At 70.4% G+C, this 114,294-nt stretch carries 109 protein-coding genes and 3 tRNA genes (2 of these 112 running past the window's edge); 48 read left to right on the forward strand and 64 right to left on the reverse strand.

Features of this window, described 5'->3' with window-relative positions:
• The 4 genes from OE229_RS16070 to OE229_RS16085 all read left to right on the forward strand — a co-directional run.
• Positions 1-67, forward strand: the final stretch of a protein-coding gene (locus OE229_RS16070) for an MMPL family transporter (protein WP_262138854.1). The gene continues 2,585 nt to the left of window position 1, outside the view; 67 of the gene's 2,652 nt are visible here — the last part of the coding sequence; its start codon lies beyond the left edge, outside the window; the stop codon is at positions 65-67.
• Positions 68-201: 134 nt separating this feature from the next.
• Positions 202-645 (forward strand): MarR family winged helix-turn-helix transcriptional regulator, encoded by a 444-nt coding sequence (locus OE229_RS16075; RefSeq protein ID WP_017888357.1) that lies wholly within the window; start codon positions 202-204, stop codon positions 643-645.
• A gap of 51 nt (positions 646-696) precedes the next feature.
• Positions 697-909, forward strand: coding sequence for a hypothetical protein (locus tag OE229_RS16080; protein WP_027466129.1), 213 nt, complete (start codon positions 697-699; stop codon positions 907-909).
• Positions 910-973: 64 nt separating this feature from the next.
• Positions 974-2,068: an alkene reductase gene (locus tag OE229_RS16085; protein ID WP_182064784.1), complete on the forward strand. Its 1,095-nt coding sequence runs from the start codon at positions 974-976 to the stop codon at positions 2,066-2,068.
• Positions 2,069-2,162: 94 nt separating this feature from the next.
• On the opposite strand, the gene OE229_RS16090 is transcribed toward OE229_RS16085, so the two are convergent.
• Entirely contained in the window at positions 2,163-3,245 is a 1,083-nt protein-coding gene (locus tag OE229_RS16090) for a hypothetical protein (protein ID WP_262138856.1), read from the reverse strand.
• An 81-nt stretch (positions 3,246-3,326) separates the two neighbouring features.
• Here OE229_RS16090 and OE229_RS16095 point away from each other — a divergent pair, with 81 nt between their 5' ends.
• The 7 genes from OE229_RS16095 (at position 3,327) to OE229_RS16125 (ending at position 11,316) form a co-directional block, all read left to right on the forward strand.
• Complete coding sequence (locus tag OE229_RS16095; RefSeq protein ID WP_262138858.1) at positions 3,327-5,441, forward strand: acyltransferase family protein; 2,115 nt, start codon at positions 3,327-3,329, stop codon at positions 5,439-5,441.
• Positions 5,442-5,525: 84 nt separating this feature from the next.
• Positions 5,526-6,632 (forward strand): epoxide hydrolase, encoded by a 1,107-nt coding sequence (locus OE229_RS16100; protein WP_262138860.1) that lies wholly within the window; start codon positions 5,526-5,528, stop codon positions 6,630-6,632.
• A gap of 144 nt (positions 6,633-6,776) precedes the next feature.
• Positions 6,777-8,447 (forward strand): glycoside hydrolase domain-containing protein, encoded by a 1,671-nt coding sequence (locus OE229_RS16105; protein WP_262138862.1) that lies wholly within the window; start codon positions 6,777-6,779, stop codon positions 8,445-8,447.
• 29 nt (positions 8,448-8,476) lie between these two features.
• The gene (locus OE229_RS16110; protein WP_027466125.1) at positions 8,477-8,698 is read left to right on the forward strand and encodes a hypothetical protein; all 222 of its coding nucleotides are present in this window, start codon (positions 8,477-8,479) and stop codon (positions 8,696-8,698) included.
• A complete protein-coding gene (gene aroQ / locus OE229_RS16115) occupies positions 8,695-9,375 on the forward strand; it encodes a gamma subclass chorismate mutase AroQ (protein WP_262138865.1) in 681 nt (226 codons plus the stop codon). Before OE229_RS16110 ends, aroQ begins: the two co-directional genes overlap by 4 nt.
• A 92-nt stretch (positions 9,376-9,467) precedes the next feature.
• Positions 9,468-10,097, forward strand: a complete 630-nt coding sequence (locus OE229_RS16120) for a TetR/AcrR family transcriptional regulator (protein WP_262138867.1) — start codon at positions 9,468-9,470, stop codon at positions 10,095-10,097.
• A gap of 52 nt (positions 10,098-10,149) precedes the next feature.
• Positions 10,150-11,316 carry a N(5)-(carboxyethyl)ornithine synthase gene (locus OE229_RS16125; RefSeq protein WP_262138869.1) on the forward strand — a complete coding sequence of 389 codons (1,167 nt, stop codon included), beginning with the start codon at positions 10,150-10,152 and terminating at the stop codon, positions 11,314-11,316.
• Positions 11,317-11,394: 78 nt separating this feature from the next.
• On the opposite strand, the gene OE229_RS16130 is transcribed toward OE229_RS16125, so the two are convergent.
• The 3 genes from OE229_RS16130 to OE229_RS16140 all read right to left on the reverse strand — a co-directional run bounded on the left by OE229_RS16130 (position 11,395) and on the right by OE229_RS16140 (position 13,815).
• Positions 11,395-11,467: transfer RNA gene (locus tag OE229_RS16130), tRNA-Arg, on the reverse strand.
• A 111-nt stretch (positions 11,468-11,578) separates the two neighbouring features.
• Positions 11,579-12,364, reverse strand: a complete 786-nt coding sequence (locus tag OE229_RS16135; protein ID WP_071246870.1) for a dienelactone hydrolase family protein — start codon at positions 12,362-12,364, stop codon at positions 11,579-11,581.
• 29 nt (positions 12,365-12,393) lie between these two features.
• Entirely contained in the window at positions 12,394-13,815 is a 1,422-nt protein-coding gene (locus OE229_RS16140; protein WP_263344740.1) for a glucose-6-phosphate dehydrogenase, read from the reverse strand.
• Positions 13,816-13,891: 76 nt separating this feature from the next.
• On the opposite strand from OE229_RS16140, the gene OE229_RS16145 reads away from it, so the two are divergent.
• From OE229_RS16145 to OE229_RS16160, 4 genes are all read left to right on the forward strand, one after another.
• Complete coding sequence (locus OE229_RS16145) at positions 13,892-15,049, forward strand: Gfo/Idh/MocA family protein (protein WP_182064789.1); 1,158 nt, start codon at positions 13,892-13,894, stop codon at positions 15,047-15,049.
• Positions 15,046-15,972, forward strand: coding sequence for a sugar phosphate isomerase/epimerase family protein (locus OE229_RS16150; RefSeq protein WP_262138872.1), 927 nt, complete (start codon positions 15,046-15,048; stop codon positions 15,970-15,972). Before OE229_RS16145 ends, OE229_RS16150 begins: the two co-directional genes overlap by 4 nt.
• A 134-nt stretch (positions 15,973-16,106) precedes the next feature.
• On the forward strand, positions 16,107-17,921 hold the full coding sequence (locus OE229_RS16155) for a thiamine pyrophosphate-requiring protein (protein WP_111109936.1): 1,815 nt from the start codon (positions 16,107-16,109) through the stop codon (positions 17,919-17,921).
• Between the two features lie 102 nt (positions 17,922-18,023).
• Complete coding sequence (locus OE229_RS16160) at positions 18,024-20,408, forward strand: bifunctional metallophosphatase/5'-nucleotidase (RefSeq protein ID WP_263344742.1); 2,385 nt, start codon at positions 18,024-18,026, stop codon at positions 20,406-20,408.
• A gap of 320 nt (positions 20,409-20,728) precedes the next feature.
• Here OE229_RS16160 and efeB read toward each other — a convergent pair whose 3' ends face one another.
• From efeB to efeU, 3 genes are read right to left on the reverse strand one after another with little or no spacing between them, the layout of a single operon-like run.
• Positions 20,729-22,033, reverse strand: coding sequence for an iron uptake transporter deferrochelatase/peroxidase subunit (efeB, locus tag OE229_RS16165; RefSeq protein ID WP_262138876.1), 1,305 nt, complete (start codon positions 22,031-22,033; stop codon positions 20,729-20,731).
• Positions 22,030-23,253, reverse strand: a complete 1,224-nt coding sequence (efeO, locus tag OE229_RS16170; RefSeq protein ID WP_262138878.1) for an iron uptake system protein EfeO — start codon at positions 23,251-23,253, stop codon at positions 22,030-22,032. Before efeO ends, efeB begins: the two co-directional genes overlap by 4 nt.
• The gene (gene efeU, locus OE229_RS16175; protein ID WP_262138879.1) at positions 23,240-24,850 is read right to left on the reverse strand and encodes an iron uptake transporter permease EfeU; all 1,611 of its coding nucleotides are present in this window, start codon (positions 24,848-24,850) and stop codon (positions 23,240-23,242) included. The genes efeO and efeU overlap by 14 nt, the downstream gene beginning before the upstream one ends.
• 69 nt (positions 24,851-24,919) lie before the next feature.
• Here efeU and OE229_RS16180 point away from each other — a divergent pair, with 69 nt between their 5' ends.
• Positions 24,920-25,681, forward strand: a complete 762-nt coding sequence (locus OE229_RS16180) for a trimeric intracellular cation channel family protein (RefSeq protein ID WP_111038270.1) — start codon at positions 24,920-24,922, stop codon at positions 25,679-25,681.
• A gap of 247 nt (positions 25,682-25,928) precedes the next feature.
• The gene (locus OE229_RS16185; protein WP_182064795.1) at positions 25,929-26,531 is read left to right on the forward strand and encodes a TetR/AcrR family transcriptional regulator; all 603 of its coding nucleotides are present in this window, start codon (positions 25,929-25,931) and stop codon (positions 26,529-26,531) included.
• A gap of 179 nt (positions 26,532-26,710) precedes the next feature.
• Here OE229_RS16185 and OE229_RS16190 read toward each other — a convergent pair whose 3' ends face one another.
• From OE229_RS16190 to OE229_RS16210, 5 genes are all read right to left on the reverse strand, one after another.
• A complete protein-coding gene (locus OE229_RS16190) occupies positions 26,711-29,071 on the reverse strand; it encodes a transglutaminase family protein (RefSeq protein ID WP_262138880.1) in 2,361 nt (786 codons plus the stop codon).
• Positions 29,068-30,399, reverse strand: coding sequence for a DUF58 domain-containing protein (locus OE229_RS16195; RefSeq protein ID WP_262138882.1), 1,332 nt, complete (start codon positions 30,397-30,399; stop codon positions 29,068-29,070). The genes OE229_RS16190 and OE229_RS16195 overlap by 4 nt, the downstream gene beginning before the upstream one ends.
• Entirely contained in the window at positions 30,399-31,403 is a 1,005-nt protein-coding gene (locus OE229_RS16200) for an AAA family ATPase (RefSeq protein WP_262140059.1), read from the reverse strand. Before OE229_RS16200 ends, OE229_RS16195 begins: the two co-directional genes overlap by 1 nt.
• Before the next feature lie 203 nt (positions 31,404-31,606).
• Positions 31,607-32,611: a sugar phosphate isomerase/epimerase family protein gene (locus OE229_RS16205; RefSeq protein ID WP_262138884.1), complete on the reverse strand. Its 1,005-nt coding sequence runs from the start codon at positions 32,609-32,611 to the stop codon at positions 31,607-31,609.
• The gene (locus OE229_RS16210; RefSeq protein ID WP_262138886.1) at positions 32,608-33,825 is read right to left on the reverse strand and encodes a Gfo/Idh/MocA family protein; all 1,218 of its coding nucleotides are present in this window, start codon (positions 33,823-33,825) and stop codon (positions 32,608-32,610) included. The genes OE229_RS16205 and OE229_RS16210 overlap by 4 nt, the downstream gene beginning before the upstream one ends.
• Before the next feature lie 116 nt (positions 33,826-33,941).
• Here OE229_RS16210 and OE229_RS16215 point away from each other — a divergent pair, with 116 nt between their 5' ends.
• The gene (locus OE229_RS16215) at positions 33,942-34,946 is read left to right on the forward strand and encodes a LacI family DNA-binding transcriptional regulator (RefSeq protein ID WP_262138888.1); all 1,005 of its coding nucleotides are present in this window, start codon (positions 33,942-33,944) and stop codon (positions 34,944-34,946) included.
• A 78-nt stretch (positions 34,947-35,024) separates the two neighbouring features.
• Here the strand turns inward: OE229_RS16215 and OE229_RS16220 are convergent, their stop codons facing one another.
• Positions 35,025-35,474: a MarR family winged helix-turn-helix transcriptional regulator gene (locus tag OE229_RS16220; protein WP_262138889.1), complete on the reverse strand. Its 450-nt coding sequence runs from the start codon at positions 35,472-35,474 to the stop codon at positions 35,025-35,027.
• Between the two features lie 127 nt (positions 35,475-35,601).
• Here OE229_RS16220 and OE229_RS16225 point away from each other — a divergent pair, with 127 nt between their 5' ends.
• Together OE229_RS16225 and OE229_RS16230 are read left to right on the forward strand one after the other, a co-directional pair.
• A complete protein-coding gene (locus OE229_RS16225) occupies positions 35,602-36,792 on the forward strand; it encodes an MFS transporter (protein WP_262138890.1) in 1,191 nt (396 codons plus the stop codon).
• A gap of 303 nt (positions 36,793-37,095) precedes the next feature.
• Positions 37,096-37,344, forward strand: coding sequence for a helix-turn-helix domain-containing protein (locus OE229_RS16230; protein ID WP_262138892.1), 249 nt, complete (start codon positions 37,096-37,098; stop codon positions 37,342-37,344).
• A gap of 279 nt (positions 37,345-37,623) precedes the next feature.
• On the opposite strand, the gene OE229_RS16235 is transcribed toward OE229_RS16230, so the two are convergent.
• Positions 37,624-38,157: a hypothetical protein gene (locus tag OE229_RS16235; protein WP_262138894.1), complete on the reverse strand. Its 534-nt coding sequence runs from the start codon at positions 38,155-38,157 to the stop codon at positions 37,624-37,626.
• Between the two features lie 170 nt (positions 38,158-38,327).
• Between OE229_RS16235 and OE229_RS16240 the strand changes: the two genes are divergently transcribed.
• Both OE229_RS16240 and OE229_RS16245 read left to right on the forward strand, forming a co-directional pair.
• The gene (locus OE229_RS16240; protein ID WP_262138896.1) at positions 38,328-38,822 is read left to right on the forward strand and encodes a hypothetical protein; all 495 of its coding nucleotides are present in this window, start codon (positions 38,328-38,330) and stop codon (positions 38,820-38,822) included.
• Between the two features lie 50 nt (positions 38,823-38,872).
• A complete protein-coding gene (locus OE229_RS16245; RefSeq protein ID WP_111235160.1) occupies positions 38,873-39,169 on the forward strand; it encodes a hypothetical protein in 297 nt (98 codons plus the stop codon).
• Between the two features lie 6 nt (positions 39,170-39,175).
• Here OE229_RS16245 and OE229_RS16250 read toward each other — a convergent pair whose 3' ends face one another.
• A complete protein-coding gene (locus OE229_RS16250; protein WP_262138898.1) occupies positions 39,176-39,358 on the reverse strand; it encodes a hypothetical protein in 183 nt (60 codons plus the stop codon).
• A gap of 119 nt (positions 39,359-39,477) precedes the next feature.
• On the opposite strand from OE229_RS16250, the gene OE229_RS16255 reads away from it, so the two are divergent.
• Both OE229_RS16255 and OE229_RS16260 read left to right on the forward strand, forming a co-directional pair.
• Positions 39,478-39,885 (forward strand): hypothetical protein, encoded by a 408-nt coding sequence (locus tag OE229_RS16255; RefSeq protein ID WP_262138900.1) that lies wholly within the window; start codon positions 39,478-39,480, stop codon positions 39,883-39,885.
• A 15-nt stretch (positions 39,886-39,900) separates the two neighbouring features.
• Complete coding sequence (locus OE229_RS16260; RefSeq protein WP_262138902.1) at positions 39,901-40,122, forward strand: hypothetical protein; 222 nt, start codon at positions 39,901-39,903, stop codon at positions 40,120-40,122.
• Positions 40,123-40,183: 61 nt separating this feature from the next.
• On the opposite strand, the gene OE229_RS16265 is transcribed toward OE229_RS16260, so the two are convergent.
• The 6 genes from OE229_RS16265 to OE229_RS16290 form a co-directional block, all read right to left on the reverse strand.
• Positions 40,184-40,594, reverse strand: coding sequence for an LbetaH domain-containing protein (locus OE229_RS16265; protein WP_262138904.1), 411 nt, complete (start codon positions 40,592-40,594; stop codon positions 40,184-40,186).
• 115 nt (positions 40,595-40,709) lie between these two features.
• Positions 40,710-41,531 carry an SGNH/GDSL hydrolase family protein gene (locus tag OE229_RS16270; RefSeq protein WP_262138906.1) on the reverse strand — a complete coding sequence of 274 codons (822 nt, stop codon included), beginning with the start codon at positions 41,529-41,531 and terminating at the stop codon, positions 40,710-40,712.
• A 558-nt stretch (positions 41,532-42,089) separates the two neighbouring features.
• Positions 42,090-45,869, reverse strand: a complete 3,780-nt coding sequence (locus OE229_RS16275; RefSeq protein ID WP_262138908.1) for a phage tail tape measure protein — start codon at positions 45,867-45,869, stop codon at positions 42,090-42,092.
• 573 nt (positions 45,870-46,442) lie between these two features.
• Positions 46,443-46,679 (reverse strand): hypothetical protein, encoded by a 237-nt coding sequence (locus OE229_RS16280; RefSeq protein ID WP_262138909.1) that lies wholly within the window; start codon positions 46,677-46,679, stop codon positions 46,443-46,445.
• A gap of 516 nt (positions 46,680-47,195) precedes the next feature.
• Complete coding sequence (locus tag OE229_RS16285; protein ID WP_262138911.1) at positions 47,196-47,801, reverse strand: hypothetical protein; 606 nt, start codon at positions 47,799-47,801, stop codon at positions 47,196-47,198.
• The gene (locus OE229_RS16290; RefSeq protein ID WP_262138913.1) at positions 47,798-48,064 is read right to left on the reverse strand and encodes an excisionase family DNA-binding protein; all 267 of its coding nucleotides are present in this window, start codon (positions 48,062-48,064) and stop codon (positions 47,798-47,800) included. Before OE229_RS16290 ends, OE229_RS16285 begins: the two co-directional genes overlap by 4 nt.
• A 193-nt stretch (positions 48,065-48,257) precedes the next feature.
• Here OE229_RS16290 and OE229_RS16295 point away from each other — a divergent pair, with 193 nt between their 5' ends.
• Positions 48,258-48,704, forward strand: a complete 447-nt coding sequence (locus OE229_RS16295; RefSeq protein WP_262138915.1) for a hypothetical protein — start codon at positions 48,258-48,260, stop codon at positions 48,702-48,704.
• Here OE229_RS16295 and OE229_RS16300 read toward each other — a convergent pair.
• The 5 genes from OE229_RS16300 to OE229_RS16320 all read right to left on the reverse strand — a co-directional run bounded on the left by OE229_RS16300 (position 48,667) and on the right by OE229_RS16320 (position 51,714).
• Complete coding sequence (locus tag OE229_RS16300) at positions 48,667-49,080, reverse strand: hypothetical protein (protein ID WP_262138916.1); 414 nt, start codon at positions 49,078-49,080, stop codon at positions 48,667-48,669. The two genes, OE229_RS16295 and OE229_RS16300, sit on opposite strands and share 38 nt — an antisense overlap.
• Before the next feature lie 154 nt (positions 49,081-49,234).
• Positions 49,235-50,275, reverse strand: coding sequence for an AAA family ATPase (locus OE229_RS16305; protein ID WP_262138917.1), 1,041 nt, complete (start codon positions 50,273-50,275; stop codon positions 49,235-49,237).
• Positions 50,272-50,574 (reverse strand): hypothetical protein, encoded by a 303-nt coding sequence (locus OE229_RS16310; protein ID WP_262138920.1) that lies wholly within the window; start codon positions 50,572-50,574, stop codon positions 50,272-50,274. Before OE229_RS16310 ends, OE229_RS16305 begins: the two co-directional genes overlap by 4 nt.
• Positions 50,575-50,854: 280 nt before the next feature.
• The gene (locus OE229_RS16315; RefSeq protein WP_262138921.1) at positions 50,855-51,106 is read right to left on the reverse strand and encodes a hypothetical protein; all 252 of its coding nucleotides are present in this window, start codon (positions 51,104-51,106) and stop codon (positions 50,855-50,857) included.
• Positions 51,107-51,489: 383 nt separating this feature from the next.
• Positions 51,490-51,714, reverse strand: coding sequence for a helix-turn-helix transcriptional regulator (locus tag OE229_RS16320; protein ID WP_262138923.1), 225 nt, complete (start codon positions 51,712-51,714; stop codon positions 51,490-51,492).
• 86 nt (positions 51,715-51,800) lie between these two features.
• Between OE229_RS16320 and OE229_RS16325 the strand changes: the two genes are divergently transcribed.
• Complete coding sequence (locus tag OE229_RS16325) at positions 51,801-52,103, forward strand: helix-turn-helix transcriptional regulator (RefSeq protein WP_262138925.1); 303 nt, start codon at positions 51,801-51,803, stop codon at positions 52,101-52,103.
• Positions 52,090-53,202 (forward strand): tyrosine-type recombinase/integrase, encoded by a 1,113-nt coding sequence (locus tag OE229_RS16330; RefSeq protein WP_262138926.1) that lies wholly within the window; start codon positions 52,090-52,092, stop codon positions 53,200-53,202. Before OE229_RS16325 ends, OE229_RS16330 begins: the two co-directional genes overlap by 14 nt.
• A 58-nt stretch (positions 53,203-53,260) precedes the next feature.
• Here the strand turns inward: OE229_RS16330 and OE229_RS16335 are convergent.
• The 4 genes from OE229_RS16335 to OE229_RS16350 all read right to left on the reverse strand — a co-directional run bounded on the left by OE229_RS16335 (position 53,261) and on the right by OE229_RS16350 (position 57,583).
• Positions 53,261-53,350, reverse strand: a tRNA-Ser gene (locus OE229_RS16335).
• A 433-nt stretch (positions 53,351-53,783) separates the two neighbouring features.
• Positions 53,784-55,106 carry an LCP family protein gene (locus OE229_RS16340; protein ID WP_262138928.1) on the reverse strand — a complete coding sequence of 441 codons (1,323 nt, stop codon included), beginning with the start codon at positions 55,104-55,106 and terminating at the stop codon, positions 53,784-53,786.
• Between the two features lie 172 nt (positions 55,107-55,278).
• Complete coding sequence (locus OE229_RS16345; protein ID WP_209134107.1) at positions 55,279-55,959, reverse strand: GntR family transcriptional regulator; 681 nt, start codon at positions 55,957-55,959, stop codon at positions 55,279-55,281.
• 169 nt (positions 55,960-56,128) lie between these two features.
• Entirely contained in the window at positions 56,129-57,583 is a 1,455-nt protein-coding gene (locus OE229_RS16350) for an MFS transporter (RefSeq protein WP_315973832.1), read from the reverse strand.
• Positions 57,584-57,807: 224 nt separating this feature from the next.
• Here OE229_RS16350 and OE229_RS16355 point away from each other — a divergent pair, with 224 nt between their 5' ends.
• Positions 57,808-59,193, forward strand: coding sequence for a MoxR family ATPase (locus OE229_RS16355; RefSeq protein ID WP_262138930.1), 1,386 nt, complete (start codon positions 57,808-57,810; stop codon positions 59,191-59,193).
• Positions 59,186-61,204, forward strand: a complete 2,019-nt coding sequence (locus OE229_RS16360; protein WP_263344749.1) for a vWA domain-containing protein — start codon at positions 59,186-59,188, stop codon at positions 61,202-61,204. Before OE229_RS16355 ends, OE229_RS16360 begins: the two co-directional genes overlap by 8 nt.
• A gap of 70 nt (positions 61,205-61,274) precedes the next feature.
• On the opposite strand, the gene OE229_RS16365 is transcribed toward OE229_RS16360, so the two are convergent.
• From OE229_RS16365 to OE229_RS16375, 3 genes are read right to left on the reverse strand one after another with little or no spacing between them, the layout of a single operon-like run.
• Positions 61,275-62,033, reverse strand: a complete 759-nt coding sequence (locus tag OE229_RS16365) for an SCO1664 family protein (RefSeq protein WP_262138933.1) — start codon at positions 62,031-62,033, stop codon at positions 61,275-61,277.
• Complete coding sequence (locus OE229_RS16370) at positions 62,030-62,557, reverse strand: DUF3090 domain-containing protein (RefSeq protein WP_182066770.1); 528 nt, start codon at positions 62,555-62,557, stop codon at positions 62,030-62,032. Before OE229_RS16370 ends, OE229_RS16365 begins: the two co-directional genes overlap by 4 nt.
• Positions 62,558-62,590: 33 nt before the next feature.
• Entirely contained in the window at positions 62,591-63,337 is a 747-nt protein-coding gene (locus tag OE229_RS16375) for an MSMEG_4193 family putative phosphomutase (protein WP_182066771.1), read from the reverse strand.
• A gap of 68 nt (positions 63,338-63,405) precedes the next feature.
• Between OE229_RS16375 and OE229_RS16380 the strand changes: the two genes are divergently transcribed.
• The 3 genes from OE229_RS16380 (at position 63,406) to OE229_RS16390 (ending at position 66,293) form a co-directional block, all read left to right on the forward strand.
• Positions 63,406-64,623, forward strand: coding sequence for an MFS transporter (locus OE229_RS16380; RefSeq protein WP_182066772.1), 1,218 nt, complete (start codon positions 63,406-63,408; stop codon positions 64,621-64,623).
• A gap of 10 nt (positions 64,624-64,633) precedes the next feature.
• Entirely contained in the window at positions 64,634-65,788 is a 1,155-nt protein-coding gene (locus OE229_RS16385) for an AI-2E family transporter (RefSeq protein ID WP_262138938.1), read from the forward strand.
• Positions 65,789-65,864: 76 nt separating this feature from the next.
• Positions 65,865-66,293, forward strand: a complete 429-nt coding sequence (locus tag OE229_RS16390) for a BLUF domain-containing protein (protein ID WP_182066774.1) — start codon at positions 65,865-65,867, stop codon at positions 66,291-66,293.
• A 32-nt stretch (positions 66,294-66,325) separates the two neighbouring features.
• On the opposite strand, the gene OE229_RS16395 is transcribed toward OE229_RS16390, so the two are convergent.
• The 5 genes from OE229_RS16395 to OE229_RS16415 form a co-directional block, all read right to left on the reverse strand.
• A complete protein-coding gene (locus tag OE229_RS16395) occupies positions 66,326-66,934 on the reverse strand; it encodes a ScbR family autoregulator-binding transcription factor (protein WP_262138940.1) in 609 nt (202 codons plus the stop codon).
• Between the two features lie 168 nt (positions 66,935-67,102).
• The gene (locus OE229_RS16400; protein WP_262138941.1) at positions 67,103-67,573 is read right to left on the reverse strand and encodes a BLUF domain-containing protein; all 471 of its coding nucleotides are present in this window, start codon (positions 67,571-67,573) and stop codon (positions 67,103-67,105) included.
• A gap of 124 nt (positions 67,574-67,697) precedes the next feature.
• Entirely contained in the window at positions 67,698-69,071 is a 1,374-nt protein-coding gene (locus OE229_RS16405) for an ABC transporter substrate-binding protein (RefSeq protein WP_262138943.1), read from the reverse strand.
• A gap of 26 nt (positions 69,072-69,097) precedes the next feature.
• Complete coding sequence (locus tag OE229_RS16410) at positions 69,098-70,039, reverse strand: carbohydrate ABC transporter permease (RefSeq protein ID WP_182066778.1); 942 nt, start codon at positions 70,037-70,039, stop codon at positions 69,098-69,100.
• An 11-nt stretch (positions 70,040-70,050) separates the two neighbouring features.
• Positions 70,051-71,025 carry a carbohydrate ABC transporter permease gene (locus OE229_RS16415; protein WP_263344752.1) on the reverse strand — a complete coding sequence of 325 codons (975 nt, stop codon included), beginning with the start codon at positions 71,023-71,025 and terminating at the stop codon, positions 70,051-70,053.
• A gap of 202 nt (positions 71,026-71,227) precedes the next feature.
• Between OE229_RS16415 and OE229_RS16420 the strand changes: the two genes are divergently transcribed.
• Positions 71,228-72,460 (forward strand): Gfo/Idh/MocA family protein, encoded by a 1,233-nt coding sequence (locus OE229_RS16420; protein ID WP_410007320.1) that lies wholly within the window; start codon positions 71,228-71,230, stop codon positions 72,458-72,460.
• Between the two features lie 76 nt (positions 72,461-72,536).
• On the forward strand, positions 72,537-73,550 hold the full coding sequence (locus OE229_RS16425; RefSeq protein WP_232536521.1) for a LacI family DNA-binding transcriptional regulator: 1,014 nt from the start codon (positions 72,537-72,539) through the stop codon (positions 73,548-73,550).
• Between the two features lie 56 nt (positions 73,551-73,606).
• Here the strand turns inward: OE229_RS16425 and OE229_RS16430 are convergent, their stop codons facing one another.
• A complete protein-coding gene (locus OE229_RS16430; protein WP_262138944.1) occupies positions 73,607-74,116 on the reverse strand; it encodes a hypothetical protein in 510 nt (169 codons plus the stop codon).
• A gap of 14 nt (positions 74,117-74,130) precedes the next feature.
• Complete coding sequence (locus OE229_RS16435; RefSeq protein ID WP_262138945.1) at positions 74,131-74,592, reverse strand: winged helix-turn-helix transcriptional regulator; 462 nt, start codon at positions 74,590-74,592, stop codon at positions 74,131-74,133.
• 84 nt (positions 74,593-74,676) lie between these two features.
• On the opposite strand from OE229_RS16435, the gene OE229_RS16440 reads away from it, so the two are divergent.
• Positions 74,677-75,372, forward strand: a complete 696-nt coding sequence (locus OE229_RS16440; RefSeq protein ID WP_262138946.1) for an SDR family oxidoreductase — start codon at positions 74,677-74,679, stop codon at positions 75,370-75,372.
• 83 nt (positions 75,373-75,455) lie between these two features.
• Here the strand turns inward: OE229_RS16440 and OE229_RS16445 are convergent, their stop codons facing one another.
• The 5 genes from OE229_RS16445 to serS form a co-directional block, all read right to left on the reverse strand.
• Complete coding sequence (locus OE229_RS16445) at positions 75,456-76,019, reverse strand: GrpB family protein (protein ID WP_262138947.1); 564 nt, start codon at positions 76,017-76,019, stop codon at positions 75,456-75,458.
• Positions 76,016-76,546, reverse strand: coding sequence for a GNAT family N-acetyltransferase (locus OE229_RS16450; protein WP_209134123.1), 531 nt, complete (start codon positions 76,544-76,546; stop codon positions 76,016-76,018). The genes OE229_RS16445 and OE229_RS16450 overlap by 4 nt, the downstream gene beginning before the upstream one ends.
• Positions 76,547-76,548: 2 nt before the next feature.
• A tRNA-Ser gene (locus OE229_RS16455) sits at positions 76,549-76,633 on the reverse strand.
• Between the two features lie 83 nt (positions 76,634-76,716).
• Positions 76,717-77,580 (reverse strand): HAD family hydrolase, encoded by an 864-nt coding sequence (locus OE229_RS16460; protein WP_182065089.1) that lies wholly within the window; start codon positions 77,578-77,580, stop codon positions 76,717-76,719.
• Positions 77,577-78,842 (reverse strand): serine--tRNA ligase, encoded by a 1,266-nt coding sequence (gene serS / locus OE229_RS16465; protein ID WP_262138948.1) that lies wholly within the window; start codon positions 78,840-78,842, stop codon positions 77,577-77,579. Before serS ends, OE229_RS16460 begins: the two co-directional genes overlap by 4 nt.
• 55 nt (positions 78,843-78,897) lie before the next feature.
• Between serS and OE229_RS16470 the strand changes: the two genes are divergently transcribed.
• Positions 78,898-79,968 carry a diacylglycerol/lipid kinase family protein gene (locus OE229_RS16470; RefSeq protein WP_182065091.1) on the forward strand — a complete coding sequence of 357 codons (1,071 nt, stop codon included), beginning with the start codon at positions 78,898-78,900 and terminating at the stop codon, positions 79,966-79,968.
• 112 nt (positions 79,969-80,080) lie between these two features.
• Here the strand turns inward: OE229_RS16470 and pheA are convergent, their stop codons facing one another.
• Genes pheA through OE229_RS16490 form a run of 4 tightly spaced genes read right to left on the reverse strand, consistent with a single transcriptional unit; the run spans position 80,081 to position 83,509 of the window.
• The gene (pheA, locus tag OE229_RS16475) at positions 80,081-81,037 is read right to left on the reverse strand and encodes a prephenate dehydratase (protein WP_262138949.1); all 957 of its coding nucleotides are present in this window, start codon (positions 81,035-81,037) and stop codon (positions 80,081-80,083) included.
• Between the two features lie 39 nt (positions 81,038-81,076).
• The gene (locus OE229_RS16480; protein ID WP_182065093.1) at positions 81,077-81,622 is read right to left on the reverse strand and encodes a MarR family winged helix-turn-helix transcriptional regulator; all 546 of its coding nucleotides are present in this window, start codon (positions 81,620-81,622) and stop codon (positions 81,077-81,079) included.
• A 28-nt stretch (positions 81,623-81,650) separates the two neighbouring features.
• Positions 81,651-82,130 (reverse strand): hypothetical protein, encoded by a 480-nt coding sequence (locus OE229_RS16485; RefSeq protein ID WP_262138950.1) that lies wholly within the window; start codon positions 82,128-82,130, stop codon positions 81,651-81,653.
• Positions 82,127-83,509, reverse strand: a complete 1,383-nt coding sequence (locus tag OE229_RS16490) for a molybdopterin-dependent oxidoreductase (protein WP_262138951.1) — start codon at positions 83,507-83,509, stop codon at positions 82,127-82,129. The genes OE229_RS16485 and OE229_RS16490 overlap by 4 nt, the downstream gene beginning before the upstream one ends.
• 87 nt (positions 83,510-83,596) lie before the next feature.
• Between OE229_RS16490 and OE229_RS16495 the strand changes: the two genes are divergently transcribed.
• From OE229_RS16495 to OE229_RS16505, 3 genes are read left to right on the forward strand one after another with little or no spacing between them, the layout of a single operon-like run.
• Positions 83,597-85,036, forward strand: coding sequence for a glycosyltransferase 87 family protein (locus tag OE229_RS16495; protein WP_262138952.1), 1,440 nt, complete (start codon positions 83,597-83,599; stop codon positions 85,034-85,036).
• 5 nt (positions 85,037-85,041) lie between these two features.
• Positions 85,042-86,094 carry a GTP 3',8-cyclase MoaA gene (gene moaA / locus OE229_RS16500; protein WP_262138953.1) on the forward strand — a complete coding sequence of 351 codons (1,053 nt, stop codon included), beginning with the start codon at positions 85,042-85,044 and terminating at the stop codon, positions 86,092-86,094.
• Positions 86,095-86,097: 3 nt separating this feature from the next.
• On the forward strand, positions 86,098-86,337 hold the full coding sequence (locus OE229_RS16505; protein WP_262138954.1) for a MoaD/ThiS family protein: 240 nt from the start codon (positions 86,098-86,100) through the stop codon (positions 86,335-86,337).
• Positions 86,338-86,471: 134 nt separating this feature from the next.
• On the opposite strand, the gene OE229_RS16510 is transcribed toward OE229_RS16505, so the two are convergent.
• Genes OE229_RS16510 through OE229_RS16530 form a run of 5 tightly spaced genes read right to left on the reverse strand, consistent with a single transcriptional unit; the run spans position 86,472 to position 90,653 of the window.
• Entirely contained in the window at positions 86,472-87,512 is a 1,041-nt protein-coding gene (locus OE229_RS16510; RefSeq protein ID WP_262138955.1) for an ABC transporter ATP-binding protein, read from the reverse strand.
• Positions 87,509-88,309, reverse strand: coding sequence for an ABC transporter permease (locus tag OE229_RS16515; protein WP_071246956.1), 801 nt, complete (start codon positions 88,307-88,309; stop codon positions 87,509-87,511). The genes OE229_RS16510 and OE229_RS16515 overlap by 4 nt, the downstream gene beginning before the upstream one ends.
• A 3-nt stretch (positions 88,310-88,312) precedes the next feature.
• Complete coding sequence (gene modA, locus OE229_RS16520) at positions 88,313-89,122, reverse strand: molybdate ABC transporter substrate-binding protein (RefSeq protein WP_262138956.1); 810 nt, start codon at positions 89,120-89,122, stop codon at positions 88,313-88,315.
• Positions 89,119-89,535 carry a TOBE domain-containing protein gene (locus OE229_RS16525; protein WP_071406518.1) on the reverse strand — a complete coding sequence of 139 codons (417 nt, stop codon included), beginning with the start codon at positions 89,533-89,535 and terminating at the stop codon, positions 89,119-89,121. The genes modA and OE229_RS16525 overlap by 4 nt, the downstream gene beginning before the upstream one ends.
• A gap of 59 nt (positions 89,536-89,594) precedes the next feature.
• Complete coding sequence (locus OE229_RS16530) at positions 89,595-90,653, reverse strand: ThiF family adenylyltransferase (protein ID WP_263344756.1); 1,059 nt, start codon at positions 90,651-90,653, stop codon at positions 89,595-89,597.
• Between the two features lie 95 nt (positions 90,654-90,748).
• Here OE229_RS16530 and OE229_RS16535 point away from each other — a divergent pair, with 95 nt between their 5' ends.
• On the forward strand, positions 90,749-92,401 hold the full coding sequence (locus OE229_RS16535) for a glycosyltransferase family 39 protein (RefSeq protein WP_263344757.1): 1,653 nt from the start codon (positions 90,749-90,751) through the stop codon (positions 92,399-92,401).
• A gap of 63 nt (positions 92,402-92,464) precedes the next feature.
• Here OE229_RS16535 and OE229_RS16540 read toward each other — a convergent pair whose 3' ends face one another.
• The 5 genes from OE229_RS16540 to OE229_RS16560 all read right to left on the reverse strand — a co-directional run bounded on the left by OE229_RS16540 (position 92,465) and on the right by OE229_RS16560 (position 97,950).
• A complete protein-coding gene (locus tag OE229_RS16540; protein ID WP_027466065.1) occupies positions 92,465-93,397 on the reverse strand; it encodes a 4-(cytidine 5'-diphospho)-2-C-methyl-D-erythritol kinase in 933 nt (310 codons plus the stop codon).
• Between the two features lie 9 nt (positions 93,398-93,406).
• A complete protein-coding gene (locus OE229_RS16545; RefSeq protein WP_262138958.1) occupies positions 93,407-94,726 on the reverse strand; it encodes an O-acetylhomoserine aminocarboxypropyltransferase/cysteine synthase family protein in 1,320 nt (439 codons plus the stop codon).
• Positions 94,726-95,766 carry an LLM class flavin-dependent oxidoreductase gene (locus OE229_RS16550; RefSeq protein WP_182065104.1) on the reverse strand — a complete coding sequence of 347 codons (1,041 nt, stop codon included), beginning with the start codon at positions 95,764-95,766 and terminating at the stop codon, positions 94,726-94,728. The genes OE229_RS16545 and OE229_RS16550 overlap by 1 nt, the downstream gene beginning before the upstream one ends.
• Positions 95,767-95,912: 146 nt before the next feature.
• The gene (locus OE229_RS16555; RefSeq protein ID WP_259580159.1) at positions 95,913-96,911 is read right to left on the reverse strand and encodes an ATP-grasp domain-containing protein; all 999 of its coding nucleotides are present in this window, start codon (positions 96,909-96,911) and stop codon (positions 95,913-95,915) included.
• Between the two features lie 196 nt (positions 96,912-97,107).
• Positions 97,108-97,950, reverse strand: coding sequence for a helix-turn-helix transcriptional regulator (locus tag OE229_RS16560; RefSeq protein WP_259580160.1), 843 nt, complete (start codon positions 97,948-97,950; stop codon positions 97,108-97,110).
• A 101-nt stretch (positions 97,951-98,051) separates the two neighbouring features.
• Here OE229_RS16560 and OE229_RS16565 point away from each other — a divergent pair, with 101 nt between their 5' ends.
• Positions 98,052-98,792, forward strand: a complete 741-nt coding sequence (locus OE229_RS16565) for an SDR family oxidoreductase (RefSeq protein ID WP_262140065.1) — start codon at positions 98,052-98,054, stop codon at positions 98,790-98,792.
• A 142-nt stretch (positions 98,793-98,934) separates the two neighbouring features.
• On the opposite strand, the gene rsmA is transcribed toward OE229_RS16565, so the two are convergent.
• From rsmA to rsmI, 4 genes are all read right to left on the reverse strand, one after another.
• Positions 98,935-99,786 carry a 16S rRNA (adenine(1518)-N(6)/adenine(1519)-N(6))-dimethyltransferase RsmA gene (gene rsmA, locus OE229_RS16570; RefSeq protein ID WP_259580164.1) on the reverse strand — a complete coding sequence of 284 codons (852 nt, stop codon included), beginning with the start codon at positions 99,784-99,786 and terminating at the stop codon, positions 98,935-98,937.
• Positions 99,787-99,788: 2 nt separating this feature from the next.
• On the reverse strand, positions 99,789-100,721 hold the full coding sequence (locus tag OE229_RS16575) for a TatD family hydrolase (RefSeq protein WP_071406527.1): 933 nt from the start codon (positions 100,719-100,721) through the stop codon (positions 99,789-99,791).
• Complete coding sequence (gene metG / locus OE229_RS16580) at positions 100,718-102,286, reverse strand: methionine--tRNA ligase (protein ID WP_209134140.1); 1,569 nt, start codon at positions 102,284-102,286, stop codon at positions 100,718-100,720. Before metG ends, OE229_RS16575 begins: the two co-directional genes overlap by 4 nt.
• A 134-nt stretch (positions 102,287-102,420) precedes the next feature.
• Positions 102,421-103,242 (reverse strand): 16S rRNA (cytidine(1402)-2'-O)-methyltransferase, encoded by an 822-nt coding sequence (gene rsmI / locus OE229_RS16585; protein WP_194653613.1) that lies wholly within the window; start codon positions 103,240-103,242, stop codon positions 102,421-102,423.
• Between the two features lie 65 nt (positions 103,243-103,307).
• Between rsmI and OE229_RS16590 the strand changes: the two genes are divergently transcribed.
• Positions 103,308-104,939 carry a dolichyl-phosphate-mannose--protein mannosyltransferase gene (locus OE229_RS16590; protein WP_262138959.1) on the forward strand — a complete coding sequence of 544 codons (1,632 nt, stop codon included), beginning with the start codon at positions 103,308-103,310 and terminating at the stop codon, positions 104,937-104,939.
• A gap of 118 nt (positions 104,940-105,057) precedes the next feature.
• On the opposite strand, the gene OE229_RS16595 is transcribed toward OE229_RS16590, so the two are convergent.
• Positions 105,058-105,720, reverse strand: coding sequence for a TetR/AcrR family transcriptional regulator (locus OE229_RS16595; RefSeq protein WP_182065116.1), 663 nt, complete (start codon positions 105,718-105,720; stop codon positions 105,058-105,060).
• Positions 105,721-105,889: 169 nt separating this feature from the next.
• On the opposite strand from OE229_RS16595, the gene OE229_RS16600 reads away from it, so the two are divergent.
• The 6 genes from OE229_RS16600 to hrpA form a co-directional block, all read left to right on the forward strand.
• Entirely contained in the window at positions 105,890-107,431 is a 1,542-nt protein-coding gene (locus OE229_RS16600) for an MFS transporter (RefSeq protein ID WP_182065117.1), read from the forward strand.
• A gap of 281 nt (positions 107,432-107,712) precedes the next feature.
• The gene (locus OE229_RS16605) at positions 107,713-108,573 is read left to right on the forward strand and encodes a sulfurtransferase (RefSeq protein WP_262138960.1); all 861 of its coding nucleotides are present in this window, start codon (positions 107,713-107,715) and stop codon (positions 108,571-108,573) included.
• 112 nt (positions 108,574-108,685) lie between these two features.
• Positions 108,686-109,753 (forward strand): NAD-dependent epimerase/dehydratase family protein, encoded by a 1,068-nt coding sequence (locus OE229_RS16610; protein ID WP_262138961.1) that lies wholly within the window; start codon positions 108,686-108,688, stop codon positions 109,751-109,753.
• A gap of 4 nt (positions 109,754-109,757) precedes the next feature.
• Positions 109,758-110,288 carry an AAA family ATPase gene (locus OE229_RS16615; RefSeq protein ID WP_262138962.1) on the forward strand — a complete coding sequence of 177 codons (531 nt, stop codon included), beginning with the start codon at positions 109,758-109,760 and terminating at the stop codon, positions 110,286-110,288.
• A 91-nt stretch (positions 110,289-110,379) separates the two neighbouring features.
• Complete coding sequence (locus OE229_RS16620; RefSeq protein WP_262138963.1) at positions 110,380-112,212, forward strand: thioredoxin domain-containing protein; 1,833 nt, start codon at positions 110,380-110,382, stop codon at positions 112,210-112,212.
• Positions 112,213-112,251: 39 nt separating this feature from the next.
• A protein-coding gene (hrpA, locus tag OE229_RS16625; protein ID WP_182065122.1) for an ATP-dependent RNA helicase HrpA crosses the window boundary here: on the forward strand, positions 112,252-114,294 show its 5' portion. It continues 1,809 nt past the right edge of the window; 2,043 of the gene's 3,852 nt are visible here — the first part of the coding sequence; its start codon is at positions 112,252-112,254; the stop codon falls past the right edge of the window.

The following is a 114,294-nucleotide window of genomic DNA, read 5'->3' on the forward strand; positions in this document are numbered from 1 at the left end:
CGCGCTCCCCGTGGAGCCCGACGCGAACGCGCACGACTCGGGGCACCCGCCCGCGCACCGCGCGTAGTCGACGCACCATCCCAACCACCCTGGAGGCCCGGTGCCGGTCCACGAGACCGGCACCGGGCCTCCAGGCCGTTGCGCCCACCGCCCCGGGTCGCGACCACACCACTTCGTGCACGAACGAAGTACCCTGAGGGCATGACCCAGACCGCCCCGGACCCGCTCGCGCTCGACCGGCAACTCTGCTTCGCACTCGCGGCGACGAGCCGCAGCGTCATCGGGCTGTACCGCGACCTGCTCGAGCCGATGGGCCTGACCCACCCGCAGTACCTCGTGATGCTCGCCCTGTGGGAGCGGGACCCACGGTCGGTGCGCGAGATCGCCGGCGAGCTGCGACTGGACTCCGCGACGCTGAGCCCGCTGCTCAAGCGACTGGAGGCCTCCGGCTACGTCCGCCGCACCCGCAGCGCCGCCGACGAACGCCAACTCGAGGTGTCCCTGACGACCGCCGGGCACGCCCTGCGCGACCGAGCACAGGCGGTGCCGCTCGCCGTCGCCGACCGGCTCGGGTGGCCACTCGCCCGACTCGAGTCCCTGAAGGACGAGCTGACCGAGCTGCTGGAGCGTGTCGACCAGGTGTGATCCACGGCCATCAGTGCCATGATGGTTCGTGCACGAACGAAAGGATGCACCGTGGGACGCTTCGGCCAGTGGTACGAACGGTGGAACACGACGCTCATCAACAAGATGGGCCCCTCGCAGATCGGTGCCGGTCGGCCCGAGGGCATCGACGACCGGACGATCGACCGGGGCTGCCCCCTGTGCGGCAAGCCCCTCTCCCAGCACCAGGTGATCCGCCCCGAGGGCCAGGTGCGCTCGTCGACGCTGGTGTGCCCTCGCGACTGACCGCACTGCCTGAAGAAGTGCTCCGAGGCGGAATTGCACCGGACAACTCGTCGTTCGCCCTGACGTGAAGCTCTTCGAACCCGCCTCCATCGGCGCCCTGTCCCTGTCGAACCGCGTCGTCATGGCCCCGCTCACGCGCACCCGCGCCGGCGAGCACGGGGTCCCGAACGACCTGCTCGTCGAGCACTACCGGCAGCGCGCCGGCCTCGGCATGATCATCACCGAGGGCACCTGGCCCGTGCAGGAGGGCCGCTCCTACCCCGGGCAGCCCGGCATCGAGACCGACGAGCAGATCGCCGGCTGGCGCCGCGTGACCGACGCCGTGCACGCCGCTGGCGGCACGATCGTCATGCAGCTCATGCACGGCGGCCGCGTCTCGCACACCGACATCTCGCAGACCCCGCGCATCGTCGCCCCGTCCGCCATCGCCGCCCCCGGGCAGACGCACCTGGCCGACGGCTCGAAGGCGGACATGCCCGTCCCGCACGAGCTGACCACCGCCGAGGTGCAGGAGGCCGTGCAGGGCTTCGTGCAGGCCGCCCGCAACGCGATCGCCGCCGGACTCGACGGGGTCGAGGTCCACGGCGCCAACGGCTACCTGGTGCACGAGTTCATGTCGCCGGTGTCGAACACCCGCACCGACCAGTACGGCGGCTCCCCCGAGAACCGCGCACGCTTCGCGATCGAGGTCACCACGGCCATCGCCGAGGCCATCGGCGCCGACCGCACCGGCATCCGCCTGTCGCCCGAGCACGGGATCCAGGGCGTCATCGAGGACGACGCCGCCGACGTCCGCGCCACCTACACCGCCGTCGCCGAGGGCCTCGCGCCGCTCGGCCTCGCCTTCGTCGACGTCCTGCACGCCGAGCCGACCGGTGACCTGGTGCAGCACGTCCGCCGCACCGTGGGCGCGCCGTTCATCGTGAACTCGGGCTTCTCGTCGCTCACCACCCGCGACGAGGCCATCGCGATCGTCGAGGGCGACCACGCCGACGCCGTCGCCGTGGGCCGCGCCGCGATCGCCAACCCGGACCTCGCGCACCGCTGGGAGCACGACGCCGAGCTCAACGAGCCGCGTCCGGAGCTCTTCTACGGCGCGACCGCCGAGGGCTACACCGACTACCCGTCGCTGGCCGAGGCGCGCGCGACCGTCGCGTAGTCGAGGCACCGACAGGTCAAACGGGAGGCCCGTGGCGACACCGCCACGGGCCTCCCGTCCGTACCGGGGCCGCGTCGCAGGCGTGCGCCGACGGTCAGTGGTCGAGGACCGAGAGCGAACCGACCACCGCGACGGCCAACGGTCCGCTGTAGGACACGCAGACGACGCCCATCCACACGGCCCCCGCCCACGTCGCTCGCAGACGGCTCTTCCGCCGGTCGCGGAGCACCAGGCGACGCCCCGCGGCGGCGATCGCGTCGGCGTGCCCGTCCTCGAGCAACGAACGGTCGTCCTGGTACCGGGAGGCGGCGCGCACGATGCGCGGCACGACCTCGCCCAGGACTGCCTCGACCTGCATCCACGGCGCAGGGCGCGACCAGTCCGCGGTCCCCGGCGCCGAGAAGACCAGCCGGTCGTCGACCATCTCGACGTTCCAGCCGGCCGCGTGGTCGACGAGCGCTGCCATCACGTCAGGGGTGAGGACGTACAGCGCGTCCCGGCCGTAGTCCTCCGGCGCCCACACCCGGAAGTGCCGGTCGAAGTCGCCCTCCAGCGACATCCGCTGCCGGTGGCGGAGCACCACCGGCAGGTCGCTGCGACGACCGTCGTTCGCCGTGGCGTCGAGGAGCAGGTGCGGCAACGTGCCGGGCAGCCGGACGGTCAAGTAGGTCCAGTCCCGCGAGACCATCCAGCGCCGCTGGACGCAGCCGAACTCGACGTCCGGGACGCCGTCGACGTGCACGGGGACGGTGCCGAACCGGGGGTGGACGCGGATGCCGGAGTAGCGCGGGGTGATCATCGAGTCGAGCGGCTTCGGACGGACCGGCCTCGCCGGGTACCCGCTGGCCTCCCCCGTCAGCACCGCCCGGGCCTCGTCCGGACGCAGGGTCCGAGGTCGTTCGCCCCGGACCAGGAGCACGACGAGCCCGACCACACCGGCGACGAGCACCACGAACCAGGCCACCCAGCGAGCGACGTCGCCGACACCCGCGCCGTTGTGGACGAGCCCGGTGCCCCAGATCACGAGCGCGGACGCGAGCCACGCGAGCGGGACCTCGATCGCCAGGAGCAGCGCGTTCCACCACCACGGGGCCTGTCGCGGGCGGCGCATCCGCGGTCGTCGTGCCGTCTCCGCCGCGAACTCGTCGTCGGACGCGGTCAACCAGCGCAGGTCCATCGGCCCCCCTCTGGAGAAGGATCGTAGCGTCCGCGTCGAGAACGCCCGGCGGAGCCGTCCACGTCTCCTAGGATCGACGCAGTGAGTACAGCAACGCCGGGCGAGCGGGGCCCCGCGCACCGAGCGCGCGACACCACGCGGTGGGACATCCAGGGCCTCCGCGCGTTCGCCGTCCTCGCGGTCGTCGTCTACCACCTGTGGCCGGGTGCCCTGCACGGCGGGTTCGTCGGCGTCGACGTCTTCTTCGTGATCTCCGGCTTCCTGATCACCGGGCTCCTGCTGCGCGAACAGCTCGCGACGGGCACGATCCGGCTCGGACGGTTCTGGTCGCGCCGGGCCAAACGCCTGCTGCCGGCCGCGTTCCTCACCATCGTGGTCACCGGGATCGCGGTGCTCGTCGCCGTGCCGAGCGCGCTGTGGGGGCAGTACGGGCGCGAGCTGATCGCCTCGACGGTGTACCTGCAGAACTGGGAGCTCGCGGCGAACGCCGTCGACTACCTGGCGTCGGCCGACGCCCCCTCACCGTTCCAGCACTTCTGGTCGCTGTCGGTCGAGGAGCAGTTCTACATCCTCCTGCCGCTCCTGCTGCTCGGCATCGGGGCACTCGCACGCCGTCGGTTCACGCCGCTGGCGACCGCGCGGCTGCTGCTCGGCAGCGTCGTCGTGCTGTCCCTCGTGTGGAGCATCGTGCAGACGGCCACCGATCCCGGCGTCGCCTACTTCTCCACCGGCACCCGCGCGTGGGAGTTCGCACTCGGCGGTCTCGTCGCCACCATGCACCTGCCCGAGGTCCGCACCGAGGTCGCCCGGCGGGTCCGCCTGGTCGCCACCGGCATCGGCGTGGTGGCCCTCGCACTGTCCCTCGTCGTGATCACCCCGGAGACGGCGTTCCCCGGGATCGCGGCGCTACTGCCGGTCGCCGGCGCGGCGCTCGTGCTGCTGTTCGGCGCGGGGACCGAGTTCGAGGACGTCGGTGCGCTCCGGCCCGTCGCCTTCTTCGGGCGGATCTCGTACGCGCTCTACCTCTGGCACTGGCCACTCGTCGTCATCCTGCCGATCATGCTGGGCCGTCCGCTCGACGGGGCGACGAGTTCGGCAGTGCTGCTCGTCGCGATCGGTCTGGCCACCGTGACGACGATCTGGTTCGAGGAACCCGTCCGGTTCTCGACGTGGCTGCGGGACCTGCAGCCCCGGGGCGTCGTCTCGCTCGCCGTGATCTGCAGCTTCACCGTCGTGACACTCGGGGCCGCCACCCTGACCGCCGTCTACGTGCAGGAGGTCAACGCGACCACGGTCACGAAGCAGGTCACCGCGGAGCAGGAGGACGACGACGAGTCCTGCTTCGGTGCCGCCGCCCGCATCGGGTTCGCGGACCCCTGCGTCGATCCCGAACTCGCCGACGTCCGTGTGCCCGCTCCGGCCGTGGCCAAGGACGACGACGACAACCGCGCCGAGTGCTGGAGCGGCACGTTCCGGCCCTGCGTCCTCGGCAAGACCACCGGCTGGTCGAAGCACCTCATCGTCATCGGCGACTCGCACAGCAACGCACTGCTCGGTGCGTACGAGAAGATCGCCGACGACAACGGCTGGCGGATCGACCTGGCCGGCGCCGGCGGGTGTTACCTCACCACCGCGCAGCAGGACTCGCTGAGCCCCTCGTCGATGCGGGGGTGCAACTCGTGGAAGCACGCCGCCATCGACTACGTCCGCGAGCACCGCGACGCCGACGCCCTGGTCGTCACCCACTCCACCACGCAGATGCCGGTGAGCCTGCCGCCCGGACCCGCCCGCGACAAGGCCACCCGCAACGGCCTGGTCGACGCGTGGGAGCAGGCGGCCGGTGACGAGCTGCCCGTCATCGCGGTCCGTGACAACCCGGTACCCCGCCCCGACGTCGTCGCCTGCCTGAGCACGATGTCCGGGCCGACGACGGACGCCTGCGACCGGTCGCGCGCCGAAGCACTCGGCCTGACGGACTCGTCGGTCGAGGCCGTCGCCGCGTTCCGGGCGGCCGGGGGCAGGGCAGCATCGATCGACCTGAGCCGCTACTACTGCACCGACACCACGTGCCCGGCAGTCGTCGGAGGCGTCCTGGTCTACCGGGACAGCACGCACATCACGGCGACGTGGGCGTCGTCGCTCGAGCCGTACCTGGAGCGTGCGCTGCAGGACCGGTTGGCGGCGTTCGCGCGCTGAGCCGGACGGCCCGCGTCACCCTGGACGCATCGCCCCGACAGGGGAAGACTGGAACGGTCGGTTCCACGTCACCAGGGAGCGAACATGCGTGAACACGTCCCCAGCCGGGTCAGCGACACCGCGGTCGACGACCTCGTCGATCGGCTCCGTCGGTACCGCGCGGTCACCCGGCCAGCGCTCGGCCACGACGTCGGCGTCGATGAGCAGCTGCTGACCGAGACGCTCCGGCATTGGGCTGACGCCCACGACTGGCGGGCCCACGAACGCCGCATCGCCGGCTGGGGCTGGCAGGAGACCGAGGACACCGCTGTACCGATCCGCGCAGTCGTCCGTGCAGCCGATCGTCTCGACGCGCCCGTGGTCCTGTTCCTCCACGGGTGGCCGGACTCGGTGCTGCGGTTCGAGCACGTGTTCCCCCTGGTGTCGGACCTGACGGTCGTCGCCCCGGCTCTGCCGGGCTTCCCCTTCGCCGCACCGGTGGAACCCGGTGGCCTCTCAGCGGTCGCGATGGCCGACGCGGTCGCCGCCGCGATGGCCGAGTTCGGGTACGACCAGTACGTCGTCTCGGCCGGGGACGTCGGCTGCGACGTGGCAGAGGCGCTCGCTGCTCGGCACGGCTCACACGTCACCGCGCTCCACCTGACCGACCTGTCGCAGTACCACTTCCTGGTGGACCTGCCGACAGACCTCGACCACGCGGAGCAGGCATACGTGGAACGTGGCCACACGTGGCAGCAGCGTTCCGGCGGGTACATGCACGAGCAGTCCACCCGCCCGCACACGCTCGCGGTCGGTCTCGGCGACTCCCCCGCCGGGCTGGCGGCCTGGATCCTCGAGAAGCTCGTCGAGTGGACCGACGGTGACGGGGACGGCCGCGCCGGTGCGTTCCCCCTCGACGACGCGGTCACGTGGATCGCCGCGTACTGGTACACCGGCGCGATCGGGACGTCCTTCACTCCGTACGCCACCCCAGCGGCGAAGGACTGGCCTCGGATCGAGGTCCCCACGGTGATGACGGTGTTCCCGGCGGACCTCGTCAACGCGCCACGGCAGTTCGTCGAGCGGTTCTTCGCCGTCGTCGAGTGGATCGAGTTCCCGAGGGGCGGTCACTTCGCCGCATGGGAACGACCCGATCAGTACGTCGAGGGTGTCCGGCGAGCGATCGCGGTCGCAGGGGACGACTCGGACTGAGCGCTTCATCAGACGATCGTCTGCCGAATTGCAGGACCGTCCCAAGTTAAGGGACGAAGTTGCTCGGACCATGCCGCGGCCATCAGCATCGCACAGCGCGATCGACGGCCAGCGGACGCTCGAGGCAACTGAAGGGGCACCCCTGTGCACATCTCGCGCCGAACTGCGCTCATCGGCATCACCGCCACCGTCCCGCTCGTCACGACCGCACTCGCGGCCCCGGCCGACGCTGCCACCCCCTCCGGCGCGGCCGGCTCCACCGGGTCGACCGGTTCCTCCGGCTCGTCCGGCTTCGCCGACTCGGGCGTGCTGGCCGTGCAGCGCTGGCTCAACACGACCTTCGGGCACCTGCACGGATGGGTGCACGTGGACGAGGACGGGCTGACCGGCAGCGGCACCGTGCTCGGGATCGTGCAGGCCACCCAGTCGCTGCTCGGCATCTCCCCCGTCGTCGCGACGTTCGGGCCGACGACCCGTCGGAAGCTCGAACAGCACGGCGACGTCGGGGCCGAGACGGGCGACGACGCCGCCACCTGGCGCCGGCTCGTCCAGGCCGGACTGGTCTGCAAGGGCGCCTCGACCGTCACGCTCACCGGTGAGTACGACGCGGCCACCGTCGCGGCCGTGCAGGCGCTCCGGTCCGACCTGGGTGCCGAGCCCGGCGCGCTCCCGCTGTCGGCGCACCTGTTCGGCGCACTCCTGACCGTCGACCCGGTCCGGCTCGCCTCCGGCGGGTCCCGAGCGGTGCGCGCGGTGCAGCAGTACCTCAACCGCACCTACGCCGAGGCGTCCGGCGGCGCGTACGGCAGCACGAGCGGACTCGTCGACACGAGCACGTACTCGGCGGCGATCCGCGCGGTGCAGGTCGCGGTCGGCGTCACGGTCGACGGCGCCTGGGGACCGGGGACGGCTGCCGCGCTCCGTGCCGCGGGACCGAGCGTCGTCGGGGTCGGGGCCACTGGCGCCTGGGTGCTGCTCGTCAAGGCGCTCCTGGTGCTGAACGGCGAGCGCGTCGTGTTCAGCAGTGCCTACTCGGCAGCGGACGCCGCGGTGGTCCGTGCGTTCCAGCAGTTCCAGGCGTTCCCGCCGGCCGAGCAGACCGGGACGTGCGACGCCGGCACGTGGGCGGCCCTGGCCGCGAGCACGGGCGACCCGGACCGTGCAACGACCGGTGCCGACACCGCGGTGCGCCTCGACGACGCCCGCGCGGCCGCCGTCCGTGCGTCCGGTGCCACCGGCGTCGGCCGCTACCTCACCAACCACCAGCAGTCCGGAGCGCTCGACAAGGCCCTGACCCCCGACGAACTCCGTGTGATGGCGAGCGCCGGGCTCGGGCTGTGGCCGATCTTCGAGGAAGGCGGGTTCACTGCCTCGTGGTTCACCGAGGAGCAGGGTGTCCGCGACGCCCACCGCGCCCACGACGCGGCCCGGAAGCTCGGGATCCCGAAGCAGACCACCGTCTACTTCGCCGCCGACTTCGACGCTTCGGCGGCGCAGGACGAGTCGCTCGTGGTGCCGTACTTCCGTGGCGTCGCCGCCGGCCTGCAGGACCGCGGGAACCTGTACAAGGCGGGCGTCTACGGCTCCCGCGCCACGTGCACCGCCGTGAGCAGCGCCGGACTCGCGCACTTCTCGTTCGTCGCCGGGATGTCGCCGGCCTGGGCGGGCAACCAGCTCGAGCCCCTGCCGGGCAACTGGTCCCTCAACCAGATCCAGAACCGCACGATCGGGTCGGGCAACGGATCCACCGAGATCGACGCCGTGGTGGACTCCGGGCGCGACCCCGGCGTCCCCGCGGCTCGGCTGGTCGGCTGACCGGCTGCCGACCGGGATCGAGCACCGCCGTGACCACCACGACCCCGCGTGACGACGAGCCGCACGCCGCGTTCCCGCACCGTGCCACCTACGTCTTCTCGAACTTCGAGGAGGCGATCTCGATGGACTGCTACTGCGACGAGGGCGCCGACCACTTCGGCGTCTACCCGTTCTACGACGAGGTCATCAAACCGATCATCGACGATCTGACCCGACGCGTCCGGCGCCGGTTCGGGAAGGAAACCCCGTGAACACCGCACACCCCACCACCCCGACCACCGCCCGGCACCGCAGCCGTCGGACCGCCACGACGGCCCTGACCCTCGGGCTGCTCGCGGCGGGCATCGCCCTGCCGACCACGGCGGCGAACGCCGACCCCCTGCCCACGTCCGCCGAACCGACGGGTTCCACGATGACCATCTCCCACGACGGTTCCCGTCCCGCGGCGTCGACGGCAGAGCTCGACACCATCGGCGCGCTCATCCTCCGACGGCTGGAGCTCGCCGACCCGGTGGCGGGGTCGAAGTGGCTCAGCGGCAAGCCGGTCGCCGACCCGGTGCGCGAACAGGCCGTCGTGGACGAAGCGGTGACCCTGGCGGAGCAGCAGGGCGTCGACCCCGTGCTGGTGACCCGGGTGATCCGCGCGCAGATCGCCGCGAGCAAGGTCGTCCAGCGTGGCCTCATCAACCACTGGACGCACAACCCGTGGACCGCACCCACGACGGCGCCGGACCTGACGACCATCCGGCCCCAGCTCGACGCCATCGACACCGACCTGGTGACCGCGCTCGGCCAGGCCCAGACCGTCGCGCAGGACCACCGGTGCGCACACCTGGTGGACGCCGAGCGGAAGCACCTCGACGTCGGACTCGACTCGCTGCACCGGAAGGGGATCGACGTGGCCTGGCACACGTTCTGCGCCGCCTGACGCGGGCAGGGGACGGGCCGTCATCATGAGCGGCCCTAGGATGTGGTGTTCACTGATCGCTCGACTCCGGGCGAGGAAGGACACCGCGCCAGATGAACCAGCGGCAGCTCGCCATGGAGGCGTCTCGACGAGCCATCATCGACGCCGCGGGGCAGCAGTTCGCGGCCTTCGGCTACGAGGCAACCACGTTCTCCCGCGTCGCCGAGGCGATGGGCAAGCCGAAGTCGGCGATCGGGTACCACCTGTTCCCGTCGAAGAAGGACCTGGCGACGGCGGTCATCGAACTGCAGCAGCAGCGCTGGCGTGAACTCTTCGACGCACTCCCTGCGCAGCCGGGCATCGAGCGGCTGACGGTGTTCCTCCTGACCACCGGGATGGACGTCCGCCGGGGCTCGGTCGCGGGCGGCGCGGTCCGGCTCCTGCACGAACTCGGCAAGGCCGGCGTGCCGGTGCCGCGCGGTTTCGACTGGTTCGAGATGACGCGGGGCGAGCTCGTCAGCGCCGGGGTCGCGGCGGCGGACGTCGACGCGGCCGCGGTCCAGCCGTCCGTCCTGCTGCTCCTCAACACGACGCTGGGCATGGTGGACGGTTCGACGCAGCTGACCGACGACGAGCTCGTGGCGCAGCTCAAGGCGCTGTGGGCACCGCTCTTCACGTCGTTCGGCATCGCCGGTGCATCCGAGGTCATCGCGGCGGCCCAGCCGTACACGCCGGTTCCCTGACCGGTCGCACCGTCCGGTGCGCCCGTGGTCGGGCCGCACCGTACAGTGCACCATGACCGAAACAGCGCCAGCGCACCAGTTGCTCCACCTCGGGGTGCTCGCCGACTCCCGGAAGGCCGACGAGCGTCGCCTGCCGATCCACCCCGCGCACCTCGAGCGCATCGACCCCGACCTGCGAGCGGCGATGACGCTCGAACGCGGGTACGGCAGACGCTTCGGCGTCCCCGACGAGCAGCTCGAGCCCCTCGTCGGCGCGATGGCCGATCGCGAAGAGGTGATCGCGACGGCCGATGTCGTCCTGCTGCCCAAGCCCCTGGCCGCCGACCTGGCGGACCTGCGGGACGGTCAGACCCTGTGGGGGTGGCCGCACTGCGTGCAGGACCGTGAGCTCACGCAGCTCGCGGTGGACAAGCGCCTGACACTGATCGCGTGGGAGGTGATGAACCACTGGCGTGACGACGGTGGTTTCAGCCTGCACGTGTTCCACAAGAACAACGAGCTCGCCGGCTACTGCTCGGTGATCCACGCGCTGCAGCTCTGCGGGTCGACGGGCGACTACGGGCGACGGCTCACCGCGGTCGTCCTCGGGTTCGGTGCCACCGCCCGCGGGGCGGTGACGGCGCTGAACGCCCACGGCGTCCACGACGTCCGTGTCCTGACGAACCGGGACGTTGCGGCGGTGGGGTCACCCATCCCGTCCGTCGACATCCTGCGCTTCGGACCCGACGACGCGTCACCGTCCGAGCTGGTGGTCACGACCCCCGACGGGCCGGTGCCGCTGGCGCCGTACCTGGCCGAGAACGACATCGTCGTGAACTGCACGCTCCAGGACCCGAACGCACCCCTCGTGTTCCTGGACGTCGAGGACTTGAGCGCGTTCCGTCCGGGGAGCCTCATCGTCGACGTGTCCATCGACGAGGGCATGGGCTTCAGCTGGGCACGCCCGACGTCCTTCGCAGAACCGTTGACCACCGTCGGCGACACGACCAACTACTACGCCGTCGACCACAGCCCCTCGCTGCTCTGGAACTCGTCGACCTGGGAGATCAGCGAGGCGCTGCTGCCGTTCCTGCGGACGGTGATGTCCGGCAGCGGAGCCTGGGCGGGATCGGAGACGATCCGTCGGGCGATCGAGATCGAGGACGGGCGCATCCGCAACCCGGCGATCCTCGCGTTCCAGAGCCGCTCCGCGGAGTACCCGCACCGCGCCGCGGACTGACCCACGCCGGCCGGAACGCCGGAACGAAGAAGGGCCCCGGTGGAATCCACCGGGGCCCTTCGTCGTTCTGCTTGCCTGTGCGCTCGAAGGGACTCGAACCCCCAACCTTCTGATCCGTAGTCAGATGCTCTATCCATTGAGCTACGAGCGCGTGGCCTTTGCGGCCGTGGAAGACTCTACAACAGGTGCGGCCCGGGCGCCAATCGAGGCCCTCCGGCCCCCGTGCTCGGCGTGTCGCGAACGGTCTCCGACGGCCGCACCGTCACAGCGCCGCGGGCTCCTCGTCGAACACCTCGGCCAGGAACACCCGGAGTGCCTGCCACGACCGGCGATCGGCACGCTCCTGGTACTGCGCGCCGTGGTCCGGGGCGTCGGTGCCGGGTACGGCGAACGCGTGCATCGCGCCCGAGTACGTCACGACCTGCCAGTCGACGTCCGGCGCCGCTCGCATCTCGTCCTGCCACGCGTGCACGGCCTCGTCCGGCACGACGGGGTCGGCGCCCCCGGTGAGGACGAGCAGCTTCGCCCGGATGTCCGCGGCGTCCGAGGGGTCGTGCGCGATGAGGCCGCCGTGGAACGCCACGGCACCGACCAGGTCGGCCCCGGTCCGTGCGAGTTCGAGTGCGGTCGAGCCACCGAAGCAGTAGCCCATCACCACGACGCGGGCGGGGTCGACGTCCGGGTCGGCGAGCAGTCGCTCGAGCCCGGCAGTGGCGCGGGCGCGCAGCAGGGGCAGGTCCTGGTAGAAACCGCCGGCGACCTGGGCCGCGGTGTCGTCACCGGGCCGGACGCCGGCTCCGTAGATGTCCGCGCCGAACGCGACGTAGCCGAGCCTGGCGAGCATCGTCACCCGTGCCTCGACGTGCTCGTTCACGCCGTGCCAGTCGTGCACGACGAGGACGGCCGGACGACGGCCCGCGATTGCGGCGTCCTTCGCGAGCACACCGAGCAGTTCGGTGCCCTCGTGGTCGTAGGGGACGTCGTCGACACGGATGTCGGCGCCGGCGGGTTCGGGAACGGTCTGCAGGACGTCGTCGGTGGTGTTCACGTCGCCCGACGCTACGCCGCCGCTCGGGCTCAGGCCTCGATGTTGTCCCAGCCGTCGGGGCCGACGGATCCGGCGGCGTACTCGTCGAGGGGCGCTTCACCGGCCTTCCACGCGTCGAGGAACGGCCCGACGACCTTCCAGCCCTGCACGGCGCTGTCACCGCGCACCGACAGCGTGGCGTCGCCCTCGAGCACGCCGGCCAGCACCTCGCCGTAGGCACTCAGGCGCCCAGGGTTGAAGGTCACCTCGAGGCTCGTGTGGTCGATCGTGTACGGGTCACCGGCGCCGTTGACGTTGAGCTCGAGCTGCATCTCGTCCGGGGCGATCCAGATGCGCAGCCGGTCCGGCAGCTCGGTGCCGGTGAGCCCCTCGGGCACGTGCGGGGAGTCCTTGAACGTGATGACGATCTCGCGGCGCTGTGCGGCGAGCGCCTTGCCGGACCGCAGGGTGAACGGGACGCCGGCCCAGCGCCAGTTCGCGATCTCCAGGGTGAGCTGGGCGAGGGTCTCGGTGCCGAGCGACGGGTCCACGCCGTCCTCGTCGACGTACGACGGCAGCTCGCGGTCGCCGACGGTGCCGGCGGTGTACCGGGCGCGCTTGCCCGCGGCGACGACGTTGCCGCCCCACGGCCGGACGGCCCGCAGCACGAGCTCCTTCTGGGTGCGCAGGTCGTCGGCCTTGATCGAGGCGGGGGCCTCCATGGCGACGACGGCCATCACCTGCAGCAGGTGGCTCTGGATCATGTCGGTGAGCGCCCCGGCCTTGTCGTAGTAGCGCGCCCGGCCCTCGAGCCCGAGGGTCTCGTCGTAGACGATGTCGACGCGCTCGACGTGCTGCGACGACAGCAGCGGCTCGATGATGCGGTTGGCGAAGCGCAGTCCGAGCAGGTTGAGCACGGTGGAGCGGCCGAGGAAGTGGTCGACGCGGTGGATGCGCTCCTCGGGGATGAACGAGTGCAGCAGGTCGTTGAGGTGCGAGGCGCTGCCGGCGTCGGTGCCGAACGGCTTCTCGAGCGCCAGCCGGGTGCCGGCGGGCAGGTCGAGGTGCGCGAGCTGCTCACAGCTCTTCTCGGTGACCGCCGGGGGCAGCGCGAAGTAGATCGCGGGGTCGTGCTCGCACGCGGCGAGCAGTGCGCGCAGGTCGTCCGGGTCGGTGACGTCGGCCTTCCGGTAGGTCGAGGCGTCGACCACGGCCTGCAGTCGCTCCGGCAGCGCCGTGTCACCGGAGGCGCCCTCGTCCTCCTCGTTCTTCGACGCCTGCGCGTTCTCGAAGGACTCGCGTACCTGCGCCTTCCAATCGGCGTCGGACAGGTCCTCGACACCGGCCCCGACGAGCTGGACGTCCCAGTCGTCCTTCACCTGGAGCAGGGTCGCGAGGCCGGGCAGGAGCAGGCGCTTGGACAGGTCGCCGCTGGCTCCGAGGATGAGCAGGCTGGTCTGGAGGCTCGACATGCTGCAGACGGTACTCATCGGCCCCGGTGGATGACCGGGCCGCTACGGTGGTGTCATTCCGGCGCGAGGGAGCACCATGAGCAGTGGGTACGAAGGGCGACGCCTCCGTGTCGCCGTGGTCGGGACGGGCATGATCGCCGGCGTCCACGCCCGGGCGGCCCGGGCCTCCGGTGCCGAGGTCCTCGGTGTGCTCGGTCGGAACGCCGCCCGCTCCGAGCAGGTGGCGGCGCAGCTCGACCTGCCCCGTGGTTACGCCTCCCTCGACGAGGTCATCGCCGACGCCCCCGACGTCGTGCACATCTGCACCCCGAACGACCAGCACCACCCGCAGGCGCTCGCAGTGATCGCGGCCGGCATCAACGTGGTGTGCGAGAAGCCCCTGGCGATCGACCCCGCGCAGGCCGCCGAGCTCGTCGCCGCCGCAGCCGAGGCCGGTGTCGTGGCCACCGTGCCGTTCGTGTACCGGTACCACCCGATGGTCCGCGAGATCCGGGCGCGCATCGCCGACGGGGAGCTCGGCCGGCTGCTCGCGGTGCACGGCCACTACCTGCAGGACTGGATGCTCGACGAGGACGCCTCGAGCTGGCGGGTCGACCCGACCTCGAGCGGGCTGTCCCGCGCGTTCGCCGACATCGGCTCGCACTGGTGCGACCTGGTCGAGTTCGTCACGGGCGAGCGCTTCGCCTCGGTGTCCGCCGCGACCGACATCGTCTACCCGACGCGGCCGGCGGCGTCCGGTCCGTCGTTCTCCGGCTCCCCCGACCCGGACCCGGTGGCCGACGCGGCCGAGCGTGCCGAGGTCACCACCGAGGACACCGCCGTCGCCACCTTCCGCACCGCCACGGGCCGCATCGGGAACGTCGTGATCTCGCAGGTAGCATCGGGCCGCAAGAACCGCCTGTGGTTCGAGGTCGACGGCACCCGCGGCAGCGCGGCGTTCGACCAGGAGCAGCCCGAGTCGGCGTGGTTCGGCAACGAGCGCGGCGCGCAGATCGTGGTCCGCGACCCGTCGCAGGGGTACCCGGACCAGCGCCGGCTGGCGATCGTGCCGGCCGGGCACCCGCAGGGGTACCTCGACGCCTTCGCGGCGTTCGTCGCCGACACCTACACCGCGGTCCGCACCGGGGTGGTCCCCGACGGGCTGCCGACGTTCGCGGACGGCGCCCGCTCCGCCGACATCATCGAGGCCGTGATCGGCAGCGCGGCCGAGACGACCTGGCGGGAGATCCGGTGAAGCTCGGCATGCTGACCGCCTGCCTGCCCGGCTGGTCGCTCGACCGGATTGCCGGGTTCGCCCAGCAGCAGGGCTACGAGCGGCTCGAGGTCGCCGTCTGGCCGGGCACCGGCGGCCGCGACTTCGAAGCGGCGCACCTGCCGGTCGCCACCTTCACCGACGAGGACGCCCTGGCCACCCGCGCCCTGCTCGACCGCACCGGCCTCGAGATCTCCGCGCTCGCGTACTACGAGAACAACCTGCACCAGGACCCGGAGCACCGGGCGGCGGTGCGGACCCACCTGAAGCACGCGATCGACACGGCGCAGACACTCGGCATCCCGTACGTCGGCACCTTCATCGGGCGCGACACCACGAAGTCCGTCCGCGAGAACATGGCCGAGGGGAACCGGGTCCTGCCCGAGCTCGTCGACTACGCCGGCGAGCGCGGTGTGCGGCTCGTCATCGAGAACTGCGTGATGGAGGGCTGGCACCCGGACGGGTACCCCGGCAACATCGCGTACTCCCCCGAGCTCTGGGGCTGGGTGACGGATCTGGGCTTCGGGCTGAACTGGGACCCGTCGCACCTGACGTGGATCGGCATCGACCCGGTCGAGACGATCCTGCCGTTCGCCGAGCACATCGTGCACGCCCAGGCGAAGGACCTCGAACTGTTCCCCAGGAAGCGCAACGAGTACGGGTTCTTCGGCAAGGTCGACAAGGCCGACGACCCGTGGGACATGGGCTGGTGGCGGTTCCGCGTGCCGGGTCGCGGTGTCGTGGACTGGCCGCGCGTCGTCGACCGCCTCTACGAGGCGGGCTTCGACGGCACGCTGAGCGTCGAGCACGAGGACCCGCTCTGGGGCGGCACCGACGACAGGGTGCTCGAGGGGCTGCGCATCGCGCACCGCACGCTCCGTCCGCTGATCGCGCAGGAGCAGTAGCGAGCACCCACCGGCAACGAGCACATGGCCCTGGTCTGGAGGCCCGGATCACGTGACCGACGTCGGTCACGTGATCCGCGCCTCCAGTCCGGTGCCTGTGAACGGACCCGTGCGCGCCCGCGCACGCTGGTGCCATGAGCACGACCGTGAGCGACTTCGTCATCGACCGCATCAAGGCGTGGGGGGTCTCCCGCGTGTTCGGGTACCCCGGCGACGGGATCGGCGCCTTCGACGGCGCGCTCGGCAAGGCGGCGTCGACGGGCGACGGCCTGGAGTACGTCCGCCCCACGCACGAGGAGATCGCGGCGCTGATGGCGACCGCGCACGCGAAGTTCACCGGCGAGGTCGGGGTCTGCGTCGCGACGTCGAGTCCCGGTGCCTTCCACCTGCTGAACGGGCTGTACGACGCGCAGATGGACAACCAGCCGGTGGTGGCGATCGTCGGCCAGCAGGGGCTCGCGGCGATGGGATCGTTCACGCAGCAGGAGTCGAACCTGGAGCGCGTGTTCGCCGACGTCGCCTGCTACGTGCAGACGGTGGCCACGCCCGAGGCCGTCGGCGTGGTGCTCGACACCGCGTTCCGCACGGCATCGCTCCGCAAGCAGCCGGCCGTCGTCGTGCTGCCCCACGACGTGCAGGCGATGGCGTACGACGCGCCGCCGCTGGAGCACTGGGCCTCGCGGTCGAGCGACGTCCCCGCGTCCACCCGGATCACGCCGCCCGCCGACGAGGTCCGGAAGATGGCGGAGATCATCAACGCCGGGTCGAAGGTGACGTTCCTGGTCGGTGCGGGTGCGCGCGGTGCGACGGCCCAGGTGCTCGCCGCCGCCGAGAAGGCGGGTGCGGGGATCATCACGGCACTCCGCGGCAAGGACGTGATCCCGTCCGACGTGCCGTACCACTCGCAGCAGCTCGGGCTGCTCGGGTCGCTGCCGTCGCTGCACCAGATCCGCGACTGCGACACCCTCGTGCTGCTCGGCACGAACTACCCGTACGGCGAGTACATGCCGAAGACGGGGCAGGCCCGGGGCATCCAGGTCGACATCAAGCCGGAGCAGCTCGGCCTGCGGTACCCGACCGAGCTGAACCTGTGGGGCGATGTCGGCTCGACGCTCGACGCGGTGCTCCCGCTGCTCGAGCAGAAGACCGACAGGTCCTTCCAGCAGACCGTCGCCGACGAGATGCGCGAGTGGGAGTCGGAGATGCGTGCGCAGTCCGAGGTCGCCTACGACGACGGCGTGAACCCGCGCCGGGTGATCCAGGCCGTGAACGACCGGCTGCCCGACGGCGTCACGGTCACCGCCGACGCCGGCACGACGGCCGACTGGTACGGCCACCACATCCGGCTGCGCGAGGGCATGCGCGGCGACATGTCCGGCCGCCTCGCGACGATGCTCGCAGCCATGCCGTACGCGGTGACGGCGAAGTTCGCGTTCCCGGACCGCCCGGCGGTGTGCACGATCGGCGACGGGGCCTTCCAGATGCTCGGCATGAACGAGCTGATCACCGTGAAGAAGTACCTGGCGGCCTGGCCGAACCAGCAGCTCGTCATCGTGGTCATGCACAACGACGACCTCGGCCAGGTGTCGTGGGAGATGCGCACCGAGGACGGCAACCCGATGTGGCGCGGCTCGCAGGACGTCGAGTCGATCGACTACGCCGGGTACGCGACGCTGCTCGGGTTCCAGGGCATCGCGGTGCACGAGGACTCCGAGGTCGAGGCGGCGGTCGAGCGGGCCTTCGCGCACCAGGGGGTCACCCTGATCGACGCGTACGTCAGCCGGAGCGTCCCGCCGCTGCCCCCGCACATCACGAAGGAGTACGCGATCAACACGGCGAAGAGCCTGCTGAAGGGTGACCCGGTCGAGTTCGACGTCGTGAAGGACTCCGCCAAGGCGATGGCGACCGAGGTCACCGAGCGGGTGAAGGGGGCGCTCGGCCGCGACTGAACCAGGTCGGGCGGGCCCAGGGGGACGGCCGTGTGAACGTCATGTGACGACTTGCGACGGGGTCTGGCGGGTCGCCTGTGCGTCTTCGTAGGTTCGACGGCGATGAACACTTCCCACACCACCGGAACCGCCGGTGCGACGACCCGACGACGCCTCGGCGCCGGCGCGGCCCTCGCCACCGCCGGGGTCCTGGTCGCACTGTCCGTCCCGTCCGCAGCCGTCGCCGCCGAGGGCGACACGACGATCGACATCATCGACGTCAACGACTTCCACGGTCGCATCGAGTCCGAGGGCACCGCCGCCGACAAGGCCGCCGGCGCCGCGAAGCTCGCCGGCGTCGTGCAGTCGTACCGCGAGGCCAACCCGAACACGATCTTCGCCAGCGTCGGCGACAACGTGGGCGCCTCGACCTTCACCTCGCTCATCCAGCAGGACTCCCCCACGATCGACGCCCTGAACGCCATGGACCTCGACGTCAGCGCGATCGGCAACCACGAGCTCGACAAGGGCCAGGACGACCTGACCGGCCGCATCGAGGACCGCGCCGACTGGCCGTACGTCTCGGCGAACATCGTCAAGGCCGGCACCACCGATCCCGCGTTCACGCCGTACTCCATCGTGGAGAAGGGCGGCGTCAAGGTCGGCTTCATCGGTGCCACCACCGAGGACCTCATCCCCGGGCTCGTCAGCCCCGGCGGGGTCGAGGGCCTCGCGATGGCCCCGATCGTCAGCCAGGTCAACCGGTACGCCGAGCAGCTCACCGACGGCAAGGACGACAACGGCGAGGCCGACGTGCTCGTCCTGCTCGTGCACGAGGGCGCCACCACGAGTGCGCTCACCGACGCCACCGGCACCGGCGCGTTCGGCAAGATCACCTCGGGCGTCTCGTCGAAGGTCTCGGCAATCGTGTCGGCGCACACCCACGCGACGTACAACCACTCCATCGCCGGCCCCGACGGCACGAAGCGTCCGGTGATCCAGGCCGGGTCCTACGGGGTGAACCTCGGACACCTGCAGCTCACCGTGGACGCCGACAAGCAGCTCACCGGCATCACGTCCTCGGTCACCTCCGTCAACGAGGACAAGCGTGTCCCCGCCGACACCACCTCGGTCAACGCCGTGAGCGACATCGTGACCGCCGCGAAGGCCGTCGCCGACGTCAAGGGTGGCGAGAAGCTCGGCAAGATCACGGGTGACCTGCGTCGCGCCGTGCAGTCCGACCGCAAGGCCGAGAACCGCGGCGGCGAGTCCGTCCTGGGCAATTACATCGCCGAGGTCCAGCGCAGCGCCACCGAGCGGAACGGCTCGCAGGTCGCCTTCATGAACCCGGGCGGTCTCCGCACCGACATGGTCTACGCGTCCAGCGGCGCCGGCGACCCGGACGGCACCGTCACCTACAAGGAGGCCGCGCTCGTCCAGCCGTTCGCCAACACCCTGGTGACGAAGGACATGACCGGCCAGCAGATCAAGAACGCCCTCGAGCAGCAGTGGCAGCCGGACGGCCTCGAGCGTCCGTTCCTGAAGCTCGGCGTCTCGGACGGTTTCGCGTACACCTACGACCCGTCGAAGGGCCGCGGCGAGCGCATCACCGCGATGACCCTCGACGGCAAGGCGATCGCGCTGACCGACACCCTCAAGGTGACCGTCAACTCGTTCCTGTCGACCGGTGGCGACAACTTCGCCGCCTTCGCGACCGGCACGAACGTCGCCGACTCCGGCCAGGTCGACCTGCAGGCCCAGGTGGACTACTTCCTCGCCAACCCGAAGGTCACGCCCCCGGTCGACCAGCGCGCCGTCGGCGTCACGGTCACGCCGACCCCGGCCGGTGGCTTCCAGCCCGGTGACGAGATCGAGCTCGACCTGTCGTCGCTCGTGTTCAGCAGCGAGGACCCGGCGGAGGCCGGCTCCGTCTCGGTCACCGCGGACGGCAAGGAGCTCGCATCGTCGGCGATCGACCCGACGATCACCGACAAGAACGACGAGCAGGGTCGCGCGACCCTGACCGTCACGGTCCCCGAGATCGAGGCCCCGGCGGCACGCGCTGCCGCCCGCACCGCCGGCTCCGTCTCGCTCGCCGCGGTGGCTGAGCCGGTCGCCACGACGGACGCTCCGCTCGTCGTCACCCTGCCGGGTGGCCAGACCGTCACCCTCGCCGTGACGATCCCGGTCGCCGCAGCGGTGGACCCGACGGACCCCACGGACCCGACCGACCCGACGGACCCGGTCGACCCGACGCCGACGCCGACCCCGAACCCGGGCGGCGGGGTCGTCCCCGGGCCGGGCACGGGTGACGGTGACGACGCCGGCATCGGTGGCGTCGGCGGGACCGACGACGACCCGCGCGCCGGTGGCGACCTCGCCTACACGGGTGCGGACCTGACCGCTCCGGCGATCGCGGCCGGCCTGCTCCTGCTCGCCGGGATCACGGCACTCGTGGTCCTCCGCCGCAACCGCGCACGACGTGCCGCGACGGTCCTGACGGACTGACCTCGCGCCTGCGGGCACACACGCGGACGGGCTGTCTCACCCTGGTGAGGCGGCCCGTCCGCATCGGTCAGGAGGCCCGGAGCACGTCCGGCGCACGCGTCGCGCGACCCGGTGGTCACGGTTGCTGTCCCATCCCGGTCGATCACTGCGGATCCGCGGATCCGCGGGGTACTCTCGGGGTTGTCGCACCGCGACGCGTCGTGCCGGGTCGCTTTCAGCAAGTCGACGGTGGTTCCGTTCGGCGAGACTCCGCGACGCGGGCGTCCTCCGCCTCCAGGGAAACGGCGGAGGGCGCCCACTCCTGGAGTCAGCGACGCATCTCAGCGGAACAGCTGCTCGCCGATGTACGACCCCTTGCGCGGTGCCGGCGGCACGGCGAACACCGCGGAGCCGATGTGCGAGACGTACTCGTTCAGCCGGTCCGAGGCGCCGAGCTTCCGCTGCAGCCGCGTGAAGTGGTCCGGGTCGTTCACGTAGGCGATGAACAGCAGCCCGGCGTCGAGCTGGCCGTACTCGTTGAGCCCGTCGGTGTAGTTGTACGGCCGGCGCAGGATCTTCACGCCGCCGTTCGCCTCGTGCGCGGCGAGGGCGATGTGCGACGTCGGGTCGATCTTCGTCGCACCGTCGTCGTCCTTCGCGTGGAAGTCCGGGGTGGTGTGCTCCTGTCCGCCGGAGAGCGGCGCGCCCTGGATCTTCGTCCGTCCGAACACCCGCTGCTGGTCGCTGACGACGTCGGCGTCCCAGGTCTCGATGTTCATCCGGATCTTCCGCACCACCTGGTAGCTGCCGCCGGCCATCCACCCGGCGTCGCGGTCGAGCCAGACGAACCGGTCGTGGTCGGCGTCGGTCGTGATGTTCCGGGTGCCGTCCTTGAACCCCATCAGGTTGCGGGGCGTGCTCTGGTGCGGCCCCGCCGATGCCCGGCCGAAGCCGAGCACGGTCCAGCGGACGGTCGCCGTGCCGCGGGCCATCCGGGCCAGGTCGCGCACCGCGTGGTACGCCACCTGGGGGTCGTCGGCGCAGGCCTGCAGGGACAGGTCCCCGCCGGTCAGGCCCGCCTGCAGGTTGTCGCTCGGCAGCGTCGGGATGTCGGCGAGCGCGGCCGGACGGCGGTCGGCCAGCCCGAAGCGCTCGTCGAAGACGCCCGGTCCCAGGCCCACCGTGACGGTCAGGGACGCCGGCCCGAGGTCGAGCGCCTCGCCGGTGTCGGCGCCGACCCCGTTGCCGTGCGCCGGTTCGACGCTGCCGACGGTCTTGCCGGCCTGCAGCTGGGCGATCGCGGCCGACCAGCGGGCGAGGAGCACCTGCAGCTCGGTCGTGACGGTCGTCGACAGGTCGAACGTCATGTAGACGCAGTACCGCTGCGGGGTGGTGCGGATCCCGCCCTGCGGCTGCCGTGCCGCGGTGGCGTAGAACGGCTGGCTCTGCGACAGGTCGATCGACTCGTCGCCGTTCGTCGCCGCCGTGAACGGGTTCACGCCGGTCGCCGCGGTGGCGCCGCCGATGCCCGCAGCCGCGCCGACCCCGGCACCGGCCACGGCCAGGCCGGCGCCGAACAGACCACGGCGGGAGACGTTCGCCCGCGGTGCGTCGCCCGCCCGAGGTGCCTCGTCCGGCTCGGTCACGCGGTCGCGACCTTCTCGGCCAGGCGGGACAGCGGGTCCTGGAGCGCCTGGATCTGCTGCGAGATCGTGTTCGCGTCGGACTTCTTGGTGGCGGCGTCCCACGTGGCGAAGCCGCCCAGGTCGTCGGCGTCGCGGTAGCCGTCCATCAGCGTGTTCGTGGCGTCGAACTGCTTGGCGATCTGCTTCGTCAGGGTCGGATCGAGCTTGGTCAGCCCCGGCTTGAGGTACGCGAAGGCCTGACGAGCGCCCTCGACGTTGGCGGCGAGGTCGACGAGGTCGATGTGGCTGTACGCCTCTTCCTCGCCGGTGATCTTGTTCGACTGCACCTCTTCGAGCAGGCCGGCGGCACCGTTCGCCAGGTCCTCCGGCTTGTAGTCCAGGGTCGGCACGAGCTTCGCGAGCAGCTGCACGTCCTCGGTCAGGTCCGCGGCGGTCTGCTTGGTCGACGCGGTGATCTTCCCGGCCTGGAACAGGTCCTTCTCGACGGCGTGGAACCCGCTCCAGCCGACGGCGGGGTCGAGGTTCGAGGCGCGCATGTCGATCAGGTAGTCGAGGTTGCCGGCGTTGTCGGTGGCCGTGAACCCCTTCTTGACGAAGCCGTCGACGTCGCTCTCGACGTGCTCGTAGAACGGACGGGCGTTCGCGTAGTCGGTCTTCGCCGCGTCGAGGTCGCCGGCGTCGATGTGCTCCTGCATCTGCTCGACCGCGGCGACCATGTCGGTGACCTGGCCGTCGACGTAGGTCGCGTAGCCCTTCGTCCCCTCGCGGAGCAGGGTCGAAGCGCTGCTGTTCGCGGTCGACGCCGCCTTGCCGGTGACGGTGAAGTCCGTCAGCTCGGTCTCGGCGCCGGGGCAGTACACCTGGTACTCCCCACCGGTCAGCGTGGCGGTGAAGCGGACGGCGTCGAGGCCGGGCGCCAGGTTCTCCTTCTCGCCGAGGATCCGCTGGTCCTGCAGCAGCTCGACCTCGGTGATCGCGGTCGACGACTCGTTCTTCACCGTGAAGGTGACGGGACCCGCGGGGACCTTCGTCGAGGACACCGCGCAGGCGTCCTGCCCGTCGTTGGTGAGCGTGATGGTGACGCGGGAGACCTTCGCGTCGCCGGAGCCGGAGCCGCCTGCCTCGGCGGAGCCACCGGCGCACCCGGTGAGTGCGAGGGCGGTGACGGCGCCGAGGGCGCCGAGGGTGATCAGGGGTCGGACGGGCTTACCGAAGGACATGGTCGGTGCTCCTTGCAGGGTCCGCGGCCGGAGGGCCACGAGCGGGGACGGGTTCGGGGGTGGGGACGGTGGGGAGTCGCCGGCGACGGCGGTCACGCAGGGCGAGCAGCGCCTGCACGGCGGCCGCGGCGCCGAGGGCGATCGGCAGCCAGGCCTTCCAGAGCAGCAGGTCGGCTGACCGCGAGTCCGCTGCGGCCACCGAGGCGGCCGACCGCTCGACGCGGGCGTCGGGGACGGACCAGACGGTGCGGTCCAGGGTCGTGGTGCGCGCGGACGGGAGGCCCCCACCGCTCAACGTCAGCACCTCGCGTTCGTCGCGGGTCGCGTCCAGGACCCCACCGCGGACGGTCCACAGGGTCACCGTGTCGCGCACGGCCCAGCGCGCCGCGAAGGGGCCGGGGTTCGTCGACGGGGAGACCCCGACGGGCAGGCGACCGAACAGGGTGACGAGGTCGTCGAGCGTCAGCGTCGACGGACGGTCGGCACCGCTCCCCTGCTCACTGACACCGTTCTGCACGACGCGCCACCGGTCGGCGGCCACGCCCGCGCGGGTGACGCGGCGGTGGGCCGACGTCGGCAGGCTGAGTCGGGCCTCCTGGCCGGTTCCGGTTCCGGCCACGCGGAGGACGCCGGACGCACCGTCGACGCTGGCGGAGACGGAGCTGGCGTCGCCGCTGACCGCGGTGGTGCGGGGCAGGTCGACCCCGCCCGTCGGCACGGCGATCGCGAGGGCCGCTGCGGCGACGGCGAGGGCACCGGCGACGACCGCGCGCACCCGGGGAACGCGGTCCGGCGACGGACGCCAGGCGCGCGGCCAGAGGGTCAGGGCCAGCACCGGGACGACGTAGAGGAACCAGCCGAGCACCTCGATGACCCGCGGGTCCGGCGGGATGCCGAGCACGCCGGTGACCAGGGCGCCCTGCACCGAACCGTTCGGGGCGAGCCACGACAGGTCGACGGTGCGCTGCTGGCCGATGACGATCCAGCCGGCCTCGTGCGCGCGCCGGAGGACGGTCAGCACCAGGCCGCCCGCGACGAAGACCAGGAAGACCCCGGTGCCGGTGAAGAACCGCGACAGGTTGAGGCGGACGCCACCGGTGTAGATGCCGAAGCCGACGACGACCGCGGCCGCGATGCCGATCACGGCGCCGAGGGCGGCGAGGCCGGTGTCCGACGACGCCTGGAACGTGGCGAGGAGGAACACCGAGGTCTCGAAGCCCTCCTTCAGGACGGCGAGGAACGCCATGCCGGCGAGTGCCCAGGCGGTGCCGCGGCCGAGCGCTGCGGTCGCACTGGCCTCGAGGTCGGCGGTCAGGGTGCGCGCGTGCGTGCGCATCCAGACGATCATGCCCGTGACGAAGACGACGGCGACGATGCCGATGACCGCCTCCATGCCCTCCTGCTGGGTCTGCGGCAGCGCCTGCTCGACGGCCTGCAGCCCGAAGCCGACGGCGATGCTGAGCAGCACCGCGAGCCCGACGCCCGACCACATCGGGGCGAGCGGGACGCGGTTGCGACGCAGGAACGCGGCGATGATGCCGACGATGAGCGTGGCTTCGAGGCCTTCACGAAGACCGATGACGAGGGTGGCGAGCATGACGAAGGTGAGGCTAACCTAACCGCCGAACGGCCCGCCAGTCGTGCGACGTGATGTTTGATGGTTCTCATGAACCTGCTGTCCGTCGACGGCCTGGCGTCGGTCACGAACGTGCTCGACCTCGCCGGGGTCTTCGCGTCCGCCCTGCTCGGCGGCTCCATCGCCCGCGCGATGGACTTCGACCTGTTCGGGTTCCTGGTCGTCGGGTTCGTCTCCGGACTCGGCGGCGGGATGCTCCGCGACACCCTGCTGCAGAACGGACCACCCGTCGCGCTCGTCGACCCGCTGTACGTGCCGGTCGCCGTCGCCGGAGCCCTCATCGCGTTCCTCGTGTCGTTCTCCGAGGTCACCTGGGACCGGCTGTTCACCGTGCTGGACGCCGCCGTGATCGGGTTCTGGGCCGTGGTCGGCGTGCAGCGGACCTACGACGCCGGGCTCGACTGGCCCGCCGCGATCATCATGGGGACCATCACCGCGGTCGGCGGCGGAGCCATGCGTGACCTGCTGCTGCGGCGGGTGCCGGCGGTGTTCGGGGGGAACGCGCTGTACGCCACCGTGGCCGTCGCGGCGTCGGCCGTGATGGTGATCGCCTCGGCGCTCGGTTCGCCGTCGCTCGGCATCCTGCTCGCGATCACGCTGTCGCTCGGGCTCCGCTGGGGAGCGGTCCGTCGGGGCTGGGGTCTGCCGAACGGCCGTGACTGGCAGCCGAAGTCGACCCTCGGTTCGCTGCTCCGGCGGGGTCGGAGCCTGCGACCGGACGCCCTGCGGTTGCTCCGGCGTCCGGGCCGTCGGACCGGTGCCGGCAGTGTCCGAGAAGAGCACGAGGACTGAGGGGCTGTCCCCGGCGGCTCCGCGGCGGTACGATCAGTACCGCCGGGTATCGTCCTGGCAGTTCTGCCGGGGATGATCCCGGTGAACGCTGTCCGCACAGCACCGACGCGACCCGAACGCGCCGGTTCCGAGCAGACGTGGGGATGGGGGCTTCGCTGATGCCGCGCGGGATCAGACGCGCGGCGCGGCAGGTCTCCACCACGATGCTCTCCCCGACGACCACCACCACAGGTCGGAGCAGCAACCGATGAGCGACGACGCCTCCCCCACCCAGCGCATCCCGCGCGCCGAGGTCCGGGAACGCCTGCTCGCCGCCGGTGCCGCGGTCTTCGCCGAACAGGGTGTGTACGGCGCGCGGCTCGACGACGTCGCCGCCCGCGCGGGGTTCAGCAAGGGTGCGGTCTACTCGAACTTCTCGTCCAAGGAGGACCTGCTCGCGCAGGTCATGCAACGGTCCACGAACCTGGTCCTCGGCTCACTGCAGGAGCTCGTGCACGCCGACATCGCCGCCGTCGACGTCGGGGACGTGCTGCGCGCCGCGTTCGGGCAGCACGACCAGAGCGAGCAGTTCGCGCTGCTCTCGGCGTTCCGCGGGTACGCCGTCCGCCACCCGGAGTTCCTGCCCGAGTTCATCCGGCAGCGCCGGGTCCTGCAGGACGGGGTGCTCGAGCTGGTGCGGCTGTGGCTCGGTGCACACCCCGAGGTCGACGTCGGCATGACCCCGGAGGAGTTCGCGACCGTGCTCATCGGGGCGAACGTCGGCCTGGTGTTCGACGCGCCGGCGCTGCCCGGGGTCGATCCGGGCGAGCTCATCGCGACGCTGGTCGAGGCGGTCATCCGCCGGCGCTGACGCGCGCGTGCGGCGGGCGGGCCCTCGCACCGTGCGAGGTGGCCACGGCGCCCCGCTCGAACGGTGCGGAGTTCCGTAGTCCGTGCGAGGCCGCGCCGGTCGCACGGAGTACGGAACCTCGCACCACTCGGCGCACCCCTCGCACGGTGCGAGGCTCGCACGGTGCGCACGCGCCCGGGTCAGGCCGTGCGGCGATCCCGACGGCGGGGCTTCGGCCCGTCGTGGGACCAGGCGGACGACGGCAGCAGGCTCGGCGGCAGCAGGCGCGACCGCACGACGCGCACCGTGGGGACCGAGGCGTCGAGAGCCTCCCGAGCGTCGCGGACGTGCCGCTCCAGCGCCGGAGTGTCCACCGATGCAGCCCCGTCGGCGGCGAAGCGTTCGCGGTCGACCGCGTCGACCGTGGCCTCCAGGTGCGGTACGACCGACTCCGGCAACCCGGGACGCAGGCGTCCGAGCACGGCCCGGGCGGTCCGGGCCACGGCGGCGGCATCACCCGGCGGCGCGAGGCCCGGGGCGTACCCGTGGTCGGCGACGTCGTCGAGCAGCTCCCGCCACGCCTGCACGGCGGGCGACCGTCCGGCGGCGATCGCCGCCAGTCTCGACCGGCGGCGAACAGCACGGACGAGGCCCGGGGCGACGAGGACCGCGAGCACGAGCAGCAGGCCCACGAGCAGCCCGACCGGTCCGCCACCACCGCCGGTGCCGGATGCACCCGTGGCACCTGGAACCGCGGACGCCGACGGGGTCGGTGACGCGGATTCCTCCGCCGGGGTGGTCTGCTCGGGCGCCGGCAGCGGGGTCTCCGGTGCCGCCGCGGTCGGCGACGCCGAGGGCTCCTCGGACGGCGCGGCCTCGTCGGAGTCGGGCGTCGGCTCGAAGGCGACCCACCCGGCGCCCTGGATGTACAGCTCGGGCCAGGAGTGCAGCTGCCGGTTCGACACCGCGTACTCGCCGTCGGGCTGCGGCGACCCGGCCCGGTACCCGACCGCGATGCGCGAGGGGATGCCGAGGGTGCGGGCCATCACGGCCATCGCGGACGAGAAGTGCACGCAGTACCCGTCGCGGACCCGCAGGAACGTCGAGACGACGTCCATGCTGTCGCCGTCGTAGCCCTGCTCCACGGGGGCCGTCTCGGAGTACGTGAACAGGTCGCTGCGGAACCACTGCTCGAGTGCCCGCGCCCGCCCGTAGTCGTCGGTCGCGGCTGCGGCGACGCGGGTCGCGGTGGACGAGATGTTGGCGGGCAGGTCGTCGGGCAGGGCGAGGTCGGTGCGCAGCTGCTGGCGGCTGGGCTCCCGGAAGCCACGGCCGTCGGAGCGGGCGAGCACCCCCGAGGCGGCGACCGCGTCGAGGTAGTCGTTGGCGAACGTCGAGGCTCCGTAGACCTCGTACATCGCACCGCGGGCCGTCGCGGCACCCGTCGATCGGACGGTGCTCGAGTTCCCCATCCACCGCCACTGCGACAGGTCGAGGTTGGTGGACTGCGACTCGATCGACACCGCTCCCGACGGCACGGGCAGGTAGGTGCTGGACAGCCCGGTGATCCGGACCGTCACGTCGCCGCGGCTCGCCAGGCGCGGGTTGACGCCCTCGGCCCACTGCTGCTCGTCGGCGGTGTCGGCCTCGGCCGCGTTCGTCACGGTCGGCACCCAGTCCCCCGTGCCGAACTCGTCCAGGTCTGCGAGCTTGAGGTACTCGGGCTGCCCGTCCGACGAGCGGTACCGGAACACCTCGAGCTCGCTCGGACGGCGCAGGTCGTTGCCGAGTTCGAGCAGGGTGCCGGGCCGTCCGGGCTGGATCGGCGACTGGATCGCACCGGTCACGCCGGACAACCAGCTGGCGTTGAGCGGCACGATCGTCGGCAGCCCGATGGCCACGACGAGTCCGATCGCCCCGACGACCGCGGCCGGCAGCGCGCGCTGCACCGGGCGGACGGACAGCCAGAGCAGGGCGAGGAACGCCACCGCCGTGGTGATGACGAGCGGGGTGCCGGCGGGCTGCCCGGTGATGACACCCGGCACGATCAGGATGACGAGGGCCGGGGCAGCGGCGAGCGACGGGATCCGCGCGATGGCGGCGAGGAACAGCGAGACGGCCGCCACCCAGCCGATCGACGCGGTGACCACGAGCCGGATCGCGTCGGTCTGCGGCAGTGGTGCGGGGTTCAGGCGGATCGCGGCGAGCGTCTCCCCGAGGGCCCCGTCGGCGTCGAGCCACCCGAGCGGTTGGATGTCGTTGACCAGGGCGGCGGCGCACGAGCAGGCGATGACCGTGCCGACCAGGACGACGAAGCGGATGCCGGGCGTCTGCCGGCGCACCGCGAGCATCACGGCGACGAGCACGGCGACCACGACGACGCCCGATGCCCACCAGGCGATGCCCTGCACGAGCGGTCGGATGGCGAGCGCGGCGAGGAGCACGGGCACCGGCGCGAGGGCCACGACCCAGGCGCTCGGGACGTCACGCAGGTCGTCGTCCCGGTCGAGGATCTCGCGCACGTCGGCACGACCACGCGCCGGTGCGCGCACCCCGGTCACCGGGCGACTCCGGACGGCGTCGCGCCGACGACCGGCACCACGAGGGTCCGCCAGCCGCCGCGGTCGAGGATGCCCCGCACGGCCGGGTCCGGCGGCACGATCGTCGCCAGGATGCCGCGGCTCGAACCGCTGGTCGCGCTGACGAGCTCGGCGGCTTCCTCCGCGGTGCAGGTACCCGTCACGACGGCGGTCATGCCGTGCACGTCGCGGCCGCGGACCTCGGGCAGGACGTCGGTCACCTGTCGCGCGTCGGAACGGAGCCGGACGTCGGCGAGCCCGACGAGCACGTCGGTCAGCCCGCCGACGTCGCCCGCGTGCCGGGTCGCGCCTTCGGGGCCGTCGAACACGAGCACGACACGGGAGGTCCGGGCGGCGAGCGCGCGGGCGACACTGGCGGCCACCACGACGGCGTGCTCGAAGGCCTGGTCGCCGCCCAGGTCGGAGAGCTCGGCGAGGTCCTCCCGACCGAGCCGCTGGTAGGACTCGCGCCGGACGTCGAGGGCGATCACGGCCTCGGGCGGCTGGGCCTGGGTGGTCTGGCGGACGTGGAGTTCCCCGCGCCGGGCGCTCTGGGCCCAGTGCACCCGGCGGATCGGGTCCCCCGGTCGGTACGGACGGAGTTCGCTGTCGTCGGCGGAACCACCCTGTCCGACCCGGCCCTCGTCGGCCGAGACCGCACCGGCGAGCGCGCCGGCATCGATCGCCCCGAGGGGTGCCGAGGCCGGGACGACGACGACCTCTTCGACAGGGACGACCGGACGGTCGATGCGGAGCAGACCGAACGGGTCCTCCACCCGGATCGTCACCGGACCGACCAGGGTTCGACCACGGTGCATCGCGAGCGCCTCGACGTCGAGCACGGCCGGCGGCCGGTTCGGCCCGACCTCGGCGTAGGTCTCCGCCTCGGCAAGGCTGGCGAAGGCGTCCTCGAGCTGTTCGCGCACGAGCAGCGTCGCCCGCGGGCCGATCCGCAGACTGGTGCTGCCCAGGGTGATGCGTTCCCGGTAGACCTCCCCCACCTGGACGATCGCCCGAGCGGTGCTGCGGCTCCCGCGGAGCGGGGTGGCGACGACGAACGCCATCACGATGCCCAGCACGACCAGCACGAGCAGCAGCAGGCCGGCCGTGACGGCGACGCTCGTGGTGCCGACCAGGCCGCCGCCGACCAGGCCGATGCCGACGGCGATGACCGTCCAGCCCCGGATCGTCGGACGCGGGAACGGTGTCCGGCGTGCCAACGACAACCCGCGGCGGCCGAACCGAGCCGCCGTGGACCGCGCGGCACCGACGCGTCGCAGCAGCGACGGCGGTGCCGATGGACCGGCCATCAGGAGCGGACGGGGGTGGCCGTGAACGGGATGGCGGTGTCGGAGACGATGCGGACGACGATCTCGCGCACGGTGTCCTCGCCGGTGCCGCCGAGCCCACGGGCGACCGGCACGAGCCGGTGCGCGAGCACGATCGGGGCGAGCGTCGCGACGTCGTCGGGGGTGACGAACGCGCGGCCGAGCAGTGCGGCGTGCGCACGGGCTGCCTGCGCGAGGTGCAGCGTCGCGCGGGGGCTCGCACCGAGCACGAGGTCGGGGTGGGTGCGCGTCGACCGGACGATCGCGATGATGTACGCCTCGACGTCGGGTGCGATGTGCACCCCGGCGACGGTCTCGATGATCGCCCGCAGCGTGCTGACGTCGACGATCGGCCGCAGGCGCGCCAGCGGGTCGCTGCCGCCGCGGTTCGCGAGCATCTGCCGTTCGGCGTCGACGCTCGGGTAGCCCATCGCGATGCGCGCCATGAAGCGGTCCCGCTGCGCCTCGGGCAGCGGGTACGTGCCCTCCATGTCGATCGGGTTCTGCGTCGCGACGATCATGAACGGCCGGTCGAGCGGGCGCGTGACACCGTCGACGGTGACCTGCGACTCCGCCATCGCCTCGAGCAGGGCCGACTGGGTCTTCGGGCTGGTGCGGTTGATCTCGTCGCCGATGACCACGTTCGCGAACACCGGGCCGGGCGAGAACCGGAAGGTGCCGGACGACTGGTCGAAGATGTTCACGCCCGTGACGTCGGACGGCAGCATGTCCGAGGTGAACTGGATGCGGTTCACCGACCCGCCGACCGAGGCGCCGAGCGCCTTGGCGAGCACGGTCTTGCCGACGCCGGGGACGTCCTCGACCAGCAGGTGCCCCTCGGCGAGCATCACCGTCAGGGCGGTGCGGATGGCTTCCGCCTTGCCGTCGATCACCGTGGCGACGGAGGCCACGATGTCGTCGCCCACCGCCCGCACGTGTTCGAGCGGGAAGACGGGGTCGGTCGGCTCCGGCACGCAGGGCTCCATCGTCACGGGACAGGTGTCGTGCATGCTACATCGGGCCGGTGACAGCACCCGGTACGGGTGCACGGACTGGTCGTTCCGCGCACCGGTGGCCGATCCGCGTGTGGTGGGTCCGGGAGGCACGACCCACCACACGCCGATCCGTCACCTCGTGCGCGGAACGGCCCACGCGCCTCCAGGCAGTACCCGGGTCACCTGACGGACGGTCAGGACCGGGGCGCCAGCGCCGCGTCCGCGGCGCGGAGCACGCGCGCGGCGACCGCGACCCCGTCTTCGCGTCCGAGCTCGGTGTCCTCGTGCTCGATGTTCACCCACATGTCCGGGTCGATCGCACGCAGGGCCCCGAGGAACGTCGTCCAGTACGCCTGGTCGTGGCCCTTGCCGAGCGCCACGAAGTCCCATGCCGACGGCTTCGGCCACTCGTTCGCCCACTCGTCGCCGCCGAGGTTCGTGCGCGGCTCGTCGGGTGACAACCGGCGGAACGAGTTGTCGAGCACCCCGTTGATCGCGGCGTGCGGGTTGATCCGGACGTCCTTCGCTGCGGCGTGGAACACGAGCGGCCCGAGGTCCTGGATGACCGCCACCGGGTCCATCTGCTGCCAGAACAGGTGCGAGGCGTCGAGCTCGACCCCCACGTTGGTCAGCCCGCCGCGCTCGACGAGCTCCCGGATCGACGCCGGGTTGAACACGAGGTTCTGCGGGTGGAGCTCGAGCGCGACCTTGACGCCGTGCTCCCGGGCCAGGGCGTCGATCTCCTGCCAGAACGGCACCGCGACGCTCCACTGGTGTTCGAGCACGTCGAGCGCGGCCGAGTTCCAGGCGTTCACGATCCAGTTCGGCCGGGTCCCGCCCGGCTCGCCCGCGGGCAGTCCGGACATCGTGACGACGCGGTCCTGCCCGAGGCGGGCGGCGAGGCGGATGCTGCGCCGGACGTCCTCGGCGTGCGCGGGGCCGATCGCGGGGTCGGGGTGCAGCGGGTTGCCGTTGCAGTTGAGCCCGGCGATCGAGACACCGGTCCCCGCGAACTGCGCGAGGAACGCGTCACGCGCCCCGTCGTCCTGCAGGATCGCGTCGATGTCGGGCACGTGCACCGGGGGCAGGAACCCGCCGGTGTTCAGCTCGATGCCGGTGAGGCCGTTGGCGGCGACGACCCGGAGCGCGTCGGCGAGGGGCCGGTCGTGCAGGATCGCGTTGTAGAGACCGAGTTTCATGCCGTCACTGCTTCCTTGATCGTCTCGGTGGCGCCCCCGGCAGCGGCGGACCGTGCCACCGCGTCGAGGACCTCCATGTTGTGCACGCCGTCGTCGAACGTGGCGTTCGCGGGCAGTGCGTTCGGCACGGTGCCGGACAGCCCCGCGATCTCGTCGAGGAACGCCCGCGCCTGGTACTCGAACATCTGGTTCTGCCCCCAGCCGACGCCGGGGGCGTCCATCGCCATGCCGCCCGCGACGTAGGGGTGGTCCGGGCCGAGCACGACCTGGCGGTAGCCGCCCAGGCGCGAGCCGTCGGACAGTAGCGCGAGGCCGATCTCGGAGGCGCGCTCCTGGTCCCAGCGGGCGGCGCCGCGCTCGCAGAACACCTCGATGACGAGGCCGTTCGGGTGCCCGGCCGCGACGCGGGAGGCCTCGAGCGACCCGACAACCGTGCCGTCACCGAAGCGTGCGCTGAACGTGGCGTAGTCGTCGTTGCCGACGGCAGCGGTCTCGCCGGTGAGCGGGACCGCCTGCCCCCGCAGGGCGTGCCCGGCGGCCACCGGTCGCTCGGTGATCGACGTGGTGAACGTCCCGCCGCTGACGCTCCGGACCGGGCCGGCCAGGAACTCGGCGACGTAGGACAGGTGCGAGCCGACGTCGGCGAGCGCGCCGGACCCCGGCTCCCCCGCGAAGCGCCACGAGAACGGGACGTCGGGCGAGGCGCCGTAGTCGGTCCAGTACCGGCCGGAGACGTGCAGGACCCGGCCGAGCGTGCCGTCCGCGACGAGCTCCCTGATGGCCGCGAGCCCGGGAGCCCGGCGGTAGGTGAAGCCGATGCGGCCGAGGACTCCGCGCTGCTCGGCCTCGGCAGCAGCGGACGCCATCGCACGGGCATCGTCGAGCGAGTCGGACAGCGGCTTCTCGCAGAGCACGTGCTTGCCGGCGGCGAGCAGCCCCTCGACGATCTCGCGGTGCAGGGTGTTCGCGACGACGACGCTCACCACGTCGATGTCGTCCGCCGCAGCGATGGCCCGCCAGTCGGTGTCGTGCCGCTCGTAGCCGAAGCGCCGTGCGGCCTCGGCGGCGAGGGGCTCGTAGACGTCGGCGACCGAGACGAGCCGGACCGCCGGCAGGGTCGAGGTGAAGAGGGAGGGTGCGTTCCGCCACGCGGCCATGTGGGCCTTGCCCGCCATGCCCGCACCGATGACGGCGACGCCGATGCTGTCGCTCATGTTCTCTCCTTCGAGAAGGTCGCTGGGTCCCGCGTCTGGAACGTTCCAGAACGGGTTGGTAGACTGTAGTCGCACCAGCCCATGTCCTGTCAAGCACCGCGCCGGAAAGGCTCAGCGTGACCCCTCGCCCGCCGACGATCATCGACGTCGCCGCACGCGCAGGCGTCTCGAAGTCCCTGGTGTCGATGGTGCTGCGGGAGGACCCCGGGGTCTCCCCCGCCCGCCGCTCGGCGGTGCTCGCCGCCGTCGCGGAGCTCGGCTACCGCCCGAACCGCGCCGCCGCGATCCTCGCGGGCACCCGGACCCGCACCATCGGGGTCATCGTCGACGACTTCCGGAACCCCTGGTACGTGCCGATGCTCGACGGCATCCGCGAGGCCCTCGCCCCGCACGGACTCCGCCTCACCCTCGCCGACACCCGGGCCAACGCCCACCTCGACTCGTCACCGTTCGACGACCTGGTCTCCCTGCGGGTCGACGGCGTGGTGCTCGCCGCCGAGGGGTTCCCCGACGTCGTCGTCCCCGCCGACACCCCGGTCGTGGTCGCCGGCGCGCGCGAGGACGTCCCCGGCGGACTCGACGTGGTCGCCTCCGACGAAGCCGCCGGCGGACGCCTGGCAGCGGATCACCTGATCGGCCTGGGTCACCGCCGCATCGCCCACGTCACCGGCTCGGGAGGCCCGGCTGCGCTCCGCCGCGACGCCACCGTCGCGCAGCTGGTCGCGTCCGGCATCGAGCCGCTGGTCTACGGCTCCGGCCCGACCTCGGAGACGACCGGCTACGAGGGCATGCGGCTCGCACTGCGGGAGCACCCCGACCTGACCGCGGTGTTCGCCGCGAACGACGTCATGGCGATGGGCGCGATCGCCGCCGTGCAGGAAGCCGGACTCCGCGTGCCCCACGACGTCTCCGTGATCGGGAACGACGAGACCCCGCTCGCCGCGTCACCCCTGCTGCGCTTGACGACGGTCGACCCGCACAACGACGAGGTCGGGCGCCTGGCGGCTGCGCGGTTGGTCGACCGGATCGGTGCGGCAGCAGGGGTTCCGGCAGATCCCATCAGGACACTCGTGCCGGCGACGCTCGTCGTGCGGTCGACGACGGGGCCGCCGCGCGCCTGAGTGGCGACCGCCCCGGGGCCGACGCCGGCGGGGCGGAGGTGCGCCGGGCCTCCAGGCCGGGTGCGAAGTGACCCGGGGTCAGACGCGCGCGCCCTCGAGCCGCTCGACGGACTCGGCCAGGTCGGCGAGTTCGGGGACCTCGCGTGCCTCGGCGAGGGCGCCCTCGAGCGCCTCGGCGTGGATCGGCGTCGCACGCTCGAGCAGGACCTGCCCGGCGTGCGTGAGCTCCGTGTAGAGCCCGCGACGGTCGTCAGCGCACAGGACGCGGGTCAGCAGGGCACGCTCCTCGAGCCGGTTCACCAGTCGGGTGGTCGCACTCGGGCTGAGGGCGGCCGCGCGGGCGAGCTGCTGCATGCGCATGTGGAAGCCGTCCTGGCGGCGCAGGGCATCGAGCACCGTGAACTCCACGACGGACAGGCCGACTTCGCGGAGCGCCCGCTCCAGGCGCGTCTCGATCATGCCGTGCAGCGCCGCCAGGGTGCGCCAGCCGTGGGCGCGGACGGCGGTGGAGGTGTCGTCGACGGACATCGGGGCTCCTTCGGTCGGTGCAGACGGCGACAGTTGCTTGCGCGGATACCCCGCGTGTGCAACTATCGATATCCCGCGTCTGCAACAACCAGCGTACGCGGCACAGCTGCACAACGGAAGGACATCCATGCCCGCGGGACTCATCGCCCTCGCACTCGGCGGATTCGGCATCGGCCTGACCGAGTTCGTCATCACCGGCCTGCTGCCCGAGGTGGCGGCCGACTACGGCGTCACCGAGACCACCGCCGGCTGGCTCGTCACCGGATACGCCCTGGCGGTCATCGTCGGGGCCCTCGGGCTCACCGCCGCGACCACGCGACTCCCCCGCAAGCCCGTCCTGCTCGGGCTGCTCGTGCTGTTCATCGTCGGCAACACCCTGTCCGCGATCGCCCCGACCTACGGCGCGATGATGACCGGCCGCGTCATCGCCGCCCTGTGCCACGGAGCGTTCTTCGGCATCGGCTCGGTCGTCGCCGCGAACATGGTCGAGCGGTCCAAGCGCGCCTCGGCCGTCGCCCTGATGTTCACCGGGCTCACCGCGTCGAACGTGCTCGGCGTGCCGTTCGGCACCTTCCTCGGCCAGGCCGCCGGCTGGCGTGCGACGTTCTGGGCGATCGCGGCCATCGGCGTCGTCGCCCTGGTCGGCGTGCTCGTCCTCGTCCCCGCGGTCCGCTCCACCGAGGTCCCGTCGCTCGCCCGCGAGCTCAGCGCCTTCCGGTCCGGGCAGGTCTGGCTGTCGCTCGGCATGACCGTGCTCGGCTACGGCGGGATGTTCGGCGCCTTCACCTACATCGCGTACACGCTGACCTCGGTGTCCGGGTTCCCCTCGTCGGCGGTGCCGTGGCTGCTCATCGTGTTCGGCATCGGGCTGTTCGTCGGCAACTTCGCCGGCGGCAAGCTCGCGGCCCGCTCGATCGACCGCACGCTGCTCGCGGTGCTCGTCGTGCTGACCGTGGTGCTCGCGGTGTTCGCCCTCGTCGCGACCTCGCCGGTGCTCACCGTGATCGCCCTCGTGCTGATGGGGGCGTTCGGGTTCGCGACCGTGCCGGCCCTGCAGACGCGGGTGATGCAGTACGCCGACCACGCACCGACCCTGGCGAGCGGGGCGAACATCGCCGCGTTCAACCTCGGCAACGCGCTCGGGGCCTGGATCGGCGGCCTGACCATCGCCGCCGGGCTCGGGTACACGTCGCCGATCTGGGCGGGGTCGGGGATCACCCTGGCAGCCGTGGTGCTGACGCTCGTGGCGATGGCCGCGGTGCGCCGGGGGCGCTCCGGCGTCCGGACCACGACAACGGGGAGCATCGCGACGGTCTGATGCGCTTCCGGTCAGAGAATGACGAAACCCCGGTCCGATCGGACCGGGGTTCATCGTCGTGCGGAGACGGAGGGATTTGAACCATGCCCGACGATATCTGTATGCGTCTCACTCGGGCTCATGCGTTGCGGATACTGGGGTCGAGCGTCACAGGCGTCCTCGCTGAGACAGGTGCCCCTCTGGAAAGTGTGTGCGATCTGTGTGGCCCTACACGCCGGAAGTTTTGATCAACCTCGGTGCCCGCTTGGGAAGTTAACGACCCGCGCGTTAGAAGCTCCCGGCTACGGCGCGGAAAGTGCACGCATGGCTCTCGAAGATATGAACACTGCAGACCAGGCCGCGAAGTACCTCAAGCTGACACCCGAGAAGCTCAAGCGACTTGCTCGTGCGAGGGAGATCGGGCACGTGAAGGCCGGCCGAACCTACCTGTTCTCACGCGAAGCCATCCAGGAGTGGGTCCGACGCAACTCCCGTGATGCGAAGCCGGAGATCTCCAACCCTCATGGCCTGACGGATCGAGCTTGGCAGAACATCCAGCGAGGACGCCGGTGAGTCTAGGAAGCGGCGGCCACGCCTACTGGATCCGAAACTTCGCGAGCGCCGTCGACCTGTCGGTGACACGGTCCGCAAAGCGATCGACAACGGCGATCTGATCCCGTCCTACCCCACCAAGGCAGGTAGGAAGCCGATCATCACGCAGAAGGAAGGGTTGCGGTGGCTGCGGTCACTCTCGCTAAAGTCGCCACGGGGCCGCTGACAGCCAGTGGTCACTGGCTGGTTGGACCCGTCGACGACACGTACTGGAGGCAGAAAGCAGAACCCGTAAAGGTATCAGCTCAACCCTTGGAACCGCGCGAAAGCATCGGGGTCCATTGCGAGACCGATGATTGCTTGTTGGGTCTTCAATTGCTCTGCCTCAACGTCAGAGGTCACTTCCGGCGATTGCGCGTTGATGAGGCTTTCCACAAGTCTGGTAAGCGGTTGACCAATCGCGCGACGGAAGTCGAACCCAAGTATTTGTAGCAAGTTGACGGTCTCAACGGACAGAAGAGGCTTGAACTGCTCAACTTGCTTCTTGAACTTCACTCCCTCTTCGCCTTCCATGTTGTCGCCGAGCTGAAGAAGCAGAGGAACGAGCGTACCGGCGATGTACGCCACCTCGGCATCGGTGATCCGCTGTGCCACCAGCTCCTGCTGGTAACTCTGAGCAATCAAGGCGAGTTCGTTTTTATCCGCAATCAGGTCCGAGACGATTTCGGATAACCCATCGATGGTGTCCTGCGCCCTACCGCGTTCTCGGAGGGCGCGGATCTTGTCCATCACCATGGTCGCGGTGTTGCGGGCCGTACTCTCTGCGAGCTGCACGCCTAGCTGCATAACCTCGGGGGGAACGTCCATTTTCAACCTCACGCTCGTCTGTTGCCTGCTGGAGCCGCTGCCGCTCGCCGCGCGACTCTCCCCTCGGACCTTACCCGGCTGCACTGCCGTGCTGTCTTGCATCGATGAAGAAGAGTCGAAGAACGTAGTATCTCGCTATGACTGAACTCCCGGGCGACGATCACCTCGGACCGGTGGCTTCTACATGGTCACTAGTGGAGCGGGTAGGCATGCCCAACACCCCGGTTCGGCGGGCCCTCTTTGACCTCGCCAAGATCATCGAAACCGGTTCGTCCGACGAGCTGCTTCTGGCTAGCGCCGCATACAGGGCCCTGGCAACGTCGATTGAAGACGTCTACCGCCGAAGATCGCCCCTTGAGCAGCAGCTCGAGTACATCAAGGCGAGTAGAGAGCTGCAAGAAGCAACGGGCATCCGATCACCCGACGTTTCCGGCGATCGTTTCGAACTCGCGCCGCTCCCCGAATCCCCAGCAGCCCTTGCTGCTGAACTGGGCTACCGCGACGGAGGAAGAGCAGTCCGCCGCGTTCTTCGTGAGAAGTTCGGCCTTACACCAGGCGGGCGGTGGCACGAGCTGACCGAGCGACAGGTGAACTACGTCCGAGCTCACTTGCCTCCGCGACAAGTGCCGTGAGCGCTGGCTGAGGTCACTCCGATGTCGGCAGCCCCGATGATGATCACTTCATGCCCGAGCACAAGTGGGCTCCCCCGGAGCACCCCGACGTCACCTTAGACGAGCCCTACGGGCTAGGGCCGGAGCACATCGAGGGGCCAGGCGAACGCCTCGCGACACCACGACCGGTGTACGTGTGGATCCGTTACCAGCACGCAGGGCTGCTGCGGCTGAAGGGTTTCGCGATCGCTCACACGCCGGTCGCGGCTCTTGTGCAGGTGACTTGGCAGGGCCGGCTGCAGCAGGTGTGGTGCTGGCGTGCGGCAGTCAAGAACCGGACGCTGAAGGACCGGTCTCGCCGCCGCTGAAGTTGTCTAGCTGCTCACTCGCTTCGGAACGGTCTTGTTGTTCCAGTGCCCCGGCTTCCACTCCCCCGTCGCTTCGAAGTGCGCGCGCGTCTTGTAGTGGTCGTTGAGGGCAGCCAGGACGGCGGCGTGCACCACCCAGTACGCGACGAAGATGCCGGTGACGAAAAGAACGATCGCGAGAAGCCCCATGCCGCTATTTTTCCGGTTTGGTCGGGCTGGCGCACCACCCCAAACGAGTCGCGCCAAGAGGGCGACGCCTCCCGAAGAGGGGCGGCGACGGCGAACGTGAGCCGTCCTATGCTTCTGCTGTGACCCGAGTCCTACCTGCCATCCTCGTCGCCGCACTGGCTGCCGCGTCGTTCGCCGGCTGCGCAAAAGCCGAACCTCCGACGCCGCGCTTCAAGACCGCGATCGAAAAGTGCGATATCCGGGGCGAAGACGGCGTTGAGTACGCCGACGAGGGAGCGTCTTTGATCCTCAGCACTGCCGGCGAGGACGATTTTGGTTCGGGCATGATCACGTGGTCCGACGTTGAGTGCGTGCTGAAGCGCACGAAGGCGACAGAGGCGACACTGAACCGAATGCTGAGCACCCGGGCGCTTGATGGCATGCAGGACGCCTCGTGGAAGGGCGTCGAGGCATCGTGGACGTACCACCCGGACAACGGGTTCAACATCAGCCTTGAGGACACCGCTCTCGAGAGCGAACGGGACTGAGAGCGAGAGCCAGATATGAGCGACCAGGGCAAGCTGATGATGACGAGCGAGGCTGATGGCACGTTCACCATCACTCGCATGGCCGACGACGTTGTGCTCGGCCGTATGACACTCGACGACTTTGAGCACTGGCACGCCTGGCATGAGGACGGCAGTATCGAACAACGGTACCTAGGCGAGTTCGAGGACGACGGCGACGCCATCGCGGCGATCCGCGAAGCGTCGGATTCGCAGTAGCACGGGTTGCTGCTCTTCTGGACGCCCCGCCCCTCATTTCGAGGGGCGGGGCGTTCGGCTGCTACCAGTTGCGGTCACTGACCTTCCGAGCGGGGTTGCCCGCCCACACTTCGCCGGCAGGCACATCCTTGGTGACGACGGAGTTTGCTCCGATCACCGCGCCCGCGCCAATGTGGCGGTCACTGGTCCCAGTAAGGATCACGGCCCCGGTGCAGAGGATCGCCCCGTTGCCGATGTACGTGTCCCCCGGGTACTCGCCGTCCAGTCGTGCCCGACCGATCGTGACGTGGTGGTAGATCCGTACGTCGTCGCCGATTTTCACCCTTGGGTGGAGGACCGTGCCGACACCGCGGTGCTCGATCGTCAGACGCTTGCCTACCTCGATCGACGCAGGGCAATCGAATCCCATCGCGTAGCCGACCTTGCGGAGCAGGCTGCCGAGCACGGGCACACGCCGGTAATCGACGATCATCGAAGTCATCCCCATGAAAGCGAGACTACTTCACCATGAGGGCGCGTTCGGGGGCGCTGAACGACGAACAACTCCATCGAGCTCTCAACGGAACCCGAGGGGCCGTTGCCGGGCATCACGCCATCCGCGCCAGCGCGTCCTCAAGGATGAGATCGGCGACGGCAGCCTGCCCGTACGCGTTGAAGTGCACGCCGTCGAAATACATGCCAAGCCCAGCGCTGCCCGCGGCAAGACCTGGCTCGAGTGCGCTCCGGAGGTCTGTCACGAACGAGTTCGGCGTCGCCGCAGCAGCCGCGTACACGGCGTCGACGTAAGCCTGGTAGGGATAGGCCCGGGCCGCCCCCGTGATGGATGGCTCAGGGAAGACAATGAATTGCACTGTCGGCTTCACCGTAACTGGAGCGATCATCCACGACACGGAATTCGTGAGCTGCGTCTGGAAAAGCGCCGGGTCGACGTTGCCGAAGTATTCGTTGAACCCGAACTCGATGGTCAGCATCCGCGGCTGGATGAGTCCCATCGACTGGAAGATCAGTGACGTCGAGTCGGTGCCGTAGTCGCCGATCTTCGCCGAACCTTTACCGCCGTCCCAGATGCGGATTCCCTTGGTCCGGTCGCCGTTGTACGGCATGATCCCGTCGATCGCGACGTTGCCTACGGAGCCGCCCGTGATGCGAATCGTGTGGGAGCCAGCAGTGAGGCCGGTCACGGAGAACTTGGTCGCCTTCCGAGCCGACGTCGGCAGGTTCCATGCCTGCGCTGCGCCGCCGTCCACTGAGACTGTTGCGGTGGTGCTGGCGGTGGCGAGGGTGCCGCCGAAGACGTCAACGGAGTCGCCGGTGAACGTGAACTGGATCCAATCCGACGTGGTGGTGAGGGCAAGCGATCGAGACGCAAGCCCCGAGCCCACTGCGATGAGGTTGCCTGAGTAGGTCACGCCAGCCGGGGTTACCCGCCCGTTCGCAGTAGTCCCCGCAACAAAGAACGTCTGGTAGAACGCGGGGATGTACCCGACGCTCCCAGTGACCGGAGACAGCAGCGGGAACCGACTACGGAGGGTGAGCTGCAACCTGTCCAGCCAACGCACCTGACGCCCGAGAGCAAGCTCGGGTGCACCGTTCGCCGGGCCACCCTCGGTCATAGAGGTGCCCCAGCAAACCCAATCGAATGGTGCAACGTCGCGACCGCCGAGGCCAGATGTCAGAGGGCGCTTGGCCGTTTGTCGCGTTACCCGGGTTGCGGCTTTCACAAAGCGACCGTCAAGCGCCATACCCTCAGGTGTAGCAGGGTCTGCAAAGTTCGACGCCATGCGCGTGCGAACAGTGTCGGGGAACTGCTTGGTATCCGAATCGACGGAGGGGAGAAGCGGTGAGCCCATGGTTATTCCTTCTGTGTCGAGTTACAATGAGCAGGTCAAGCAATGAGTGGCCTGACGAAAGCACCGCCCCCTACCAAAAGGGGGCGGTGCTTTCTTTTGCGGCTATGCGGGAAAGGGTCAGCTGACCATCCCTGCGAGTTCACGAGTGAGCTGGCGGCCCAGCACCGTTGTGAGCGTGTTGGGGTCGAGGTTCGGCATCGGCTTGAAGTGGTTGTGCTGCTCCACCGAAGTGCTCGGTGCCGGTGCTGCCTGCACGACTCGTGTCGGATCCATGTACCGGACGTTGCCTCCGTTGTTCATCGCCTCGAGCAGCGGCCGGTTCGCAGCCGTCGCATACGCGTTCATCACGAACTCGCGACCATGCACGACACCGGCAACGGCTCCGGGGTGGCCATCGCCGGTGTAGCCGCCGACCGCGTACCCGGGGACGCCCAGAGCGCGACCAATGACGCGCTGCAGCTTTCGAGACTCGGCGTTGATCGCGCTGGTGATCTTCGCTGTGTTCCGGTTGGCCGCCGTCAGCTGCTTCTCGGCGGCGTCGATGAGCTTCCCGTAGTTGGCGTCGGCGACCTGGCTACCGATTGCCGAGGACGTCGACTGGATCGACTTGTACTGCGTGTTGATCGCGGCGATCTGCGAATTCGACGATGAGGCGAGCGACTTCGCGAGTGGGATCCCCTCGTCGATGCCGAGCGACGCGATCTCGCTCAGCAGTGCGGGAGCGAGACCGTTCTTCTGCAGCTTCGACAGCAGCGACTGGAACTCCTTGAGCTTGGTTGCACGCCCAGTCAGTGCCCGCTGCAGCGACGACGACGATCGGTAGTCGCCGTACGCGAAGTCCGACAGCTTGCCCTGGATGGAAGACGACATCGACGACGCCGACGACTTCAGCCCGTCGAGCTTGTCCGACGCCTTACTGACCGCCGACGCGGCCTTGTCGGACTGCTTCTCGAGGCTCAGCAGCCGCTTCTCTGACGCACCAGCAACGCGCGCCACGGACAGCCGGAACCGCTCCGGGAACTTGCTGTCCGTAGCGATCTGGAACGCCTGCGACACAGCAGACTGGCCCGTCAGGCTGCCCGTACGCACTCCGGTGCGGAAGCCGTAGATGTCGCTCTGCCGAGCGAGCCGCGCAGCCTCCGCTTTCTGCCGAGCCTCAGCACGCTCCTTCGCCATCTTCGCACGAGCCTCAGCAGCCTTCTGAGCCGCTTCAGCTGAACCACCCCCTGCGAGGTGAACCAGCCCGCCGTTGGCGTACCGGCCCGCGTTGACGGCATCTAGGAACCCGGTCCCGTACTTGCTGACCGACCGCTCCCGGATGACGTACTCGCCGTTCGACAGCATCGCGGGGATCGAGTCGGACGTGCCCGTGCCGGGACCGGAAATGTAGCCGCCGTACGCCTTCTTGTTCTTGAAGACGCCGTTGGTGTTCTCCGGAGTTCCCACGGTGACACGGTTCGTCGTGATGGTGATGGTCTTTGACTGCACCAGGCCCAGCGAATTGAGGACGCCCTGGATTGCCGACTGCGCCTGAGCCGTCGCAGCGTTGACCTGGGTGCGCTTCTCCTTCGGCAGCGCATTGAGCCGCTGCTGGTACTCAGACGTCTTCGACGCAGCCTCCGGGGCGTTGTTCTGGAACGTCGTCGCCCAGTCAGTCGGGGTGCCGATGATCTTGTTCGCGTAGTCCTGAGCCGCCTGACCCGTGATGCCGTACTGCCCCAGCGCTCGGATGAGCTCGCTGCGCCCCTGCTCCATGGCTGCAGTAGCCGACTGCTGACTACCGGTCTGCTCAAAGATAGAGCCGGCAGCGTTCTGAGCCGCCTGAGCGATCCCGTCGAGCGCGGACTGGTTGTTGCGCCCCTTCTCCGTCGAGATGTCGAGCGAGGTGCCGTTCTCCTTGAGGGAGTCCGTCACCCCATCGACCGCGGCCTGGAACTGACGCTTCGCCTCACGGGCATCGAGCGTCGGGGAGGTCAGAGCCCGCAGCGCGTTCGCGACCTCATCGATGCTCGGAGCCGCCTCACCAGCAGCACCTTGCAGCGCGTTGAGGGCTTCAGCGTTGTCCTCGGTCGGCTGCTTCGCGCCCTTCGCTGCGTCCGCGTACTGGCCCATTGCCAGCTTCACGAGGTTCGTGTCGTTCGCGGTGATGCCGAGAGCGTCCGCCTGCTGGACGAGCGCCGACCGATAGTCGCCCCCGATCGCGTCGACCAGCCGGTGCAGCGACTTCTGCGACCCGTCGGTCTGCTCAGCTAGCAGCTCGAACGCCCTCACCGCCTTCGACGGGTCCGCCTGTGCGAGCTGGCCCATCTCCGTGTTGATGTCACGCAGCGCGTTGATGCCCTGGTTGAAGTCGGTGTTGGTGAACCGGGTCAGGATGGCCTGGAAGCCGTTGTCGCTGTTGTGGGACGCGAACGACTGTAGAGCCGCGTCCATGTCCTTCAGCTGATCCTTCACACTGCCGTCGATGCCCGCGGAGAGCTGCCCCTTTCCGAGCGTCTTGTAGATCTCCGCAGCCGAGGAAGCCGACTTGAGGGTGTGCGTGACTTCGGCGCTGTCCGCCTTCAGCTTCTCGAGCTCCGTGTTCAGCAGTGCCACAGCGGTGACGCCGAGGGTGACACCGCCAACCCACGGACCGCCAAGGAAGCGGGACACCGAGCTCAGCGCCGCTCGGCCCGTGATGCCGCTCTCCCGCAGCGACGCCATCGCGGATCGGAACTCGACGATCTTCGGCACCGCAAGAAGCAGTCCGCCACCCAGAAGCGTTGCCGCGCCGACAACGCCAGTAGCCCCAAGCGCCGTGGCCTTCAGCGGCTCAGGGAGCTCCCGTGCCTTCTGAATGAACGACGTCAGATCCTGCACCATCGGACGCAGCGCGCTACTCGCGGACGTCCCGGTCTCGATCAGGCCGGCCTGGAACGCCGACTTGAGCTTGTTGAGGTCACCGTTGAGGTTGTTGGACTTCTTCGCAGCCTGGTCGATGGCGTAGCCGGCGTCGTTGTTCTGGTCGATGTACTCCTGGATGCCGTCAGCACCCTCCTTGTACAGAACCGTCGCAGCACGCACCGCGTCCGCACCGAAGATCTGTGACAGAGCCTGCTGACGCTGAGCATCCGACAGCGTGGACAGTCGGTCGTGCAGCACCTGAGCGATGTCAGCGGCACCAAGGAACTGTCCGTTCGCGTCCTCGACATTGATGCCGAGAGACTTCATCAGCTGCGCCGACTCCTTCGACGGGTTCGCCAGCATCTGCAGCATGCTCTTCAGTGACGTACCCGCGTCAGAACCCAGCAGACCAGCATCCGCGAACGACGACAGCACACCCGTCGTTTCCTCGATCGAGAAGCCAAAGTTCGACGCGACCAGACCAGACTGGTTCAGCGCATCACCCAGCTGCTCAACACCACCCAGCGCCTTACCGGCACCAGCCGCAAGCAGGTCAGCGATGTGCGGAACGTCGGAGCCCTCGAGGTTGAACTGCTTCATCGCAACCGCAGCGATCTGCGTCGCCCGACCAAGATCCACGTTGTCCGACGCAGCCAACGCCAGAACACCCGTCAGACCGCCGCTAAGAATGTCCTTCGTCGCAAGGCCCGCCTTACCCAGCTCCACCTGCGCCTCACTCACCTGCGTTGCCGTGTACCCGAACGCCGCACCAGCAGTCAGAGCCTGGTTCCGGAACTTGCCCATCTCCGACGCCGTAGCGTTCGTCGCGGCCTGCACCTTCGACATCTGCGCGTCGAAATCCGCAGCCATCTTGGTGACGATCAGGACAGAGCCCGTCGCCGCGGCACCCATCGTGAGCAGGGAGCCACCCACGCGCTCAGCTGCCTGCCCGACCTTCTCGAGCTTGTCGGATTCTTTCGCCGTGTCAGCTGTCGCCTTACGGACCTTCTCCATGCCCCTGACGTAATTGTCGATTGCGGCACGAATTGTTACTTGAACTACTCGGTCTGCCAAAGTTCTCTCCTATGATTAGGAGAAATCGGCATACCAAAACACTCACCCATACCCGGGCATGCCAAGATCTCTCTTGTTCATGCCCGGGTAAACCGGCGGGCTAAGTTCCTACATCAATTGTCTCATTGCATCCACTCGATCAGCTGAGTCGCTGCAACCATTCTTCAAACACACGTCGCAATTCGCGGTCCCGGGGCGAATCGTTTCTGACCTCTTCCGTTGAAGTTGCATCACCAGGGCCAACCAGTGTGAAAAGCGTCTTTTCCGACCCTCGGTTCCACCCAGAGGGACGCACAGCAGGCAGCGGATGCACCGGGCAATCTGTGGGATGGACGAGCGCCCTACGTGCAGCACGGGACGCGGACGCTGCGCCGGGGATGTCAGTCGCCCCGGCACGTTGCGCTGCGCGCCACGCCCTAAAGCGCTCCAACGAGCAGCGCCCCGGCCAGTCCGCCTCGACGAACTCCAACAGCCAGGGAGGCCCGCTAGCCCGTGTCGACCTACGCCGAGGCATCAGCGCATCCCGTAGACACCGCGCACCTTGCGCGCCGCTGGCAAGTTGTCGTCCTCGAGCGGTGGGATACCGAGTGTTGCCAAGAGTCGAGCCAGGGTCAGCCGCTGTTGGCGCGCCTCCCCCACCCCTGGATGCACACGCGAACCCTGCGGTGACGGGATCATGAGCCCCTCTGCCTTGACCGCCGCATCGAGTTCGACAATGCGGTCCCGAGTCCTGCACGCTTCCTCGAGCATCGCGAGCTCATGCTGCGCCCACTCGAATTCCGCCGTACCTGCGTGCCAAAGACGACGCCCCGCAGCGTTCAAGCCGCGGGGCGTTCGCGCGTCCGTTTCGGTGCCGTTTGAATCAGACACTTCCGCTCCAATCCTGGACAGCAGCGGGCGCAGGGCCAAGCGTTCTGGCCTCACGGAGAGATGGGTCGCCGCCCCGGAGGTACTGGTTGCTACAAGGGATGGTACATCCCCCACCCCGCTTCACCAATCCCTTGAGGTCGGGTACTGCCCTCGCGAGGTGTTGCCACGTGCGCTGTTGCACCCGTTGATAGTGCGCCGGCTTGAGGTTGGCACGGCGCAGTGGATCACCGCCGTCGCTGGTGGCGGTTACGTGGTCGACGCTGAAGGCTCGCGGCTGCCGACCAATGAGCGTGTAGTCAATCGGTTCGGAGCAGAGCCAGCACGGCTCACCCGCTGCCTGACTCTCTGCCTTTACCGTGGCGACCAACCGGTTCCATGGGCGTCCGCTTGCTGGCATCAGTCAGCCGCCTCTGCGACCTGTTCAATCATCGAGTCGGAGAGGGCACGGATCTCGGTGGGCTTGTCGGCCTGGAACGCGAAGTCATTGAACGTGTTCTGCAGTGTCTGCCCTGCAGCCTCGTCGCCGTAGCGGATGTCCCACAGCTCCTGCGCTTTGGTCTCGAGCGTCGAGTGGTCTTCGAGGTAGCGGTTGATGACGTCGACTTCACCGTCTCCGTATGCCTTGGCGAGGATGGCTTTGGCGAGGATGGTGTCGTTGCTGATGGCTGCCGTGTCGTAGAGGGCAGCCAGCGCCGTACCGTCCTCGGCTCGACTGGCTCGGTCGAGTGCGTCGCGGTAAGAGAGTGTGTCGGATGTGGATGCGTACTTCGGGAGGCCGAACATCTCTGCTTCGAGTGCAATACGCCGGCCGTTGAGCGTGGCGTCTCGCTCGTCTCGCAGCTGGCCAAGCTGGTGGTTGGTGTCGCGGTATAGCTTGGCGATGGCCTGCTGCTTGGCTTCGGGCGTGAAGCGTCGGTCGTTGCGGATCTCTTCGACGCGACGCTGGTACTGCTGCCGGGTGGTCTCTGCCAGCTCGTGCTGCTTGGTACGGGGCGTGGTCATGCTGGTTCCTTCCGTGCTTTGAAGTGTGCGAGTTGTTCGCGGTTGATTCGGTAGGCGCGACCTACTCTGTTCGCTTTGAGTCTGTTCTCACGGATTGCCTTGCGGATTGCACGGTCTGTCATCGCGAGGGCGTCAGCTGCTTGCTTTGTGCTGAGCCATTCTGATTGTGCATTGAGTTCCGCTTTGGGCGCATCTGCTGTTCCGGTTGCGGTATTTCTCCAATGCAGGGCGATCACCTTGAGCGCGACCAGGGCGTTGTCCACGTCGGCGTCCTCACCGCGGTGCTCAAAGTGGTAGCGATCTAGCGCCGCGTACCTCAACAGGACTGCGGCGACCCTCCCGCTGATGAGCACTGCCGGGCCTGTCACCCCAACGACCAAGCTCTCTTGCGACCTACTCATGCTCGACATCCCGAAGCGCTAACGTTCTGCCAGCTGGGACCGATAGGGGACCTGGATGACTCCCAACACCTGCTCGACATTGGCCCAGATCGTTCCGGTCCTCATGCTGGCCGTTCTGCTGGAAAGTCGCAGCATTAACTCTCAGTGGCGCAGATACCCGAGATACCTCACTTTGATGGCAATTGCCATCGTAATCGGCTTTGTAGCTCTCATTTATCTCGTAGTCGGCGTGAATAACGGCGGACTCGGCCTGGATAGCCAGTGGATTGCCTGGGGCGCGTCGGCGATAGTTGCTCTTGCAGCGGGGACGCAATTCGTTCTCATCGGAATGAGCATCGAACAGGAGAACAAGGCAGCAGCGGCCGTCGAGGCGCAAGCGGCTCTTGACGAAGAGACGTTGGCAGCCGAGATCGCGATCCGGGAGCGGCTGAAGCTCAACTGGCTGGGCCGACGGTATCTGCGTCTCACGCAAGACGGTCGCCACCTTCGGAAGCTTCCGTGAAGGTCAGCCACCACTGCTGAGCTGCAGCCCGCATGTTGTAGTCAGTGCCGTCGCTCACCTTGTAGCACGGCTCGAGGTAGAGCATCGCGAGGTGCAGCAGCGCCCCGTAGAGGACGTCTGGCCAGGCATCGGGACCGAGCTTGGCTGTGGCGAGGGCGTGGTGGTCGACGACGGTCTGGACCATCTCGTTGGGATCGTCGGTGACGGTCGCGAGTTGAGTGGCGAGGGCGTAGCCGGCGAGGCTGATGGATCCTGCTCCAACGACGGTGCTGGGGGTTCCTTCGCGGTCTTCGTAGAGCTGGGTGAGCATCTTGTTGCCGGCTGCCTCGAGTTCGTCGAGGTAGGCCTTGAGCCAGTTACTGCTTGCTTCGGGCATGAGTGGTCCTAACGGTCGTGATGCAGCCCGAAGGCTGGGTGGTTGAGACGCGGGCATGTGTCGTCGTGCTCAAGGACGGCATGCGAGATGCCGGGGCCTGAGATGTCGATGACTGCTGCGGCTGAGCAGTCGGGGCAGACGACTGTCAGCGGGTTCATGCCGCGTCCTCGTAGGGGGTGTTAGAAGCGTTAGAAGTGTTAGAACCCTCTTCGGAACTAACAGATCTAACGGAACTAACAGGGCCATAGAGGCCCCGTGATGGCTTCAAGATGCGCTTCGCGTCCACGGCACGCTTGAGGTACACGTCCAGCTGAGCAACCGGGATCGTCGGCAGCAGGTGCTGAATCTCCTGACGAGACACTGGAGCTTCCGCCTGGTAAATGACGCCGATGATGTCGGCCATCCGATCCCCCACTCCCGTGGACACCTTGATGGCGTCAGCAGCAGCACGAGCAGCCTCCAGCCCTCCACCGTTGAGTGCCCAAGCTCCCGAGTCGGATAGCAGCAGTGCGTACTCGCCCTCTTTCGCATCGCGAGAGGTGACATGTAGCGTCGCGCTCTGCTCCTGTCGCTCCCGTCGCAGCACAAGCACCGTGTCGGCAGCTCCTGCGATGCCCTGGGTGCCACTCACAGCGTCCAGGAAGTCCTCCCCGCCGCTCTTGCGGGTGTGGTGGACGATGATCAGCGACGAGCCCGGTTCGGCGTCTGTAGTTGCCTTGAGCGCGCCCAGGAACTCGTAGTCGGCGGCGTACTGCGACTTCGTTGCTGCGGTACTCGGCAACACCTTTCCGAGGGTGTCGAGGATGACGACGGGGTTCTGGTCGATGTTCCGGGAGATGAACTCCCTGATTGCTGGGATCACCTGACCGCCATCGAGTGCTGTGACGAACTCGAGCCGCGGGGTGACCACCTCAGGGTTGAGCGTGCGAATGCGCTGCTGCAGGCGGCGGGGGCCGTCTTCGAGTGCAAGGTACAGAACCGGTCGTGGTGCACCCGTAGGTACACCGCCAAGCGCTTTCTCGCCAACGTGGAGCGAGAGCGCCAGTCCGAGCACTAGCCAGCTCTTGCCGATCTTCGGCGCTGCGACGAGCAGGGTCATGCCCTCGGGGATGATGCCGGGGACGACGTACTGAGTGGGTGGGAAATCCTGCGCCATCAGCCAACGGGCATCGAAAGTGGTGGGAGGTCGGGTCATTGGGTCTCCTGTCCGGAGTAGATCTGGGCGCGGATCTCGGCCGCTCGTTTGGCTGCGGCTTCAGCGCCGCGATGCTTCTGCGCCTCGAGGAAGGCGTTGGTTGTCTCGTGGTCACGCGATGGCTGGCGTCGGCACACTTCGGCGTAGAGCCGGTCTGCGTCGTCGTTCGCGTGGTCGACTTCGGGTTGCCGTGACGCACTGCCCTGCTCGAACGCGAAGACGTAGAACTGCCGAAGTGAGGGCGGCAGCTGTCTGAGCTCGACGACGCCAGCGGTGAGGTCGATCGCGAGCTGATGCATGAATCGCTCTGCGGCTGGCGAGAGGGCGATGGTGTCCGGGTACGAGAAAGCCCCCTCGTCCTCGTGGTGAGGATCTGGGGGCTTCCTGGTGCCGGACTGGCCTACGGCCACTCAGGCGGCTCCGGACGTTCCGCGTCCTGCGCAGCTTCGAGCAGGCAGATTGCGAGCCTCCGCGCCTGATCGCCCGCGAGTTCCGTCAGGGGGCGTTCCGCACGAAGCCCTACGACGCCATTGATGGCAAGCACGGCAAAGCCCTCGACTGTCGACCTTCCGACGGCCATCAGCGGGCGTTCCACACCTGCTGCACGCTCAGGCCAAGGGCTTCACGAGTTCGCTCGATCGACCGCACCGACGGGTCCACGCCGAACCAGAGGAAAGCGAATGCCAGCGGACTGATGGCAGTGCGGCGGCGCAGCGTCGAGTACGTGTGCCCCTGCAGGTGAGCTGTCGCTCGGATGCGTCGGCAGGCGTTGCGCGCGGTCAGGAGCGCCTTGCCCTGTCGGAGGATGGTGGTAGCGTTCTGCTTGAACATCAGTGTTCCTTCTGGTTCTTAGCGGTTCTGGTTGGAAGTAGGCCCGGTTGCAGCCGGGCCTTTTTTCATGCGCAGGGTCTTGCTCTTGCCCGTCCGGCTCGGTGCCGGCTCAGCGATTCGGACCAGGTAGCGGAGCATCTCTGCTGCCACCTCCGGCTCGAGGTTGAGTTGGACGGGATGCTCTGAGATGCCTGGCGACGACACCATGGCTCCCGAATTGTCTTGATGTCGCCGTTTGGTCCGCTGCCGGACCAAGCTCGGCCCCGTGATGCGCCAATCGAGTGGCAGCACCGAGTGGTTCACGAGTTCGACGACTGCATCGAAGGTGGGGTCCCGATGAGGGAGTACCGAGCGACCGTGGTCTGCCTGGCTGTTGTCAGAGGTCAAGCGGCCTCTCCCGCGGTCCCGGTCCGAGCGGACTCGTCCAACCACTCCTGGACGTCGGCTGGCGAGTAGCGCACGGTCTTCGGTCCGAGCTTTCGGTACTTCGGCCCGGTTCCCTTGAACCGCATCTGCGAGAGTGCCGATGCAGTCAGGCCGACCCAGTTCCCGACCTGCTCGCTGGTCAGTAGCGACTCCCTGGTGCTGAGCGTGTCTCCGGAGGACATCACCGTCTCCTTTCGTCAGACGAACGAGTTTTCGTCTAACGAAAGAGTAGGTGCAGTTTTCGTGTGACGCAAGTAACATGCATCAAGTGAACGCATCTGACCTCGACGCCCATGCCAACCGTGTTGCTGCCGAACTCGCTCGCGAGGTGCGCGCGGAGATGGCGCGGCAGTTGATCAGCAACCGGGAGCTCAGTCGTCGCCTCGAAGCTGTCGGGTACCCGAAGTCAGAGCCCACGATCAGCAGGATCACCCGCGGCACTCAGGGGCTGACCGCTGTCGACCTGATCATGATCTGCGGCGTGCTGGGCGTTTCTCCGGCCGAGATGGTCGCTCAGGCCACGAAGGTCGCTGAAGAGAACGAACAGGGCGTGACCGATGGCCAGCATTGAGCCCTACGAGACCAACGCCGGCACCCGGTACAAGGTCCGCTATCGGACGCCTGATCGGAAGCAGCGCGAGAAGAAGGGCTTCGTGCGGAAGCGCGATGCAGAGACGTACCGGGCGACGATCGAGGTTTCGAAGCACCGCGGCGAGTACGTCGACCCTTCCGACGCGAAGGTCACGGTCGGCGAGCTTGCGGTTGCGTGGCTCGCAGGGCAGACGCATCTGAAGCCGTCGTCTCTGCGACCCGTGGAGACGTCGTGGCGCGTGCATGTGGAGCCGCGGTGGGGGAAGGTCCCGGTCGGCGCTGTGAGTCACTCAGCGGTACAGGCGTGGGTCGCTGGCCTCTCCAGCGAGCGCGGCGCGACGACGGTACTGCGCGCGTACGGGGTGCTGGCCGGGATCCTGGACGTCGCGGTGAAGGATCGCCGCGTGAGCGTGAACCACGCTCGAGGGGTGAACCTCCCCCGCAAGGTGTCGAAGCCGCACGTCTACCTTTCTCAGAAGCAGCTGGCGGCACTCGTGCGGGCGTCCGGCGAACGCGGCGCGCTCGTGGCCGTGCTCGGCTACACGGGCCTCCGGTGGGGTGAAGCGATCGGGCTGCGGGTGCGAGACCTAGACATGCTGCGCCGACGACTGTCGGTCGTGGAGAACGCGGTGGAGGTCAACGGGACGATGGAGGTCGGCACCCCCAAGACGCACAAGCGGCGGACACTCGTCTTCCCGAAGCTGCTCGTGCCAGCGCTCGCCAAAGCATGCGAAGGCAAGGATCGCGAAGATCTCGTGTTCCCCGGCGCTGACGGCTCCTATATGCGGCGCACGCGGGCGTCCAAGGGCAGTAAGTCCTGGTTCGTCACAGCGCTCGCAGAATGCGGGCTGGACCCCATGACGCCGCACGACCTCCGTCACACCGCCGCGTCGCTGGCGATCAGCTCCGGCGCGAACGTCAAGGCAGTGCAACGCATGCTCGGGCACGCCTCCGCGGCGATGACGCTCGACGTGTACGCGGACCTGTTCGACGACGACCTGACGGCACTGGCCGACGGCATCGACGACGCAGCGCGTGCAGCAGATGTGTTCGATCTGTGGGGCTCTGCCGCTTCCTGAGACGGCGGAAGCCCCTCCGTCCCGCGTGTTCATGCGGATCGGAAGGGCTTCTCGTGTGCGGAGACGGAGGGATTTGAACCCTCGGTCCCCTCAAAGGGGACTCCACCTTAGCAGGGTGGTGCACTCGGCCGGACTATGCGACGTCTCCAAGCACTCTCGCGAGCGCTGCGACCACCATACAGGAGGACCGCGCCACTCTCGACCCGACGCACACCCGCGCGTGGCACGACCCGTCACACTCGGTCCCCCGAAGTGGGGACACGTGGGGGTTGTCGGGGCGTACCCCACTGCATACCATCATCGGGACGCGGCAATCACGTTCCGGGGCTCGTCCCCGTCGTCGCGACACAGCACCCGACGTCGTTCCCCGTGCGGGCCCGGCGCGCCCGATCGCGTGGCGCCCGGCGGGGAGCGACTTCCTCCGGGGGCGCGGCCCACCACCGCGCCCCCGCTTCTGCGTTCCGGGCACCTCCCGAGCCGAGACTCGTCTCCGCGGACAGTTCGCGGGTGCTGCAGGCCGCAGAGAGTCCGCGCAGCCGAGACTCGGGGACGGCAGGCGAGCAGCCGACCGCGCCCGCGCCTCAGTACCCGAACGCCTTGGAGCAGGTCTGCTGGTCGGCGGACTGGCCCTCGAGCCCGTCGATGGTCTCGGGCGTCGCCGAGGGGGTGCGCGGTGCGGCGGACGACGGCCCTGCCGGGGTCGCGGGCTGCGGCGCAGCGGCCGGCGACGACGGTGCAGCGGTCGGCTGCGTCGGGTTCGGCTGCGTCGGCTTCGTCTGCGTCGGGTTCGTCTCGGACCCGATGCCCGTGCTGTCGGCCCCGAGGGAGAACGACTGGTCGGCCTTGATCTTCGCGAACAGCCGGTCGGCCAGGTACGTCGTCGGCTCGACCTTGCCCTCGTAGACGCCGGTGCCGCCCGTGGTGCCCGGGTACTGCACGAAGTTCACCTGTGCCAGCGGCAGGTCGCGCAGCGCCAGGCCCATCTGCACCATGGTCCCGATGTCGTTGAGGCTCTGGGACAGCTGCATGTTCGACGCCGCGGCCCGGGCCAGCTTGTACAGGCGGGTCGGCGAACCGAGGGTGTCGTTCGACTTCACGGTGCGGAGCAGCGACGACAGGAACACCTGCTGACTGGAGATCCGACCGAGGTCCGACCCGTCGCCGACCCCGTGCCGGGTGCGCAGGAACGCCAGGGCCTCGTCACCCTGCAGGGTCGATGTGCCGGCCGGCAGGTTCAGCCCGGTGTACGAGTCGGTGATGGGCTGGGCGACGCAGACGGGCACGCCGCCGATGGCGTTCGACATCTCGATGACACCCTTGAAGGACACCGCGGCCGAGTACTGGATGTCGAGACCGGTGAGCCCGGCGACGGTCTGGGTGACGCAGTTCAGGCCGCCCTCGCCGAACGAGGTGTTGATCGGCTGCGCCGCCATCGCCGGGGCCGTGCCCGTGCCGTCGGTCTTCCTGCAGGCAGGGATCGGCGTGACGAGGTCACGCGGGATGCTCACCGCGGTCGCGTTGGTGTGGTCGGCCGAGACGTGCAGCAGGATGTTGACGTCGTTGAGGGTCGCGTCCCGCTCCCCGAAGGCAGCACTCTGCTCGGGGTCGTTGTCGGTGCCGACGACGAGCATGTTGAACCCGCCCTTGAAGGCACTGATCGGCTTCGCGCCGCCCTTCGCCTGCGGTGCGGGCTGACCCTGGATCTCGACGCCGTCACCGAGGTCGTCCGTGACCTGCTTCGCCGCGATCGCCGTGACCGAGACCGAGCTCACCAGGGCCACGGCGACGACGGCCGAGACCGTCTTGGCAGCGGTCGCGACGGGGCTCGAGCGCCGCAGACGTCCGTGCCGTGCGATCCCGGACGCTCGGTTCAAGCGGTGGGATCGATCGCGGACGTCGTTCACGGGCACTCCTGTCGTCGGTGGACACGCCGGGGACGGCAACCGGTCAAGGCTGCCACGACGTTGCCTGACGATCCAGTGCGAGGGACACCGGTACCGCTCGCTGCTCCGTGCCGCGACCTGCGGATCCACGGCGGTCGGCGCGGACCTGAGCGGATCCGCAGCCGGCGCCGGTTCAGGCCGACACGACCACCCGGAAGCGGTCCGGCAGGGCGATCAGCGCGGTCGACAGGTCGAGGAGCGCCGCGGCACAGTCGTCGAGGTCGTCTCGCTCGGCGGCGTCCACGGCCCGCTCGACGATCTCGACCCGGCGTCGCCGGTCGACCACGGCATCGATCCCGTTGGCCAGGGCGACGTCGTCGGTGAAGAACATGTCGAGCACGATGCGCTGCGACAGCAACCAGTCGCCACTGACGGACGACCCGCGGCGCCGCAGGTACCAGGCCCCGAGTTCGACGAAGGCACCGGCCTCGGTCCAGCACTCGCGCAGCCACACCTTGTCGAACCGGTCGTGGTACCCGACGGAGTTCGACGGCGGATCGACGAGCAGGGCCTGGGCGATCCGCAGTCGCTCGATCATCTGGTCGACCGACCACTGCGAGATCACGACACCGACGTAGCGCTGCACGGTGGCCAGCTGCAGGGACTCGAGGGTCACGAGGGCTTCGCGCACGGGCGTCCGTGACACCCGCATGTCCGATGCCAGGGTGTCGAGCCGCAGCCGCTGCCCGCGGCGGTACTCCCCCCGCAGGACGCTGTCGAGCAGTCGCAGGAACACCGCGTCGCGCAGCAGACTGCGGCGCAGGTCGCGGGGATCGAGGCCGCCGACGCCTGCTCGGACGGGGGTGTGCTCCATCAGCCCAGGGTCACGCACGGGCGGCACCCCCGAGGCGGGGGCGGTCGCTGCCGTGGATCGTGGTCGCCGGTGTCGCGCTGTGGAGGAGTGCCATGCAGGCACAGTGGCAGCGCTGCGACGGCGGCGCTAAACACTCTGAATACAGAATGTCAGGCCGCCGCCGCGGGGCTCACCTGCGGTCGGACTTCGCGTCCCCGGTGAGCACCGAGAGTGGTTGGGTGACGTCCTCGAGCCCCTTCCGCGCGGCGTCGACCCCGAACACCAGGGCGACCACACCGCCGCCGATCATCACCGCGGATCCGAGCAGGTACCCCCAGAACAGCGGCTCCCGCGACGACCCGTCGCCGATGAACGCACCGTAGATGGCCGGTGCGACCGCACCGAAGATCTGCGCGAGGGCGAAGAAGTACGAGATCGCCTGCGACCGCAGCTCGAGCGGGAAGATCTCGCTGACGGTCAGGTAGGCGCTCGAGGCACCGGCCGACGCGAAGAAGAACGAGACGCACCAGAACGCGACCTGCACCGTCGCCGAGATCGCGTCGGCCTGGAACAGGAACGCCGACGTGGCGAGCACGAGGCCGGACACCAGGTACGTCAGGAAGATCATCTGGCGACGACCCCAGGTGTCGAAGAAGCGTCCCAGGATGATCGGGCCGAGCAGGTTGCCGATCGCGAACGGGAAGAAGTAGACCGCCGTCTCCGCCGTCTTCAGGCCGAAGAAGTTCGTGAGCACCAGGGCGTAGGTGAAGAAGATCGCGTTGTACAGGAACGCCTGCGTGATCATCATCGTCGCGCCGACGAGTGTGCGGGTCGGGTACTGCTTCAGCAGCACGCGCGCGATGGCCAGGAACCCGACGCGGTCGGTCGGGGTGACGGTCATCGCCTTCGACTGGTCGACCTCGGGCAGGGGTCTGCCGGTCGCCTGCTCCACCGACGCCTCGATGCGGGAGACGGTGGCCTCGGCCTCTTCCTCGCGCCCGTGCGTCATCAGCCACCGCGGACTCTCCGGGATGTGGCGTCGCAGGAAGATGATCGCGATGCCGAGCACCGGGCCGAGGAAGAAGCCGATGCGCCAGCCGATGTTCTCGGCGAAGTACGACGTGTCGAGCAGGTAGATGTTCGCGAACGCGCCGAGTGCGGCACCGCCCCAGTACGTGCCGTTGATGGCGATGTCGACGTGCCCGCGGTACTTCGCCGGGATGAGCTCGTCGATCGCCGAGTTGATCGCCGCGTACTCGCCGCCGATGCCCAACCCCGCGACGAACCGGAAGGCCGCCAGGAACCAGAAGTCCTGCGCGAGGCCCGCGATGCCCGAACCGATCAGGTAGATCGCGAGCGTCAGGATGAACAGCTTGCGCCGCCCCAACCGGTCGGACATGCGCCCGAACACCAGGGCACCGACGACCTGGCCGATCAGGTAGATCGTGCCGAGGGACGTCACCTGCTGCGTGGACAGGTCCAGGTCCGCCTGGAAGCCCGCGTTCGAGACGATCTGGATCTCGAGACCGTCGAGGATCCAGGACACGCCGAGTCCGACCACGACGCTCCAGTGGAACCGGGTCCACGGCAAGCGGTCCATCCTGGCGGGCACCAGGCTCTTGATGGTTGCGTTCGCGCTGCTCACGAAAGGGGACCGTACGCCGAGATCGCCGATGTGGTTCAGATGCGGAACGAGGAACCGGGGGCGGAGCCGGATCCCCCTACTTCGAATCCGGCTCCGTCGCCGGGATCTCAATGATCGCAAGTGCGATGGAAACCCACAAGCGGACGGGAGGCGCGGGGCGGGCCCGCCACGGGCCTCCCGTCCGCATCTGGTCGCCGTCGCGAACGCGGCGTAGCGTCGGAGAGGTGACCCGACCTGACATCCGCACGGTCGGCGAGCTCCGCACCTCTGGTCACGTCCAGAAGACGGTCCGCGCCGAGATCCGCGACAACCTGCTCACCGCCCTGCGCCAGGGCACCGATCCGTGGCCCGGCCTGCACGGCTTCGAGACCACCGTCATCCCCCAGCTCGAACGCGCGCTGATCGCCGGCCACGACGTCGTCCTGCTCGGCGAGCGCGGCCAGGGCAAGACCCGGCTGCTCCGCACCCTGCAGGGCCTGCTCGACGAGTGGACGCCGGTCATCACCGGCTCCGAACTCGGCGAGCACCCGTACGAACCGATCACCACCGCGAGCATCCGGCGTGCCGACGACCTCGGCGACGCCCTGCCGATCAGCTGGCGGCACCGCGACGACCGCTACGTGGAGAAGCTCGCGACGCCGGACACGAGCGTCGCCGACCTGATCGGCGACGTCGACCCGATGAAGGTCGCCGAGGGCCGCAGCCTGGGCGACCCGGAGACCATCCACTTCGGGCTCGTCCCCCGCGGGCACCGTGGCATCGTCGCGATCAACGAGCTGCCCGACCTGGCCGAACGCATCCAGGTCGCGATGCTCAACGTGATGGAGGAGCGCGACGTCCAGATCCGCGGCTACGTGCTGCGGCTGCCGCTCGACGTGCTCGTCGTGGCGAGCGCGAACCCCGAGGACTACACGAACCGCGGCCGGATCATCACGCCGCTGAAGGACCGCTTCGGCGCGGAGATCCGCACGCACTACCCGATCGAGCTCGACGACGAGATCGCCGTCATCCGGCAGGAGGCCCAGCTGACGGCCGAGGTCCCCGACGCCCTGATCGAGATCCTCGCCCGGTTCACCCGCGCACTGCGTGGTTCGAGCGCCGTCGACCAGCGCAGCGGTGTGAGCGCCCGGTTCGCGATCGCCGGTGCCGAGACGGTGTCCGCGGCCGCGGTGCACCGCGCAGCTCGCCAGGGCGAGGACGAGGCCGTCGCCCGGCCGATCGACCTCGAGACCGCGGTGGACGTCCTCGGCGGCAAGATCGAGTTCGAGAACGGCGAGGAGGACCGTGCCGACGAGGTGCTCGAGCACCTGCTCCGCACCGCGACCGCCGAGACCGTGCGCTCCCGTTTCAGGGGCCTGGACTTCGCAGTGCTCGTGGACGCGCTCGACGGCGGCACGATGGTCACCACGGGCGAGCAGGTCAGTGCCCGGGCATTCCTCGAAGGGCTCCCGTCGATCGGCGAGTCCGACCTGTACGACAAGGTGTGTGACCGGATGGGTGCCACGAACGACGGCGAACGCGCCGGCGCCATCGAGCTCGCCCTCGAGGGCCTGTTCCTGGCCCGACGCATCAGCAAGGAGTCCGGCGGGGGCGAAGCCGTCTATGGCTAGGCAGAACCGACGCCTGACGCGCGACACCCGGTACGGCCGGTACACCGACGGACCGGACCCGCTCGCCGCCCCGGTCGACCTGGCCGAGGCGCTCGACGCCATCGGACAGGACGTGATGGGTGGCACGTCGCCGGAGCGCGCGATGCGGGAGTTCCTGCGGCGCGGCGGCCGGACGCAGCGCGGGCTCGACGACCTGGCCCGCCGGGTGGCCGAACGCCGCCGTGAGCTGACGAGCAGGAACAACCTCGACGGCACCCTGCAGCAGGTGCGCGAGCTCCTCGACCAGGCGCTGGTCGCCGAACGCGGGGAGCTCGCCCGCAACGTCGACCTCGACGACGGCGACCGGGCCCTGGCCGAACTGCAGCTCGACAGCCTGTCGCCCTCCCCCGCCGCCGCGGTGCAGGAGCTCGGCGACTACGACTGGACGAGCCCGACCGCGCGCCAGAAGTACGACGAGATCAAGGACCTGCTCGGCCGCGAGGTGCTCGATCAGCGATTCGCCGGCATGAAGCAGGCGCTCGAGGGTGCCACCGACCAGGACCGGGCCGCGGTCAGCGCGATGATGCAGGACCTCAACGCCCTGCTCGAGGCGCACGCCCGCGGCGAGGACACCCAGCAGCAGTTCGACGACTTCATGGACCAGCACGGGGAGTACTTCCCCTCGGACCCCGCGAACGTCGACGAGCTGCTCGACGACCTGGCGGCCCGCGCGGCGGCGGCGCAGCGCATGCGGAACTCGATGACCCAGGAGCAGCGGGACGAACTCGACGCCCTCGCCCAGCAGGCCTTCGGCTCCCCCGACCTGATGGGGCAGTTGTCCCAGCTCGACGGCACCCTGCGCGCACTGCGTCCCGGCGAGGACTGGGGCGGGTCGGAGCGCATGGAGGGTGAACAGGGCCTCGGGCTCGGCGACGGCACCGGGGTGTTCCAGGACATCGCGGACCTCGACGCCCTCGCCGACCAGCTCGCGCAGTCCGGGCCGGGCTCGGAGCTCGACGACCTGGACCTCGACGCGCTGTCCCGGCAGCTCGGCGACGAGGCGGCGGTCGACGCGAAGACCCTGCAGCGCCTCGAGCAGGCGCTCCGGAACTCCGGGGCGATGCGTCGCGGTGCCGACGGGCAGCTCCGGCTCACCCCGAAGGCGATGCGGCAGCTCGGCAAGAGCCTGCTCAAGGACGTCGCCCAACGGATGTCCGGTCGCCAGGGCGCGCGGGACCTCCGTCGTTCAGGCGCCGCGGGCGAGCCCTCGGGGGCGTCGCGGCAGTGGGCGTTCGGCGACACCGAGCCGTGGGACATCCCCCGCACCATCACGAACGCCGTGGTGCGGACGGCGGCCAGCGGTCGACAGGGAGCCGGTGTGCGCCTGAGCATCGAGGACGTCGAGGTGCAGGAGACCGAGGCACGCACCCAGGCCTGCGTCGCGCTGCTCGTCGACACGTCGTTCTCGATGGCGATGGAGGACCGCTGGGTGCCGATGAAGCGCACCGCCCTGGCGCTGCACACCCTGGTGTCGACCCGGTTCCGCGGCGACGACCTGCAGCTCATCGCCTTCGGTCGCGAGGCCGAGGTGATGGACGTCGAACAGCTCGTCGGTCTCGACGCGATGTGGGACAAGGGCACGAACCTGCACCACGCCCTGCTGCTCGCCAACCGGCACTTCCGCAAGCACCCCACGGCCCAACCGGTGCTCCTCATCGTCACCGACGGCGAGCCGACGTCGCACCTCGAGCCGAACGGGCAGGTCTGGTTCGACTACCCGCCCGACCCGGTGACGATCGCGCTGACCGTGCGGGAACTCGAGAACGCCGGACGCCTCGGCGCCCAGACGACGTTCTTCCGGCTCGGCGAGGACCCGGGGCTCGCCCGGTTCGTCGACGCGATGGCGAAGCGGGTTGACGGCAGCGTCGTGGCGCCGGAGAACGACGACCTCGGGGTCGCCGTGGTCGGCTCGTACCTCGGCTCGCGTCGCGGGGCGGGCGGCGCGCTCCCCCGCGACGACTGGGGGCTCTGAAGCCCGCACGAGACGGACTGGAGGCCCGTGGCGAGACCGCCACGGGCCTCCCGTCCGTCTCTGGGTGCGTCTAGAACAGTGGCCAGGGCACGGCGGGGCCGTGACCGGGCGGCGGCGGGAAGATCCCGACGGCACGCAGGGCCGCGCAGCGCGCCCGGAGCGTGTCGATCTCCTCGTCCGTCAGGTGCTCGGCGAGCTCGTCGCCGAGACCGCCGCGCAGGGCGTCGGAAACGCGGTCGAGGCCCTCGAGCTCGTCGGGCCCGAGCGGCTCCCCGATCCAGCCCCACAGGACCGTCCGGAGCTTGTGCTCGACGTGGAAGGTGAGCCCGTGGTCCACGCCGAAGCGGTGGCCGTCGGGCATCGCGAGCACGTGCCCGCCCTTGCGGTCGGCGTTGTTCACGACGACGTCGAAGACGGCCATCCGGCGCAGGGGCTCCGAGTCCTCGTGCACGAGCGTCACGGGCTGGTCGTGTTCGTCGATGGCCTCGAGCACGGGCAGCCAGGGCGAACCGTCCGCCTCGGCGAGCTCCGGCGTCACCAGGTCGACGGCGTCCTGCTCGGGGTCGACGTCCTGCCAGCGCTGCACCATGCCGGGCCCGAACGGACCGTCACCCATCCACGTGGGTGGGACGACACCCCAGCCGAACGCCTCGGAGACCAGGTGCGCGGCGATCTCGCGGCCGGCGAGCGTGCCGTCCGGGAAGTCCCACAGCGGCCGCTCGCCCTCGATGGGCTTGTAGACGACGGTCGCACCGTCGAGTTCCGCGAGGAAGGTGGCGTTGGACGCCTCACGGATGCGCGCCCGGATGGAGAGCGAGCTGTCGCTCATGCGTCGCCGGGCGGACGACCGGCGGCGACGACCTCGCGCGTGCGCTCGACGAAGGCCCGGGCGGTGCCGACCGGGATCTTCACCTGGAACAGCTCGGCGGGCTCGGGGATCTCGACGACGGCCTCGATCTCGACGCCGTCCTCGCTCTCCTCGGACACGATCTCGACCTCGTCGTCGATCGGGTACGCCTCGATGACGACCTGCGCGGTGGACGGGTCGAAGCCCAGGCTCAGGGCCCCGGCGCGGAACTCGGCCTCGACGGGCTGGTCGAGCGGCTCCGGGTCGCGGAGTTCGACCGGCACCGACGGCGGCACGCTGAAGCGGTTGTCGTCGACGGTCGCGACCTCGTCGAGGAGCTCGTCGATCTTGTCGGCAAGCACGGCGGTCTGCTCCTTCTCGAGCGCGACGCTGGTGACGCGTCGACCGGAGCGGGCCTGGATGTAGAAGGCGCGCTCACCCGGACGGCCGATGGTGCCGACGACGAGGCGGTCCGGCCAGTCGAAGCCGTGGACGATGGTGGGCATACCCGCATTGTAGGAGCGCTCGGCTCCGCCCGTTCAGGGTCGGGCAGGACCCGCGGGCGCGTCGGGTGCCGGGTTGCCCGCGCCGCCGCCGACCGCGGCGTCGCCGCTGGGTGCCGGGGCGGTGCGCAGCCAGGACAGGTCACCGGACTCGGTGTTCGTCGCGACGACCTCGGGGCGGTGTTCGCCGTAGCGCACGACGGACACCGAGGCCGGGCCGACACCGATGCGCTGGAACAGGTCCAGGTGCATGCCGAACGCGTCGGCGAGGACGCTCTTGATGATGTCGCCGTGGCTCACCGCGACCCAGACGGCGCCCGGTCCGTGCTCCGCCTCGACCTCGGCGTCGATGCGCCGGACGGCCGCGACGGCCCTGGACTGCATCGTCTGCATGGACTCACCACCGGGGAACACGACGGCGCTCGGGTTCGCCTGCACCGTGCGCCAGAGGGGTTCCTTTGCCAGGTCGGCGAGCTTCCGGCCCTGCCACTGCCCGTAGTCGGCCTCGGTGATGGCCCGCTCGATCAACGAGGCGGGCGGCCCGGCCGGTCGGTCGGTCTGCCGGTCGGTCTGCCGGTCGAGGATCGCGCGGGCGGTCTGCCGGCAGCGCTCGAGCGGACTCGACACCACGGCGACGACGGGCACCGCGGCGATGCGCTCCGCGGTCCGCTCGGCCTGGGTGCGGCCGACGGCGTCGAGCCGCACGCCGGCGGTGCGTCCGGCCAGGACGCCGGTGGCGTTCGCGGTGGTGCGTCCGTGACGGACGAGGAGGACGGTCGCCATGGGCCCGATCCTAGGCGCGTGACGCGGTCGCCCTTGACTGGCTGCCCGCGGACCGATCAGATGGGGGCATGGCCGGGCGGCATCGACTCGCACTCTTCGCCACGTCGACGGTGACCGGGTTCGGGATCGCGACGTGGATCACCCGGACGCCCGCGATCCGCGACGAGCTCGGGGCGTCGATCGAGGCGATGGGCCTGGTCCTGCTCGGGCTGTCGATCGGGTCGATGATCGGGATCCTCGGCGCCGGGGCGCTGGTGCGACGGACCGGCAACCGCCCGCTCATCCTGCTCGGGGGCGCGCTGCCCGTCGTCGGCATGGTGCTCGTCGCGCTGCTCGCCCCGGCGCAGGTCGCCGCCGGGGTCTGGGCCGGGCTGTTCCTGATCGGCTTCGGGGCGGGCGTCGCCGAGATCGGGCTGAACGTCGAGGCCGCCGCGGTCGAACGGCAGATCGGGCGACCGGTCGTGCCGGTGCTGCACGCCTGCTTCAGCCTGGGCAGCGTGGTCGGCGGGGTCGTCGGCATCGCCGTGACGGCGGTGCGGACCCCGGTCGGGGCGCACCTGCTCGTCGGTGCCGCGGTGATGGCCGCACTGGCGGGGTTCGCGGCGCTGAACCTGCGGCCGGTGCCCCGTGACACACCGGCCGACACGCCTGCCGATGCCCCCGGCGCCCGCCGGGGAGCCCGCCGCTCCGTCCTCACCGTGCAGCTCGCCATGATCGCCGTCATCACGCTGGCGATGGCCTTCGCCGAGGGTGCCGCGAGCGACTGGCTCCCGCTGCTGATGACCACCGACCACGACGCCCCCGAATCGGTCGGGTCCCTCGTGTTCACCGGGTTCGCCCTCGCCATGCTCATCGGTCGAGCGGCCGGCACCCCGCTCGTCGCCCGGTTCGGTCGCGCCCCGGTCGTCCGGGTCTGTGCCGCGGTCGGTGCCGTCGGGGTCCTGCTCGTCGTGCTGTCGCCGAGTCCGGTCGTCACCGCGGCGGCCGCCGGCGTCTGGGGGTTGGGTATCGCCCTCGGGTTCCCCCTGTCGATCTCGGCCGCGGGCGACCACCCCACCGACGGCGACCGCCGTGTGTCGGTGGTGGCCACGGCCGGGTACATCGCCTTCCTGGTGGGGCCGCCGCTGCTCGGGTTCGTCGGGGAGCACCTCGGCCTGCAGACGGCGATGCTCGTGCCCCTCGTCCTGCTGGTCGCGGCGTTCCTCGTCGCCCCGGCGACGCGGGGACAGGACACCCCACCCACGATCGAACCGGCGGAACCGGCGCGTCGGCCGTCCGGTCGGTAGCGTCTCGGGCATGCCGTTCTTCCGCGACGCTCCGCGCCCGACCACCCCGCCCACTCCGTCGAGGGTCCAGGCGGCCTGGTCCGACTCCGCGGGGCACCTCGCGACCCGGTGCCTGCAGCTCATCATCGTCGTGGTGGTCATCGCCGGCATCGTCTGGGCGAGCAACATCCTGAGCGTCGTCACGATCCCCGTGCTCCTCGCGCTCATCATCGCGTCGGCCATGCACCCCGTGGTGTCGTGGCTCCGCAAGCACCGGGTGCCGTCGGTGCTGGCCACCCTCGCGGTGCTCATCGGCGTCCTCGCGGTCCTGGGGCTGATCGGCTGGCTCATCGTCGTCGCGGTCGAGAACCAGTGGGCACAGCTGCAGAAGTCCGCCGTCGACGGGTTCCAGCAGCTGCAGACGTTCGCGAAGACCCTGCCGTTCTCGATCTCGGACAAGCAGATCGACGACGCCGTCGCGGGTGCCTCCGACTTTGTGACGAGCGCGCAGTTCGGCTCCGGTGCCCTCGCCGGTGCCTCGGCCACGGCGAACTTCCTGACCGGGCTCGTCCTGATGATCGTCGTGCTGTTCTTCTTCCTGAAGGACGGCCCGAGCATCTGGGAGTTCCTGCTCCGGCCCTTCACCGGTGAGCGCTACGCCCGTGCACGCCGCGTCGGCGACCGTGTGGTCTCGACCCTCGGCGGGTACGTCCGCGGTACGGCCACCGTCGCTGCCGTCGACGCGATCGGCATCGGTGTCGGGATCGCGATCGTCGGCGTCCCGCTCGCCCTGCCGCTGGCCGTCATCGTCTTCATCACGGCGTTCATCCCGATCGTCGGTGCGACCGCCGCCGGCATCCTCGCCGCCCTCGTCGCGCTCGTCGCCCTCGGCCCGCTGCAGGCGCTCATCGTGATCGGCATCGTGATCGTCGTGAACCAGCTCGAGGGCAACTTCCTGCAGCCGGTCCTGATGGGTCGCACCCTCAAGCTGCACGGCCTCGTCATCCTGATCGGGCTGACCGCCGGCACCGTCCTCGCCGGCATCACCGGCGCGATCATCTCCGTGCCGCTGATCGCCGCGGCCTGGGGCGCGATCCTCGTCTGGGACGGCCCGAACACGCCCGCCCGCCCGTGGCGGAAGAAGCGCAACGAGGACGTCACCGCGCACGAGCTGCCGCAGGGCTGACCCGCAGCGCCGCCCCAGCGGGCGCGTTGCGGACATCCACTTCGCGCAACGGGCCCGCACCCAGCAGGATGGAGGAGTGCTCGTCTCCATCGTCTACATGAGTCGCGCCGTCGTCCCCTTCGACGACGAGGCCCTGGCGGTGCTGCTCGCCGAGTCCCGGCTGCGGAACGAAGCGCTCGGGGTCTCCGGGCTCCTGCTCGCCAAGGGTGGCCGGTTCATGCAGCTGCTCGAGGGGCCGGCGTGGAGCGTCGACGACCGTTTCGCCGTCATCGCGAAGGACCCGCGCCACGGCGAGGTCAAGTCACTCGTGCGCGAGGACATCGAGCGCCGGCGGTTCGACGGCTGGTCGATGGCCTACCGGGCGCTCGACGACGCGGACGTCCGGTCCGAGGAGGGCTTCAGCCCGTTCCTCTCCGGCACGATGGACTTCCCGCGCTCGTTCGACCGGACCAGCGCGGCGTGGCTGCTGAAGTGGTTCCGCGACCGCGAGCTGCACGACCTCTGATCCGCCGGCGGTGGCGCCTCGTCGGCAGCGCTTCAGCCCGTGCCGAACGCGTCCTCGACGACGGCGAGCAGCCGGTCGCGGTGCTTCGGGTCCGCCGTCGCCGCGATCACCACGCGCCACATGGTCGCCACCGCGGGCATCAGGTCGGTGCGTCGCGTCCGGACGTCGGACACGAGCTGCACGCCCGTGAAGTACGGCACCACCGTCGAACCGAGCTGTTCCGCGGTCAGGTCGGTGCGGAGTTCCCCGCTCGCGACGGCCAACCGGAACACGTCGACGATCCCGCCGATCCACTGCTCGTAGAAGCTCAGCGTCGCGGTCTGGAACTCGCCGCGCTCCAGCGACAACCGGATCCCCGCCCGCACGATCGGGTCGGTCCGGAGCAGGTCGGCGATGCCGTGCGACGCCCCGATCAGCGCGGCGAGCGGCGAGCTGTCGGTGTGGCTGACGACGTCGAAGGTGCGGGCGTTCTGCTCGCCGATGACGCCGAGCGCCAGGGCGAGCTTCGTCGGGAAGTGGAAGTGGAGCGTGCCCTGCGAGACGCCCGCCGTGCGGGCGATGCCCGCGATCGTCGCGCCGGCGAAGCCGACGCGGTCGAACTCCTCCGCCGCGGCCACCAGGATCTGCTCACGTCGTTCCACGGGACCAGTCTCACAGTCTGGAGGCACGGTGCCAGCTGGCACCGCGCCTCTCCCCACCGGCACGGCCGGTCCGCCGCTGGCGCGACGACCCGGAACCGGCGGCGTGGGCCCAGTCCGAGGGGTGGTGCGTCTCAGGCCGCGTGCCGGCAGTCCGAGGTGTGGTGCGGCTCAGGCCGCGTGCCGGCCGAGCGTGATGCGCTCCTCGGGCAGGTCCTGCAGGTCGCGCCCACGGAACCAGCGGAGCAGCCAGTCGGCGGGCGTGCCCGCCACCCCGGTCGGCAGACCGGTGCGGTCGCTGAGGAAGGTACTGAACCCGGGCTCGTCACGGAGCTCGTCCCCGGTCGGGCTGCCGAACGCCATCGACCAGCCGTCGAACCGACGCGTGCTGATGGACTCACGCGACAACGACTTCACGCCGGTGTGCCGCGTGTCGCGCTCGATCGCGGCGAAACGGTCCTCGACGCTCCAGACCGGACCCTCGAGCACCTGCATGAAACGGCCGCCCTTGGCGAGCAGGAGCCCGGAGACGCCGAGCGCGTGGTTGCGGAGCCGCGCCTCACGCAGCATGGCGACCAGCTGGTCGTCGGTCAGGTCGTCGACGGCGACGGACATGTAGACGAGGGAGGTGAGGGAAGTCATCCCCTGCAGTCTGGGTCGTGGTCGGCGGCACGGTCAACGCGTCGTCCGCACACCGCACCGGACGGTGCGGCATGCGGACGACGGGCGGGGTTTCGCGTTTCGGGTTTCGGGTTTCGGGTTTCGATCAGGTGAGGGCGAGCAGGTTGTTGACCTGCTCGTTGACCCCGGTCAGCGTCGAGATCGGCTTGCCGTTCGCGTAGACGTCGTCGAAGGCGGGCTGCAGCAGGGCCTGCACGTCGGCGGGGTTCTTCGTGACCGGGAACAGGAACGTGGTGTCCTCCTCGACCTGCCGGGTGAACGCCGAGACGTCGAGCCCGCGCTTCCGGAACGACGCCACGGCAGCCTCGGTACCCGCGGGACGGGCGGGGAACACGATCCCGCTCTCACCGACGATCCGCTGCGCCTCGTCGCTGCCCAGGAACGCCACCCACTTCGCCGCGGCCTCGGGGTCCTTCGCCTGCTTCGTGATCGAGTCGCCGAGCCCGTTGAACATCGACGCACGGTGACCCGACGGGCCGATCGGGGTCGGGGCGACCGCGACGTCGAGGCCCTCCATGCCGAGGTACGACCCGATCATCCACGAGCCGTTGAACGACAGCGCGCACTTGCCGGCGCCGAGCTGGACCTCGGGCCCGGTCGTGGTGGAGAACACCCCGTACTTCGCCATGTAGCCCTTCTCCGCCAGCCGGTAGTACCAGGCGAGGGTGTCCTGCACGACCCGCTCGTCGTAGCGGAACCTGTCACCCCAGGGGTTCTCGTTCGTGTAGAACCAGTCGACCGATCCGGTGAACGGTGACCACTGGGTCTGGCCGAATCCGTCACCGCCCGAGCCGTTCGACGAGATGCCGTAGACGGCAACGTCGTCCTTGTCGAAGCCGTCCTCGTCGCCGCGGCGGCCCTTCGAGTCGACGGTCAGCCGCGCGAGCATCCGTTCGAACGTGCCGCCGTCGTCCGGGTTCCACTCGAGCGACCCGAGCTCCTCGGCGGAGACCCCGGCCGTCGCCATCGCCTTCTTGTCGTAGAACATCGCGACGGTGTCCCAGTCCTTCGGGGAGCCGTAGCGGTGGCCGTCCTGGCCCTTCCACAGTTCGGCGAGCCCGGACTGGTAGTCGTCGTCACGGATGCCCTTCGTGGCGTCGAGTTCGTCGAGCCCGTAGAGCACGTCGAGGTCGGCGTACTGCGGGAACTTCGTCAGGTGGTCGGTGAAGACGTCTGGCGCGGTGCCGGCGATGAAGCCGGCGGTGAGCTTGGTCCAGTAGTCGTTCCACCCGAGCTGGGTGATCTTCACGGTGATGTCCGGGTTCGCGCGGTGGAATGCGTCGGCGACGGCCTGGTACGCGGGCTGCTGGTTCGCGTCCCAGAGCCAGTAGCTCACGGTGCGCGCACCCGACCGGTTCGTCGTGCGGCGACCGGGCGACGAGCAGGCGGCGAGCGCGCCGAGGGCCAGGGCGGAGGCACCGCCGGCGAAGAGCGTGCGGCGGGTCAGTTGGTTCGTCATGGTGTTCGTCCTGTCCGACAGCCGGGTCACTTGATCCCGGAGAAGCCGATGGAGTTGACGATCCGCTTGGCGAAGACGCCGAACAGCAGGATCATCGGGAGCGCCGCCACCAGGGTCGCGGCCATCAGCCCGGCCCAGTCGGTGCCGGACTGCGGGGTCTGCGACTTGAAGACGCCGAGCGCGACGGTCAGCACCCGCGAGCTGTCGGTGTACGAGACCATGAGCGGCCAGAAGTAGTCGTTCCAGCTCGTGATGTACGTCAGCACGGCGAGCGTGGCGATCGGTGCCGCCGCCATCGGGATGACGAGCCGGAAGAACACGCGGACCTTGCCGGCGCCGTCGATGAGCGCCGCCTCTTCGACCTCCTTCGAGATGCCGAGGAAGAACTGGCGCAGGAAGAACACCGCGAACGGGGTCATGAACATCGTCGGCAGGGCGATGCCGAGCAGGTTGTCGACGAGTCCGAGCTGCTTGATGAGCGTGAAGTTCGGCAGCAGCGTGAAGATCGCCGGGACCATCAGCCCGGCCAGGAACACCCCGAACACCCTGTCGCGACCGGGCCAGCGCAGCCGGGCGAAGGCGTAGGCGGCCGCCGCTGAGAAGAACACCTGGCCGACGGTGACGAGCGTCGACACCAGGATCGAGTTGAGCAGGTACCGCCAGAAGTTCAGCGCGGCGCCGGAGCCGCCCTGGGCCAACGCCTCTTCGGTGGACTGCAGGCCGAAGACCCGCTCGAACCCGCCCAGGCTGAACCCGACGGGCAGCAGCGAGGTGGGGTCGGAGTTGATCGCGGTGTTCGACGACAGCGCGGTGCGCAGGATCCAGTAGAACGGGAACAGGGTGACGACGATGACCAGGATCATCGCGACCCAGGCGAGCACCCGGCCGAGCGACGGGCGACGACGGTGGCCGGCGCCCATCCGCGGCGGGCGGGACGTGGTGACGGAACGGGTGAGTGTCGTGGTCATGGCGCTTCCGTTCAGTCCAGGTCCGACTCACCCGAGCGGGTGAGTCGGTACTGGATGATCGTGATGATGCTGAGGACGATGAGGAGCGCGACCGAGACCGCGGACGCGTAGCCGAACTGGAACCGGCCGAACGCCAGGTTGTAGATGTAGTTCTGCACGACGTTCGTGGCGTTCGCGGGGCCGCCCTGCGTGGTGACGGCGACGGTGTCGAACACCTGGAACGACCCGATCACCGTGATGATCAGCACCAGGGACAGGATCGGGCGGAGCAGCGGCACCGTGATGCGCCAGAACATCTTCCACTCGCTCGCACCGTCGATGCGTCCGGCCTCGTACACGGTCTCGGGCAGCGACTGCAGGCCGGCGAAGATGAGCAGTGCCGTGTAGCCGACGTGCCGCCAGACGTTGATGAGCGCGATCGAGGGGATGCCCCAGACGTCGCTCTGCAGGAACGGGATGCGGTCGAGCCCGAGTGCCGCGAGCATCTCGTTGCCGATGCCGAGCTGGGTGTCGAGGATCCAGAGCCAGACCAGGGCGGCGACGACGTTCGACACCAGGTACGGCGCGAGCACGATGCCGCGCACGAAGGTCGACTTGGTCAGGCGGTGCATCATCACGGCGATGAACAGCGCGACGACGGTCTGGATGACGATGTTGATGAGGACGTACTCGACGGTCACCACCATCGAGTGCCAGAAGATCGAGTCCTGCACCAGGCGGGCGTAGTTCTGCAGGCCGGTGAACTCGGGCTCGGTGAGCAGGTTGTACGACGTGAAGCTCAGGTAGATGCCCCGCACGGTCGGCCAGGCGAGGAACACCGCGAACCCGACGGCTGCCGGGGCGATGAAGACGAGCGCGAGCCACAGGTCGTTCCTGGGGCGGCGCCGTGGTGCGGTGGTGCGGGCACGGTCGAGGTCGGCGGACCGACTCCTCCGTCTCGTGCTGGCGGTCGCCAAGGGTGACGACACAGGGCTCTCGGTTGCCATCGCGACTCCTTCGTCTGCGGTGGACTGACGTGCAGCAGTCCGTGAGCCGGGAATCTACACGTGGGGACCACTGCTGGCAAGAGGCTCTTTCCGGGCTGTCGGCGGGGGTTGTCACGTGTAGACAGCGTGTGTCAGGATGGCGCTCGATCGCATCGGAGCGACCCGCTCGGCGACGCATCCCACACCCCTGGAAAGGTCACTGATGATCTCTGTCGGAATGGTCGGCGCGGGCCAGTTCGCCCCCCAGTTCGCCAAGCTGTTCAAGCTCCACCCCGACGTGGACCGGGTCTACGTCACGGACCTCGTCGACGAGCGCGCGTCCGAACTCGTCGAGACGCAGCACCTCGACGGCACGTTCCCGGACTTCGACGCCGTCCTCGCCTCGGACGTCGACGCCGTCGCGATCTTCACGCAGCGCTGGACCCACGGCCCGCTCGTGGTCAAGGCCCTGCGCGCCGGCAAGCACGTGTACTCCGCCGTGCCGATGGCGATCTCCGTCGACGAGATCCGCGACATCATCCAGGCGGTCCGCGAGACCGGCCTGACCTACATGATGGGCGAGACGAGCTACTACAACCCCGCGACGGTGTTCGCCCGCAAGCAGGTCGCCGCCGGTGCCTTCGGCCGGGTGTTCTACACCGAGGGCGACTACGTGCACGACATGGACCTCGGCTTCTACGCCGCGTACCAGTACAGCGGCGGCGACGAGTGGAAGCGCACCGCCAGCTACCCGCCCATGCTCTACCCGACGCACTCGGTCGGCGGGGTCCTCGGCGCGATCCCCGGGCACGCGGTCAGCGTCAGCTGCATCGGCGTCAAGGACGACCGCGGTGACGGCGTCTTCGACAAGGACGTCAGCCAGTTCGACAACGACTTCTCGAACGCCACCGCCCTGTTCGAGCTCGACAACGGCGGCGTCATGCGCATCAACGAGATGCGTCGCGTCGGCTACCCGTCGCACATCCGTGAGTCGCGCTTCCGCTACTTCGGCACCGAGGCCAGCTTCGAGCAGCTCGCGAAGACCAGCGTCTGGCAGGACAAGGAGGACTCGTACGACATCAGCGACAAGATCGACACGCAGGCAACGATGTCCCTCGACGACCCGCGCCTGGCCGACATCGACCCGTCCCTGCGCGACGCGTTCGTCTCCGGCTACGCCGAGGTGCACGACACCGACCGTCTGCCCGCCGAGTACGACGCTGTGCCGACCGGACACGAGGGCAGCCACCAGTTCCTCGCCGACGACTTCGTCCGCGCCGTCGTCGACCGCACCCTGCCGCCGGTGAACGCCTGGACCGCCGCGCGCTTCACCCTGCCGGGCATCATCGCCCACCAGTCCGCGCTGCAGGGCGGCGCCCGCCTCGAGGTGCCGGACTTCGGCGACGCCCCGGAGACGGCAGGCAGCACGTCGTCGGCTACGATCGCGTCCGAGTAACACGTGTCGTTCGGGTGCCGGTCCGTCGCGGGCCGGCACCCGAACGACGCTCCCGGACCCGACGAAGGTGGCTGCCGTGACCGTCCCGACGAACCCCAGGGCGGTCACCCGTGCGGACGTCGCCCGCTACGCCGGGGTCAGCACCTCCGTCGTCAGCTACGTCGTGCACGACGGCCCCCGCCCCGTCGCCGCCGCCACCGCCGCCCGGGTGCGCGAGGCCATCCGCGTCCTCGGCTACCGCCCGAACGCGAGCGCCCAGGCCCTGCGCACCGGCTCGTCGAAGATGCTCGGCCTGATCGTGCCCGAACTCGACAACCCGTTCTGGTCCGAGCTCGCCGTCGCGGTCACCCACGCGGCCGCTGCACGCGGCTACGACGTCCTGCTCGCCAACAGCGACGGCGACGCCGCCCAGGAACGCGAACGGCTCCGCAGCCTGTCCGCCCGCCAGGTCGACGGCATCATCGTGACGAGCATCATGACCCACCCGGACCTGTCGACCGTCACCGACCCCGGCCTGCCGATGGTCCTGCTCAACACGTTCTTCGAGGTCCCCGAGTACGCCAGCATCGGTGTCGACGCCCTGCGCGGCGCTCTCGACGGCACGCAGCACCTGGTCGAGCACGGCTACCGCTCGATCGGTCTCGTGATGGGGCACACCGGCTCGATGGAACTCCGCGAGCAGGGCTGGATGCGTGCCCTGCGCCAGGCTGGCCTGCCCGACGGTCCCATCGTCCGCACCGACTTCACCCGGCGCGGGGGCTACGAAGCCGGCCTCCGGATGTTCGCGGACGAGACCGGACCCCGAGCCGTCTTCGTCAGCTCCGACATGCAGGCGATCGGCGTGATGCGCGCACTCTGGGAACTCGGGCTCCGCGTCCCGGAGGACGTCGCGATCGTGTCGTTCGACGGCGCGGCCGAGGCCGACTACACCAACCCGCAGCTCACCACGGTCCGGCAGCCGATCGAGACGATGGCGGTCGCCGCGGTCGACCGCGTGCTCGGCCTCGACGCCGACAACCAGTGGCACCGCGACCTGGTCCCCGCCGAGTTGGTCCTCGGCGCGAGTTGCGGGTGCGACGTGCGTCGCTGACGCACCCACCGACGGCCTGGAGGCGCGGGGCGGGGCCGCCACGGGCCTCCTGGCCGTCAGGTGGTCGCGTTCACTGGCATACTGCTCCGCACTCGCTTCCACCATGGCCTGCGTTCCGCCTCTTCGTAGGCGGCCAGCCATACGGCAGCGACCCTCGACTTCAGCTGCCGATGGATGGCGCTCAGAAAACAAACCACGAAGAGAATCACGGTCGCGGTGACGATCGCGACGTAGAACATGATGCTGAACTCGAAGGCGGTTTCGGAATCCGATGCCGCAATCGATGAGATGACCGATGCTGCCGTCGTCGCCAAGATTGCGAACACTGCCGTCCCTGCCCCAAGCAGCTGCAGGAACATGCCCGGACCGAGCTGAGACCGATCTCGCAATTCTCCGAGGACCTTCTGCCGCAGATCCGCGTCGTTCGCTGCCTGCAAGTACGCAACGACGTCGGCCTCGGTCGGTACGCGCCCGTTCGTCCGTTTCGGCATGAAGCGCTCCCAGCGTTCCTGCTCGGACTCGGTGTCGATTCGATCTCGTTCTCTCACATCGGTGACTATCGGCATCACACACAACCGCGTCACGAAGCTGGTGCGTCCTCCATGTCGGCGCGGAGGCGGACGGTCGGGATGCGCTGCTGCGCACCCACCGTCACGGCGGCGGCCTCGACCGCGTCGCCGGTCTCGGAGTCGACGAAGCGCAGATCCGACGCCCGATCGGACGGGCGGTGCCGGTCGGCCCAGCCGCCGAGGGCGAGCAGCACGAGCGACAGGTCCCGGCCCGCCTCGGTCAGGACGTACTCCTCGCGGGCGCGGGTCCCCTCGGGCTTGTAGGTCGTGCGTTCGAGCACTCCCCCGTCGACGAGTGAGGCCAGCCGCGCGGTCAGGACCTCGCGCGGGATGCCGAGGCTCTGCTGGAACTGACTGAAGCGGGTCGAGCCACCCAGGGCGTCGCGGACGATCATGAGCGTCCACTTCTCGCCGAGGACGTCGAGGGAGCGTGCGATGGGGCAGCGCTCGTCGCCGCCGAGGATGCCGAGCATGTGATCATCCTAGCTGGGTTCGGTTTCCGGACACAACGTGCTAGGTTCGATTTCCGTACTCAACTTCTCTTCTTTGGAGCACTCATGACCGACCTCACCAACGCCGTTGTCCTCGTCACCGGAGCGAACGGCGGCCTCGGCGCCGAGTTCGTCCGCCAGGCCCTGGAGCGTGGCGCCACCAAGGTCTACGCGACCGCTCGCAACCCACGTACCTGGGACGACGAGCGCATCGTCCCGCTCGCTCTCGACGTCACGAGCCAGGAGAGCGTCGACGCAGCAGCCCGCGCCGCAGCCGACGTCACCGTCGTGGTGAACAACGCCGGCATCGGCGGCATGGCGCCACTGCTCGAGACCTCGGTCGCCGAGGTGGAGCGCCTCTTCGCGACGAACGTCTTCGGGGCGCTCCGTGTCGCGAAGGCCTTCGCCCCGACGATCGCCGGCGGCGCACTGGTCGACGTCCACTCGGTGCTCAGTTGGATCGCGCTCGGTAGCGCCTACTCGGCGTCGAAGGCGGCCTTCTGGTCGATCACCAACTCCTTGCGCCTCGAGCTCGCACCGCAGGGCACCCAGGTCGTCGGCGCGCACCTCGGCTACACCGACACCGGGATGACGGAAGGACTGGACGTCGAGAAGTCCGACCCCGCGGACATCGTCCGATCGATCTGGGACGCCGTCGAGGCCGGCGAGCACGAGGTCCTCGCCGACCAGGTCAGCCGTGACGTCCGTGCCGGACTGAGCGCCCCGCTCGCCGCGCTCTACCCGACGCTCGCCAGCGCCTGAGGCCTGTTCCCGTTCGGGTGGTGACGGTCCTGGTTCGCGAACACCCCGGTTCGTGAACCAGGACCGTCAGCCGCCCGGTCAGGTCAACCGCCCGCGCCACGGGCGGTGATCCGGCGGTTCGTGGCGGTGATGGACGTGCGCTCCGCCTCGGACAAGCCCCCGGCGCGCAGGATCCGACCCAGCACCTCGCTCTTCCGCTCGATGTAGTCGTCGATGTCCTCGGCCTCGGAAGCCGCCCGGCGCTTCACGGCGGCGTACTCGTCGCGGAGCGCCGGATCGGCACGCAACACGTCGCGGACGGTCAGGTGGTTCCGCAGCGCGAGCGATCCCACGGTGATCACGTAGGTGTTGGTCGGTGCGAAGCGCTCGGGCGTGCGGAACGCCTGCCGCCCCGGAACGCCCAGCTCGCCACGCGACTCGAAACCGATCATCGCCATCGCTGCCACCGCAGCGGGCACGTCAGCTGCATCCACCACGACGTCGACGTCGAGCACGGGCTTCGCCGCCAAGCCAGGCACGGACGTGCTGCCCACGTGCTCGATGCTGCGGAACGGCACGGCGGCGTCGTCGAGCGCGGCGGCGTACGCATCGTGCAGCTGCCGGAACCGCTCGGGCCAGGACGTCTGGTACTCGACGACCTCGATCACGGGGCCGACGTCGGCGCGAGGAGCTGGAACATGACGTGGTCGCGCCAGACCCCGTCGATCTTGATGTACTCCGGCGCGAAGCCGTACCGGGTGAAGCCCGCCGACTCGAGCGCGCGCTGCGAGCCGACGTTCTCGGGCAGGGTCTCGGCCTGAACGCGGTGCAGCCGCAGCACGTCGAACGCGTGATCGGCCGCCGCGCGGACCGCACGGGACGCGTGGCCCTGTCGGGTGCGGTCGGCGCGGATCCAGTACCCCATCGCGCACGACTGCAGGGCGCCGCGGACGACGCCGCTCAGCGTGATGCGGCCGAGGAGCTCCCCGTCGGTCGACTCGACGACGAACGGCACCGCGTTGCCGGCCCGCTGCGCGGCGAGGGCCTGCGTGATGACGTCCCGCTGGCCGGACTCCGTGTAGTACGACGGCGCTCGGGCCGGTTCCCACGGTCGCAGGTGGTCAGCGTTCTCGGTGATGACCGCAGCCAGGACGGCCGCGTCGTCGAGGCGGAGTGGGCGCAACCGTGTGTCCATCGCGGAGGGTGTGGGATTCGAACCCACGAGACATCTCTGCCCACCTGTTTTCAAGACAGGCTCCATCGGCCGCTCGGACAACCCTCCAGTGACGCGACCACGTGGCGAGACGTGATCGCGTCCCGGGAAGTCTACCCGGGCCTCCAGGCTGGGGTGCGCGCGAGCGCGGACTAGCGGGGCAGGGAGTCGAGTGCCGCTGCCAGGCCGTCGTCGGTGATGCCGCCGGTGAGCTCGTTGCCGGCGTCGACGACGTCGTCGGGGGCCTGGCCCATGACGACGCCGCGACCGGAGGTCGAGGCCCAGCGGAGCATGTCGATGTCGTTCCGGCCGTCGCCCGCGGCGAAGACGCGGGAGCGCGGGATGTCGAGCCACTCGCGCACACGCTCCATGGCGGTGGCCTTCGTCACGCCCTCCGGAGCGATGTCGAGCCACGACGTCCAGCCGACCGAGTAGGAGACCTTGTGCAGGCCCATCTGCTCGACGATCTGCAGGAAGTCCTCGGTGTCGTGGCCGGGCGAGATGACGACGACGCGGGTCGCCTCGACGCCGAGCAGCTGCTCGAACGGCACGTGCTCGCCCTCGACGGTCATGGTGTCGTCGGGGAAGTTGCCGGACAGCAGGAAGTGACCGGTCTCGTCCTCGACGCCGAAGGCGGCGTTCTCGAGCGCGCCGTGGATGGTCTGCAGCACCTCGGACGGGTCGAACCGCTCGACGTGTTCGCGCACGTAGGAGCCGTCGGCGCGGCGGGCCAGGATGAGCGCTCCGTTGGCGCAGACCAGGTACTTCGGCCGGATGCCGAGGGTCTCCAGCAGCGGCACGGTCATGCCCTCGCTGCGGCCGGTCGAGAGCATGACCTCGTGCCCGGCGGCCTCGGCGTCACGCACGGCGGCGACGACCGCTTCGGTGATGACACCGTCCTCGCGCATGGTGGTGCCGTCGATGTCGAGCGCGACGAGCCAGCGCTTGGTGCGGGCGGGCGCGTCGGTGCCCGCGCCCTGTCGGGTGCCGTCCACGAAGCGTCCCTGGGTGCTCATCGGGGCTCGATCACCTCGACGCCACCGAGGTAGGGGCGCAGGACCTCGGGCACGACGACGGAACCGTCGGCCTGCTGGTGCGTCTCGAGGATCGCGACGATCCAGCGGGTGGTGGCGAGGGTGCCGTTCAGGGTGGCGACCGGGGCGGTCTTGCCGCTCTCGGTGCGGTACCGGATGTCGAGGCGGCGTGCCTGGAACGTCGTGCAGTTCGACGTCGAGGTGAGCTCGCGGAACGTGCCCTGGGTCGGGACCCAGGCCTCGATGTCGTACTTCTTCGCCGCGCTCGTGCCGAGGTCGCCGGCCGCGACGTCGATCACGCGGTAGTGCAGCCCGAGGTCCTGGAGCATCTGCTCCTGGTGCGCGACGAGCCGCTCGTGCTCGGCCTCGGCCTGGTCCGGGTGGACGTAGGCGAACATCTCGAGCTTGTTGAACTGGTGCACGCGGAGGATGCCGCGGTTGTCCTTGCCCGCCGAACCGGCTTCTCGCCGGTAACAGGTCGACCAGCCGGCGTAGCGGTGGGCCTGTCCTTCCTCGAGCGGCAGGATCTCGTCGGCGTGGAACCCGGCGAGGGCGACCTCGCTCGTGCCGGTCAGGTACAGGTCGTCGGCTTCGAGCCGGTAGACCTCGGCCGCGTGCTCACCGAGGAACCCGGTGCCCGCCATCGTCTCCGGGCGGACGAGCGTCGGGGTGATGAGCGGCTCGAAGCCGGCGGCGATCGCGCGGTCGAGGCCGAGCGACATCAGCGCGATCTCGAGCCGGGCGCCCATGCCGCGCAGGAAGTAGAAGCGTGAGCCGGAGACCTTGACGCCGCGGGGGATGTCGATGATCCCGAGGTGCTCGCCGAGGTCGGCGTGGTCCTTCGGCTCGAAGTCGAACTCGGGCTTGGTGCCGACGGTGCGGAGCGTGACGAAGTCGTCCTCGCCGCCCTCGGGCACGCCGGGGAGCACGACGTTCGGGATGCCGCGGACGACGGTGTTGAAGGTGTCCTCGGCCGCGGTGACGGTGGCCTGCGCTTCCTTCACCTTGGCGGCCAGGGCCTGGGCCTGCTGCACGAGCGCGGCCTTCTCGTCCTTCGGGGCCTTGGCGACGGTCTTGCCGAACGCGTTCTGCTCGGCGCGGAGCGACTCGAACGAGGTGATCGCACTGCGGCGGGCGGAATCGGCGGCGACGGCTTCGTCGACGACGGCCTCGGAGGCACCCCGTGCCCGCTGTGAAGCCTTGATGACGTCCGGGTTGTCGCGAAGCAGCTGTGGATCGATCACTCGCCACATCCTAGACGGGGCGAGCGCACGCAGCCTCGATCGGTAGCGTGGACGTATGTCGACCCCTTCGGAGACCGCGCCCGCGGATCAGGACGCCCTCCCCACCGAGCAACGGACGGCCGCGGTGGTCTACAACCCGGTCAAGGTCCACCTGCCGACCCTCAAGTCCACCGTCGAGCAGCACCAGCAGGAGGCCGGCTGGGCCGAGACCCTGTGGTTCGAGACGAGCGAAGAGGACCCGGGCGGCGGCATGGCCCGCGAAGCGATCGAAGCCGGTGCCGACGTCATCGCGGCTGCGGGTGGTGACGGCACGGTCCGCGCGGTCGCCGAGGTCGTGCACGAGGCCGGTTCGACCCTGGCGCTGCTGCCGAGCGGCACCGGCAACCTGCTCGCGCGCAACATGAAGCTCCCCCTCGACGACCTTGCCGCGAGCGTCCGGACGATCTTCCACGGCGACGACCGGAAGATCGACTTCGGGATGCTCAAGATCGAGCGCCCCGGCGGCGAGCGCGAGCGTTTCGGCTTCCTGGTGATGGCGGGCCTGGGTCTCGACGCCCGGATGCTCGTGAACACCCGTCCCGAGCTGAAGAAGAAGGTCGGCTGGCTCGCCTACGTCGACTCGCTGTTCCGCTCCGTGCGCGACGCGAACGCCTTCGAGTTCCGCTACCAGCTGGACGACGACGGCAACCGCTCGCTCCGGGCGCACTCCCTGATCGTCGGCAACTGCGGCATGCTGCAGGCCGGCGCGATCCTGCTGCCCGACGCCGAGATCGACGACGGTGTGTTCGACATCGCCGTGATGCGTCCCCGCGGGTTCTTCGGCTGGGTGCGGATCGGAGCCCGGGTGTTCTGGGAAAACGGGATCCTGCGGGCGTTCCGCCGGTCGAACCTGTCCAAGACCGCCGTCGGCAAGAAGATCGTCTCGAAGTCGCGCGAGGAACGACCCCTGCGCTACCTGCGCGGGCAGGAGTTCACGGCGCGGCTCGAGCGGCCCGACGAGTTCGAGATCGACGGCGACCCGGTGGGCGAGGTCATCGCCTTCCGGTCGCGCATCGACCCGATGGGGCTGTCCGTGCGGGTGCCCGACCCGGCGGACGACCGCCACGGCTCGCGACAGGTGCCCTGACCCGGTCGATCGGGCTGCGGTGCGAGGTTCCGTCGTCCGTGCGAGGGACGCGAGCTCTCACCGACTACGGAACCTCGCACCACACGGCGTCACGGCATCGCTCAGCGCCGCGCTACCGCGCCCCGGGCTCGCCCGACACGATCGCGCGCAGCCAGTCCCGCGCCTCGACGAACGCGGCGTCCGAGTAGCGCGCCGGAACCTCGGGGCGGGCACCGTCGGCACGCGGGTACGACCCGAGGAACGTCACGCGCGGGCTGAACCGCCGCAGGCCGAGCAGCGCGTCCGCGACCCGCTCGTCGCGCACGTGCCCGTCGAGGTCGATGACGAACCGGTAGCGGCCGAGCTCGTCACCGATCGGGCGTGACGACAGCAGCCCCATGTTGATGCCGCGCGTCGCGAACTGCTCGAGCATGTCGACCAGGGCGCCGGGGTGGTCGGCGGGCAGCTCGACGATGACGCTGGTCTTGTCAGCGCCGGTCGGCTCGGGCAGGGCGAGGGTCTTCGACACCAGCACGAACCGGGTGACCGCCGAGGCGTTGTCGCCGATGGACGACGCGAGCACGACGACGTCGTGGTGGTCCGTGATGCCGGGCGGCGCGACGGCGGCGTCGGCGGTGGGGTTCGCCTCGAGCAGGGCGAGCGCCGCGGCGACGTTCGACGACGCCGGGATGTGGCCGTGGCCTGGCAGGTTCGCCTCGAGCCAGTTGTGGGTCTGCGCGTAGGCGACCGGGTGTGCGTTCACGGTGCGGACGTCGGCGAGCGTGGTGCCGGGCCGGGCGACGAGCACGAAGTCGACGGGGACCAGGTACTCCCCCACGATCCGCACGCCGGGGATCCGGGCCAGGGCGTCCTGCGTGGCGCTGACCCCACCGTCGACGCTGTTCTCGATCGCGATGACGGCCCCGATCGACCGGCCGGACACGACGTCGTCCAGGGCCTCACCGACGTTGTTGACGCTCCGCCAGGGCTTGCCGGCGGCGGCCTCGACGAGTTTCAGGGCCGCCTCGGTGAAGGTGCCGGCGGGTCCGAGGTAGGAGTACGTGTCGGACGGCGCGGCGGGGTCGGTCATGCGGCGAGCCTATTGCAGGGACGCGACGGCCAGGCGGCCTCAGTCCGTCGCCGCACCCGTCAGCCGCTGCTCGCAGATCGCGGTGTCGTCGTCCTCGCGCGGGTACGTCAGCGCCGCGAACCGGCCCTCGGGGTCGAGCCGGGTCAGGAGCGACGCGGCGATGCCGTCGAGCTGCGCGACCTGCTCGTCGGAGAGCGCGTCGATCACCACCCGGCGGGCGGTGCGGACGTGGTCCGGAGCGGCCTCGACGATCGTGGTGTAGCCGGCGTCGGTCAGGCGGACGTCGGTGGCCCGGCGGTCGGAGGTCGACGGGCACCGGGTCACGAGCCCGCGCTTCTCGAGGCGGGACACCACGTGCGACAGCCGCGGCAACGAGGCGTTCGTGGCCGAGGCGAGCGCCGACATCCGCAGGGTCCGGGTGTCGGTCTCGGAGAGCATCGCGATGACCATGTAGTCGAAGTGCGTCAGGTCGGCGTCACGCTGCAGCTGCTGGTCGAGCGCGGCCGGCAGGAGTTCCATGACGGCGACGAGCTTCATCCACGCGCGCAGCTGCTCGCGGGTGAGCCACGGGGTCTCGTCGGTCATGAGCTGATCATACCGAAAGGTTGTCCCTTCAACCAGTGGTGCGTACCGCGGACGAACCAGCCGGACCCGCCGGACCGGACGAACCGCCGGTCCGACGCGACCGCACCGCCCCGACCACGAGCACCACCACCACGACGACGAGCAGCGCCCCCTCGACGAGCAGCAGCCGCGTGCCGTAGTCGAACGGCAGCACGGTGGGGTTCTTCTGCCCGTGGTCCTTGGCCGCGATCTCCGGCAGGACCACCAGGGCGAGCACGCTGCCGAGGACGATCGCCGCCTGCACGACGACGAGCACCCAGGCCCGGAGCGAGCGTCCGGCCCGACGCAGCAGCAGCCCGGCACCGACCACGAACGGGGACAGGACCGCGTCGTGCAGCACCACCGCCGCGAGCAGCCACACCCCGAGCCCGCCGATGCGGTTCGGCGTGACGGACGTCACGAGCACGGACGCCCCGAACGCGATGACCAGCACGCCGATCACCACGAGCACGATCCGCGCGGCCTTCACCGGAGCACCTCGATCTTCTCGATCCACTTGGTCTGCAGCACACCGGGCCGCCCGGGAGCGATGATCCGCGCCGGGAACCCGTGGTCCAGGTCGAGCGTCGCACCGTTCAGCTCGAGGGCGATCAGCGTCGTCGGGTCCTCGGCGTACTCCGGTCCCATGTCCATGATCCGGTAGCCGCCGTGCCGCTCCAGGCTCGTCACCCGCACGTGCGACCCCTGCGGTGCCTGCACGGCGTCGAGCAGGTCGCGCATCCGCACGCCCTTCCAGGTCGCCATCTGGCTCCACCCCTCGACGCACGAGATCGGCAGGTCGACCTGCGCGGTGGCGAGCGCGACGAGTTCCGCCCGGACGAACGTCCGGCTCACGTCGTGGCCGACGACGGTGAGCGTCCAGTCGGCGGCGGTCGCGGTCGCGAGGACGCCGGCCGCCCGCGCGGTCCGGTTGACCGGCAGCCCGTTCGCGCCGATGCCGCGACCGCGGGCGCCGAACACGTTGAACGGTTCCGCGAGCTTCGAGGACTGCCCCGCCGTGAGCGCGACGACACCGACGGTCGCCGCCGTCACGCCGGCGAAGAACCCGCGTCGGGCGATGCGCTGGCGTCGTCCGGTGGCTGCTTCCGGCGTCGGCCGGGAGGCCCGGCTCGCCTCCGGCACGTCGGCCGTCGGCTGGGCGGGACTCGGCTCCTCGGACCCCTCGCGGGTCTCCGGGGCCGTGTCCGGTCCGGTGGGACGGGGCTCGGCGCCGCCGGGGGCGGCGTCGACGCCGTCGATCCAGCGGAACACGCGGCCCAGCAGGCCGGGGGCGGTGGACCCGGTGGTCTCGGCGACCGCAGCGCTCGGGGCGGACGCGGGATGAGCCTCCAGACCGGGTGGGAGCAGTTCACTGCCGGACGCGGGGTCCGCGATGAACCGACCGTGCGCGTCGTAGGAGTCGCGCTTCCGCCAGTAGCGGGCGATGACCGGCAGCTTGGCGGCGATGTGGATGGCCAGCGAGCCGATGATCACGTAGGCCAGGGCGTTGTGCACCTGGCGGAACGGGAACGGCCACGGGTACCACTGGTACGTGTTGAGCAGGCCGGTGACGACCTGGATGATCGACGCGGACACGAGCACCGCGATCGACAGCCGCTCGAGCAGGTGCAGCACGCCGCGTACCGGCGGCACCTGCACCAGGGCGGGCATGACGGTGTTGAGCTTGGCGAGCAGCAGCGGGATGATGGCGATGCCGGTCGTGATGTGCAGACCCTGCGTGAACTGGTACAGCTGCGTCGGACGGGTCGGGAACCGCATCCAGCCGAGCGGTTCCTGCAGCAGGTGGCTGTAGATCCCGGTGCCGAAGCAGACCAGGAACGCGATGCCGAGCAGACGCCCGAGCACCACGGCCGAGCGGGCGTTGCGGTTGGGGGACGCCAGAGCTGCTCGTCCGTCGTGCAGCAGACGCTGGAGGCCGGATAGCCTCGACGGACCATGAGCGACCGACTGCGTGCCCTCCGACCGTCCCTGGCCGACGGCACCGCCGCCCGGATCGGCACGGTGCTGGCCGTCGTGGGAGTACTCGCCCTGTCGGGCGTCATCGCCGTCGGCGTCACGCATCTGGGGTTCCTCCGATCGGGCCATCGTTCTGCATTCGTTGCGTGGACGCTGATCGCTTGGACCGTCTTCGTGATCGCCGTGCTCGCGGTGCGTTTCGTGCCCGTCCGGTGGATGACCACCGTGGTCATCGGCGGAGCGGTGGTGATCGGCATCGCCGCGCTGGTCGGCCCGCCGAACACGAGCACCGACTCCGCTCGGTACGCGTGGGACGGCATCGTCCAGCATGCCGGTGTCTCACCGTACGCGCACACCCCCCAGTCCGCGGCACTGTCCGGTCTGCGACCCGACTGGTTGTTCCCCGACAAGGTGGACGGCACGTGCGATCCGCTGAAGCCCCGGTTCCGCGGGCTCGGCGACGGCGCCGACGGGCACTGCACCGCGATCAACCGGCCGGACGTCACGACGATCTACCCGCCGATGGCGCAGCTGTGGTTCGCCGCGGTGCGGTTCTTCGTGCCCGCGACCGCGCAGTACCTGCCGTTCCAGGTCGCCGGGCTGCTCGTCTCGCTCGGCGTGACCGTCGGGCTCGTCCTGGTGCTCCGCCGCATCGGCCGTCCGACCTGGTGGGCAGCGCTCTGGGCCTGGTCGCCGCTCGTCGCGTCCGAGGCGGTCACCAACTCGCACGTCGACGTCGTCGGCGCCGCACTCGCCACGGCCGGTGTCGTGCTCGTCGCGTTCGGCCGGCCGATCTGGGGCGGGATCGCGCTCGGGGCCGCGACCGCGACGAAGCTCATCCCGGCGATCGTGTACCCGCCGTTGCTCGGCCGCGGGCGGGCGTGGTGGGCGATCCCGATCGGCATCGCCGTGTTCGGGTTGCTCTACGTGCCGTACGTGCTGACGACGGGGCTCGACGTGCTCGGGTACCTGCCCGGCTACCTGAACGAGGAGGGCTACGAGGACGGCTCCCGGTTTGCGCTGGTGTCGCTCGTGGTCAAGGGCGACGCGGCGACCCTGGTGGTGGGGCTCCTGGTGCTGCTCGCGGCGTTCATGGCGTGGCGGCTGTCCGACCCGGCGCGGCCGTGGTCCGGCGAGGTCCTGATGATCGGGGTGACGTTCCTCGCCGTGACGCCGCGCTACCCCTGGTACGCGCTGCTGCTCATCCCGTTCGTGGTGCTGTCCGGGCGGTGGGAGTGGTTGTCGATCGGCCTCGCCATCGCGTTGCGCGGGGTGTGGCCGTCAGCGGACGCCTACCGGTGGTGGTTGCTCGCGGCCGTGGCGGTCATCGTGGTCGTCACACTGCTGCGCACGGAGCGGTCGGAGTGGCGACGGTGGTGGGAACGGCTGTCGTTCCGGCGCGTGGAACACGTACGCTGACGACCATGGCACCCGCGATCCTGCTCGGCACGACCGGCTCCGTGGACCCGACTCCCGCCGGGCTCGTCGACCGGTTCGGGCGTCGCGCCGTCGACCTGCGGGTGTCGCTGACCGAGCGCTGCAACCTGCGCTGCACGTACTGCATGCCCGCGGCCGGGCTGCCGTTCGCCCCCGACGAGGCCCTGATGACGGCGACCGAGATCGAGCGCCTGGTGCGGATCGGCTCGTCGCGGTTCGGCGTCCGCAAGGTCCGGTTCACCGGCGGCGAGCCGATGCTCCGGCACGACCTGGTCGACGTGATCGCCCGGTGCGCCGCGCTGCCCGACGCGCCGGAGCTGTCGCTCACCACGAACGCCATCGGCCTGGCCCACCGTGCCCAGGGCCTGTACGACGCCGGGCTGCGGCGCGTGAACGTGTCGCTCGACACCGTCGACCCCGACGTCTTCACCACCGTGACCCGCCGCCCGTTCCTCGACAAGGTCATCGCCGGGCTGTCGGCCGCGCACGACGCCGGACTCGACATCAAGGTGAACGCGGTGCTGCTGCGCGGCATCAACGACGAGGCCGCCCCGGAGCTCCTCCGCTGGTGCCTGGAGCGTGGCTACGAGCTGCGGTTCATCGAGCAGATGCCCCTCGACCCCGACCACGCCTGGGACCGCACCTCGATGATCACCGCCGCCGAGACCCGCGCGCTGCTGGCGACGTCGTTCGTGCTCACGCCCGACGACGCTCCGCGCGACGGTGCCCCGGCCGAGCGGTACCGCGTGCACGATGCGGTCACCGGGGAGCCGCTCGGCACCGTCGGGATCATCGCGAGCATCACCGAGTCGTTCTGCGCCGACTGCACCCGGACCCGGCTGACCGCCGACGGGCACGTGCGCAGCTGCCTGTTCTCCGACGAGGAGACCGACGTGCTCGGGCCGATGCGCTCCGGGGCCGACGACGACCACGTCGCCGAGCTCTGGCGGCTCGCCATGTGGGCGAAGCCGCGCGACCACGGTGACGACAGCGACGAGCTCGTGCACCCGACGCGTGGCATGAGTGCGATCGGCGGCTGAGGCATGACCACGATCCGGTTCTTCGCCGCTGCCCGGGCCGCCGTGGGTGTCGACTCGATGACGACCACGGCCGACACGATCGACCAGGCGGTGCGCGAGGTCGTGCCCGCCGACCGCGAGCGCTGGACGGCCCTGCAGGAGCGTTGCTCGTACCTGGTCGACGGCGTGACGACGCGTGACCGGGCGACTGCGCTCCACGGTGTCGAGGTCGTCGACGTCATGCCGCCCTTCGCCGGGGGCTGAGCGGCGGCCGTTCCTTCCCAGAACGCCCGCGATACCAGGCGTTTTCGGGCACACCGTGTCGGAACTCCTGACCAGGTACGCCCGAATCGACCCGGCATGCCCGATTCGACCAGGTACGCACGCAACGGCCTGGTTCAACCAGGGGGCGCGTAGACCGCCACCTCGGCTGCGGGGACGTCGATGCGCACCGCGTCGCCGGGGGCGATCCCGAGCGCGGTGAGCCGGGCGAGCGTCAGGTCCGCCACCAGGTCACCGGCCCGGACACGCACCAGTCCGTCGCGCGGTTCGAGCGACGAGACGGTGCGCGCGGCTCCGGCACCGTCCCGCGTCAGCACGGCGGCCGTCGGGTGGAACGCAGCCAGGGCGGGCCGGCCGGGAGGCACGGCGTGCGTCCCCGAGGCCAGCTCGCCCCCGCCGTCGATCGCGATCCCACCCCCGGTGGCGGTCCCGCGCACCAGCGCGAGCCCGGAGAACGTCGCGGCGAACGCACTCGTCGGACGACCGAGCACGGCCGCGGGGGTGCCCTGCTCCACCATCCGTCCGCCCTCGAGCACGACGACGCGGTCGGCCAGGGCGACGACCTCGACCGGGTCGTGCGTGACGAGCACGGCGGGCCGGCCGGCGACCGCGGTCCGGAGTGCCGCGCGGACCTCGTCCTGCGCGCCGACGTCGAGCGCCGAGGTCGGTTCGTCGAGCAGCAGCACCGCCGGTTCGGTGGCGAGCGCCCGGGCGATCGCGACGCGCTGCGCCTGACCGCCCGAGAGTGTTCCGGGGTGGCGGGTGGCCAGGTCGGCGACCCCGACGGTGTCGAGCGCGTCGCGGGCACGTTCCCGGGCCGTGGCACGACCTGCTCCGGCCGCACGGGGCCCGAAGGCGACGTTCCCGACGACGTCGAGGAACGGGAACAGGTCGGACCGCTGCGCGACGAGTCCGGTCCGACGACGGTGCGCGGGCACGGTGTGCCGCGGGCTCGAGACCTGCACCCCGTCGAGTTCGATCCGGCCGGCGTCGATCGGCAGCAGGCCGGCCAGGGCCTCGAGCAGCGTCGACTTGCCGGCACCGTTCGGCCCGATGACGGCCAGGCACTCCCCCGCTCGGACCTCGATCGCAACGTCGACGTCCCGCGACCCGACGACGACGTGTGCCCGGACGCCCACCGTGCCCTCGGCCGTCACGCCAGGGCTCCGCGGGTCCGGAACGACGAGGCGCCGATGACGACGACGGCCACCACGACGAGCACGACCGCCAGGGCCACCGCGGTGTCCGGGTCGACCTCACGCTGCAGGTAGACCTCGAGCGGCAGGGTCCGGGTGACCCCCTGCAGGCTGCCGGCGAAGGTCAGGGTAGCGCCGAACTCGCCGAGCGCCCGGGCGAAGCAGAGCACCAGCCCGGACACGATCCCCGGCAGGACCCGCGGCGTCGTGACGGTCAGGAAGGTCCGGGTCGGTCCGGCGCCCAGGGTCGCGGCGACCCGCTCGTAGCGGTCGCCCTCGACGCGGAGTGCCCCCTCGACCGAGGACACCAGGAACGGCATCGCGACGAAGGTCTGCGCGATGACCACCGCCGTCGTGGTGAACGCGATGTGCAGGCCGTGGTCGTCGAGGAAGGCCCCGACCACCCCGAGCCGACCGAAGGCCGCGAGCAGCGCGAGGCCGCCGACCACCGGCGGCAGGACGAGCGGCAGGAGCACGACGGCCCGGGCGACGCCGACCCACCGTGACCGCGACCGCGCGAACAGCACGGCGAGCGGGTACCCGAGGACGAACGCGACACCCGTGGCCGCGAGCGCCGTGCCGAGGCTGAGCCCGAGCGCGGTCAGCGACGCGGTGGAGGTCACGAGCCCGACGAACGACGACCAGTCCACCCGGCCGAGCATCGCGAGCACGGGCACGACGACGAACAGCCCGCCGAGCACCGCGGGCAGCGGGAGCCACCACGCGACCGGCGGCCGTCCGTCAGCGCGCGGAGCCACGGGTCAGGGCTTCCCGAAACCCGCGTCGGCGAGCACACGCTGCCCGGCGGCGGAGCGGACGTACTCCGAGAACGCCTGCGCGAGCGCCGGGTCCTCGGAATCCCGGAGCACGCCGATCGGGTACGTGTTGACGGCCGTGCCCGACTCGTCGAACGGCACGCCGTCGACCTTGCCGCCGGCCCCTCGGACGTCCGTCACGTAGACGAGTCCGGCGTCGGCCTGACCGGATTCGACCTTGCCGAGCACGTCGGTGACCGACTGCTCCTCGCTGACCGGCTCGAGATCGACGCCCGATGCGGACTCGACCTCCGCCGTCGCGGCACCGCACGGCACCGGGGCGGCGCACGTGACGAGCTGGACACCCGGAGCCGTCAGGTCGTCGAGGTCCGTGATGCCCTTCGGGTTGCCCGGAGCGACGGCGATCTCGAGGACGTTCGTCGCGAAGTCCCGCGGCGATCCGCTCGCCAGGTCGGTCGACGACAGCTTCGCCATGTTCGCTTCGTCGGCGGACGCGAACACGTCGGCGGGGGCACCGTTCTGGATCTGGGTGACGAGGTCGCTCGAGCCGGCGAACGAGAACCGGATCGAGGCGCCGGGGTTGGCGGTCTCGAACTGCTTGCCCAGGGTCGTGAAGGTCTGCTGCAGGGACGCCGCCGCGAACACGGTGATCGACCCCGACACCTCGGTGTCCGCGCTCGACGACGAGGACGGCGACGACGACCCCACGGGAGCGTCTGCGGTGGAACACGCCGACAGGCCGAGCGTCGCCACGACGGCGAAGGGCACGAGCAGCGAGCGGGAACGACGGATCATCGGGGGTCCTCCTGGTGGGCGGGTGCCTCGACGGCGACCATCGTGGCCTTGACGGACGCCACCGCGACGGACCCGACCTCGAGCCCGAGGTCGCGGACGGCCTCGGCACTCATCAGGGACACCACGCGGTGCGGGCCGCACTGCAGTTCGACCTGCGCCATCACGGTGTCGACGACCAGGTCGGTGACGATCCCGACGAAGCGGTTACGCGCCGAGCTCTTCACCGCGGACGCCGGGTCGGTCAGCTCGGAGCTGCGTTCCCGTGCGTACGCAGCGACCTCGCGACCGTCGACCACGGCTCGCCCAGCGTCGTCCGTGGCACGGGTGAAGGTACCGCCGTCGACGAGTCGTCGAACGGTGTCGTCACTGATCCCGAGGAAGGCCGCAGCGTCCCGTACCCGCAGTTGCGTCATGATCCACCGATCCTATCCGCGGATGCGGCGGCAGGGGCATTAGAGGCGACCAGCCTGGGTCAGGACCGGTGCTCGATCACCACGGGCAGCCCCTCGCGACGCCAGGCCTCGAAGCCCCCGTCGAGGACCGCCACGCGCCTCCCGGCCGGCTGCCGCGCCGCCCACGCGTCCGCACGGGGTCCGCGTGCGCAGTAGACGACGACCTCGTCCGCACCGGTGTCGTCGGTGACGGCACCGGCGACCACGCCGGCCGCCCGTTCCTCGTCGGTCCGGACGTCGACGACGACCAGCGGGTCCGACGGGTCCGCCACCCTGGCGGCCAGGGCGGACGGTGCGATGCGCGGCGACGCGGAGGCGCCAGGGGCAGGCGCCGGTCGACGCGAGGCGGGCCCGCGGCGGACGGGGCTCTCGGTCCAGCGCCACCGGCGGGCGTCGACGGTCAGGACGCGTCCGAGCAGCGGGTCGCCGCTGCCGGTGACCAACGCGAACACCTGTCCCGCCATCACCGCACCGACCGCACCGCACAGTGCGGGGACCACGCCGTCCAGGGCGCACGAGCCCTCGTCGGGCAGCGCGTCGGGGTGCAGGTCGTGGAAGTCGACGCCGTCCGGCCCGGCGTCGCGGAAGACGCTGACCTGCCCGTCGTGGCCGAGCACGGTGCCCCACACGAACGGCACGCCCGCAGCGGCGCAGGCGTCCGAGACGGCCCGGGTGACCACGACCGAGTCGGCGGCGTCGACCACGACGTCGTGTCCGGCGACCAGGTCCGGCGTGAACGACCCGACCACGGCGACCGCGTCGAGTTCCGGGTCGACGGCGACGGCCCGCGCGACCGCGACCTGCGCCTTCGGTGAGCCGACGTCCGCGGCGGTGAAGAGCGTCTGCCTGGCCAGGTTCGAGGCGTCGACCACGTCGGGGTCGACCACCGTGAGCCGACCGATCCCGGCGAGGTACGCGACCACCGGCGCCCCGAGCCCGCCGGCCCCGACGACGAGGATGCGCAATGTGGCCAGGCGTCGCAGCCCGGTGACCCCGACGTCGGCGAGCGCGGCGGTCCGCGAACCGAGCTGCGTCCGTCCCGGGGAGAGCGCGGCAGCGGGGGCGACGAGGGGTTCCATCCCGTCATTCTGGCCCGTCGCACCGAACGCCTGCATGTGAGAGTTCAACGCCCGGACGCGGCGGATCCCCAGAGCAGATCGGTACGGTCGCGGACGTGAGTTCCCCGCGTACCGGTACCGTCCCGGTCCGACGCACGACGTCGGACGCGTCGGTGCGTGCGCGCTCGCGCGGGGTCGTCGTGGCGGCCGTCCGGGCTCTCGCGCGGACCCCCGAGATCACCGTCGGCGCGCTCGGCGTCCTCGTCGCCGCGGCCTTCAGCTGGGTGCCGTCGGTCTGGTACGACGAGGCCGCGACCATCGCGAGCGCGCAGCGGAGCTGGCCGGCGCTCTGGGCCGAGCTGCAGAACGTCGACGCCGTCCACGGCCTGTACTACGCCGTGATGCACGTCTGGTTCACGCTCGTCGGCTACTCGCCGTTCACGCTGCGGTTCCCGAGTGCCCTGGCCATCGGGGTCTCCGCCGGGCTCGTCGTCGCCCTCGGCCGTCGTCTCGGCGGTGTGCGGCTCGGCGTCGTCTCCGGGATCGTGTTCCTGGTCCTGCCCCGCGTCGCCTGGGCCGGCACCGAGGGGCGCCCGTACGCCACCGTCACGACCTTCGCCGTCGCGCTGACCCTCGTGGGGATCACCGCGGTCCGGCGCACCCGGACCCGGCACCACGCGACCCGGTGGTGGGTCGTCTACGGCCTGCTCGCCGTGGTGGCCGTGCTGTTCAACGTCTACCTGGCCCTGGCCGTCGTCGCGCACGGGGTCGTGCTCCTCTGGACCGCCGTCGCCGACCGTGCCGCACGGCGCGACGCCGTGCTCTCGCAGCGAAGCGGTCCGGTGGCCGCGCAGATGGTCGACCGCGCCGCGTTCGTGCGCTGGGGTGTCGCCGCCGTCGGGGCCGCCCTCGCGGTGTCGCCGTTCATCGTCCTCGCCGCAGGTCAGGCCAAGCAGGTCGGCTGGATCACCGGCGTCGGGTGGGCCACCGTGCGCCAGGTCGTCGCGACCGCCTGGTTCGGTGCCGTCTGGCCGTACGCGGTGCTCGGGTGGGTCCTGATGATCGTCGGCGTCGTGCTCGCCGTGCGCGCGGCGCGACGCCCCTCCCCCGCTTCCCGTGACCTGCTGCGGATGCAGGCCGTGCGCGTCGCCGTCCCCCTGACGGTCCTGCCCACCGCACTGCTCGTCGGCGCGACCGCGGCCGGGGAGCACCTGTACTCCCCGAAGTACGCCAGCCTGAGCCTGCCGTTCGTCGCGCTGCTCATCGGCCTGGCGATCACGGCGATCCGGCCCCGGCGGTGGCTGGCGCTCGCGGTCGTCGGGATGCTGCTCGTGTCAGCACCGACGAGCACGATCGTCCGGCTGCCCCACGCCAAGCAGGACTCGCACTGGGCGAACGCGGCGGCGATCATCGAGCGCGAGCGGGACCGGCGCACCGACCAGAACGAGGGCGTCGTCTTCGGCAGTGTCTGGGAGCACCCGGGCACCACCGCGCAGGTCATCGCCGACTCCTACCCCGAGGCCTTCACCGGGATGCGCGACCTCGCCGTCACCGAGACCGGTGCCGAACGCGGCCAGCTCTGGAACGTCAACGGCAACGTCGCCACGACGGTGCCCGAGCGGATCTCCGGCATCGACACCGTGTGGTTCGTCGGCGGCAAGTCGCGGAACATCCGCCCGCAGGTCACCGAGACGCTCGTGGCCGAGGGCTTCCACGTCGTGCGCTACTGGCACACCGGGACGGTCATCCTCTGGAAGTACAGCCGCTGACGGTGGCGGTCCAACCGCTGACGGTGGCGGTCCTGCCGCCGACGGCTGTGCCGGGGCGTCGGGTCAGTGCACCACGCGTGCGCCGTGCACCGGACCGGTGGCCCGGAGTGCGACGAGGCCGGCGGCGCTGAGCTCGACCTGCAGTTCGAGCGCCGCATCACGGTCGCCCACCAGGAACGCCACCGTCGGTCCGCTGCCGGACACCAGGCCGGCCAGGGCACCGGACTTCTCACCGAGCTCCAGGGTCGCCGCGAGCCGGGGCTGCAGCCGCATGGCCGGTGCCTGCAGGTCGTTGTGGACACAGTCGGCGAGCAGGTCGGGGTCACCCGCGCGCAGGGCCTGCAGCACGTTCGCCTCGACCACGGGGTGCGACGGCGCCGGGGAGATGTCGGCGCGGTACCGCTCCCGGTGCTCGTCGAGCGCACGGTAGACGGCGGGGGTGCTCAGCCCGTCGTCGCTCAGGGCGAGGACCCAGTGGAACTCACCCTTGGCCAGCGCCGGGCTCAGCTCGTCACCGCGGCCGGTGCCCACGGCGGTGCCGCCGGCGAAGGCGAACGGCACGTCGGCACCCAGCTGCGCGGCGAGCCGGAGCAGCTCTTCGCGACCGAGCGCGGTGCCCCAGAGCGTGTCGACGGCGAGCAGGGTCGCCGCGGCGTCCGCGGAGCCACCGCCCATCCCGCCGGCGACGGGCACCTGCTTGTCGATGGTCAACCGCACCCCGCCGCGGTGTCCGGCCGCGTCGGCCACGAGCCGGGCCGCACGGATGGCCAGGTTCGACTCGTCGACCGGCACGGTGCTGGTGTCGATCGGACCCGTGAAGGTGACCGAGAAGTCGTCGGCGGCCTCGGCGGTGACGTCCTCGTACAGGGACACCGCCTGGTACGCCGTGGCGACGTCGTGGTAGCCGTCGTCCTGCAGCGCCCCGACGGACAGGAACACGTTGATCTTGCCGGGGGCGCGCGTCCGTACGCGGGTCGGTGCGGCCAACGTGGTCATGCCCCCAACCTATCCCGCTGCGGCTGCCGTGAACCCCCGCGCCAGGTCCGCGGTGATGTCGTCGATGTGCTCGAGGCCGATCGACAGGCGGATGAGTCCGTCCCCCACCCCGGCGGCAGCCCGCTCGGCGGAGGACATCTGCACGTGGGTGGTCGATGCGGGGTGCACGACGAGCGAGCGGACGTCACCGAGGTTCGAGACGTGGTCGAACAGCTCGAGCGCCGCCACGAACCGTCGGCCCGCGGCGACCCCGCCGGCCAGGTCGAACGACAGCACGGCCGACGGCCCCTTCGGCACGTAGCGCTGCTGCAGGTGGTGCCACGGCGAGTCCGGCAGGCCGGCGTAGTGCACGTGCTCGACCTGGTCGTGCGCGTCGAGCCAGGTCGCCACCGTGGCGGCGTTCGACACGTGCCGGTCCATGCGGAGCGACAGCGTCTGGATGCCCTGCAGCACCAGGAACGCGTTGAACGGTGCGATCGCGGGCCCGAGGTCGGCGGACAGCTTCGAGCGGGTGCGCTGGATGAACGCCCGTCGCCCGAACTTCTCGGCGAAGTTCGTGTTCGCGAACCCGGACTGCTCGGTCGAGGCCAGCTGCGGGTACTGCTCGGCGTGCGCCGCCCAGTCGAAGTTCCCGCTGTCGACGATGAGCCCGGCGATGGCGCTGCCGTGCCCGGCCAGGTACTTCGTCGCCGAGTGCACGACGATGTCGGCACCGTGCTCGATCGGGCGCACCAGGTACGGCGTCGCGATGGTGTTGTCGACGATGAGCGGCACACCGGCCTCGTGCGCGACCGCGGCCACCCCGGCGAAGTCCAGGACGTCCCCGCGGGGGTTCGGGATGGACTCGCCGAAGAACGCCTTCGTCTCCGGGCGCACCGCCGACGCCCACTCGGACAGGTCGGTCGGGTCCTGCACGAACGTGAAGGTGATGCCGAGGTCCCGCAGGGTCGAGGCGAACAGCGTGTAGGTCGCGCCGTACAGCGAGGCGCTCGACACCACGTGGTCACCGGCGCGTGCGACGCCGAGCACGGCCAGCGACGTCGCCGCCTGTCCGGACGCCAGCGCCAGCGCACCGGTCCCGCCCTCGAGGTCGGCGATCCGGCGCTCGAGTGCTGCGGCCGACGGGTTGTTCACCCGCGTGTAAGTGTGGCCGGGGGCGTCGAGCATGAAGCGTGCGGCGGCGTCCTCGCCCGACGGGTAGACGTACGCGGCGCTCTGCGCGATCGGCGGTACGTTCGCGCCCCAACCCGGGTCGGCCTTGAAGCCGGCGCGGATCTGGCGGGTCTCGAACGCCCAGCCGTCCTCGGCGTTGGTCGACGCGGCACCCATCAGGACTGCGCCCCGACCGACTGCCGGACGAGCGGGATGACCTGCTCACCGAACCGGTCCATCTCCTCGAGCTGCGGCGAGAACTGCAGCAGGAGCGTGTCGACCCCGGCGTCCTCGAACTCCCGGATGCGGTCCGCCACCTGCGACGGCGTCCCGACGAACCCGGGGCGCAGGCCGCGGTTCGACACCGAGTAGTCCTCGAGCGAGGGCACGTGCTCGAGCTGCGACTTCGAGATGAAGTCCTGGTACGACTCGTACGCCCCGCCGTGCTGCACGTCGGTGATCCGGGCGAGTTCCGCCTGCGCCTCTTCCTCGGTCTCGCGCACGATGACGTACGCGGCCATGCCGAACGCCTCGAACGGCGGCAGGCCAGCGTCGACGCGTCGCTGCTTCATCTCGTCGATCTTCGCGCGGAGTTCCTCGACGGTGCCGCCGTGCGTGACGTAGGCGTCGGCGTACCCGGTGATCGCGGCCTTGCCGGCCTCGCTCTCCCCACCGGCGTAGATGCGCGGCGTCACGCGGGGCTTCGGCTCGAGGTGCGCGTTCTCGATGTCGTAGTACTCGCCCGAGAACGAGTACGGGGTCTCGCGCCACAGGCCCTTCATGACCTCGACGAACTCCGCGGTGCGTTTGTACCGGTCGTCGTGCTCCGAGAAGATCCCGCCGTACTGCTTCGCTTCCTCCGCCCACCAGGCGCTCACGACGTTGAAGGTGAACCGGCCGCACGAGATGTCGTCGATCGTCGCCGCCTGCTTCGCCGTCACCGCCGGCAGGTGGTACCCGGGACGCATCGCCGCCATGATCTCGAGGCGCTCGGTCGTCGCCGCGATCGCCGCCGCGAGCGACCAGGCCTCGAGCGAGGGCGCCGCGGTGCCCTTGATGTCGTTGAGGTTGAGCTCCGGCACGAGCGTCAGGTCGAAGCCGATCCGCTCGGCGCGCTGCGCCAGGCGCTTCACGTAGTCGAAGGTGACCGGCATGTTCTCGTTGTCGACGTTGCGCAGCCAGCCGCCGAAGAGCGGGGTCCAGTATCCGAATCGCACGATGGTTCCTTGGGGGTGTGGGAAGGCGGACTGGCGGGAGCCGCTGGTTGACGACGCGAAGCGTTGTGCGGGTCGCGCTGCCGGAGCCAGCGGAGGCAGTCGTGGCGGGCCCGCCACGGGCCTCCAGTCCGGTGGGTCTTGCGTCCTCAGGCCGTGAGCTGCGCCGCGTACTCGTCGGCCAGGAGGCCGCCGAGGTACCGGGCGATGGAGCGCGGGCCGGAGGCCGGCGCGGACTCTTCGACCGCGGGGTTGTAGTTCGTGTTCGTGTTGATGTCGTAGACCACGGTGCGGCCGTCCGTCGTCTCCATGAACTCGACGCCCGCGATGGTGATGCGCTGGTCGGCGAGGAACGTGCGGAGCTGCTGGACCAGCGGGTGCTCGGCGGTGACCTCGGTGCGGACGCTGAACGCCGGGGGCGCCCCGGCGATCTCGGTGCCGGGGACGTCGCAGACCGCACCCGCGATGGTCTGCGGGACCTCGCACGCGTCGGCCGGGCAGAGCTCGAAGCTGCCGGCGCTCGTGTCCACGCGGACGGCGTAGACGAACTCGCCGCCGACGAACTCGACGCGCGTGATGAAGGGCTCGCGGGCCGTCAGGTACTCCTGCAGCAGGGTGATGCCGTCGACCGGGGCCTCGAACTCGGGGCTGTCGACGTAGGCGTCGAACTCGGCGAGCGAGTCGAACCGCCGCACGCCCAGGCCCTTGCCGCCCTGGTTGTGCTTCGTGATGAACGGCACGTCCTGCCCGTCGGTGAAGGTGCGGGCGGCGTCCTTGAGCGTCGACGTGCCGAACACGGCGGTGGTGCGGGGCACGTCGAACCCGGCCTGCTGCAGGAGACCGTGCTGGGAGACCTTCGACACCTCGAGCTCGAGCACGTGGCTGCCGCCCACGACCTGGCGGCCGGCGCGCTCGAGCCAGCCGAGGATCGCCCGGGTGTACTCCTTGCTGTGCTCGTGGCCGCGGGTGTGGGAGCTCGCGGACATGCGGCTCCAGTAGACGCCGGGTGCCGGCTCGGCCGCGAGGTCGATCTGCCCCTCGGTCAGCAGGATCTCCTCGACCGGGACACCCTCGGCCTCGAAGGCGGCGGCGAGCGGCGGGAACCACTCGGGGTTCTCGTGGATGACGTACACGCGGGGAGTGCTCACGCCCCCACCCTAGGCACGGTATACCGCACGTGCCCAAGTGTGTGACGCGGCGTTGCTTCGCGGCGAGGGCCGCGCGGGGTCCTGGTCGCTCGGTGCGAGGTTCCGTACTCGGTGCGACCTGCTCGCCGTCGCACGGCGTACGGAACCTCGCACCGTTCGGTACCGGCGGTGGTCGACCTCGCACCGTGCGAGGTCTTCAGCCGGCGAAGGTCTGCTGTCCGACGACGCCGAGGAGCTCGAGCTTCTGCGCGTCCTCCGATCCCGGAGGCGCCGTGAACAGCAGCAGTGCCTGCGCCTGGTCGTCGGTGTGCAGCACCTGGCAGTCGACGGTGATGCGGCCGAGCTCCGGCTGCACGATCGTCTTGTTGTCCGACCAGCGCGTGGCGACCTCGTGCTTCGCCCAGAGCTCGCGGAACTCGGGGCTGCGGGCCTCCAGCTCGGCGATGAGCTCGGCGGCCCGGCGGTCGCCCGGGCCGGCCAGGCCGACGGTCGCGCGGAGCGACGCGACGACGGTCCGCCCCAGTCGTCCGTGTTGCTCGGGTGCGTACTTGGCGCGTTCCTCGCCCGTCACGAACCACCGCCACGCCTGGTACCGCTGGTTGCCGGCCAGGCCGACCGAGGTGCCGAGGAGTGCCGCAGCGAGCCGGTTCTCGACCAGGGTCTCGCCCAGGTGGCTCACGACGATCGCCGGGGTGTCCTCGAGCCGGTCGAGCACGCGCAGGATGGCGGGGTCGACGTGGTCGGCGCGGTGCATCCGGGTCGGGGCGTTCTGCCCGGCCAGGTGGAACAGGTGGTCGCGCTCGTCGAGGCTGCAGCGCAAGGCCCGGGCGATCGCCGCGATCATCTGCTCGGACGGCTGCGGACCGCGCTGCTGCTCGAGTCGCGTGTAGTAGTCGACGGACATCCCGGCGAGGGCGGCGACCTCCTCACGGCGGAGCCCCGGGGTCCGGCGTCGCGGACCCTGCCCGAGACCGACGTCCTCGGGGCGCAACAGCTCCCGGCGACGGCGGAGGAAGTCGGCGAGCGCGGCACGGTCCATGGGTCGATCATCGTCCGGTTCGCGTCGAGGTGCCAGGGATCGCCGATCCCCCGATGACCGCGCTCTGGTTGCACCCCTGCCCGCGGAGCATCGTCGTGGTCATGGACATCACGAACTCCACCGTCTTCATCCCCGGCGCGACCTCGGGCATCGGTCTCGCGCTCGCCCAGCGTCTGCAGGCCGCCGGCAGTACCGTCGTCATCGGCGGGCGTCGTCAGGCGCTCCTCGACTCCCTCGCCGCCGAGCACGGCTTCGGCACCGTGCAGATCGACGTCGCGGACGCGGCGTCGATCGAGGCCGCTGCCAGCTCGGTGCTCGAGGCGTACCCGACCCTCGACGCCCTCATCACCATGTCCGGCATCATGCGCAACGAGGACCTGCGTTCCTCGGATCACATGGACGACGCGATCGAGACCATCCAGACGAATCTCGTCGGGACGATCCGGCTCATCGACGCCTTCCTGCCGCACCTGCTCGCCCAGCCCGCCGCGACGCTGATGACCGTCACGTCCGGTCTCGCGTTCGTGCCGCTGACCGCCACGCCGACCTACAACGCCACGAAGGCCGGGGTGCACTCGTACACCCAGGCCCTGCGACAGCAGCTCGTCGGTTCGTCCGTCGAGGTGCTCGAGCTCGCCCCGCCGGCCGTCATGACCGACCTGATGGGCGGCGCCGACTTCGGCGGGATGCCGCTCGACGCCTTCGCCGACGAGGTCATGGCGCTCATCGAGTCCGGCGCTGCCCCGGAGATCCTGGTGCAGAACGTGCACCCGCTGCGCTTCGCCGAGCGGAACGGCAACCACCAGCAGATCCTCGAGATGATGGCGTCCCGCGAGCACTGACCCCGGCGACGGACGGTGCGAGGTTCTGTGTTCGGTGCGAGGCACTTCGGCTCGCACCGACCACGGAACCTCGCACCATCGCGGTCAGCTAGCACGCGGGGCGCGGGCGTCACGCGGATCCGGACGCGGAGCGAGGAACGGACTACTCCGCAGCCGCGAGGACCGTCCGACCGAGCCTTACGAAGTCGTCGACACCGATCGCCTCACCCCGGGCGGTCGGGTCGATGCCCGCCGCCGTCAGGACCTCGGACGCGTGCGCACTGCCGCCGAGCACCCCGGACAGGCTCTGCCGCAGCATCTTGCGCCGCTGCTGGAATGCGGCGTCCACCAGCGTGAACACTCGCGACCGCAGGAGTTCGTCGCCCGGGGGCTCGTGACGGTCGAACGCCACCAGGACACTGTCGACGTTCGGCACCGGCCAGAAGACCTGACGGCTGACCAATCCGGCAGTGCTCCACGACCCGTACCAGGCGGCCTTGACGCTCGGTGAACCGTAGACCTTGCTGCCGGGGCCGGCGGCCAGCCGGTACCCGACCTCGGCCTGCACCATGACGAGCGACCGCTCGATCGACGGGAAGGTCGCGAGCAGGTGCAGCAGCACGGGCACGGAGATGTTGTAGGGCAGGTTCGCGACGAGGTGCGTCGGCTCGACGTCGAGGTCCGACGCGGCGACCGTCATGGCGTCCTGCTGGACCACGGTCAGCGTGGCGTCGGGCTGCAACGCGGCGACCGTCGCGGGGAGCTTGGCGGCCAGGCGCTTGTCGATCTCGACGGCGGTGACGGGTGCGCCGGTCTCGGTGAGCCCGAGCGTCAACGATCCGAGCCCCGGCCCGATCTCGAGCACCTGTGCCGACGGGGTCACACCGGCGACGGACACGATGCGCCGCACGGTGTTGGCGTCGTGCACGAAGTTCTGCCCGAGCTTCTTCGTCGGGGTGACGTCGAGTTCGGCCGCGAGCTCCCGGATCTCCGCCGGGCCGAGCAGTGCACCCACGACTACTCGTCCACCGTCACGGGCTCGGCGTCCCACGCGCCGTAGACGAGCTCGGTGTTCGAGGCGATCTGGGCCGCGAGCATCGAGGCGTCCGTGCCGAGCGTCTCCGCCATCGACCGCAGGGTGAGGGGGATGAGGTACGGCGCGTTCGGGCGACCACGGAACGGGGTGGGCGTCAGGAACGGGGCGTCCGTCTCGATCATGATCAGGTGCCGCGGGGCGACCACCAGGGCTTCACGCAGCACGGCGGCGTTCTTGAACGTGACCGTGCCGGCGAAGGACATGTACCAGCCGCGCTCGGCGCAGAGCCGGGCGAGGTCCGGGCCGCCGGAGAAGCAGTGGAAGACGGTCCGCTCCGGGGCACCCACGCGGTCGAGGACCTCGACCACGGCGTCGTGCGCGTCGCGGTCGTGGATCGTCAGCGCGAGGTCGTGCTCCTTCGCGATGCGGATGTGCTCCTCGAACGAACGGACCTGGGCGTCACGGCCGTCCTCGCCGGTGCGGAAGAAGTCGAGGCCGGTCTCACCGATCGCCCGGACCCGCGGCAGTGCGGCGAGCCGTTCGATCCCGGCGAGGTGCTCGTCGAGCAGCCCCTGTTCCTGCAGCACGGGCGCTTCGTTCGGGTGCAGCGCGACGGCCGCCAGGACCCGGGGCTCCCGAGCGGCGATCGACGCCGACCACTCCGAGGTGGCGAGGTCGGTGCCGACCTGAACGACACCGCGCACGCCGACGCTCGACGCGCGGTCGAGGTGCTCGCGGTACTCGAGCGGACCGTCACCCCCGTCGCCGACACCGTCGGCGATCTCCATGTGGGTGTGGTTGTCGTACACCGGCACGACGAGCGCCTGCGGAAGCGGCGGGTACGTCAGGTCGCGCTTCGAGCCACCGGACGCTCCGTCACCGCGGGACCGGACGTGCGACTCGGCGTCGGTCACGCGGAGACCTGCTCGATCCGGGGGAACAGCCCGCTCTCGAGGGGCACCACGTGCGACGCACCCTGCCACTCGTACGCGCGGTCGACCCGCTGCTCGGCGACGGACCCGCCGGCGCCGATCGAGGCCCAGAGCTTCTCGGTCGCCTTCGGCATGACCGGGGACAGCAGGACGGTGACGGTGCCGAGGCCGCGGAGCGCGGTGGTCAGGACGGTACCGAGGCGCTCGCGGTCGGCGTCGTCCTTCGCCAGGGCCCAGGGCGCCTGCTCGGTGATGTACCCGTTCAGGGCGTCGACGAGCTCCCACACGCTGGCGATGGCCTCGTGCGGGGCGAAGGCGGCGATGGCGGCGTCGGCACGCTCGGTGACCGACACGGCCAGGGCGTCAATCGCCTGGTCGGACTCGGTCAACTCGGCGCGCACCGGGACCTCGCCGTCGTAGTACTTCTGCAGCATGGCGACCAGGCGCGACGCCAGGTTGCCGTACCCGTTCGCGAGCTCGGCCTGGTAGCGCGCCGAGATGTCCTCCCAGCTGAAGTTGCCGTCCTGCCCGAAGGTGATGGCGCGCAGGAAGTAGTAGCGGAACGCGTCGGAACCGAACGTGTCCGTGATCTCGGACGGCGCGATGCCGGTCAGCTTCGACTTGGACATCTTCTCGCCGCCGACGAGCAGCCAGCCGTGGCCGAAGACGCGCTCCGGGACGGGCAGACCAGCGGCCATGAGCATCGCCGGCCAGATGACGGCGTGGAAGCGGGCGATGTCCTTGCCGACGATGTGGACGCTCGGCCAGAGGCGCCGGAAGGCCTCGTCGTCGTCGGTGCCGTAGCCGAGGGCCGTGACGTAGTTGAGCAGGGCGTCGAACCACACGTACAGCACGTGGTCGCTGTCCCACGGGATCGTGATGCCCCAGTCGAAGCTGGAACGCGAGATCGACAGGTCGCGGAGCCCCTGCTTGACGAACGAGATGATCTCGTTGCGGACGCTCTCGGGCTGGATGAACAGCGGGTTCGACTCGTACAGGTCGAGCAGGCGCTGCTCGAAGTCGGACATCCGGAAGAAGTAGTTGCGCTCGGCCAGGACCTCGACCGGGATCGAGTGGATCGCGCAGACCTGCTGACCCTCGTACGCACCGGTGCCGGCGACCAGGTCGCTCGGCTGCTTGTACTCCTCGCAACCCACGCAGTAGAAGCCCTCGAACTCGCCGGCGTAGATGAAGCCGTCGTCGTAGAGCTTCTGCAGGAACGCCGTCACGCCACGCTCGTGCCGTTCGTCGGTGGTGCGGATGAAGTCGTCGTTCGCGACGTCGACCGTGTCGAGCAGTGGCTTCCAGGCATCGTTGACCAGGCGGTCTGCCCATTCCTTGGGCGAGACGTCGTTCGCCGAGGCGGTGCGCAGGATCTTCTGCCCGTGCTCGTCCGTGCCGGTGAGCAGCCAGGTGTCGTCACCGCGCTGCCGGTGCCAGCGCGCGAGGAAGTCCGCGGCGACCTCGGTGTAGGCGTGCCCGATGTGGGGCACGTCGTTCACGTAGAAGATCGGCGTGGTGATGCTGAACGAGGACCCGGCGGACATGCGGACCATCCTACGGGCGCACGGAACCCCGATGACGCGTGCGGCGGTGGACTGTGGAGAACCGGGTCCGGGAGGCCCGTGACGGGCCCGCCCCGCGCCTCCAGACCGGCGAACGGGAACGTGACGAGCCTCGCTCAGCGCGCCGCGAGCGCCCCTTCGTACAGGTCCCGCTTCGACAGCCCGGTCGCGTCCGCGACCGCCGCGGCGGCCTCCTTCATGCGCATGCCGGCGGCCACCCGCTCGAGCACCAGGCGCACCCCGTCGTCGAGCGTGGCTTCCTCGGTGGCCTCGGCGGCTCCGGCGACGACGATGCAGATCTCGCCTCGGACGCCCTCGGACGCCCACTCGACGAGTTCGTCCAGCGGCCCACGGCGGACCTCTTCGTAGAGCTTCGTGAGCTCACGGCACACCGCGGCGCGGCGGTCGCCCCCGAACCCGACGGCCATGTCGGCCAGGGTCTCGGCCAGCCGGTGCGGGGACTCGAAGAACACCATCGTCCGCTGCTCCCCCGCCAGCGCCTGGAACGCCCGGCGACGCTCCCCGGCCTTGCGGGTCGGGAACCCCTCGAACGTGAAGCGGTCGGTGGGCAGCCCGGACACGGCGAGCGCCATGAGCACGGCCGACGGCCCGGGCAGGGCGGTGACGGTGACCCCGGCGGCCGCGGCGGCCTCGACGAGGGGGAAGCCCGGGTCGCTGATCGCGGGCATGCCGGCGTCGGTCAGGACCACGACGTCCTCGTCACGGGCGAGCTCGACGACCTCGGACGCCTTCGCCCGCTCGTTGTGCTCGTGCAGGGCGATGAGCCGCGGACGGTTCTCGATGCCCAGGGCGCGCATCAGGTGGATGGCGGTCCTGGTGTCCTCCGCCGCGACGACCGTGGCGTTGGAGAGGGTCTCGACGAGACGGCGCGAGGCGTCCCCGAGGTTGCCGATGGGCGTTGCTGCGAGGACGATCACGCACCCATTGTGGGTGCACCGCCGTCCGAGCGGGGACACGCGGTCGATCCGTAGGATGCTCAGCGATGACCAGCGAGCTGACCGACGACCGCACGGCCGTGCCCGACGGGCCGGTCGGCTCGCGCCTGGACGACTGGTGGGGGCGGGTGCTCTCCACGTCGCAGCGGGTCGCCGTGTGGCGGTGGACGGGTCCGCTCGCGGTGACGCTCCTCGCCGCCGTGCTGCGGCTGGTGAACCTCGGCAACCCGCACTCGCTCGTGTTCGACGAGACGTACTACGTCAAGGACGGCTGGTCGATCGTGCACCTCGGGTACGAGGGCACCTGGCCCGCGAACCCGAGCGGTGACACCGCCCCGACGACCGACGACCGGTTCGTCCGCGGTGAGACGGACATCTTCACGAGTGCCGCGGAGTTCATCGCGCACCCGCCGCTCGGCAAGTACCTCATCGGCATCGGGATGCTGCTGTTCGGGGCGGACAACTCGTTCGGCTGGCGTTTCACGGTGGCCGTGCTCGGCATCGCGACGGTGTTCCTCACCGCGGTGATCGCCCGGTCGCTGTTCCGTTCGACGATGATCGGCACGCTCGCCGGCTTCCTGCTCGCGATCGACGGGCAGGCGATCGTGATGTCGCGGGTGACGCTCCTCGACGGCATCCTGACCTTCTTCGTCATCCTCGGCTTCGGGGCGCTGCTGCTCGACCGTCGGCAGAGTCGACGGCGGCTCGACGAGTGGGTCGCCGCCCGCGCCGCCGCCGGCCGGCCCACCCTCTGGGGGCCGGTCCTCTGGTGGCGTCCGTGGCTGTTCGCGATGGGCCTGGCCCTCGGGCTGGCAGCGGCGACGAAGTGGTCGGGGGTGTACTTCCTGGCGTTCTTCGCCGTGTACTCCGTGCTGAGCGACACGATGATGCGCCGTCGCGCCGGGGTCGAGTTCTGGTCGTCGAGCGCGCTGCTGCAGCAGGCACCGGTGTCGTTCCTGCTGACCGTGCCGATCGCCGCGGTGACCTACGTGGCGTCCTGGACCGGCTGGTTCGTGTCGAAGGACGGCTGGGACCGCAACTGGCTGTCCTCGGGCGGCGAGCGGTGGACCGGGCTGCTCGCCTGGGTGCCGGACAGCCTGCAGAACTGGTGGCACTACCAGTCGGAGATCTACGCCTTCAACATCGGGCTGCACACCCCGCACTCGTACCAGGCGAACCCGCTGCTCTGGCTCGTGATGCAACGCCCCACGTCGATGTTCTACGTCGGCACGGACGCCGGACAGGACGGCTGCTGGGCGAACCGCTGCGGCGAGGCGATCACCGGCATCGCGAACCCGTTCATCTGGTACGCCTCGGTCATCGCGACGGTGGCGCTGCTCGTGCTCTGGATCCTGCGCCGGAAGTGGGAGTACGGCTTCGTCCTGCTCGGGGTCGCGGCGGGGTACCTGCCCTGGCTGATGTACGTCGACCGGACGGTGTTCCAGTTCTACACGATCGCCTTCGAGCCCTACATGGTGATGGCGCTGGCCGCCGCGATCGGGGTGGTGCTCGGCAGGCGGAGCGACGAACGGTCACGCAGGTCACGGGCGATCCTGTGGGTCGGTGTGTACCTGGGCGTCGTCGTGCTCGCCTCGGTCTACTGGTACCCGATGTGGACGGCGATGCAGGTGCCCTGGGACTTCGTCCGGTCGCACTACTGGATCCCCAGCTGGCTGTAGCCGGCCGGGCGGATCCGGCCGGCCCGGTCGTGCCCGTCGCGCCGGGCGCTCTGGTGGCGACCACCGCCGGACTGGAGGCCCGTGGCGGCGCCGCCACGGGCCTCCGGTCCGTCCCTGGTCAGGACTGCGCGTGCAGCGCGCGCTCGATCGACTCGCGGTCCAGCGGTTCGCCGAGCATCGGCGCGGTGTCGTCCGTGCCCGGCAGGACGCCCTGGACCAGGAGTTCCGCGTAGCGGCGCCAGGCGTCCGGGTCGTGCTCGCGGGTGGCGTCGGCGACCGCGCCGACCATCGCGGTGAGCATCGGCAGGTCCCGGGAGTCGAAGCCGGGGCGGACGACGCCGGCGCCCTCGGCACGGCCGATGATCGCGGCGACCTGCCGTTCGAGTCGGTCGCGCTCCTGCACGATGGACGGTCGGGCCTTGCCGGCACGGACGATGGCGTCGGCGAGGGCGCGGTCGCGCGCACGGAACGCGAAGACGCCCATCAGGTAGACCCGGAGCGCCTCGCGCGGGTCGGACACGTCCGCGGCGCGCGCAGCGGCCTCGTTCATGGCCTCGAACTTGGTGGCGAGCAGCGCCTCGATCAGGGAGTCCTTGTCGGCGAACCTGCGGTAGACGGTGCCGACCCCGACGCCGGCCTCGTGCGCGATGTCGTTCAACGTGACGGAGAGCCCGCGCTCCGCGAAGCACTTGCGCGCCGTCTGCAGGATCAGCTCGCGGTTGCGCGCTGCGTCGGCGCGCAGCGGTCGCTCGAGGTCGGACGCGGACTCGGTGGTGCTCACGAGGACGAACCTAGTTGAACTATCTGGGAACAAGTGGATGCGGTTCCTCCGTTTCGGTCTACACTGGCCACAAGCGGATGCTGTGCATCCGGTTCGACCCCCTCTCCTTTCGGAGCGCCCGACGGTGCGCGCTCCGAGTCCCCCTCCAACCTTCATGAAGGAGGCTGCCGTGACGGCAGAACACACCGTGCCGACCCCCACCGGGACAGCACCCACGACTCCGGGCACCACCCCCGCCAAGAGCAACCACCGCTGGATCGCCCTGGCGGTCATCGCCCTCGCACAGCTGATGGTCGTGCTCGACGCGACCATCGTGAACATCGCCCTGCCCTCGGCCCAGGCCGACCTGGACTTCGGCACCGACCAGCGGCAGTGGATCGTCACCGCGTACTCGCTGGCCTTCGGCTCGCTGCTGCTGCTCGGCGGTCGTCTCGGCGACCTGTTCGGCCGCAAGAACACCTTCATCATCGGGCTGGTCGGCTTCGCCGTCGCGTCGGTGCTCGGTGGCCTCGCCGATTCGTTCGGCCTGCTCGTCGCGGCCCGCGCACTGCAGGGCGTCTTCGGCGCGCTGCTCGCCCCGTCCGCCCTCGGCATGCTGACCACCACGTTCCGCGACCCCAAGGAACGCGGTCGCGCGTTCGGCATCTTCGGGTCCATCGCCGGCTCGGGTGCGGCCATCGGCCTGCTGCTCGGCGGAGTGCTGACCGAGTACGCCTCGTGGCGCTGGTGCCTCTACGTCAACGTCGTCTTCGCCGTGCTCGGCGTGATCGGCGCGCTCGTCTTCATGGAGCGCCCGCCGAAGGTCGAGCGTCCGCGCATCGACGTGCTCGGCGTCATCACCATCACCGCGGGTCTGGTCGGGGTCGTCTACGGCTTCTCGAACGCCGAGACCAACGGCTGGGACTCCCCCGTCACGATCGCCATGCTCGCCGCCGGCGTCGTGCTCATCGCCGCGTTCGTCTTCATCGAGACCCGCGTCGCTCACCCGCTGCTGCCCCTGCGCGTCGTGCTCGACCGTGACCGCGGCGGCTCGTTCATCGCCATCGGCCTCGTCGCGATCGGCATGTTCGGCATCTTCCTGTTCCTGACCTACTACCTGGAGCAGACCCTCGGGTTCAGCTCGCTGCAGACCGGTCTCGCCTTCCTGCCGATGCCGCTGTCGATCATGATCTCGGCGACGCAGATCGGTGGCCGTCTGCTGCCGCGCGTCGGGCCGAAGGTGCTCATCTTCGCCGGTGGCCTGGTCGCCGCGACCGGGCTCCTGCTGCTGCTCCGCACCGACCTGGACAGCTCCTACGCGGGCACCGTCCTGCCGGCGCTGATCGTGATCGGCCTCGGCATGGGCACGATCTTCTCGTCCGCGATGAACACCGCGACGACCGGGGTCGCCCGAGCCGATGCCGGTGTGGCATCGGCGACGGTCAACACGATGCAGCAGATCGGTGGCTCGATCGGCACGGCGCTGCTGTCGACGATCTTCGCGGACGTGGTGTCGAACAGCCTGTCCGGGCTGTCGGCCGCCCCGACGAAGCTGCAGCAGGCCCAGGCCACGCTCGACGGGTACCACGTGGCGTTCGGCATCTCGGCCGGCGTGCTCGTGCTCGTCGCCCTGGCCGGCGGACTGCTCATCAACCGGCAGTCGGTGCGGGTCGAGCGGCTCGCACGTGCCGGGTCCGCCACGACCGGGAGCATCCCCGCCGCGGCGCACTGACGCTGGCGGCTCGCTCCGCACCTTCGGCCCGTTCCGGCCCTGCCGGGATGGGCCGTTGCGCGTGCGGGGGGGCGCACCCGTTCCGCGACGATCCGCCTGTCGAACGACGCGTGCATCGTCGATGGATGCGCACGCACTCGGTGCCCACGCACGATCCGACTCACCACTCGTCGAACGACCGGCGCATCGTCGACCACTGCCCACGCATCCACCCCACCCCCGGTTGCGCCGTGTGTCCACGTCCCTGGCCCACGTCAGGGGTGCGGATTATGGTGTGCGACATGGCCCCCGTCCTGACCTCGCCACTCGTGTCGACGCAGTGGCTCGCAGACCACCTCGGTGCTGACGAGCTCGTCGTGCTCGACGCGTCGGTACACACGGTCGGGGCCGGGTTCGACACCACCTGGCGCCCCGGGCGGGACGCCCACGAGCAGCGCGGCCACGTGCCCGGCGCCCGCTTCGCCGACCTGATCGACGACTTCTCCGCCGCAGACGCCGACGTCCCGTTCACCCGCCCCGGCGCCGAGCGCTTCGAGGTCGCCGCAGCACGGCTCGGCGTGACGAACACCTCGACCGTCGTGGTCTACGACGACAGCGTCGGCGAGTGGTCGGCACGCCTGTGGTGGATCTTCCGTTCGTTCGGCTTCGACTCGGTCGCGGTGCTCGACGGCGGCTTCACGAAGTGGCGCGACGAGGGCCGCCCGGTCCGCGTGGGCGCACTCCGCACCCCCGCGGCGCCGTCCGACCCCGATGCCGGTGCGTTCCTGGCCGCCGAAGAACGTGCGCTCTGGGCCGACCACGACCGCGTCACCCGAGCGGTCTCCGGCGAAGAGCCGGCGTCCCTGGTGTTCGCCGCGCCCTGGGCCGCCCTCGGCGACGACCACCCGCCGATCGTGCCGGGCAGCACCCCGATCACGGCGGACACCCTGGTGGACCCCGAGACGAACGTGTACCTGCGCGGTGCCGAACTCGAGCGGGCCTTCGCCGCGGTGATCGGTGCCGACGAGATCGTCACGTACTGCGGGGTGGGCAGCGCCGCGTGCGTCGACGCCCTCGCCCTGACGGTGCTCGGGCACGACCGGGTGAAGGTCTACGACGGCTCGCTGGCCGACTGGTGGCGGCACGAGCAGCTCGCCTCCTGACGGAACCGGAAGCGGAACGAGGGCCCCGTCTGGCCGACGGACGCGGACCGAGGCCCGGCAGCCGAGGACCGACGGCAGCGGAGCGACGGCCCCGCCGCACTACCGTTGCACCATGAGCACCAGACGCGCGGTCATCCTCGGCGGCACCGGCGGCATCGGCTCGGCCGTCGCCCGCGCACTCCTCGACGCCTCGGGCCGCGGCGGCGACGACTGGCAGGTCGACCTCGTCGCCCGACGCGGTGGCCCGGTCGCCGACAGCCTGACGGCTTCCGGGGCCACGTTCGTCCCCGGCGACCGACGCGACCGTCCCGTCCTGCGTGACCTGCTCCGCCCCGGGGCCGACCTGCTCGTCGACACCGTCGGTGTGACGCGCGACGACGCCCAGCAGCTCCTGCCGTTCCTCGACGACGTCGGCTCGACGGTCTTCGTCTCGTCCAAGGCCGTCTACGCCGACGAGCAGGGTCGGCACGCGAACTCGCTCGACAAGCCGGTGTTCGGCGGCGCGGTCACCGAGATCCAGCCCACCGTGACCGCCGGTGACGGCGACCCGACGAGTCGTGACGGGTACGGCGCCGCGAAGGTGGCGGCCGAACAGGTCCTGCTGGACCACGGCGCCCCGGTCACGGTGCTCCGTCCGTCGAAGGTGTACGGCGTCGGCATCGGCCGCCCGCGGGAGTGGTTCGTCGTCCGCCGTGTGCTCGACGGCCGGGAGCGCATCCTGCTCGCCGACCACGGCCGCGGCGTCGACCACACGACGGCGGCGAGCGGCATCGGTTCGCTCGTCCGACTCGTGGCGGACGCGCCGGACCGCCGGATCCTCAACGTCGCGGACGCGTCTGCCCCGACCGTGCTCGAGATCGTCCGCACGATCGCCGGACACCTGGACCACCGGTTCGACGAGGTCCTGCTCGACGAGGACGCGCCCGCCTTCGTGGGCGGCACGCCCTGGTCGTCGCCGTCGCCGTTCGTCCTCGACACCACCGCAGCACGTGGCCTGGGTTGGGAACCGCCGGCGTTCGCGACCGCCGTCGCCCCGGAGCTGGCATGGCTCGTCGAGACCGCCCACGCGACCCCTGCCGACGGCGACGTCCCCTGGGCCGACGACCCGTTCTGGGACCACATGTTCGACTACGGCCCCGAGGACGCCGCCCTCGCACTCCTCTCCCTGAACCTGGGCTGACACGGTGCCCCGGTCCGAGGTCCTGTTCATCGGTGGACGCTCCGGTGTGGGCAAGTCCACGGCGGCCGAGGCACTGCACGACCTGCTCGTCGCGGCGGACGTCCGGCACGCGGTGATCGAGGGCGACCTGCTCGACCTCGCCCACCCGGCCCCGCACGTCGAACACCCCGAGGCCCACCTGGCCGAGCAGAACCTCGCCACGATCTGGGCCGGCTACCGGGCGATCGGTCACCACCGACTCGTGTACACCAACACCGTGTCCGTGCTCGAACACGAGCGACTCGCGGCGGCGATGGGCGACGACCCGCTGGTCAGCGTCGTCCTGCTCCGCGCGTCCGACGACACGACCGCCGACCGGCTCGCACGACGAGCGGGTGGTGCGGTCCCGCAGGCGCAGCTCGCGCACAGCACGCGGACGGCCGGGAGGCTCGACGCGGCCACCGCGGACACGGTCACCCGGGTGGGCACCGACGGCCAGAGCCCCGCCCAGGTGGCCGCACGGCTCGCGGCGGTCACGGGGTGGCTCGAGCGCTGATCTCTCCGCACCGCCTGTGCAGAGTGTCCATCTCGTCCACAGATGTCCCCGGGCGGTGGTCCGCTCAGTGGTGGGCGGGCACGCTGGAGCCATGAACGACAACCGCCTCGGCACCTCGGTCAGCCCGTACCTGCGTCTGCACGCCGACAACCCGGTCGACTGGCGCGAGTGGGGTCCCGAAGCCTTCGCCGAAGCGCGCGAGCGCGGGGTCCCGGTGCTGGTGTCCGTCGGGTACGCCACGTGCCACTGGTGCCACGTCATGGCGCGCGAGAGCTTCGCCGACCCGGAGATCGGCGAGCTGCTCCGGCGGGACTTCGTGTCGGTGAAGGTCGACCGCGAAGAACGGCCGGACGTCGACGCGAGCCTGATGGCTTCGGCGAGTGCGTTCACGCAGCAGCTCGGCTGGCCGCTGACGACGTTCCTGACGCCGGACGGTCACGTCTTCTTCGCGGGGACGTACTTCCCGCCCACTCCCGTCGGGCAGGTCCCGGCGTTCCGGCAGATCCTGGCCGCGGTGCTCGATGCCTGGACCGAGCGTCGGCACGAGGTCGACGCGAACGCCTCGGCCATCGCGACGGCGATCCGGCAGGGTGCCGTGGCGGACGCGACCGCCCGCTCGGGCGAGGGCGGTGCCGGCGCCGACCCGGGCCTCCCGTCCGTCGACGCCATCCGGGCCGTCACGGACCAGCTGTCCCAGGCCGAGGACACCACCTACGGCGGATTCGGCGGCGCGCCGAAGTTCCCGAGCACGCCGTTGCTCGAGTTCCTCGCCGACGCGGCGGCCGACGGGGACGCCGAGGCCGACGGGCTGCTCGAGCGGTCGTTGCACGCGATCCGCGCGTCCGAGCTGACCGACGCCGACGGCGGCGTCTTCCGGTACGCCACCAAGCGCGACTGGAGCGTGCCGCACTACGAACGGATGCTCTACGACAACGCGGGGCTGCTCGCGGTCGCGGGGGCCGAGCAGGCGCGCGGCATCGCCGACTTCCTCCGGGACACGCTGCGGCGCGCCGACGGGGCGTTCGTCGCCGCGCAGGACAGCGAGTCGACCATCGACGGCCGTCGGGTCGAGGGCGAGTGGTACCGCCGGCCGATCGCCGAGCGCGCCCAGCTCGACCCACCACCGCTGGACGACCAGGTGCTCACGGGCTGGAACGGCCTGGCGATCCGGGGGCTCGCGATCGCCGGCGCACGGCACGGCGATCCGGAACTCGTCGCGCTCGCGCGGGGCGCGGCCGACGCGGTCCTCGCCGCCCACGTGCAGGACGGCCACGTGGCGGTGCGGTCCAGCACACCGCGCGGGGTGTCCTCCGCCCCGGCCACCGTCGAGGACGTCGGACTGCTCGCCGAAGGGCTGCTCGAACTGGCCCTGGTGACGGGCGAGGTCTCCTACGCGACCGTCGCACGCTCGCTCGTCGACGACGGCCTGGCCGGGCGCTTCGACGTCGACCCGGTGCTGGCCGCTGCAGGGACCGCCACGGGCGAACAACCGCAGACCGCGATGCGGTCCGGCACCGTGGCGCTGGCATCGGCCGCCGCGACGCTCGGGGCGCTGACGGGCGACGAGGCACTGCGGAGCGCCGCGGCACGACTCGTCGCCGACCGCGCCCGCACCGGGACCGAGCGACCCCTCGGTCACGCGGATGCCCTCGGAGTCGCCCTGGCCCTGCAACGGCCGTCGCGTGAGATCGTCGTCGTCACGAGCGGCACCGACGACCCGATGCGAGCCGTGGCACACCGTGCTCGGCGCCCCGGCACGGTCGTCGCCACCACGACGCCGGAGCAGGCACGCGGCTGGGCCGAGGCGGGCTTCTCGGTGTTCGAGGGACGCGACGTGCTCGAGCCTGCCGCGTACGTCTGCCACGACCGGGTGTGCGAACTGCCGACCCGGTCGGCGGACGCCCTGGCCCAGCAGATCGCCTGACGCACCAGCCGCCCGGCGCGCCTGTATCCTGGAATGCTCATGTCTTCTCCGCTGCCCGTCATCACGTACCCGCCCGAACTGCCGGTCTCGCAGCGGCGGGACGACATCGCGGCCGCCATCCGTGACAACCAGGTGGTCATCGTCGCCGGGGCCACGGGCTCCGGCAAGACGACGCAGCTGCCGAAGATCTGCCTCGAGCTCGGTCGTGAGCACATCGGGCACACCCAGCCCCGCCGGATCGCGGCGCGGACCATCGCCGAACGCGTGGCGGAAGAACTGGGCGGCGGGGAGCTCGGCGGGCTCGTCGGCTACCAGGTCCGGTTCACCGACAAGGTCAGCTCCGAGACCCGCGTGAAGCTGATGACCGACGGCATCCTGCTGAACGAGATCCACTTCGACCGCGACCTCAAGCGGTACGACACGATCATCATCGACGAGGCGCACGAGCGCTCCCTGACGATCGACTTCCTGCTGGGCTACCTGAAGCGACTGCTCCCCCGCCGCCCCGACCTGAAGCTCATCATCACGAGTGCGACGATCGACCCGGAGTCGTTCTCGAAGCACTTCGACGACGCCCCCATCATCGAGGTCTCCGGCCGCACCTACCCGGTCGAGATCCGGTACCGCCCCCTCGTCGCCGAAGACCAGGACGACGACGCCGACGACGAGTCGGACTCCCGCACCGGTGACAGCGGCAACGCAGCCGACGACCGCGACACCCTGCAGGGCATCACCGACGCCCTCGACGAGCTGGCGCAGGAGGACCCGGGCGACGTGCTCGTGTTCCTGTCCGGCGAGAACGAGATCCGCGACGCGCAGGACGCGATCGAGGGCAAACGCTACCCCGGCACCGAGGTCCTGCCGCTGTACGGCCGCCTGTCCGCCGCCGACCAGCACCGGGTCTTCGAACGCCGGCACACCCCGGGCATCCGCCGTCGTGTCGTCCTCGCCACGAACGTCGCCGAGACCTCGCTGACCGTGCCCGGCATCAAGTACGTGATCGACACGGGGACGGCACGCATCTCGCGGTACTCCCCGCGGGCCAAGGTGCAGCGCCTGCCGATCGAGGCGATCTCGCAGGCCAGCGCCAGTCAGCGCTCCGGTCGAGCGGGCCGTACGAGTGCCGGCATCGCGATCCGGCTCTACTCCGAGGACGACTTCGGCCGACGTCCCGAGTACACCGACCCCGAGATCCTCCGCACGAACCTCGCCGCGGTGATCCTGCAGATGATCTCGCTCGGCTTCGGGGACATCGAGTCGTTCCCGTTCCTGCAGCCGCCGGACAGCCGCGGCGTGAAGGACGGCCTCGACCTGCTCCGCGAACTCCGTGCCGTCGACAAGGACGGCCGCATCACGAAGTCCGGGCGACAGCTGACCCGACTGCCGATCGACCCCCGGCTCGGTCGCATGGTGCTCGAGGCGGGGCGGCAGGGTGTCGGACGTGAGGTCATCGCGATCGTCAGCGCCCTGAGCATCCAGGACCCCCGCGAGCGCCCCCTCGAGAAGCGCGCGCACGCCGACCAGTTGCACGCCCGGTTCGCCGACCCGACGAGTGACTTCCTGACCCTGCTGAACCTCTGGAACCACATCGAGGACCAGCAGGAGGAACTGTCGTCGAGCGCGTTCCGCCGGCTGTGCAAGGCCGAGTTCCTGAACTACCTGCGCATCCGCGAGTGGCAGGACCTGTACCGGCAGCTCTCCCGTGCGGCGAAGCAGGTCGACGTCCGAGTCGGGCAGTCCCGTTCCGACGACGGTGACGCCGTGCACCGTGCACTGCTCGCCGGACTCCTCAGCCAGATCGGCCTGCGGGACCGCGAGAAGCGCGACTACCTGGGCTCGCGGAACACCCGGTTCGTGGTGTTCCCGGGCAGCGTGCTCGCGAAGAAGCAGCCCGACGCCGTGATGGCCGCCGAGCTCGTCGAGACGAGCCGGCTGTTCGCCCGGACCGTCGGCCGGATCGACCCCGCCTGGGTGGAGCCACTCGCCGGTGACCTGCTCAAGCGCACCTACGGCGAGCCGCACTGGGAGAAGAAGCAGGGCGCGGTCGTCGCCTACGAGCGGGTGACCCTGTTCGGGGTCCCG

Source organism: Curtobacterium poinsettiae (genome assembly GCF_025677645.1).
GTDB lineage: Bacteria > Actinomycetota > Actinomycetes > Actinomycetales > Microbacteriaceae > Curtobacterium > Curtobacterium poinsettiae_A.

Coding starts and splice junctions, on each gene's coding strand:
- OE229_RS16245 (WP_111235160.1), top strand. CDS start 38,873: ATGCCCGAGCACAAGTGGGCTCCCCCGGAGCACCCCGACGTCACCTTA.
- OE229_RS16180 (WP_111038270.1), top strand. CDS start 24,920: ATGAACCTGCTGTCCGTCGACGGCCTGGCGTCGGTCACGAACGTGCTC.
- OE229_RS16205 (WP_262138884.1), bottom strand. CDS start 32,611: ATGAAACTCGGTCTCTACAACGCGATCCTGCACGACCGGCCCCTCGCC.
- OE229_RS16310 (WP_262138920.1), bottom strand. CDS start 50,574: ATGCATCAGCTCGCGATCGACCTCACCGCTGGCGTCGTCGAGCTCAGA.
- OE229_RS16155 (WP_111109936.1), top strand. CDS start 16,107: ATGAGCACGACCGTGAGCGACTTCGTCATCGACCGCATCAAGGCGTGG.
- OE229_RS16260 (WP_262138902.1), top strand. CDS start 39,901: ATGAGCGACCAGGGCAAGCTGATGATGACGAGCGAGGCTGATGGCACG.
- OE229_RS16210 (WP_262138886.1), bottom strand. CDS start 33,825: ATGAGCGACAGCATCGGCGTCGCCGTCATCGGTGCGGGCATGGCGGGC.
- OE229_RS16545 (WP_262138958.1), bottom strand. CDS start 94,726: ATGGGTGCCGCGTCGACCAACGCCGAGGACGGCTGGGCGTTCGAGACC.
- OE229_RS16265 (WP_262138904.1), bottom strand. CDS start 40,594: ATGATCGTCGATTACCGGCGTGTGCCCGTGCTCGGCAGCCTGCTCCGC.
- OE229_RS16220 (WP_262138889.1), bottom strand. CDS start 35,474: ATGTCCGTCGACGACACCTCCACCGCCGTCCGCGCCCACGGCTGGCGC.
- OE229_RS16200 (WP_262140059.1), bottom strand. CDS start 31,403: ATGGAGCCCTGCGTGCCGGAGCCGACCGACCCCGTCTTCCCGCTCGAA.
- OE229_RS16075 (WP_017888357.1), top strand. CDS start 202: ATGACCCAGACCGCCCCGGACCCGCTCGCGCTCGACCGGCAACTCTGC.
- OE229_RS16230 (WP_262138892.1), top strand. CDS start 37,096: ATGGCTCTCGAAGATATGAACACTGCAGACCAGGCCGCGAAGTACCTC.
- OE229_RS16330 (WP_262138926.1), top strand. CDS start 52,090: ATGGCCAGCATTGAGCCCTACGAGACCAACGCCGGCACCCGGTACAAG.
- OE229_RS16560 (WP_259580160.1), bottom strand. CDS start 97,950: ATGGACCGTGCCGCGCTCGCCGACTTCCTCCGCCGTCGCCGGGAGCTG.
- OE229_RS16405 (WP_262138943.1), bottom strand. CDS start 69,071: ATGACGAACCAACTGACCCGCCGCACGCTCTTCGCCGGCGGTGCCTCC.
- OE229_RS16145 (WP_182064789.1), top strand. CDS start 13,892: ATGAGCAGTGGGTACGAAGGGCGACGCCTCCGTGTCGCCGTGGTCGGG.
- OE229_RS16360 (WP_263344749.1), top strand. CDS start 59,186: ATGGCTAGGCAGAACCGACGCCTGACGCGCGACACCCGGTACGGCCGG.
- OE229_RS16225 (WP_262138890.1), top strand. CDS start 35,602: ATGCCCGCGGGACTCATCGCCCTCGCACTCGGCGGATTCGGCATCGGC.
- OE229_RS16320 (WP_262138923.1), bottom strand. CDS start 51,714: ATGTCCTCCGGAGACACGCTCAGCACCAGGGAGTCGCTACTGACCAGC.
- OE229_RS16540 (WP_027466065.1), bottom strand. CDS start 93,397: ATGACCACGTTGGCCGCACCGACCCGCGTACGGACGCGCGCCCCCGGC.
- OE229_RS16250 (WP_262138898.1), bottom strand. CDS start 39,358: ATGGGGCTTCTCGCGATCGTTCTTTTCGTCACCGGCATCTTCGTCGCG.
- moaA (WP_262138953.1), top strand. CDS start 85,042: ATGGCACCCGCGATCCTGCTCGGCACGACCGGCTCCGTGGACCCGACT.
- modA (WP_262138956.1), bottom strand. CDS start 89,122: ATGATCCGTCGTTCCCGCTCGCTGCTCGTGCCCTTCGCCGTCGTGGCG.
- OE229_RS16415 (WP_263344752.1), bottom strand. CDS start 71,025: ATGGCAACCGAGAGCCCTGTGTCGTCACCCTTGGCGACCGCCAGCACG.
- OE229_RS16470 (WP_182065091.1), top strand. CDS start 78,898: ATGTCGACCCCTTCGGAGACCGCGCCCGCGGATCAGGACGCCCTCCCC.
- OE229_RS16410 (WP_182066778.1), bottom strand. CDS start 70,039: ATGACCACGACACTCACCCGTTCCGTCACCACGTCCCGCCCGCCGCGG.
- OE229_RS16300 (WP_262138916.1), bottom strand. CDS start 49,080: ATGCCCGAAGCAAGCAGTAACTGGCTCAAGGCCTACCTCGACGAACTC.
- OE229_RS16140 (WP_263344740.1), bottom strand. CDS start 13,815: ATGTCGAGCCTCCAGACCAGCCTGCTCATCCTCGGAGCCAGCGGCGAC.
- OE229_RS16400 (WP_262138941.1), bottom strand. CDS start 67,573: ATGACTTCCCTCACCTCCCTCGTCTACATGTCCGTCGCCGTCGACGAC.
- OE229_RS16240 (WP_262138896.1), top strand. CDS start 38,328: ATGACTGAACTCCCGGGCGACGATCACCTCGGACCGGTGGCTTCTACA.
- OE229_RS16195 (WP_262138882.1), bottom strand. CDS start 30,399: ATGGCCGGTCCATCGGCACCGCCGTCGCTGCTGCGACGCGTCGGTGCC.
- OE229_RS16375 (WP_182066771.1), bottom strand. CDS start 63,337: ATGGCGACCGTCCTCCTCGTCCGTCACGGACGCACCACCGCGAACGCC.
- OE229_RS16275 (WP_262138908.1), bottom strand. CDS start 45,869: ATGGAGAAGGTCCGTAAGGCGACAGCTGACACGGCGAAAGAATCCGAC.
- OE229_RS16380 (WP_182066772.1), top strand. CDS start 63,406: ATGGCCGGGCGGCATCGACTCGCACTCTTCGCCACGTCGACGGTGACC.
- OE229_RS16525 (WP_071406518.1), bottom strand. CDS start 89,535: ATGACGCAACTGCGGGTACGGGACGCTGCGGCCTTCCTCGGGATCAGT.
- OE229_RS16605 (WP_262138960.1), top strand. CDS start 107,713: ATGGCCCCCGTCCTGACCTCGCCACTCGTGTCGACGCAGTGGCTCGCA.
- OE229_RS16530 (WP_263344756.1), bottom strand. CDS start 90,653: ATGGAACCCCTCGTCGCCCCCGCTGCCGCGCTCTCCCCGGGACGGACG.
- OE229_RS16120 (WP_262138867.1), top strand. CDS start 9,468: ATGAACCAGCGGCAGCTCGCCATGGAGGCGTCTCGACGAGCCATCATC.
- OE229_RS16385 (WP_262138938.1), top strand. CDS start 64,634: ATGCCGTTCTTCCGCGACGCTCCGCGCCCGACCACCCCGCCCACTCCG.
- OE229_RS16185 (WP_182064795.1), top strand. CDS start 25,929: ATGAGCGACGACGCCTCCCCCACCCAGCGCATCCCGCGCGCCGAGGTC.
- OE229_RS16610 (WP_262138961.1), top strand. CDS start 108,686: ATGAGCACCAGACGCGCGGTCATCCTCGGCGGCACCGGCGGCATCGGC.
- efeO (WP_262138878.1), bottom strand. CDS start 23,253: ATGTCCTTCGGTAAGCCCGTCCGACCCCTGATCACCCTCGGCGCCCTC.
- metG (WP_209134140.1), bottom strand. CDS start 102,286: ATGTCCGCCGGGTCCTCGTTCAGCATCACCACGCCGATCTTCTACGTG.
- OE229_RS16125 (WP_262138869.1), top strand. CDS start 10,150: ATGACCGAAACAGCGCCAGCGCACCAGTTGCTCCACCTCGGGGTGCTC.
- OE229_RS16460 (WP_182065089.1), bottom strand. CDS start 77,580: ATGAGCACCCAGGGACGCTTCGTGGACGGCACCCGACAGGGCGCGGGC.
- OE229_RS16450 (WP_209134123.1), bottom strand. CDS start 76,546: ATGGACACACGGTTGCGCCCACTCCGCCTCGACGACGCGGCCGTCCTG.
- OE229_RS16620 (WP_262138963.1), top strand. CDS start 110,380: ATGAACGACAACCGCCTCGGCACCTCGGTCAGCCCGTACCTGCGTCTG.
- OE229_RS16280 (WP_262138909.1), bottom strand. CDS start 46,679: ATGCTCGAGGAAGCGTGCAGGACTCGGGACCGCATTGTCGAACTCGAT.
- OE229_RS16370 (WP_182066770.1), bottom strand. CDS start 62,557: ATGCCCACCATCGTCCACGGCTTCGACTGGCCGGACCGCCTCGTCGTC.
- OE229_RS16565 (WP_262140065.1), top strand. CDS start 98,052: ATGGACATCACGAACTCCACCGTCTTCATCCCCGGCGCGACCTCGGGC.
- OE229_RS16420 (WP_410007320.1), top strand. CDS start 71,228: ATGATCTCTGTCGGAATGGTCGGCGCGGGCCAGTTCGCCCCCCAGTTC.
- OE229_RS16480 (WP_182065093.1), bottom strand. CDS start 81,622: ATGACCGACGAGACCCCGTGGCTCACCCGCGAGCAGCTGCGCGCGTGG.
- OE229_RS16160 (WP_263344742.1), top strand. CDS start 18,024: ATGAACACTTCCCACACCACCGGAACCGCCGGTGCGACGACCCGACGA.
- OE229_RS16295 (WP_262138915.1), top strand. CDS start 48,258: ATGACTCCCAACACCTGCTCGACATTGGCCCAGATCGTTCCGGTCCTC.
- OE229_RS16305 (WP_262138917.1), bottom strand. CDS start 50,275: ATGACCCGACCTCCCACCACTTTCGATGCCCGTTGGCTGATGGCGCAG.
- OE229_RS16495 (WP_262138952.1), top strand. CDS start 83,597: ATGAGCGACCGACTGCGTGCCCTCCGACCGTCCCTGGCCGACGGCACC.
- OE229_RS16430 (WP_262138944.1), bottom strand. CDS start 74,116: ATGCCGATAGTCACCGATGTGAGAGAACGAGATCGAATCGACACCGAG.
- OE229_RS16285 (WP_262138911.1), bottom strand. CDS start 47,801: ATGACCACGCCCCGTACCAAGCAGCACGAGCTGGCAGAGACCACCCGG.
- OE229_RS16365 (WP_262138933.1), bottom strand. CDS start 62,033: ATGAGCGACAGCTCGCTCTCCATCCGGGCGCGCATCCGTGAGGCGTCC.
- OE229_RS16505 (WP_262138954.1), top strand. CDS start 86,098: ATGACCACGATCCGGTTCTTCGCCGCTGCCCGGGCCGCCGTGGGTGTC.
- OE229_RS16100 (WP_262138860.1), top strand. CDS start 5,526: ATGCGTGAACACGTCCCCAGCCGGGTCAGCGACACCGCGGTCGACGAC.
- pheA (WP_262138949.1), bottom strand. CDS start 81,037: ATGACCGACCCCGCCGCGCCGTCCGACACGTACTCCTACCTCGGACCC.
- OE229_RS16345 (WP_209134107.1), bottom strand. CDS start 55,959: ATGGAGCACACCCCCGTCCGAGCAGGCGTCGGCGGCCTCGATCCCCGC.
- efeU (WP_262138879.1), bottom strand. CDS start 24,850: ATGCTCGCCACCCTCGTCATCGGTCTTCGTGAAGGCCTCGAAGCCACG.
- OE229_RS16440 (WP_262138946.1), top strand. CDS start 74,677: ATGACCGACCTCACCAACGCCGTTGTCCTCGTCACCGGAGCGAACGGC.
- OE229_RS16590 (WP_262138959.1), top strand. CDS start 103,308: ATGACCAGCGAGCTGACCGACGACCGCACGGCCGTGCCCGACGGGCCG.
- OE229_RS16435 (WP_262138945.1), bottom strand. CDS start 74,592: ATGCTCGGCATCCTCGGCGGCGACGAGCGCTGCCCCATCGCACGCTCC.
- OE229_RS16090 (WP_262138856.1), bottom strand. CDS start 3,245: ATGGACCTGCGCTGGTTGACCGCGTCCGACGACGAGTTCGCGGCGGAG.
- OE229_RS16315 (WP_262138921.1), bottom strand. CDS start 51,106: ATGTTCAAGCAGAACGCTACCACCATCCTCCGACAGGGCAAGGCGCTC.